Origin of the sequence: Micromonospora sp. RHAY321 (assembly GCF_023896955.1) — a bacterium.
GTDB lineage: Bacteria > Actinomycetota > Actinomycetes > Mycobacteriales > Micromonosporaceae > Micromonospora.
On the sequence record NZ_JAMHIW010000021.1, the window covers coordinates 1 to 110,599 of the forward strand.

At 72.5% G+C, this 110,599-nt stretch carries 115 protein-coding genes, 3 tRNA genes and 1 pseudogene; 73 read left to right on the top strand and 46 right to left on the bottom strand.

Annotation, left to right across the window (positions count from 1 at the left end; all coding sequences use genetic code 11):
• The coding region (locus tag M8C17_RS28450) for an ABC transporter substrate-binding protein (protein WP_252419650.1) at window positions 1-1,322 on the bottom strand (1,322 nt) is incomplete at its 3' end.
• Window positions 1,323-1,573: 251 nt separating this feature from the next.
• Here M8C17_RS28450 and M8C17_RS28455 point away from each other — a divergent pair.
• A complete protein-coding gene (locus M8C17_RS28455) occupies window positions 1,574-2,347 on the top strand; it encodes a peptidoglycan DD-metalloendopeptidase family protein (protein ID WP_252419651.1) in 774 nt (257 codons plus the stop codon).
• 252 nt (window positions 2,348-2,599) lie between these two features.
• Here the strand turns inward: M8C17_RS28455 and M8C17_RS28460 are convergent, their stop codons facing one another.
• The 4 genes from M8C17_RS28460 to M8C17_RS28475 are packed head-to-tail and all read right to left on the bottom strand — an operon-like array spanning window position 2,600 to window position 4,608.
• The gene (locus M8C17_RS28460; RefSeq protein ID WP_007464364.1) at window positions 2,600-2,743 is read right to left on the bottom strand and encodes a GPGG-motif small membrane protein; all 144 of its coding nucleotides are present in this window, start codon (window positions 2,741-2,743) and stop codon (window positions 2,600-2,602) included.
• Window positions 2,734-3,510: a metallophosphoesterase gene (locus M8C17_RS28465; RefSeq protein WP_252419652.1), complete on the bottom strand. Its 777-nt coding sequence runs from the start codon at window positions 3,508-3,510 to the stop codon at window positions 2,734-2,736. The genes M8C17_RS28460 and M8C17_RS28465 overlap by 10 nt, the downstream gene beginning before the upstream one ends.
• 10 nt (window positions 3,511-3,520) lie before the next feature.
• Window positions 3,521-3,796: a hypothetical protein gene (locus M8C17_RS28470; protein ID WP_252419653.1), complete on the bottom strand. Its 276-nt coding sequence runs from the start codon at window positions 3,794-3,796 to the stop codon at window positions 3,521-3,523.
• Window positions 3,793-4,608, bottom strand: a complete 816-nt coding sequence (locus M8C17_RS28475; RefSeq protein WP_374559459.1) for a nucleotidyltransferase family protein — start codon at window positions 4,606-4,608, stop codon at window positions 3,793-3,795. The genes M8C17_RS28470 and M8C17_RS28475 overlap by 4 nt, the downstream gene beginning before the upstream one ends.
• On the opposite strand from M8C17_RS28475, the gene M8C17_RS28480 reads away from it, so the two are divergent.
• Window positions 4,562-5,362: a thymidylate kinase gene (locus M8C17_RS28480; RefSeq protein ID WP_252419740.1), complete on the top strand. Its 801-nt coding sequence runs from the start codon at window positions 4,562-4,564 to the stop codon at window positions 5,360-5,362. The genes M8C17_RS28475 and M8C17_RS28480 overlap by 47 nt on opposite strands.
• On the opposite strand, the gene M8C17_RS28485 is transcribed toward M8C17_RS28480, so the two are convergent.
• Complete coding sequence (locus tag M8C17_RS28485; protein WP_252419655.1) at window positions 5,347-6,039, bottom strand: SDR family NAD(P)-dependent oxidoreductase; 693 nt, start codon at window positions 6,037-6,039, stop codon at window positions 5,347-5,349. The genes M8C17_RS28480 and M8C17_RS28485 overlap by 16 nt on opposite strands.
• 132 nt (window positions 6,040-6,171) lie before the next feature.
• Here M8C17_RS28485 and M8C17_RS28490 point away from each other — a divergent pair, with 132 nt between their 5' ends.
• From M8C17_RS28490 to M8C17_RS28505, 4 genes are all read left to right on the top strand, one after another.
• Window positions 6,172-7,188: an NAD-dependent epimerase/dehydratase family protein gene (locus M8C17_RS28490; protein ID WP_252419656.1), complete on the top strand. Its 1,017-nt coding sequence runs from the start codon at window positions 6,172-6,174 to the stop codon at window positions 7,186-7,188.
• 76 nt (window positions 7,189-7,264) lie between these two features.
• Entirely contained in the window at window positions 7,265-8,179 is a 915-nt protein-coding gene (locus M8C17_RS28495; protein ID WP_252419657.1) for a MurR/RpiR family transcriptional regulator, read from the top strand.
• On the top strand, window positions 8,176-9,132 hold the full coding sequence (murQ, locus tag M8C17_RS28500; RefSeq protein WP_252419658.1) for an N-acetylmuramic acid 6-phosphate etherase: 957 nt from the start codon (window positions 8,176-8,178) through the stop codon (window positions 9,130-9,132). The genes M8C17_RS28495 and murQ overlap by 4 nt, the downstream gene beginning before the upstream one ends.
• A gap of 454 nt (window positions 9,133-9,586) precedes the next feature.
• Window positions 9,587-10,537 carry an RNA polymerase sigma factor RpoD/SigA gene (locus M8C17_RS28505; RefSeq protein ID WP_252419659.1) on the top strand — a complete coding sequence of 317 codons (951 nt, stop codon included), beginning with the start codon at window positions 9,587-9,589 and terminating at the stop codon, window positions 10,535-10,537.
• Between the two features lie 72 nt (window positions 10,538-10,609).
• On the opposite strand, the gene M8C17_RS28510 is transcribed toward M8C17_RS28505, so the two are convergent.
• A complete protein-coding gene (locus M8C17_RS28510; protein WP_252419660.1) occupies window positions 10,610-11,587 on the bottom strand; it encodes an NlpC/P60 family protein in 978 nt (325 codons plus the stop codon).
• 541 nt (window positions 11,588-12,128) lie between these two features.
• On the opposite strand from M8C17_RS28510, the gene M8C17_RS28515 reads away from it, so the two are divergent.
• On the top strand, window positions 12,129-12,611 hold the full coding sequence (locus M8C17_RS28515) for a DUF6232 family protein (protein WP_252419661.1): 483 nt from the start codon (window positions 12,129-12,131) through the stop codon (window positions 12,609-12,611).
• A 40-nt stretch (window positions 12,612-12,651) separates the two neighbouring features.
• On the opposite strand, the gene M8C17_RS28520 is transcribed toward M8C17_RS28515, so the two are convergent.
• Both M8C17_RS28520 and M8C17_RS28525 read right to left on the bottom strand, forming a co-directional pair.
• A complete protein-coding gene (locus M8C17_RS28520) occupies window positions 12,652-12,978 on the bottom strand; it encodes a DUF3817 domain-containing protein (RefSeq protein WP_252419662.1) in 327 nt (108 codons plus the stop codon).
• A 26-nt stretch (window positions 12,979-13,004) separates the two neighbouring features.
• Window positions 13,005-13,439 (bottom strand): hypothetical protein, encoded by a 435-nt coding sequence (locus M8C17_RS28525; RefSeq protein ID WP_252419663.1) that lies wholly within the window; start codon window positions 13,437-13,439, stop codon window positions 13,005-13,007.
• 130 nt (window positions 13,440-13,569) lie between these two features.
• Here M8C17_RS28525 and M8C17_RS28530 point away from each other — a divergent pair, with 130 nt between their 5' ends.
• From M8C17_RS28530 to M8C17_RS28540, 3 genes are read left to right on the top strand one after another with little or no spacing between them, the layout of a single operon-like run.
• The gene (locus M8C17_RS28530) at window positions 13,570-13,917 is read left to right on the top strand and encodes a DUF6158 family protein (RefSeq protein WP_252419664.1); all 348 of its coding nucleotides are present in this window, start codon (window positions 13,570-13,572) and stop codon (window positions 13,915-13,917) included.
• Window positions 13,917-14,252, top strand: a complete 336-nt coding sequence (locus M8C17_RS28535) for a hypothetical protein (protein ID WP_252419665.1) — start codon at window positions 13,917-13,919, stop codon at window positions 14,250-14,252. The genes M8C17_RS28530 and M8C17_RS28535 overlap by 1 nt, the downstream gene beginning before the upstream one ends.
• Window positions 14,253-14,298: 46 nt before the next feature.
• Window positions 14,299-14,838, top strand: a complete 540-nt coding sequence (locus M8C17_RS28540) for a DUF1360 domain-containing protein (protein WP_252419666.1) — start codon at window positions 14,299-14,301, stop codon at window positions 14,836-14,838.
• A 54-nt stretch (window positions 14,839-14,892) separates the two neighbouring features.
• On the opposite strand, the gene M8C17_RS28545 is transcribed toward M8C17_RS28540, so the two are convergent.
• The 5 genes from M8C17_RS28545 to M8C17_RS28565 form a co-directional block, all read right to left on the bottom strand.
• Window positions 14,893-15,087: a hypothetical protein gene (locus M8C17_RS28545; protein ID WP_252419667.1), complete on the bottom strand. Its 195-nt coding sequence runs from the start codon at window positions 15,085-15,087 to the stop codon at window positions 14,893-14,895.
• Window positions 15,088-15,110: 23 nt separating this feature from the next.
• Window positions 15,111-15,344: a hypothetical protein gene (locus M8C17_RS28550; protein WP_252419741.1), complete on the bottom strand. Its 234-nt coding sequence runs from the start codon at window positions 15,342-15,344 to the stop codon at window positions 15,111-15,113.
• Window positions 15,345-15,376: 32 nt separating this feature from the next.
• Window positions 15,377-16,060: an SDR family NAD(P)-dependent oxidoreductase gene (locus M8C17_RS28555; protein ID WP_252419668.1), complete on the bottom strand. Its 684-nt coding sequence runs from the start codon at window positions 16,058-16,060 to the stop codon at window positions 15,377-15,379.
• Window positions 16,061-16,229: 169 nt separating this feature from the next.
• On the bottom strand, window positions 16,230-17,081 hold the full coding sequence (locus tag M8C17_RS28560) for a helix-turn-helix domain-containing protein (RefSeq protein WP_252419742.1): 852 nt from the start codon (window positions 17,079-17,081) through the stop codon (window positions 16,230-16,232).
• Between the two features lie 296 nt (window positions 17,082-17,377).
• On the bottom strand, window positions 17,378-18,472 hold the full coding sequence (locus M8C17_RS28565) for a 3-deoxy-7-phosphoheptulonate synthase (RefSeq protein ID WP_252419743.1): 1,095 nt from the start codon (window positions 18,470-18,472) through the stop codon (window positions 17,378-17,380).
• 271 nt (window positions 18,473-18,743) lie between these two features.
• Here M8C17_RS28565 and M8C17_RS28570 point away from each other — a divergent pair, with 271 nt between their 5' ends.
• Window positions 18,744-18,959: a hypothetical protein gene (locus tag M8C17_RS28570; RefSeq protein WP_252419669.1), complete on the top strand. Its 216-nt coding sequence runs from the start codon at window positions 18,744-18,746 to the stop codon at window positions 18,957-18,959.
• Here M8C17_RS28570 and M8C17_RS28575 read toward each other — a convergent pair.
• Window positions 18,926-19,684 carry a phosphodiesterase gene (locus tag M8C17_RS28575; protein WP_252419670.1) on the bottom strand — a complete coding sequence of 253 codons (759 nt, stop codon included), beginning with the start codon at window positions 19,682-19,684 and terminating at the stop codon, window positions 18,926-18,928. The two genes, M8C17_RS28570 and M8C17_RS28575, sit on opposite strands and share 34 nt — an antisense overlap.
• 100 nt (window positions 19,685-19,784) lie before the next feature.
• Between M8C17_RS28575 and M8C17_RS28580 the strand changes: the two genes are divergently transcribed.
• The 4 genes from M8C17_RS28580 (at window position 19,785) to M8C17_RS28595 (ending at window position 24,178) form a co-directional block, all read left to right on the top strand.
• Window positions 19,785-21,077, top strand: coding sequence for a pitrilysin family protein (locus tag M8C17_RS28580; protein WP_252419671.1), 1,293 nt, complete (start codon window positions 19,785-19,787; stop codon window positions 21,075-21,077).
• A complete protein-coding gene (locus M8C17_RS28585; RefSeq protein WP_252419672.1) occupies window positions 21,074-22,417 on the top strand; it encodes a pitrilysin family protein in 1,344 nt (447 codons plus the stop codon). The genes M8C17_RS28580 and M8C17_RS28585 overlap by 4 nt, the downstream gene beginning before the upstream one ends.
• A gap of 152 nt (window positions 22,418-22,569) precedes the next feature.
• Entirely contained in the window at window positions 22,570-23,595 is a 1,026-nt protein-coding gene (locus M8C17_RS28590; protein WP_252419673.1) for an aspartate-semialdehyde dehydrogenase, read from the top strand.
• 142 nt (window positions 23,596-23,737) lie between these two features.
• Window positions 23,738-24,178: a PPOX class F420-dependent oxidoreductase gene (locus tag M8C17_RS28595; RefSeq protein ID WP_308209599.1), complete on the top strand. Its 441-nt coding sequence runs from the start codon at window positions 23,738-23,740 to the stop codon at window positions 24,176-24,178.
• A gap of 19 nt (window positions 24,179-24,197) precedes the next feature.
• On the opposite strand, the gene M8C17_RS28600 is transcribed toward M8C17_RS28595, so the two are convergent.
• Complete coding sequence (locus tag M8C17_RS28600; protein WP_252419674.1) at window positions 24,198-24,779, bottom strand: nucleotidyltransferase family protein; 582 nt, start codon at window positions 24,777-24,779, stop codon at window positions 24,198-24,200.
• Window positions 24,780-24,924: 145 nt separating this feature from the next.
• Here M8C17_RS28600 and M8C17_RS28605 point away from each other — a divergent pair, with 145 nt between their 5' ends.
• Window positions 24,925-25,341 (top strand): CBS domain-containing protein, encoded by a 417-nt coding sequence (locus M8C17_RS28605; RefSeq protein ID WP_252419675.1) that lies wholly within the window; start codon window positions 24,925-24,927, stop codon window positions 25,339-25,341.
• A gap of 55 nt (window positions 25,342-25,396) precedes the next feature.
• Here M8C17_RS28605 and M8C17_RS28610 read toward each other — a convergent pair whose 3' ends face one another.
• Window positions 25,397-26,503, bottom strand: a complete 1,107-nt coding sequence (locus M8C17_RS28610; RefSeq protein WP_252419676.1) for a DNA glycosylase AlkZ-like family protein — start codon at window positions 26,501-26,503, stop codon at window positions 25,397-25,399.
• Between the two features lie 215 nt (window positions 26,504-26,718).
• Between M8C17_RS28610 and M8C17_RS28615 the strand changes: the two genes are divergently transcribed.
• The 5 genes from M8C17_RS28615 (at window position 26,719) to M8C17_RS28635 (ending at window position 31,683) form a co-directional block, all read left to right on the top strand.
• Window positions 26,719-27,090 (top strand): SCP2 sterol-binding domain-containing protein, encoded by a 372-nt coding sequence (locus tag M8C17_RS28615; protein WP_252419677.1) that lies wholly within the window; start codon window positions 26,719-26,721, stop codon window positions 27,088-27,090.
• Entirely contained in the window at window positions 27,090-29,150 is a 2,061-nt protein-coding gene (locus M8C17_RS28620; protein WP_252419678.1) for a glycogen debranching N-terminal domain-containing protein, read from the top strand. Before M8C17_RS28615 ends, M8C17_RS28620 begins: the two co-directional genes overlap by 1 nt.
• A 106-nt stretch (window positions 29,151-29,256) precedes the next feature.
• Window positions 29,257-30,009, top strand: coding sequence for a 1-acyl-sn-glycerol-3-phosphate acyltransferase (locus tag M8C17_RS28625; protein ID WP_252419679.1), 753 nt, complete (start codon window positions 29,257-29,259; stop codon window positions 30,007-30,009).
• Between the two features lie 80 nt (window positions 30,010-30,089).
• Window positions 30,090-30,698 carry an isochorismatase family protein gene (locus tag M8C17_RS28630; protein WP_252419680.1) on the top strand — a complete coding sequence of 203 codons (609 nt, stop codon included), beginning with the start codon at window positions 30,090-30,092 and terminating at the stop codon, window positions 30,696-30,698.
• Between the two features lie 4 nt (window positions 30,699-30,702).
• Complete coding sequence (locus M8C17_RS28635; protein ID WP_252419681.1) at window positions 30,703-31,683, top strand: GlxA family transcriptional regulator; 981 nt, start codon at window positions 30,703-30,705, stop codon at window positions 31,681-31,683.
• On the opposite strand, the gene M8C17_RS28640 is transcribed toward M8C17_RS28635, so the two are convergent.
• From M8C17_RS28640 to M8C17_RS28655, 4 genes are all read right to left on the bottom strand, one after another.
• Entirely contained in the window at window positions 31,565-32,281 is a 717-nt protein-coding gene (locus M8C17_RS28640; RefSeq protein WP_252419682.1) for a hypothetical protein, read from the bottom strand. The two genes, M8C17_RS28635 and M8C17_RS28640, sit on opposite strands and share 119 nt — an antisense overlap.
• A gap of 72 nt (window positions 32,282-32,353) precedes the next feature.
• Entirely contained in the window at window positions 32,354-33,067 is a 714-nt protein-coding gene (locus M8C17_RS28645) for a response regulator transcription factor (protein WP_252419683.1), read from the bottom strand.
• Window positions 33,040-34,188: a hypothetical protein gene (locus tag M8C17_RS28650; protein WP_374559513.1), complete on the bottom strand. Its 1,149-nt coding sequence runs from the start codon at window positions 34,186-34,188 to the stop codon at window positions 33,040-33,042. The genes M8C17_RS28645 and M8C17_RS28650 overlap by 28 nt, the downstream gene beginning before the upstream one ends.
• Before the next feature lie 85 nt (window positions 34,189-34,273).
• A complete protein-coding gene (locus M8C17_RS28655; RefSeq protein WP_252419685.1) occupies window positions 34,274-35,452 on the bottom strand; it encodes a sensor histidine kinase in 1,179 nt (392 codons plus the stop codon).
• 228 nt (window positions 35,453-35,680) lie between these two features.
• Between M8C17_RS28655 and M8C17_RS28660 the strand changes: the two genes are divergently transcribed.
• From M8C17_RS28660 to M8C17_RS28670, 3 genes are read left to right on the top strand one after another with little or no spacing between them, the layout of a single operon-like run.
• Entirely contained in the window at window positions 35,681-36,130 is a 450-nt protein-coding gene (locus tag M8C17_RS28660) for a helix-turn-helix transcriptional regulator (protein WP_252419686.1), read from the top strand.
• A gap of 5 nt (window positions 36,131-36,135) precedes the next feature.
• Window positions 36,136-38,526: an excinuclease ABC subunit UvrA gene (locus M8C17_RS28665; protein WP_252419687.1), complete on the top strand. Its 2,391-nt coding sequence runs from the start codon at window positions 36,136-36,138 to the stop codon at window positions 38,524-38,526.
• 48 nt (window positions 38,527-38,574) lie between these two features.
• Entirely contained in the window at window positions 38,575-39,561 is a 987-nt protein-coding gene (locus M8C17_RS28670; protein ID WP_252419688.1) for a hypothetical protein, read from the top strand.
• Window positions 39,562-39,604: 43 nt separating this feature from the next.
• On the opposite strand, the gene M8C17_RS28675 is transcribed toward M8C17_RS28670, so the two are convergent.
• Window positions 39,605-40,498 (bottom strand): septum formation family protein, encoded by an 894-nt coding sequence (locus M8C17_RS28675; protein ID WP_252419689.1) that lies wholly within the window; start codon window positions 40,496-40,498, stop codon window positions 39,605-39,607.
• A gap of 169 nt (window positions 40,499-40,667) precedes the next feature.
• Between M8C17_RS28675 and M8C17_RS28680 the strand changes: the two genes are divergently transcribed.
• A complete protein-coding gene (locus tag M8C17_RS28680; protein WP_252419690.1) occupies window positions 40,668-41,102 on the top strand; it encodes a VOC family protein in 435 nt (144 codons plus the stop codon).
• 29 nt (window positions 41,103-41,131) lie between these two features.
• Here the strand turns inward: M8C17_RS28680 and M8C17_RS28685 are convergent, their stop codons facing one another.
• Entirely contained in the window at window positions 41,132-41,305 is a 174-nt protein-coding gene (locus tag M8C17_RS28685) for a hypothetical protein (RefSeq protein WP_252419691.1), read from the bottom strand.
• Between the two features lie 52 nt (window positions 41,306-41,357).
• The gene (locus M8C17_RS28690) at window positions 41,358-41,582 is read right to left on the bottom strand and encodes a hypothetical protein (RefSeq protein ID WP_252419692.1); all 225 of its coding nucleotides are present in this window, start codon (window positions 41,580-41,582) and stop codon (window positions 41,358-41,360) included.
• Window positions 41,583-41,737: 155 nt separating this feature from the next.
• Between M8C17_RS28690 and M8C17_RS28695 the strand changes: the two genes are divergently transcribed.
• Both M8C17_RS28695 and M8C17_RS28700 read left to right on the top strand, forming a co-directional pair.
• Window positions 41,738-42,289, top strand: coding sequence for a hypothetical protein (locus M8C17_RS28695; RefSeq protein WP_252419693.1), 552 nt, complete (start codon window positions 41,738-41,740; stop codon window positions 42,287-42,289).
• A 63-nt stretch (window positions 42,290-42,352) separates the two neighbouring features.
• Window positions 42,353-43,144: a Stf0 family sulfotransferase gene (locus M8C17_RS28700; RefSeq protein ID WP_252419694.1), complete on the top strand. Its 792-nt coding sequence runs from the start codon at window positions 42,353-42,355 to the stop codon at window positions 43,142-43,144.
• 8 nt (window positions 43,145-43,152) lie between these two features.
• Here M8C17_RS28700 and M8C17_RS28705 read toward each other — a convergent pair.
• A tRNA-Arg gene (locus tag M8C17_RS28705) sits at window positions 43,153-43,228 on the bottom strand.
• A gap of 158 nt (window positions 43,229-43,386) precedes the next feature.
• Here M8C17_RS28705 and M8C17_RS28710 point away from each other — a divergent pair.
• On the top strand, window positions 43,387-44,094 hold the full coding sequence (locus tag M8C17_RS28710; RefSeq protein WP_252419695.1) for a hypothetical protein: 708 nt from the start codon (window positions 43,387-43,389) through the stop codon (window positions 44,092-44,094).
• A 61-nt stretch (window positions 44,095-44,155) separates the two neighbouring features.
• On the opposite strand, the gene M8C17_RS28715 is transcribed toward M8C17_RS28710, so the two are convergent.
• Complete coding sequence (locus tag M8C17_RS28715) at window positions 44,156-45,244, bottom strand: alpha/beta hydrolase (RefSeq protein WP_252419696.1); 1,089 nt, start codon at window positions 45,242-45,244, stop codon at window positions 44,156-44,158.
• A 158-nt stretch (window positions 45,245-45,402) separates the two neighbouring features.
• Window positions 45,403-45,831 (bottom strand): HPF/RaiA family ribosome-associated protein, encoded by a 429-nt coding sequence (locus M8C17_RS28720; RefSeq protein ID WP_252419697.1) that lies wholly within the window; start codon window positions 45,829-45,831, stop codon window positions 45,403-45,405.
• A gap of 290 nt (window positions 45,832-46,121) precedes the next feature.
• On the opposite strand from M8C17_RS28720, the gene M8C17_RS28725 reads away from it, so the two are divergent.
• The 3 genes and pseudogenes from M8C17_RS28725 to M8C17_RS28735 all read left to right on the top strand — a co-directional run bounded on the left by M8C17_RS28725 (window position 46,122) and on the right by M8C17_RS28735 (window position 49,748).
• Entirely contained in the window at window positions 46,122-46,862 is a 741-nt protein-coding gene (locus tag M8C17_RS28725) for a single-stranded DNA-binding protein (RefSeq protein ID WP_252419698.1), read from the top strand.
• 253 nt (window positions 46,863-47,115) lie between these two features.
• Window positions 47,116-48,111 (top strand): annotated as a pseudogene (locus M8C17_RS28730) (cobalamin biosynthesis protein); the annotation flags it as partial.
• 95 nt (window positions 48,112-48,206) lie between these two features.
• Window positions 48,207-49,748: a cobyric acid synthase gene (locus M8C17_RS28735; RefSeq protein WP_252419699.1), complete on the top strand. Its 1,542-nt coding sequence runs from the start codon at window positions 48,207-48,209 to the stop codon at window positions 49,746-49,748.
• Between the two features lie 12 nt (window positions 49,749-49,760).
• Here M8C17_RS28735 and M8C17_RS28740 read toward each other — a convergent pair whose 3' ends face one another.
• Window positions 49,761-50,162 carry a rhodanese-like domain-containing protein gene (locus M8C17_RS28740; protein WP_252419745.1) on the bottom strand — a complete coding sequence of 134 codons (402 nt, stop codon included), beginning with the start codon at window positions 50,160-50,162 and terminating at the stop codon, window positions 49,761-49,763.
• A gap of 223 nt (window positions 50,163-50,385) precedes the next feature.
• On the opposite strand from M8C17_RS28740, the gene M8C17_RS28745 reads away from it, so the two are divergent.
• The 5 genes from M8C17_RS28745 to M8C17_RS28765 all read left to right on the top strand — a co-directional run bounded on the left by M8C17_RS28745 (window position 50,386) and on the right by M8C17_RS28765 (window position 55,623).
• Entirely contained in the window at window positions 50,386-51,051 is a 666-nt protein-coding gene (locus M8C17_RS28745) for a uridine kinase (RefSeq protein WP_374559516.1), read from the top strand.
• 76 nt (window positions 51,052-51,127) lie between these two features.
• On the top strand, window positions 51,128-52,273 hold the full coding sequence (locus tag M8C17_RS28750; RefSeq protein ID WP_252419700.1) for a M48 family metallopeptidase: 1,146 nt from the start codon (window positions 51,128-51,130) through the stop codon (window positions 52,271-52,273).
• Window positions 52,274-52,309: 36 nt separating this feature from the next.
• Window positions 52,310-53,662 carry a dipeptidase gene (locus M8C17_RS28755; protein WP_252419747.1) on the top strand — a complete coding sequence of 451 codons (1,353 nt, stop codon included), beginning with the start codon at window positions 52,310-52,312 and terminating at the stop codon, window positions 53,660-53,662.
• Between the two features lie 77 nt (window positions 53,663-53,739).
• Complete coding sequence (locus tag M8C17_RS28760; protein ID WP_252419701.1) at window positions 53,740-53,946, top strand: hypothetical protein; 207 nt, start codon at window positions 53,740-53,742, stop codon at window positions 53,944-53,946.
• 84 nt (window positions 53,947-54,030) lie between these two features.
• Window positions 54,031-55,623: an ATP-dependent DNA ligase gene (locus tag M8C17_RS28765; protein WP_252419702.1), complete on the top strand. Its 1,593-nt coding sequence runs from the start codon at window positions 54,031-54,033 to the stop codon at window positions 55,621-55,623.
• A 7-nt stretch (window positions 55,624-55,630) separates the two neighbouring features.
• Here M8C17_RS28765 and M8C17_RS28770 read toward each other — a convergent pair whose 3' ends face one another.
• Window positions 55,631-56,452: an SURF1 family protein gene (locus tag M8C17_RS28770; RefSeq protein WP_252419703.1), complete on the bottom strand. Its 822-nt coding sequence runs from the start codon at window positions 56,450-56,452 to the stop codon at window positions 55,631-55,633.
• 171 nt (window positions 56,453-56,623) lie between these two features.
• Here M8C17_RS28770 and M8C17_RS28775 point away from each other — a divergent pair, with 171 nt between their 5' ends.
• Window positions 56,624-58,042: a cobyrinate a,c-diamide synthase gene (locus tag M8C17_RS28775; protein ID WP_252419704.1), complete on the top strand. Its 1,419-nt coding sequence runs from the start codon at window positions 56,624-56,626 to the stop codon at window positions 58,040-58,042.
• Window positions 58,039-58,608: a GNAT family N-acetyltransferase gene (locus tag M8C17_RS28780; RefSeq protein WP_252419705.1), complete on the top strand. Its 570-nt coding sequence runs from the start codon at window positions 58,039-58,041 to the stop codon at window positions 58,606-58,608. The genes M8C17_RS28775 and M8C17_RS28780 overlap by 4 nt, the downstream gene beginning before the upstream one ends.
• 10 nt (window positions 58,609-58,618) lie before the next feature.
• Here M8C17_RS28780 and M8C17_RS28785 read toward each other — a convergent pair whose 3' ends face one another.
• Complete coding sequence (locus tag M8C17_RS28785; protein WP_252419706.1) at window positions 58,619-60,751, bottom strand: transglycosylase domain-containing protein; 2,133 nt, start codon at window positions 60,749-60,751, stop codon at window positions 58,619-58,621.
• A gap of 121 nt (window positions 60,752-60,872) precedes the next feature.
• Between M8C17_RS28785 and cobC the strand changes: the two genes are divergently transcribed.
• From cobC to cobA, 3 genes are read left to right on the top strand one after another with little or no spacing between them, the layout of a single operon-like run.
• Complete coding sequence (gene cobC / locus M8C17_RS28790; RefSeq protein ID WP_252419707.1) at window positions 60,873-61,964, top strand: Rv2231c family pyridoxal phosphate-dependent protein CobC; 1,092 nt, start codon at window positions 60,873-60,875, stop codon at window positions 61,962-61,964.
• Entirely contained in the window at window positions 61,964-63,058 is a 1,095-nt protein-coding gene (gene cobT / locus M8C17_RS28795) for a nicotinate-nucleotide--dimethylbenzimidazole phosphoribosyltransferase (protein WP_252419748.1), read from the top strand. The genes cobC and cobT overlap by 1 nt, the downstream gene beginning before the upstream one ends.
• A complete protein-coding gene (gene cobA, locus M8C17_RS28800; RefSeq protein WP_252419708.1) occupies window positions 63,055-64,275 on the top strand; it encodes a uroporphyrinogen-III C-methyltransferase in 1,221 nt (406 codons plus the stop codon). The genes cobT and cobA overlap by 4 nt, the downstream gene beginning before the upstream one ends.
• Window positions 64,276-64,413: 138 nt before the next feature.
• Here cobA and otsB read toward each other — a convergent pair whose 3' ends face one another.
• Both otsB and M8C17_RS28810 read right to left on the bottom strand, forming a co-directional pair.
• Window positions 64,414-66,975, bottom strand: a complete 2,562-nt coding sequence (otsB, locus tag M8C17_RS28805; protein WP_252419749.1) for a trehalose-phosphatase — start codon at window positions 66,973-66,975, stop codon at window positions 64,414-64,416.
• 41 nt (window positions 66,976-67,016) lie between these two features.
• Entirely contained in the window at window positions 67,017-68,417 is a 1,401-nt protein-coding gene (locus tag M8C17_RS28810; protein WP_007464229.1) for a trehalose-6-phosphate synthase, read from the bottom strand.
• Window positions 68,418-68,736: 319 nt separating this feature from the next.
• Between M8C17_RS28810 and ettA the strand changes: the two genes are divergently transcribed.
• The 4 genes from ettA (at window position 68,737) to M8C17_RS28830 (ending at window position 72,328) form a co-directional block, all read left to right on the top strand.
• Complete coding sequence (gene ettA / locus M8C17_RS28815) at window positions 68,737-70,413, top strand: energy-dependent translational throttle protein EttA (RefSeq protein ID WP_252419709.1); 1,677 nt, start codon at window positions 68,737-68,739, stop codon at window positions 70,411-70,413.
• A 12-nt stretch (window positions 70,414-70,425) separates the two neighbouring features.
• Window positions 70,426-70,872 (top strand): thioesterase family protein, encoded by a 447-nt coding sequence (locus M8C17_RS28820; RefSeq protein WP_252419710.1) that lies wholly within the window; start codon window positions 70,426-70,428, stop codon window positions 70,870-70,872.
• Window positions 70,869-71,612 (top strand): hypothetical protein, encoded by a 744-nt coding sequence (locus M8C17_RS28825; protein WP_252419711.1) that lies wholly within the window; start codon window positions 70,869-70,871, stop codon window positions 71,610-71,612. The genes M8C17_RS28820 and M8C17_RS28825 overlap by 4 nt, the downstream gene beginning before the upstream one ends.
• 131 nt (window positions 71,613-71,743) lie before the next feature.
• Complete coding sequence (locus tag M8C17_RS28830; RefSeq protein WP_109817147.1) at window positions 71,744-72,328, top strand: YbjN domain-containing protein; 585 nt, start codon at window positions 71,744-71,746, stop codon at window positions 72,326-72,328.
• Between the two features lie 33 nt (window positions 72,329-72,361).
• On the opposite strand, the gene M8C17_RS28835 is transcribed toward M8C17_RS28830, so the two are convergent.
• From M8C17_RS28835 to M8C17_RS28845, 3 genes are all read right to left on the bottom strand, one after another.
• Window positions 72,362-72,784, bottom strand: a complete 423-nt coding sequence (locus M8C17_RS28835) for a globin (protein ID WP_252419712.1) — start codon at window positions 72,782-72,784, stop codon at window positions 72,362-72,364.
• 109 nt (window positions 72,785-72,893) lie between these two features.
• Window positions 72,894-74,276 carry an MFS transporter gene (locus M8C17_RS28840; protein WP_252419713.1) on the bottom strand — a complete coding sequence of 461 codons (1,383 nt, stop codon included), beginning with the start codon at window positions 74,274-74,276 and terminating at the stop codon, window positions 72,894-72,896.
• Window positions 74,277-74,510: 234 nt separating this feature from the next.
• Window positions 74,511-75,533: a mechanosensitive ion channel family protein gene (locus tag M8C17_RS28845; protein WP_252419750.1), complete on the bottom strand. Its 1,023-nt coding sequence runs from the start codon at window positions 75,531-75,533 to the stop codon at window positions 74,511-74,513.
• A 301-nt stretch (window positions 75,534-75,834) separates the two neighbouring features.
• On the opposite strand from M8C17_RS28845, the gene M8C17_RS28850 reads away from it, so the two are divergent.
• Window positions 75,835-76,371 (top strand): HNH endonuclease, encoded by a 537-nt coding sequence (locus tag M8C17_RS28850; RefSeq protein WP_074313833.1) that lies wholly within the window; start codon window positions 75,835-75,837, stop codon window positions 76,369-76,371.
• 23 nt (window positions 76,372-76,394) lie between these two features.
• Here the strand turns inward: M8C17_RS28850 and M8C17_RS28855 are convergent, their stop codons facing one another.
• The 3 genes from M8C17_RS28855 to M8C17_RS28865 form a co-directional block, all read right to left on the bottom strand.
• Window positions 76,395-77,168, bottom strand: coding sequence for a class F sortase (locus M8C17_RS28855; RefSeq protein WP_252419751.1), 774 nt, complete (start codon window positions 77,166-77,168; stop codon window positions 76,395-76,397).
• 75 nt (window positions 77,169-77,243) lie between these two features.
• Window positions 77,244-77,717, bottom strand: a complete 474-nt coding sequence (locus tag M8C17_RS28860) for a hypothetical protein (RefSeq protein ID WP_252419752.1) — start codon at window positions 77,715-77,717, stop codon at window positions 77,244-77,246.
• A 153-nt stretch (window positions 77,718-77,870) separates the two neighbouring features.
• Window positions 77,871-78,335, bottom strand: coding sequence for an Lrp/AsnC family transcriptional regulator (locus M8C17_RS28865; protein WP_252419714.1), 465 nt, complete (start codon window positions 78,333-78,335; stop codon window positions 77,871-77,873).
• 146 nt (window positions 78,336-78,481) lie between these two features.
• Here M8C17_RS28865 and M8C17_RS28870 point away from each other — a divergent pair, with 146 nt between their 5' ends.
• The 14 genes from M8C17_RS28870 to M8C17_RS28935 all read left to right on the top strand — a co-directional run bounded on the left by M8C17_RS28870 (window position 78,482) and on the right by M8C17_RS28935 (window position 91,472).
• Window positions 78,482-79,384 carry a tryptophan 2,3-dioxygenase gene (locus M8C17_RS28870; RefSeq protein ID WP_252419753.1) on the top strand — a complete coding sequence of 301 codons (903 nt, stop codon included), beginning with the start codon at window positions 78,482-78,484 and terminating at the stop codon, window positions 79,382-79,384.
• Window positions 79,385-79,404: 20 nt separating this feature from the next.
• Window positions 79,405-80,715 carry a kynureninase gene (gene kynU / locus M8C17_RS28875; RefSeq protein ID WP_374559493.1) on the top strand — a complete coding sequence of 437 codons (1,311 nt, stop codon included), beginning with the start codon at window positions 79,405-79,407 and terminating at the stop codon, window positions 80,713-80,715.
• A complete protein-coding gene (locus M8C17_RS28880) occupies window positions 80,712-82,049 on the top strand; it encodes an NAD(P)/FAD-dependent oxidoreductase (RefSeq protein ID WP_252419715.1) in 1,338 nt (445 codons plus the stop codon). The genes kynU and M8C17_RS28880 overlap by 4 nt, the downstream gene beginning before the upstream one ends.
• Before the next feature lie 23 nt (window positions 82,050-82,072).
• Window positions 82,073-83,554 carry a 2-hydroxymuconic semialdehyde dehydrogenase gene (locus M8C17_RS28885; RefSeq protein ID WP_252419755.1) on the top strand — a complete coding sequence of 494 codons (1,482 nt, stop codon included), beginning with the start codon at window positions 82,073-82,075 and terminating at the stop codon, window positions 83,552-83,554.
• 20 nt (window positions 83,555-83,574) lie between these two features.
• Window positions 83,575-84,372, top strand: a complete 798-nt coding sequence (locus M8C17_RS28890) for a 2-keto-4-pentenoate hydratase (RefSeq protein WP_252419716.1) — start codon at window positions 83,575-83,577, stop codon at window positions 84,370-84,372.
• Window positions 84,369-85,298: an acetaldehyde dehydrogenase (acetylating) gene (locus M8C17_RS28895; RefSeq protein ID WP_252419717.1), complete on the top strand. Its 930-nt coding sequence runs from the start codon at window positions 84,369-84,371 to the stop codon at window positions 85,296-85,298. The genes M8C17_RS28890 and M8C17_RS28895 overlap by 4 nt, the downstream gene beginning before the upstream one ends.
• Window positions 85,295-86,368, top strand: coding sequence for a 4-hydroxy-2-oxovalerate aldolase (gene dmpG / locus M8C17_RS28900; protein ID WP_252419718.1), 1,074 nt, complete (start codon window positions 85,295-85,297; stop codon window positions 86,366-86,368). The genes M8C17_RS28895 and dmpG overlap by 4 nt, the downstream gene beginning before the upstream one ends.
• The gene (locus M8C17_RS28905) at window positions 86,365-87,138 is read left to right on the top strand and encodes a 2-keto-4-pentenoate hydratase (protein ID WP_252419719.1); all 774 of its coding nucleotides are present in this window, start codon (window positions 86,365-86,367) and stop codon (window positions 87,136-87,138) included. The genes dmpG and M8C17_RS28905 overlap by 4 nt, the downstream gene beginning before the upstream one ends.
• Entirely contained in the window at window positions 87,135-87,563 is a 429-nt protein-coding gene (locus M8C17_RS28910) for a RidA family protein (RefSeq protein WP_252419720.1), read from the top strand. Before M8C17_RS28905 ends, M8C17_RS28910 begins: the two co-directional genes overlap by 4 nt.
• Window positions 87,560-88,084 carry a 3-hydroxyanthranilate 3,4-dioxygenase gene (locus tag M8C17_RS28915; protein ID WP_252419721.1) on the top strand — a complete coding sequence of 175 codons (525 nt, stop codon included), beginning with the start codon at window positions 87,560-87,562 and terminating at the stop codon, window positions 88,082-88,084. The genes M8C17_RS28910 and M8C17_RS28915 overlap by 4 nt, the downstream gene beginning before the upstream one ends.
• On the top strand, window positions 88,084-89,085 hold the full coding sequence (locus M8C17_RS28920) for an amidohydrolase family protein (RefSeq protein WP_252419722.1): 1,002 nt from the start codon (window positions 88,084-88,086) through the stop codon (window positions 89,083-89,085). Before M8C17_RS28915 ends, M8C17_RS28920 begins: the two co-directional genes overlap by 1 nt.
• Window positions 89,086-89,239: 154 nt before the next feature.
• Window positions 89,240-90,703, top strand: coding sequence for an amidase (locus tag M8C17_RS28925; RefSeq protein WP_252419756.1), 1,464 nt, complete (start codon window positions 89,240-89,242; stop codon window positions 90,701-90,703).
• Window positions 90,704-90,775: 72 nt separating this feature from the next.
• Window positions 90,776-91,078: a hypothetical protein gene (locus M8C17_RS28930; RefSeq protein WP_252419757.1), complete on the top strand. Its 303-nt coding sequence runs from the start codon at window positions 90,776-90,778 to the stop codon at window positions 91,076-91,078.
• Window positions 91,065-91,472 (top strand): DUF5130 family protein, encoded by a 408-nt coding sequence (locus M8C17_RS28935; protein ID WP_109819634.1) that lies wholly within the window; start codon window positions 91,065-91,067, stop codon window positions 91,470-91,472. Before M8C17_RS28930 ends, M8C17_RS28935 begins: the two co-directional genes overlap by 14 nt.
• A gap of 120 nt (window positions 91,473-91,592) precedes the next feature.
• Here the strand turns inward: M8C17_RS28935 and pepN are convergent, their stop codons facing one another.
• A complete protein-coding gene (pepN, locus tag M8C17_RS28940; RefSeq protein WP_252419723.1) occupies window positions 91,593-94,139 on the bottom strand; it encodes an aminopeptidase N in 2,547 nt (848 codons plus the stop codon).
• A 222-nt stretch (window positions 94,140-94,361) separates the two neighbouring features.
• Between pepN and M8C17_RS28945 the strand changes: the two genes are divergently transcribed.
• The 4 genes from M8C17_RS28945 to M8C17_RS28960 all read left to right on the top strand — a co-directional run bounded on the left by M8C17_RS28945 (window position 94,362) and on the right by M8C17_RS28960 (window position 97,646).
• Window positions 94,362-94,988, top strand: coding sequence for a disulfide bond formation protein DsbA (locus M8C17_RS28945; protein ID WP_252419724.1), 627 nt, complete (start codon window positions 94,362-94,364; stop codon window positions 94,986-94,988).
• Between the two features lie 193 nt (window positions 94,989-95,181).
• Window positions 95,182-95,814: a hypothetical protein gene (locus M8C17_RS28950; protein ID WP_252419758.1), complete on the top strand. Its 633-nt coding sequence runs from the start codon at window positions 95,182-95,184 to the stop codon at window positions 95,812-95,814.
• A gap of 80 nt (window positions 95,815-95,894) precedes the next feature.
• Window positions 95,895-97,094, top strand: coding sequence for a DUF1015 family protein (locus M8C17_RS28955; RefSeq protein ID WP_252419725.1), 1,200 nt, complete (start codon window positions 95,895-95,897; stop codon window positions 97,092-97,094).
• Window positions 97,095-97,178: 84 nt separating this feature from the next.
• On the top strand, window positions 97,179-97,646 hold the full coding sequence (locus tag M8C17_RS28960) for a ribose-5-phosphate isomerase (protein ID WP_252419726.1): 468 nt from the start codon (window positions 97,179-97,181) through the stop codon (window positions 97,644-97,646).
• A gap of 16 nt (window positions 97,647-97,662) precedes the next feature.
• Here the strand turns inward: M8C17_RS28960 and M8C17_RS28965 are convergent, their stop codons facing one another.
• The gene (locus tag M8C17_RS28965; protein WP_252419727.1) at window positions 97,663-98,031 is read right to left on the bottom strand and encodes a hypothetical protein; all 369 of its coding nucleotides are present in this window, start codon (window positions 98,029-98,031) and stop codon (window positions 97,663-97,665) included.
• 138 nt (window positions 98,032-98,169) lie between these two features.
• On the opposite strand from M8C17_RS28965, the gene M8C17_RS28970 reads away from it, so the two are divergent.
• A complete protein-coding gene (locus M8C17_RS28970; protein ID WP_252419728.1) occupies window positions 98,170-98,715 on the top strand; it encodes a hypothetical protein in 546 nt (181 codons plus the stop codon).
• 183 nt (window positions 98,716-98,898) lie between these two features.
• Here M8C17_RS28970 and M8C17_RS28975 read toward each other — a convergent pair whose 3' ends face one another.
• Both M8C17_RS28975 and M8C17_RS28980 read right to left on the bottom strand, forming a co-directional pair.
• Window positions 98,899-99,165 (bottom strand): hypothetical protein, encoded by a 267-nt coding sequence (locus M8C17_RS28975; RefSeq protein WP_252419729.1) that lies wholly within the window; start codon window positions 99,163-99,165, stop codon window positions 98,899-98,901.
• Between the two features lie 116 nt (window positions 99,166-99,281).
• Window positions 99,282-101,432, bottom strand: a complete 2,151-nt coding sequence (locus M8C17_RS28980) for a M14 family zinc carboxypeptidase (protein ID WP_252419730.1) — start codon at window positions 101,430-101,432, stop codon at window positions 99,282-99,284.
• 133 nt (window positions 101,433-101,565) lie between these two features.
• On the opposite strand from M8C17_RS28980, the gene M8C17_RS28985 reads away from it, so the two are divergent.
• The gene (locus tag M8C17_RS28985) at window positions 101,566-101,934 is read left to right on the top strand and encodes a hypothetical protein (RefSeq protein WP_252419731.1); all 369 of its coding nucleotides are present in this window, start codon (window positions 101,566-101,568) and stop codon (window positions 101,932-101,934) included.
• 13 nt (window positions 101,935-101,947) lie between these two features.
• Here M8C17_RS28985 and M8C17_RS28990 read toward each other — a convergent pair whose 3' ends face one another.
• On the bottom strand, window positions 101,948-102,451 hold the full coding sequence (locus M8C17_RS28990; RefSeq protein WP_252419732.1) for a hypothetical protein: 504 nt from the start codon (window positions 102,449-102,451) through the stop codon (window positions 101,948-101,950).
• A 152-nt stretch (window positions 102,452-102,603) separates the two neighbouring features.
• Entirely contained in the window at window positions 102,604-102,984 is a 381-nt protein-coding gene (locus M8C17_RS28995) for a VOC family protein (protein ID WP_252419733.1), read from the bottom strand.
• A 105-nt stretch (window positions 102,985-103,089) separates the two neighbouring features.
• Here M8C17_RS28995 and M8C17_RS29000 point away from each other — a divergent pair, with 105 nt between their 5' ends.
• Window positions 103,090-103,725, top strand: coding sequence for an SMI1/KNR4 family protein (locus M8C17_RS29000; protein ID WP_252419734.1), 636 nt, complete (start codon window positions 103,090-103,092; stop codon window positions 103,723-103,725).
• Between the two features lie 88 nt (window positions 103,726-103,813).
• On the opposite strand, the gene M8C17_RS29005 is transcribed toward M8C17_RS29000, so the two are convergent.
• A tRNA-Gly gene (locus M8C17_RS29005) sits at window positions 103,814-103,887 on the bottom strand.
• A 313-nt stretch (window positions 103,888-104,200) separates the two neighbouring features.
• Between M8C17_RS29005 and M8C17_RS29010 the strand changes: the two genes are divergently transcribed.
• The 6 genes from M8C17_RS29010 (at window position 104,201) to M8C17_RS29035 (ending at window position 109,737) form a co-directional block, all read left to right on the top strand.
• Window positions 104,201-104,274: transfer RNA gene (locus M8C17_RS29010), tRNA-Pro, on the top strand.
• A 144-nt stretch (window positions 104,275-104,418) separates the two neighbouring features.
• Window positions 104,419-105,765, top strand: a complete 1,347-nt coding sequence (gene tig / locus M8C17_RS29015; RefSeq protein WP_252419735.1) for a trigger factor — start codon at window positions 104,419-104,421, stop codon at window positions 105,763-105,765.
• A gap of 193 nt (window positions 105,766-105,958) precedes the next feature.
• Window positions 105,959-106,600, top strand: a complete 642-nt coding sequence (locus tag M8C17_RS29020) for an ATP-dependent Clp protease proteolytic subunit (RefSeq protein ID WP_252419736.1) — start codon at window positions 105,959-105,961, stop codon at window positions 106,598-106,600.
• Between the two features lie 10 nt (window positions 106,601-106,610).
• On the top strand, window positions 106,611-107,273 hold the full coding sequence (locus M8C17_RS29025) for an ATP-dependent Clp protease proteolytic subunit (RefSeq protein ID WP_088988028.1): 663 nt from the start codon (window positions 106,611-106,613) through the stop codon (window positions 107,271-107,273).
• A gap of 209 nt (window positions 107,274-107,482) precedes the next feature.
• A complete protein-coding gene (clpX, locus tag M8C17_RS29030; protein WP_252419737.1) occupies window positions 107,483-108,778 on the top strand; it encodes an ATP-dependent Clp protease ATP-binding subunit ClpX in 1,296 nt (431 codons plus the stop codon).
• A gap of 161 nt (window positions 108,779-108,939) precedes the next feature.
• Window positions 108,940-109,737 (top strand): carbon-nitrogen hydrolase family protein, encoded by a 798-nt coding sequence (locus tag M8C17_RS29035; RefSeq protein ID WP_252419738.1) that lies wholly within the window; start codon window positions 108,940-108,942, stop codon window positions 109,735-109,737.
• 4 nt (window positions 109,738-109,741) lie between these two features.
• Here the strand turns inward: M8C17_RS29035 and M8C17_RS29040 are convergent, their stop codons facing one another.
• Window positions 109,742-109,966, bottom strand: a complete 225-nt coding sequence (locus tag M8C17_RS29040; RefSeq protein WP_252419739.1) for a hypothetical protein — start codon at window positions 109,964-109,966, stop codon at window positions 109,742-109,744.
• Between the last annotated feature and the right edge of the window lie 633 nt (window positions 109,967-110,599).

The window sequence follows — 110,599 nt, forward strand, 5'->3', positions numbered from 1 at the left end:
CCCTGGAGCACCGGGGCGGTCGGCTTGCCGTTCAGCCAGTCGACCATGCCCTTCCAGAACGTCCCCGCCCCGACGCCGGCCGGCATCAGGTCGGATCCGTCGAAGCGGAAGACGCCGCTCTTGTCCTGCAGGATCTGGACGGAGAGCTTGTCGATCGGGCTGGCGACGTTGGCGATGTCCAGCTTGTTGTTCGCCGTGACCCAGTTGCCGAGCTTGGCGCGGCTGTTCACGTACTCGGCCGAGGCCAGGTAGGTCTGCACCGCCTGAACCTCGGGACGGTCGGCGTACGCGACGACGAACTCGCCGGCACCCAGCACCGGCTTGCCCTTGGCCGGGTCGATGGCCGGGAAGTAGAAGGCGAACGCGTCGCCGTCCTCGGCCACCTTGGTGCCCTCGGGGAACTGGTTGGCGTAGAACGACGCCTGCCGGTGCATGGCGCACTTGCCGTTGGTGACCGGCACGCCCGCCTCCTGGAAGGAGGTGGTGGTGATGCTCTTGACGCCGCCGAACCCGCCGTTCATGTACTTCTCGTTCTTGAGGATCGTGCCGGCGCGGTCGACCGCCTCGGCGACCCGCGGGTCGTTGAACGGGATGGCGTGGGTCGTCCACTGGTCGTAGACCTCGGGCGTCTGCGTGCGCAGCATGAGGTCTTCGATCCAGTCGGTCGCCGGCCAGCCGGTGGCGTCACCGGACTCGACGCCCGCGCACCACGGCTTCATGCCGCTGGCGGCGATCTTGTCGCTCAGGGCGATGAGCTGGTCCCAGCTGGTCGGAACCTCCCAGCCCTTCTCCTTGAACGTCTTCGGCGAGTACCACACGAAGGACTTCACGTTCGCGCCGAGCGGCACGCCGTAGAGCGTCCCGTTCACGGTGCCGTACTTCAGCCAGTCGGCCGGCATGTTCTGCTCGGCCAGGGCCTTGGTGTCGGCCCCGAGGGACTTCAGCTTGCCGGCGTCGGCGAACCGCTTCACCAGGCCCGGCTGGGGCACGAAGGCGATGTCGGGGGCGTTGCCGCCGTCGACCCGGACGGGGAGCTGCGCCTCGAACTCGCCGCTGCCCTCGTAGTCGATCTCGATGCCGGTGCACTCGGTGAACTGCGACCACGACCGCTCCAGCAGGTCGGCCTCCGCGTCACGGATGGACGCGTAGATGGAGACCTTTTTGCCGTCGTGGCCCTCGTACTTGTCGTATGCGGCACACTCCGCGGAGCCCGCGTTGTCGCTCTTCTTGTCGTCGCCGGTACCGCAAGCGGTGGCGCTGAGCGCCAGCCCGAGTACACCGGCGATCACGAAGGCCTGGCGTGGTCTGGCAAAGACCGCCATGCCGTCCTCCTTCCTAGCCGGCGCGGTCGTGCTCGATGACCCGTCGCCGGTCCGATTGGGCGTGCACACATGTAAGCGCTTGCATCGGATCCGGTCCACCCCCTGTCAGACACGAGCGAGTAACAATCCAGAAACCTCCGGGCTGCCTCGTGGGCGCGCTCCCGGGCCAGATCTTCGACTCTTTCGAAGAATGACGATATCTGTCAGGCTGAGCGCACCACATCGAAGGTTTTCGACATAGGAGGAGCTGCATGCGTAAGCGGTGGATCAGCCTGCTGGTGACGGGTCTGCTCGTCGGGGGAGTCCTGGCACCGGCGAGCCCGGCGCTGGCCGCGCCGACCTTCAAGGTGCCATTCCCGTGCGGTCAGTCCTGGTCGGGGCAGACCCGGTCGGATCACAGCCCGGCGTACGCCGTCGACTTCAACCGCACCGACGACCTCGGCGATCCGGTGGTGGCCAGCGCGCCCGGCACCGTCGACCGGGTGACCGACCTCGGCGGCACCAGCTACGGCAAGTACGTCCGGATCAACCACGGTGGCGGCTACAGCACCTACTACGCCCACCTCAACGGTTTCAACGTCTCGGTCGGGCAGACGGTCGCCTACGGCAAGGTGCTCGGCTGGGTCGGCAGCACCGGCGGCTCCACCGGCCCGCACCTGCACTACGAGCAGCGCCTCAACGGCGCCGACATCCAGGTCCGGTTCAACGGCACCCTCGCCCTGTACTGGGGCACCAGGTCCTACACCAGCGACAACGGTTGCGGCTCGGGCTCCGGCAACGGCACGGTCGACACCAGCGGCACGGCGTTGACCGTCCGCTCCGGCCCCGGCACGGGGTACGCCGCGGTGGGCACCGTCGCCGACGGCACCCGGGTGACCATCTCCTGCCAGACCAGCGGCACCACGGTCACCGGCACCTACGGCACCAGCTCGATCTGGGACCGGATCGGCAGCGGCCGCTACATCGCCGACGCGTACGTGTACACGGGTCACGACGGCTACATCCCGAACGTGCCCCGCTGCTGACGGGACAGCGACCACGGTTCCCGGCGGGCGGCGCCGCCGGGGGCCGGTCGGTCAGGCGTTCAACCGCCAGATCGACGAGGGTGGCGCCGCCAGGCCCGGGCAGGGCTCGCCCGGTGGGGCGCGGCGTCTCCGCCGGATGATCAACTCCCGGACAGCAAGGCGCCGGGGTCGCTGCGGCCGATGCCCCTGTCGGGAGGACGGAGCTTCGGTCGCGGCGACCCCGGCGGGTCCCGGTGTTACGAGATGCGAACGTCAATTGAAGATGCTGACACCACCCGGGCCGACCAACAGCCCGACGACGATGAGGACGATGCCCCACAGGATCTGCCGGCGGAACAGCGCGAGAATGCCGGCGACCACGAGTACGACTGCGAGAATCCAGAGAATCAGCTCCATGACCTCTGACTACCCGAGCTGCCGATCGGGGAAACCTGGTCGGTGTCCAGTTGATCGCCGACGTGGAACACGCTGTACGCCTGCTTGATCACCGGGTGCGCGACGTTGCGGACCCGTACGCCGCCGGGGGTGGTGCCACGCTCGGTGCCGGCGTGCGCGTGGCCGTGCAGGGCCAGCGCGGTGGGGGCGGAGTCGATGGCCTGCCCCAGCTGGTACGAGCCGAGGAACGGGTAGATCTCCAGGGGCTCGCCGGCCAGCGTGTCCGGCACCGGTGAGTAGTGGGTGAGCGCGACCAGCATGTCGCAGTCGAGCGAGCGCAGCGCCGTGCCGAGCCGCTCCGCGCTGTCGTTGGTGGTCCGGACGAACGCCTTCATCTCCGGCTCGCCGAAGTCGCTGGCGCACCGCCCGGCGAACCCGCCGCCGAAGCCCTTGACGCCGGCGATGCCGAGCCGGCCGCCGGCGCAGTCCAACACCACGCCGTCGCCCTCCAGCACCGTGATGCCCGCGTCCTCGAGCACCTTGACCACCTGCGGCACCTGGTCGCACTGGTGGTCGTGGTTGCCCAGCACGGTCACCACCGGCACGGCCAACCCGCCGAACTCCTGCGCCACGCAGCGCGCCTCGGCCTCGGTGCCGTGCCGGGTGAGGTCCCCGGCCAGCAGCAGCACGTCGGCGCAGTCCGGCAGTTCCTCCAACGCGGGGCGGAACCGGCCGACCACGTCCTCGTCCAGATGTACGTCGCCCACGGCGGCGATCCGGATCACCATGAAACCTCCCTCAGGGCAGTTGCTCGATCTCCGTGGGCGCCTGGGCGCGGATCACCCCGATGTCGCTGGTGATCGGCACGTCCGGGAAGCGCTCCGACACCCGGCGCAGGATCTCCTCGCGCCGGTGCGGGCTCTCCACCTCGCCGTAGAGCACGAGGGCGCGTTCCCGCCGGACCACGGTGATTCCCTGTTCGGCGACGGCGGGATCCTCGGCGAGCAGCCGGTGGATCTCCGCCTCGACGTACTCGTCCGGTGGCCCGGCGCCACTGTCGCGATGGTGGGTCACGGTGTCCCCTCTCCTGCCTGGGTGCCGGTTTCCGGCACCACCTCCAGCCGGTCCAGCAGCACCAGGAACGCCTCGGCGTACGGCGAGTGCTGCGTCTCCTTGCGTACCCGTTCCCAGTCGATCTGCTCCCGCAGCGACCGGGCCAGCGGCAGGCCGCGGGCGAAGTCGCAGTAGTGCTGGGAGAAGCTGAGCAGCTTGTGCACCATCAGCTGGGTGGCGGACAGGACCGGCATGTGGATCGCGTCCACCGGCCGGACGACCGTGTCGGCGAACGTCTCCTCGGTCACCGGCGTCTCGATCGGCCGGTGGATCAGGTCGACCATCCGCCCGTCGTCGAAGACCTTCACCAGCCAGTCCTCCGGCGGACGCTCGGCGACGAAGCCCGCGGCCACCAGGGCCTCCAGCGCCCGCTCGACGTCGGCCTCCCGGATCAGGAAGTCGACGTCGTGGTCGCTGGAGTGGCCGCCGTGGGCGTAGACGGCGAAGCTGCCGCCGAGCGCGAACGGAATCTCGGACTGCTTGAGCACGGCGGCGACCTTCTTGAGGGTGTGCACCAGACTCTCGTCCCCGCGCTCAGCCATCTGGGTCTCCCGTCGTCGTGTCGGTGGACAGGCGTTGGTTGGATTCGAACTCCCGTACCCGGCATTCCGGTCGCCCACACCTGGTCGGGTCTCGCTCGGGTGCCAACCGGGATCAAGCACCACAAACCACGCGGAGCCGAAGCGCGCGTCGGATAACCTGTCGAGGGTGGCCAGATCATCGGGGATGCGACGCGGCAGGGCCGGGCTGCGCACCGTCGCCCTGATCGGCATCGACGGTTCCGGCAAGACCACCCAGGCGCACCGTTTGGCCGACGCGCTGACCGCCGCCGGCCGCCCGGCCCGGTACCGTCGCAACGCGAGCGGGCGTCGCTGGCTCGGCCGGCTCGCCCACCGGTTCGGCCGCCCCGACGCGCAGCGACTCGTCGGGCGCGACGGCATGCTGGCGGTGGAATCCGTGCTGCGCTGGCTCGCCATCGCCGCCGCCCTGCTCAGCTGTCTGCTCACCGGCCGGACGGCGGTGATGGACCGCTACTCGGCCTGCCAGTACGCCAGCATCCGCGCCCATGGCGGGCACCGTTGGGAGCGACTGGCCCGGGTCGGCTACCGCTGCTTCCCGACGCCGCAGGTGACCTTCCTGCTCGCCGTCGACCCGGCCGAGGCGTACCGGCGGATCGAGGAGCGGGGCACCGACCACGAGACGATGGGCTGGCTGACCGCGGCCGACACCGCCTACCGCGCCCTGCCCGAGTACCCGACCTTCGTGCTGGTGGACGCGGGCCGCCCGGCCGAGGAGGTGACCGAGCAGATCCAGGCGCACCTGGCGACCTGGCTGCCGCAGGCCACCCGGCCCGACCCGGCTCCTCGGTCGGCCGCCCCGGCGTCCTCGCCCGAGGGGCCATCCGAGCCGTCCGCGCCCGAAGCGTCCGCGCCCGAGCAGTCCCTGCCCGGGCGGGCCGTGCCGGCGGTGGGGGAGCGGACCGGCCAAGACTCCGCCGGGCCGCTGGTGGCTCAGGCCCGCCCGTAGACCGGGACGGTGGCGCCGCTGGTCGGCGCGGACTCCGCCGACGCGAGGAAGTGGATCACCGGCGCGATCTCGGCCGGGGTCACCCAGCGGGAGTGGTCGGCGTCGGGTTGCGCCGCCCGGTTCGCCGGGGTGTCGATGATGCTCGGCAGCACGGTGTTGCAGCGCACACTGCGGGACCGGTACTCCACGGCGACCGCGTTGGCGAAGGCGAGCACCGCCGCCTTGGCGGTGACGTAACCGGCCGCGCCGGGGAACGGGGCGACCGCCGCGCGGGCCGAGACGCAGACCACCGCGCCGCCTCCGGCCGCCACCAGATGCGGCAGCGCGGCCTGGGTGACCAGGTAGGTCGGCCGCAGGTTGGTGGTGAGCATCCGCTCGAACTCCTCGACCGGCGTCTCGTGCACCAGCCCGCCGCTGGCGTACCCGCCCACCAGGTTGACCACCGCCCGCAGCGGCGCCGTCGGCTCGCCGGCCGCGGCCTCGACCGCGCGTGCCGCGCCGGCCGGATCGCCCAGGTCCGCGACCAGCCGGACCGGCCCGTCCGCAGTCGGCTCCGATCCGGGTCGGGCTTCCCGCTCCGGTACGACCACCCGCCATCCGGCCGCCAGGAAGGTGGCGACGACCGCCCCGCCGAGCCCGCCCGTACCTCCGGTCACCAGCACACTGCGATCCGCCATGCGCCTCACGCTAGCGGCCGCTTCGGCCACCGTCAGCCGCCGGCCCGCCGGAGGACGGGCGCATGGCACCGGGTGCTCTGCCGACAGCAGAGCGGGTTGGTGAACCGCCCGCCGACAGCGCAGCATCGGCGCATGCGGATCCTCATTCTCGGTGGCACCCGGTTCCTCGGCCGCACACTGGCGCGGCTCGCCGTCGCGCAGGGCCACGACGTGACCTGCGCCGCCCGTGGCGTCTCCGGCACCGCACCGGCGGAAGCCCGGTTCGTGCCGGTCGACCGGGACGACCCGGCCGGCCTGGCGCCGCTGGCCGGCGAGAGCTTCGACGCGGTGGTGGACGTCACCAGCCGGATCAGTCACGCCCGCCACGCGTTGGCCGCACTGGCCGGCCAGGTCCGCCACTGGTCGTTCGTGTCGACGATCTCGGTGTACGCCGACAACACCACCCCCGGCCAGACCGCGGCGGACGCGCCGGTGCTGGCACCCGCCCCGCCGGACGTGGACGGTCCGGTCGGCGCGGACCATCGCTGGTACGGCGAGTGCAAGGTGAGCATCGAGCAGGCGGTGCGGGAGCGGATGGGCGAGGATCACTCGTTCATCTGCCGGGCGGGGCTGATCGTGGGGGCGGAGGACCCGAGCGACCGTTTTCCGTACTGGGTGCGGCGGCTGTCGGCCGGTGGGGAGATCCTCGCGCCCGGACGCCCGACCGACCGGGTGCAGTTCGTGGACGTCGCCGACCTGGCGGCCTGGTTGCTGCACGCCGCCGAAACCGGCCTCAGCGGCACGTACGACGGCACCGGCCCGGCGATGTCCCGGGCCGACCTGCTGGCCGGGGTGGCCGCCGGGCTGGGCGTCACCGATCCCGTCCTCACGTGGGTCGACCAGGATTTTCTGGTGGCCCGGGACGTACGCGAGTGGTCGGGGGAGCGGGCCCTGCCGCTCTGGGCGCGGCTGCCGGAGTGGGGCGGCCTGATGGACCGGGATGTCCGACCGGCGCGCGACGCCGGGCTGACGATCCGTCCGTTGGCCGACACCGTTCGGGCGACCGCGGCGTGGATGGCAGCAGAACCCGACGCCGTCCGGCAGGGCGGACTCGCCCCGGCGGATGAGGCGGCGGTTCTGGGGGAGTGGCAGGCTGTGCGGGACGGGTGATCCCGGTAGGCGGTACTTTTTCCCACCCCGGCCAGTCATGGTTGACGCTCACGCCTCATGAAAGTAAGTTTCATCCGTGGCGAAGAGTCCGAAGATTTCCGCGAGTCACGAGCCCGGTGGGCTGATCGTCCACATCAGTGGCCTGCTCCCCTCGCTGTCGCCGGCTGAGCAGCGGGTGGCGCGCCTGGTCGTGTCCGACCCGGCCGCCGCCGCCCGGCGGACCATTACCGACCTCGCCACCGCAGCCGAGACATCTGAGGCGACCGTCATCCGGTTCTGCCGGTCGGTCGGCATGGACGGCTACCCGCAACTGCGCATCCGGCTGGCCGCCGAGGCCGCCCGCCGGATCGAGCCACCGGACGCCCGGGTGGTCGGCGGTGACATCCCGCCCGGCGCCGACCTCGCCCAGATCATCGCCACCATCGCGTTCAACGACGCACGCGCGGTGGAGGAGACTGCCGAACAGCTCGACCCGGCCGTCTGTGAGCAGGTGGTCGAGGCCATCGCCAACGCCGGCCGGATCGACATCTACGGCGCCGGCGCCAGCGGGTTCGTCGCCTCCGACTTCCAGCAGAAGCTGCACCGCATCGGCCGGATCGCCTTCTACTTCCCCGACGTGCACACCGCGCTGACATCCGCCGCCCTGCTCGGCCGCGGCGACGTGGCGATCGGCATCTCGCACACCGGCACCACCTCCGACGTGATCGAGGTGCTGGAGCAGGCCCGGACGAGGGGCGCCGCCACCGTGGCGCTCACCAACTTCCCGCGCTCACCGATCACCGACGTGGCCGACTTCGTGCTGACCACCGCCGCCCGGGAGACCACCTACCGGTCCGGCGCGACGGCCAGCCGATTGGCCCAGCTGACCGTGGTCGACTGCCTCTTCGTCGGCGTGGCCGCGCGCAACCGGTCCCGGGCGCGCAAGGCTCTCGAGGCGACCGCGGAGGCGGTCCAGTCGCACCGGGTGGGTGCCAACCGGAGGCGAGGATGACGGCCGGCGCGGTGGAGCCGGACGAGGACATGCCAGCACCTCCCGCCCGCCCGGTTGTCCGGGTGGGCGCCCCCACCGAACGGCGCAACCCGCTCAGCGTCGACCTCGACCTGATGTCGACCCGGGACGTGCTCACCGTGATCAACGAGGCCGACCGGCGCGTACCGGCCGCGGTCGCCGCGGTGCTCGACGAGATCGCCGCCACGGTCGACCTGGCGGTCGCGGCACTGCGCGGCGGCCACCGGGTGCACTACTTCGGGGCCGGCACCTCCGGGCGGCTGGGTGTGCTGGACGCCGCCGAGCTGGCCCCCACCTTCAACTCGCCCCGGCACTGGTTCTGCTCCCACCTCGCCGGAGGCCCGGACGCTATGTGGCGTGCCGTGGAGGACGCCGAGGACGACGAGCCGGGTGGCGCGGTCGAGGCGGCCGGATGTGTGCGCGCCGGGGACCTCGTGGTCGGTCTGGCCGCCAGCGGGCGCACCCCGTACGTCCTCGGGGCGCTCGCCGCGTCCCGCGCCAAGGGCGCCTCGACGGTGCTGCTCTGCGCCAATCCGGAGGCCGAGGCGGCCAGGTCGGTCGACGTGTTCATCGGGGTGGACACCGGACCCGAGGTGGTCACCGGGTCGACCCGGATGAAGGCGGGCACCGCGCAGAAGTTGGTGCTCAACACGTTCTCCACCGCCGTCATGGTGCGCCTGGGCCGGGTCTACTCGAACCTCATGATCGACATGGTGGCCACCAACGCGAAACTCCGCGGGCGAATGATCTCGATACTGGTCGAGGCCACCGGCTGCTCCGAGGAGATCTCCCAGCGGGCCCTCACCGAGGCCGACGGCGACCTGAAGACCGCGCTGGTCTCGCTGGTCTCCGGCGCCGAGGTCGCCGCCGCCCGGGCCGCGCTGGCCCGCTCCGCCGACCAGGTACGCGGCGCCCTGGCCCTGCTCTCCTCCTAGCGCCCACGCCCCTACCGGAGGATGGGAAGCGAACGGGGCTCCGGATTGTTCATCTGGGCGGGGGGTAATACCACCCCCGTGGATGAACCGACCGGTCCCCCGGTGCGTATCTGGCAGTGACCAGGATCGCAGCGTGGTGGTGACCCGGGTCGCTGTGCCCCCGCGGCGGGCGGTGTTGCCATAGTTGCGGGCGTTCGGCGATCCGTCGACCCGCCAACCCGTACGAGGTGCCCAGCGGCGAGCCACCCGACGGGGTGCTGACAGCAAACGTGGACCGTGCTCTCAGCTACTACTCAGGCATTCGTGACACTTTCGACTCAGTACATGGAATCCCCGACACGTCTCATCTGTTGTGTAGGTGTCAGCACTGGTGGGCACAGCGGAAGTTACCGGGGAAGGGCTGACGGACGTGGGGACGGCAAGGAACCGGGCAACCGGCGCGAGCGAGGGGACCGTGGGCAACGTGGACAAGAACATCGGCATGCGGACCGATCAGGTCGCCGAGGAGCGCGACCTCGTCGGTGTCTACCTGCACGAGATCTCCCGGACGCCACTGCTGGACGCCGCTCGGGAGGTCGATCTCTCCAAGGCGATCGAGGCCGGCCTCTACGCTGAGCACCTGCTCGGTGAGGACAGCGTTCCAGCAGGTGTCGACCGGGATGACCTGGAGCGGCTGGTCGTCGAGGGCGAGCGCGCGAAGGACCTCTTCATCCGCGCCAACCTGCGACTGGTCGTGTCGATCGCCCGCCGTTACGTGCGCTCGGGCATGCCCATGCTGGACCTGATCCAGGAGGGCAACACCGGCCTCGTCCGGGCGGTCGAGAAGTTCGACTACGAGCGTGGCTACAAGTTCTCCACCTACGCCACCTGGTGGATCCGCCAGGCGATCAGCCGGGCGATCGCCCAGCAGGAGCGCACCGTGCGGCTGCCGGTGCACCTGGTGGAGGATGTCAACCGGATGCGCAACGTGGCCCGCCAGCTCACGCGTGAGCTGGGCAGCGACCCGGAGCCGGAGCAGATCGCGGCAGCCCTCGGCGTCACCGTCGAGCGGGTGAACGAGCTGCGCCGCTGGTCGCAGGACACCGTCTCGCTGGACACTCCGGTCGGTGACGACGGCGACACCAGCCTCGGCGACCTGGTCGCCGACAGTGACGCCCCGTCGCCGGAGGACATCGTCCTCTCCGGGTTGGAGCGGCAGCGCATCGAGGGGCTGCTGAACCACCTCGACGACCGGTCGGCGGGCATCATGCGGGCCCGCTACGGGCTGGAGGACGGTCGCGAGCACTCGCTCACCGAGGTCGCGTCACGGTTCTCACTGTCCCGGGAGCGGATCCGGCAGCTGGAGATCCAGGCCCTCGGCCGGCTCCGTGAGCTGGCCCGCGCGGAGGGGCTGCAGGCAGCCTGACCTGGTAGTAATGACGGCGAGAGGCCGGCGTCCGATAGGGGGACGCCGGCCTCTCGCCGTGTCAGGTGGTGGCTAGCGGACCCGGCCGTAGCCCTGGATGGGCATCATGTTCATGCCCCGCTTGAGCACGTTGCGGCCGGCGCTGGGGGCGTCGATCACCTGCCCGCCGCCGATGTAGAGGGCGACGTGCCCGAGTCCGTTGTAGAAGATGAGGTCTCCGGGGCGTAGGTCGCCGCGGCTGATGTGGGCGACCACGCCCCACTGCATCCGGGTGTTGTGTGGCAGCGACTTCCCGGCCGCCCGCCAGGCCGCCGACGTCAGCCCGGAGCAGTCGTAGCCGTTCGGTCCGTCGGCCGCCCAGACGTACGGCTTGCCCAGGGCACCGAAGGCGTAGCGCACCGCGGCGCCGGCGTCACCGGCGACGGCGGGTACGTTCGCGGCCTCGGCCGCAGCCGCCCTGGGCTCGGGTCGCTCGGTGGCCGCCCCGTACGCCTGCCGGCGCAGCTCGTACAGCTTGGACAGGTCCTTCTCGATCTGCTTCTTGGCCGCCGTGAGCTGGCGGGCCTGCGCGGCCTGCCGGGTCAGCGTGGCGTCCAGGCGGCTCTTCTCGTCGAGCAGCCGTTGCTGGTTGGCGGTGAAGCCGGAGATGCGTTCCTGCCGCTGGCGGGTGAGTTGGTCGAGCGTGCCGAGCCGGTCCAGCAGCGCGGCCGAGCCGCCGGGGCGCAGCAGCGCGTCCGCGGTCCGTAGGCCACCACTCTTGTACGCGGTCGTCGCCAGCTCGGCGACGTCGGCCCGGCTCTGCTCGACCTGCTGTTCGAGCGGGCCGATGCGGGCCTGTAATCGGGCTGCGGAGGTCTTGTTGGTCTTGATCTCCTCGGTGAGCTTGTTGTACGACTCGACGACCCGCTCCAGCTCGGCCGAGGACGTCTCGATCCGGCGGGTCAGGTCGGCGGGTGACGGCTCCGCGTAGGCCACCGCCGTCGGGGCGATGAGCGCGGCCGACATGCCGGCCAGAGCCATGGTGCGCAGCAGGTTTCTCAGGGATGACAAGAGCGGAAGGCCCCTCTCCCACGGCCGCCGTCGGGCTGCTGACGCCCTCGGCGACACCGGCCGGGGCCATCCGGGCGGACGGCGCTGGGCCGGACCGGCCTGCCCAACCTAACCCGGGACGGTTGTCGCCCGCAGTTGAAGCAGGGTCGAATGTTGGCGAAGTGACGGGAAGTGGTCCCTGCGGCTGGCGTCTCCACGGTGGCTGCCGACACCCACTGAGACCTCTCGGCTTGACGCCCTTCCCCCGGTTTGCGTGTTATGCGAGCTTCGTCGTTGTCGGCGTATGCCGCCGGATACCAGTGCGCCATAACCGATAAAACCTGAAATGGATGCTGTTTCTTGGCGACGTCTCCCGCAGGAGTGAACTGTCGGGAGCTTGTAAATGACCCGGCGAACTGGCGGCGCCCCAACACAATGAAGGCCGGAGCCGGGAATCCCGTCGATCGGCAGCGATGCCTCTGACCAGCGATTCCGCCCGGCCAACCGCCCCACGGGAGGAACCGTGAATCGTGAAGGCGCAACGACGCGACCGCAGCGAACGGTGCCCGGCGCCCGATCGACCCTGCTGTACGCGCGTCCCGGCATCATCGTGACCGTCGACCGGTTCACCGTCGGCCGGACCAGTTACCTGGTCGCCGACCTGACCCATCTACGCACCACCCGCGGCCCCCACGACCGCATCGCCGTCCGGGCCGTCGCCATCACGGGCAGCATGATCGGCGGCGTCGGGCTCCTGCTCGGCTTCACCGGCGGCCTGCAACGGCTGACGGCCGGGGCGTACCTCATCCTCGGGGCGGTGTTCCTGCTGCCGGCGGCGCTGGCCCTGGTCGGTGACCGCTGGCGGCCACCACCCTACGAGCTGTGGGGATGGCACCGGGGGGCCGAGATGCTGCTGTTCAGCGCCGACGACGAGCGGCAGTTCGGCCAGGTCACCCGGGCACTGCTGCGGGCTCGGGAAGTGAACCGGTACGGCGGCTGGGTGGACCCGCTCGCCTCAGCCGACCCGTGGCGGCCCAGCCGCTGACCCGGAGCCGGGTCGGCCCTGCGGGACGTCGGTCGGTCGCTCAGCCGGCGACCGGCTCCGGCGTACGCTCCGCCGGGCGGGCCAGCCACCCGGTGACCCGGCGCTCGGCGTAGAACGAGACGAACGGCACGGTGCCGGCCAGCATCACCAGGAGCATCCGCTTCAGCGGCCAGTCGGCCCGGCGGCTCAGGTCGAACGCGGCCACCAGATAGATCATGTAGAGGAAGCCGTGCGCCGGCCCCACCGTCTCCACGACGACCGGGTTGTCGAACGCGTACTTCAGCGGCATGCCGATCACGACCAGCAGGATCAGCACCACGCCCACGATCCAGGCGATCACGCGGTACCGGGTAAGGGCTGCGCCCACCTTCGTCCGTCCTTCCGAGCCCCGGCTCAGCCGGGATAGTCACCGGGCCGAGCGCCCGGATTGGCGTTCAACCATGACAGGTAGTGGTTGTAGGCGGCCAGGTCCGTGTCCTCGACGGCCTCGCCGGCGGCCGGGACCCGGGCAACCCGCACCGGTCGGCGCACCGCCGGTCGGGCTCCGGCGGTCACGGCCTGCGTCGGCGCGTCGGCCGACGCGTCCGTCAGGTCGGTCGGCGGCTCGGCGGCCGCCTCGGCGTTCCGGCGGGCCAGCCGCACCTCCCGCCACCAGACGTAGACCACGAAGCCGGCGAAGACCGGCCACTCGACCGCGTACCCCCAGCTCAGGCTGTTGCCGGCGGTGGCCCGGCTGATCTGCCACCAGCCCAGCCCGAGGAAGCTCACGACCAGCACGACCATGGCCACGTGACGCGCGATCCACGCCGGGGTCCAGAGCCACCTCATGGCATCGAGGGTACCGGGAAGGGCGCCGCTCTCCGACACCGTGTCGTAGTTGTCGCGTGGCCGGGATGGTTTGGCGTCACCCGGTGTGGGCATCCGTCTAGACGCCAGCCCAAACGAGACCAGGGGGGCGATGATGACCGGATCGGTACGCGAGGACGGCTTTCCGTCCAACGGCAGCACTGACATGAGCCCGGAGCAGCGGGTGCCCGAGTGGGGCGGTGACCACCTCGCCGACCCGGCGGGCGTCGGCCCGGACCTCGACGACGGCGACCTGCTCGGCGTCGACCCGACGGAGCTGACCGACGAGGATCTGATCCGCGAGATGCACAGCCTGCACCGCACCCGGTTGGACACGCTCCGGCACGCGGCGGACTCCGCGCTCGCCAACCATCTGCGGCGCACGGCGGAACTCGAAACCGAGTACCTGGCCCGCCACCCGGGCCGGGAGGTCGACCCGAGCCGCCTGCGGGACGCGTGATGCCGGCGCGCGCGGTGCGCGGCATGTCCGCGCCGCCCGAGGTGGTCTTCAACACGGCCACCGATCCCGCCCGCGCGTCGGCGTGGCTGCCGGAGCCGCTGCGCGGCGACGGCAGCCCCGCCGCCGAGATCAGCGGTGAGGAACTGCGGGCCCGCTGGGGCGACGGCCACGACGCCGACTGGTCCGCCGAGATCCGGGTGGAGCCGGCGGACTCCGGCGGCGCCCGCATCCAGCTCGACCTGGCTGGCGGGTCCGACGAAGATCCGGACCAGCTGGCCGACGAGGCGCTGAGCAACCTGGCCCGCGAGGTCGCCGACAACCTCCAGGCCGGCTGACACCGCCGGACGGCCGCTTTCGCACCACGACACATGAGGAGACCGGGTGACCGACACTGGCCTACGACAGAAGGCGGCGCGGCTGCGCAGGGCGTACGCGCCGCACGAGCACCGCCCGCTCGGCGGCTACCTGGCGGCGATGGGCACCTACGCCGGGGTTGCCGGGGCGCTGGCCGGCCTGGTCAAGGTGACCGGACGGCCCGTGCCCGAGCGTCCCGCCACCGCCGACGTGGTGCTGCTCTCCATCGCCACGCACAAGCTCAGCCGGCTGCTGTCCAAGGACGCGGTGACCAGCCCGCTGCGGGCGCCGTTCACCCGGTACGACCGCCCGATCGGCAGCGGTGAGGTGATGGAGCAGGTCCGCGACTCGGGCAGCTCCACCCGGCACGCCATCGGCGAGCTGTTGAGCTGCCCGTTCTGCCTGGCGGTCTGGGTGGCGACCGGGCTGACCGGGGGCCTGGTGCTCGCGCCCCGGCTGACCCGGCTGGTGGCCACCGCGCTGACGGCGGTCGCCGCGTCCGACTTCCTCCAGATGGCGTACGCGACGGCCCAGCAGGCCGCCGAGGGTGGGCACGACGACGACTGACGAGTGGACGCGCAAAAGGGGGCCGGCAGACACCGGCCCCCTTTGTCGTACGCCTCAGCGCTGCATGCCCGACCAGCCGTGCGGCGACTCCGGCTCCCGTTCGTCCTCGTCCGCCCCGGTGATGATCTCCCGATCCACGGCGGTGCGGTCGTGCTCGTTGGCGAAGTCCGGCTCGGGGGTGGTGTCCCTGCCCTTCGGGGGCTGACCCAGCGCCGGCACCTTCTCGTCGTGGTCCTCGTGGTGCGTCATGTCGGTGTCCCTTCTGCGGTCGCTCACGCGACGGAGCCGCCCAGCAGGTCGCTGGCCTCGTCCACCGCGTACTCGCCCTCGGGTAGCGCGTCGATCCGGGCGAGCAGGTCCGCCGGGAGGTCCGCGGCCACGGCCCGTCGGTAGATCTCCGCCTGCGTGACCCGCTCCTGACCTCGGTAGATGTCGTTGAGCAGGTCGTCGAGGGCCTGGGTGTCCGGCTCGCCGGCCACGGGTGCGTCGTCGGTCACGCTGATCAGCTACCCGGGTCGGAATCGGTCAAACTTCGTGTTCACCAGGGCAGTTCCCCTGCTTCGTCCTGGAAGGTTCCCGTCGGTCCGCCCGGGTCGAGGGTCGCCAGGCGCACGACATGTCGGGCGCTCTCCTCTGCCGGTCGTCCGATTCCGAAGGCGGCGGTCATGTCGGTGGCGGTGGTGCCCGGCTCGAGTGCGTTGAACTTGATGCCCGGCTGGGACTTGGCGTACTGCACCGTCAGCATGGTGGCCGCGGACTTGGACGCCGAGTACAGCGCAAGCGACAATCCGAACTCCGGCCGCTCGGGATTGTTCACCGCCCAGAACGATCCGGCGCTGCTCGAGATGGTGACGACGTTGGGATTCGACGACCTGCGAAGCAGGGGCAGAGCCGCCTCCGTGACACGCACGATTCCCACCGCGTTCGTGTCGAAGGAGTGCAGAGCGGCGGGGCCGTCGAGCCCGGTCTCCAGAACGCCCGCGTTGTGCACCAGGACGTCGAGTCGGCCCGCGGCCGAGTCGATCGTCGCCAGTGCCCTGCGCACAGATGCGTCGTCGGTCACGTCGAGCTGGACGAATCGCGCTCCGAGCGCTGCTGCGGCTTTTTCACCTCGCTCGACATCACGCGCGCCGATGTAGACGTCGTGCCCCAGCTCCAGAAGCTGTTTGGCGGTCTCGAAGCCGATGCCCTTGTTGGCGCCGGTGATCAGTGTGACAGTCATGTCCGTCCTCCCCGAATGCATGACCAGAACAGGCCGTTGTGGACGCTATCCACGGCTGAGGGAGGCACCCAGAGCCCTCTCGAGCCTGGGGTCTGACAGGGCCCCTCTGACCACGCGACGCCTTTGCGCCGTGCTGTCGCGCTCGGCGCCGTCGCTGGGCGCGTTCGTCTCAGCTACCGGCCTGTCGGACCGTCTGTCGCTCGCGGGCGGCGTCCAGGCCCGCGGAGGCCAGGAGAGTCAGCTTCTCGGCGTTGGCGGACCCGGCGTCGGGGTGATACACGACGAGCATCATGCCTTCCGCTCCGCCGATGCTCAGCCGTTCACGGTTGAGGATGAGTTCCCCGACCTGCGGGTGATTGAGCCGGATCGGCGTTCCGCGCTGTCCGCGTACTTCATGACGTGCCCAGAGCTGACGAAATCGGGCGCTCGCCAACGAGAGTTCTCCGGTCAGTTCGATGAACCGCGGATTGTCGATGTCGGTGCCCACGGCCTGTCGCAGGTTCGCGACGAAGCACTCCGTGATGTCCTCCCAATCCGGATGCAGCGCTTGCTCGGCGGGGTTCAGGAACAGATCCCTGAGCTGGTTCCCCCCTTTGGCGAGACCTGGAGAAAGAGCCCTGGCGAGGCTGTTCGAGGCCAGGATGTCGAAGTACCGTCCCTCGATGAAGGCGGGCTGCACGAGGGAGTCCAGGAGCTTGAGCGCACCGGGCGGAACCGTCTCATTGCGCGGTCGCCGTCTGCGCTTTGGGGAAGCGTCCCGCACCAGCGTCAGCAGGTAGGCCAGGTGCTCGTCGTCGAGCTGTAGGACGCGTGCGATGGACTCCAGCACCTGCACGGACGGGTTGCGATCGCGGCCCCGCTCCAGGCGCAGGTAATAGTCCGCGCTGACGCCGGCGAGCATGGCGACCTCCTCGCGCCGCAGGCCCGGCACGCGCCGCACGCCCACATCGGGGATGCCGGCCTGCTGCGGTGTCACCAGCGCCCGGCGAGCGCTCAGAAAAGCGCCAAGGTCGTTCGACATCTCGCTCACAAATCAATCGTATTGGCAGGTCATGCGGTCAGAGGGGGTCCTGTCGCACCCCCGGCTCCCCGTACAGACAGCGCCGCCCCCGGCCTTGTGGGCCGGGGGCGGCGCTGGTGTCGGTGTGCAGGTCGCCTCTCGGCGAGTGGCGCTACGCGGCTCCAGCCGGACGGTATTCCGCGAAGGCTATTTAGGTGAGGCCCGGGGACACTGGACACACCGACACCTCTGTCAACGGACCGACCCCCGCCGCTGTTCCGCCGACATCCGTGTCCGTCGTCACAACCGGTGGCCGGTCAGGCCGGGGTCGGCAGGGTGGCCCGACGGGCCCGCACGGCGGTGGCCAAGTGGTCGAGCACCTCGGCGGTGTCGTCCCAGCCGAGGCAGGCGTCGGTGACCGAGCGGCCGTACTCCAGCTCCCGGGTCGGGTCGAGGTCCTGCCGGCCCGGCAGCAGGAACGACTCCAACATCACGCCGGTGATCCCGCGCTGGCCGGCGGCCAGTTGGGCGGCCACGTCGGCGGCGACCAGCGGCTGGTTGCGGTGGTCCTTGCCGCTGTTGGCGTGGCTGGCGTCGATCACCAGACGCTCCGGCAGGCCAGCGGCGCGGAGCAGGTCGAGCGCACCGGCCACCGACTCGGCGTCGTAGTTGGGCCGGCCACCGCCGCCGCGCAGCACCAGGTGCCCGTCGGTGTTACCCCGCGTGTGCATGATCGCCGGCGTGCCGGAGAAGTCGATGCCGGGGAAGACGTGGGGCACCCCGGCGGCGCGAATCGCGTCCACGGCGGTGCTGATGCTGCCGTCCGGGCGGTTCTTCATGCCGATCGGCATGGACAGGCCGGAGGCCAACTGCCGGTGCACCTGGCTCTCCACGGTCCGGGCTCCGATCGCGCCCCAGGCCACCGTGTCCGCGATGTACTGCGGAGTGATCGGGTCGAGGAACTCGCAACCCACCGGCAGGCCGAGGCGCAGTACGTCGCGCAGCAGTGCCCGCGCGCGCCGCAGGCCGGTGTTGACGTCCCCGCTGCCGTCCAGCCCCGGGTCGTTGATCAGGCCCTTCCAGCCCACCGTTGATCGCGGTTTCTCGAAGTAGACCCGCATGACGATCAGCAGGTCGTCGGCGAGCCGGTCGGCGGCCACGCGCAGCCGCTGGGCGTAGTCGAGGGCGGCAACCGGGTCGTGCACCGAGCAGGGGCCGACCACCACCAGCAGGCGGTCGTCCTCGCGGTCCAGCACGCGACCCACCGCCCGCCGGCCGGTCAACACGTCCGAGGCGAGCGAGGCGTCCAGGGGCAGCTCGTGGTGCAGTAGCGCGGGCGTGGTCAGCGGCACGACACGGTCGATCCGCTGATCGCTGACCCGATCGGTCTCCGGGGTCGTCACGGTGGGAATCCTTCCGCCGACCGTGCCCGGGGCCGGTGCCCGGGAAGAGCCGGCTGCTCGTACGCAAAAGGGCAGGAACGATAGCTCCTGCCCAGCCGGCTCGGTCCGTGGTGACGTCAGATCATGGTGAAGTCACCGGCTTGCGAGCCGGCTGCCTAAACCATCGATACGAACGCGTCACGGGCCCAGCGTACCCGACGCCGCCGGAACTCAGCGGGTCGTCCCAAGAGGCTGGACGATCACCGCGTGGCAGGGCCGGGGCCGGGGTAACAGGGGTGCCATGACGGACGAGCAGAACGATCAGGACCGCGTGGAGTCCCGCGCGCACCTCCTGCCCGAGGAGGCGGCGGTGGGCAGCGACGACCCGGAGGCGCAGGCCGAGGCCATCCTCACCGACTCGGACATCCGTGAGGAGGACCAGAACGCCGCCCCGGACACGGTGCTGGAGCACCGCACCTCGGATCAGACGGTGGTCGCCTCCGAGCCTCCGGACTGACCGGCCGCCCCACGGGCCCGGCGCGACCCTCGGTAGGTCTGGTCCCGCAGCCAGGCCAGCGGGCCGGCCGCCCGCAGCTCCGGCGGCAGGTTGCCCACCGGGTCGAAGGCGAGCGCGGCGTCCTGACGTGCGTCGAGCTGGGCGCCGATGGTCACCTGCCCGATCGGCCGCCACGGCCCCACGGCGGACGCGACCGCGAGAACCAGGCGCGGCGCGTCCGCCCGGGCGGCCTCGGTCACCGTGGCCAGGCTGTCGCCGAGGTCGATCGACTCCGGGTCGGCCAGCGCCGCCAGCCAGAGCCGGCGCCTGCCCCGGCGGTAGCAGGTGATCGTGCTGTACGTCCCGGCGAAGCGGCGTCGGGGCAGCGGCAGGTTCCGCAGAAACGGGGCCGCGCCGCTGGAGCTGACCAGCAGGTCGAACGGGCGGCCGGCGTCGGAGTGCACGCGCACCGCCAGCCCCAGCACGTCCGGCCAGCTGCCCGGCGTGGGCACCCCCTTGGAGAGCCGGACGGTCGCCCGGTACCGGCCGGGGTCGTCGAGCAGGCTGACCCCGGTGGGTGGTCCGGGCGTACCCCAGATCATCACCTCGGCGGCGAACGAGCGGCCGGCGGGATGCAGGAGCCGACCGCGGCGCAGGCGGGTCAGGGCGGCGGCGGCGCCTTCGACGACGGTGGCGGCCCGCCCGGTGACACGCGGGGCGGGCGGGGTGGCGGTGGGTGCGGGCATGGCCCTCCGGTACCCCGACTGGCCGGCTCGATGCCGGTGGCCGGCTCGCCGACGGCCGGCACGTCACCTTTCCGCCCGGGAGATCGGATAGCGTCGTGGCATGCCCGACAGCGGTTACCCCTGGCCCATCGAGACGTCCCGACTGGACAACGGCCTGCGCGTGGTGGTGAGCGAGGACCGCACCGCGCCGGCCGTGGCCGTCAACCTCTGGTACGACGTCGGTTCCCGGCACGAGCCGGACGGGCAGACCGGCTTCGCCCACCTCTTCGAGCACCTGATGTTCGAGGGCTCGGTGAACGTGGCCAAGACCGAGCACATGAAGCTGATCCAGGGCTCGGGTGGCTCGCTCAACGCCACCACCAACCCCGACCGGACCAACTACTTCGAGACGGTGCCGGCCGAGCACCTGGAGCTGGCGCTCTGGTTGGAGGCCGACCGGATGGGCGGCCTGGTCCCCGCACTCACCCAGGAGACGCTGGACAACCAGCGGGACGTGGTGAAGAACGAGCGCCGGCAGCGCTACGAGAACGTCCCGTACGGAGACGCCTGGCTGCGGCTGCTGCCGCTGCTCTACCCACCGGGGCACCCGTACCACCACTCGACGATCGGCTCGATGGCCGACCTGAACGCCGCCGACCTCGCCACCTTCCAGGCGTTCCACGAGACGTACTACGCGCCCAACAACGCGGTGCTCACCGTGGTCGGCGACGCCGCGGCCGCCGAGGTGTTCGCGCTGGCCGACAAGTACTTCGGCGCGCTGCCCGCCCGCGAGGACATCCCGCCGGCCCCGGACGGCCGGACCGTCCCGGCCACCGCGCGACCCGCCGTGGAGACCGTGACCGCCGACGTGCCGGCCCCCCGGGTGTACGTGGCGCACCGCGGCTACCCGTTCGGCAGCCCCGGCTACGACGTGCTCACCGTGCTCGCCACCGTGCTCGGCAGCGGTCGGGGCAGCCGGCTCTACCAGCGGCTCGCCGACGGCGAACGGATCGCCCAGCCGGACCTGGTCGGGGCGTACGGGGTGGACCTCGCGCACGCCCCGGCGCCGCTGATCGCCACCGCCACCGCGCGCCCCGGGGTGAGCGCCGAGCGGCTGGCCGAGGGGCTGGCCGAGGTGGTCGACGAGCTGGCCACCGTCCCGGTCACCGCCGCCGAGCTGGACCGGGCCAAGGCGTTGCTGAGCACCGCGTGGTGGCGGCAGATGTCGACCGTGGACGGCCGTGCCGACACCCTCGGCCGGTACACCACCCAGTTCGGTGACCCGGCCCGGGCCGCCGACCGGTTGCCCGCCTGGCTCGCGGTGACCGCCGAGCAGATCGCCGAGGCCGCAGCCGAGGTGCTCGACGCGCCCAACCGGGCGACCCTGACCTACGTGCCCGAGGAGACCGCATGACGCTGATCGCCGACCGTCCCGGCCCGGGTGCCGCCCGCCCGTACCGGTTCCCGCCGGTGGTCCGCCGTGCCGTGGCCGGCGGCCAGGTGGTCGCCGCGCACCTCCCCGGGCAGAACCTCGCCGTCGCGCTGCTGCTGCTCGACGCGGGTGCCGCCCGGGAGCTGGCCGGCAAGGAGGGGCTGGGCGGGGTGCTGGCCAAGGCGCTGGAGGAGGGCACCGCGCAGCGGGACGCCACCGCGTACGCGCTGGCCATCGAGGCGCTCGGCACCGAGCTGGTGACCGGGCTGGACTGGGACTCGTTCCAGGTCAGCGTCCAGGTGCCGGTGGACCGGCTGACCGCAGCGGTGCAGCTGCTCGCCGAGGCCGTCCGGACGCCGAAGCTCGACCCGGCCGATGTCCGGCGGGTCCGTGACGACGAGGCGACCGCGCTGCGGATGGACTGGGCCAACCCGGGCCCCCGTGCCGACGCCGCCCTGCGCGCGGACCTGTTCGGCGCCGAGAACCGGTGGGGGCGCCCGATGTACGGCGACCCGGATTCGGTGGCGGGGCTGGACGTGGAGGACGTGACGGTCTTCCACTCCGAGTGGTTCCTGCGGCCCGGCACCCTGATCGTCGCCGGTGACCTGGACCGGATCGACCTGGACGCGCTGGCGGCGGCGGCGTTCAGCGGCACCGGGGGCGGCCCCGCCGACCGGGGCGGCCCGATCGACGTGCCGCTGCGCGGCGGTCGGCGGATCATCCTGGTGGACCGTCCCGGCTCGGTGCAGTCCACGCTGCGGCTCGGCCACCCGTCGCCGCACCGGGCGCACCCGGACCACGTACCGATGACGCTCGCCGGCACCGTGCTCGGCGGGGCCTTCACCTCCCGGCTCAACCACCTGATCCGCGAGGTGCGCGGCTACACGTACGGCATCCGCGCCGACTTCGCCTCGTCCCGGCGGTTCGGCCGGTTCGCGGTCAGCTCCGGCGTGCAGACCGCGGTGACGACGCCGGCCCTGGTCGAGGCGGTCGGCGAGATCACGCGTACCCAGGTCGGCGGGGTGACCGAGGACGAGCTGGCGGTGGCGCGTTCCTGGCGGGCCGGGCAGCTCTCGGTCGAGTTGCAGAGCCCACGGGCGATCGCCTCCGCGTTGACCACGCTGGTGGTGCACGACCTGCCGGACGACTATCACGCCCGGCTGCGCGAGGAGTTGCTCGCCGCCGACGTGGACCAGGTGTCCGCAGCCGCAGCCACCCACCTGCACCCGGACGCGCTGACCCTGGTGGTCGAGGGCGATGCGGCCATCATCCGTGACGACCTGACGGCCGCCGGCCTGGGCGACCTGGTCACGCGCCCCTGACGCCCTTCCTGCGGTGATCATGGAATGCGCGGCGATTTCGATCACGTAATCCCCGTCAACCCCGTGATCACCGATGCGCCGGGTGTGATGCACGACCCGGGCGGTGGGAAAGGGGTCCCGGTTGTGGGGGTGGGCTGGGTAGCCTCGCGGGCATGAGGATCGGCATTGTGGGGGCCACCGGCCAGGTCGGTGGCGTGATGCGGCAGGTGCTGGCGGAGCGGGAGTTCCCGGCGGAGCAGGTGCGGTTGTTCGCCTCGGCGCGGTCCGCCGGTCGGGCGCTGCCCTGGCGCGACGGCGAGGTGACCGTCGAGGACGCCGCGACAGCGGACTACTCCGGCCTGGACATCGTGCTCTTCTCGGCCGGTAAGGGCACCGCCCGTGAGCTGGCCCCCCGGGTCGCCGAAGCCGGCGCCGTGGTGATCGACAACTCGTCGGCGTTCCGGATGGACCCGCTGGTGCCGCTGGTGGTCGCCGAGGTCAACCCGCACGCCGCCGCCGACCGCCCCAAGGGCATCATCGCCAACCCCAACTGCACCACGATGGCCGCGATGCCGGTGCTGCGCCCGCTGCACGCCGAGGCCGGCCTGGTCGGCCTGGTCGTCTCGACCTACCAGGCGGTCTCCGGTGCCGGGCTGGCCGGCGTCGCCGAGCTGGACGAGCAGGTCCGCAAGGTCGCCGAGCACGCCACCGCGCTCGCCTTCGACGGGTCGGCCGTGGAGTTCCCCGCACCGCGCTCGTTCGCCGAGCCGATCGCCTTCAACGTGCTCCCGCTGGCCGGCTCGATCGTCGACGACGGCTCCTTCGAGACCGACGAGGAGCAGAAGCTGCGCAACGAGAGCCGCAAGATCCTGGAGATCCCCGACCTGAAGGTCTCCGGCACCTGCGTCCGGGTGCCCGTCTTCACCGGCCACTCGCTCCAGATCAACGCCCGCTTCGCCCGGCCGCTCACGCCCCAGCGGGCCCACGAACTGCTCGCCGACGCGCCCGGGGTGGCGCTGACCGACGTCCCGACTCCGTTGCAGGCTGCCGGGCAGGACCCGACCTACGTGGGACGGATCCGCGCCGACGAGACCGCCGAGTACGGGTTGGCGCTGTTCTGCTCCAACGACAACCTCCGCAAGGGCGCCGCGCTCAACGCGGTGCAGCTCGCCGAGCTGGTCGCCGCCGAGCGTCGCTGACCGTCACGACACCCGAGGCCCCCGTCGGTGACCCGGCGGGGGCCTCGGCCTGCCGAGGGACGCCGCCACAGGGTTCGACGGGCGCGCCAACCGTCCGTCGTGCTTGGATGGACGAAGCCGAACGTGCCATCTGGAGGAGACCGTGGCGGACGACCGCACCCAGCAGGCGTTGACCGACCTGATCGCCGGCCGTTCGATGGGTGTGCTGGCGACGATCAAGCGGGACGGGCGGCCGCAGCTGTCCACCGTGGTCCACGCGTTCGACCGGGAGGCGGGGTTGATCCGCGTCTCGGTCACCGACGGCCGCGCCAAGACCGCCAACCTGCGGCGGGACCCCCGGGCCAGCTTCCACGTCAGCAGCGAGGACGGCTGGGCGTACGCGGTGGTCGAGGGGCGCGCCGAGCTGACGTCGCCGGCAGCCGAGCCCGGCGACGAGACCGTCGAGGAGTTGGTGGGGCTCTACCGGTCGCTGCGCGGCGAACACCCGGACTGGGACGAGTACCGCCAGGCCATGGTCGACGAGCGGCGGCTGGTGCTGCGCCTGCACGTCGAGCGGATCTACGGCATCCCGCCCCAGGGCTGACGCACGCCGACCCTGCCGGTCAGCCGGGCTCGACCACGGTCACACCCGGCCAGCGCTCCGCCGGCCGATGCCGGGCCAGCCGCTGCCGGGACCCGGCGACATCCACCCGGGCCGGGTTGTGCCGCCATATTCCGCCCAGCAGGTCCGCCAGGCCGTACGGGGCGCAGACCACCAGCCGGTCGGCCGCATCCAGCCGGACGGCCACGGCGGTGGCGTACTCCGGCCAGGTGGCGACGGCCTCGGCCACGCTGCGGTACGGGGCGATCGGGTCGCCGCCGAACTTCGCCGCGTACCAGGTGTGCACCGCCGCCTGGTTGCGCGCCTGCCACGGCGGCTCCGCCCAGGCCGTTGCAAGCCGGGCGGTGGCCCGGTCGTCGTCCGTCCGGCTCAGCGCCGTCGGGTGGAAGTAGACGACGTCCACGTCCCGGACCGTCGCCGGGTCGAACCCGTCGCCGTACCGCTCACCCCAGACCAGGTCGCGCAGGACGCCCGCGCCGATCCAGGCGTCCGGCAGGCCGGAGTCGCGCACCACGGTCAGCGCCCGGCTCAGCCATCCGCTGCCGGCGACCAACTCCCGCAGCTCGCGTTCGCCCGTCCTCATCCGCCCACCGTAGTCAGCGCAGCGCCACCCCCGCTGTGGCGTTCCACCCGGCCGCCGACGCAACGTGCGGTCGGCCGGGCCGCCCGCGTTACCCCGCCCCGGGCGGCGGGTAGACGGGCCGTGCCGACACCGAGAGGGGAGCACCATGACAACGGTCGGAGAGTTCATGACGACCCGGTTGGTGACGATGGACGGCAACGACACGCTCACCGCGGCCGCGCAGGAGATGCGCGACAGTGCGATCGGTGACGTGGTGGTGACTGATGGCGACAATGTGGTCGGCATCGTTACGGACCGGGACATCACGGTCCGTGGTGTCGCGGAGAGCATGGACCCGGGCTCGACCCGGCTGAACCAGATCACCACTCGCGATGTGGTGACGGTGAGCCAGTACGACGACGCGGTGGCCGCCGCGGACCTGATGCGTACCTACGCCGTACGCCGGCTGCCGGTGATCGACGACGGCCGTCTGGTCGGCCTGGTCTCGATGGGCGACCTCGCGGTCGAGCGCGAGCCGCAGTCGGTGCTGGCCGACATCAGCGCCGACGATCCGAACAACTGACCGTCCGCCGCGGGCGCGCCGGCTCTCCCCCGTGGGGAGGGCCGGCGCTGCGTCGTCAGGCCGGCTCGACCTGGACGCGTACGTCGGTGGCGGCGCGCGTGGCGGCCACCGTCGCGGCCTCGGCGTCGACCTCGCGCCGCAGCCGGCCCGACAGCGGCGACCACGGGCTGACCGTCAGCTCCAGCCGCCCCTTTCCGGCCTGCCGTGCCCGCCAGGTGCCCACCACCTCGCCGTCCGCCAGCAGCGCGCCGGGATTGCCGATCGCCCGCCACAGCTGCCGCTGGTGCTCGCGCTCCGGCACCAGCAGGTCACGGTCGCGGCCGGCGAGGAACGGGTCGCCCGGCGGCAGCAGCCGCACCAGCCGTGGCGCGGGCGCGCCGGTCAACGCGTCGAGCGCGTCGGCCGGCAGCCAGGCGGCCCGGCCGTCGACGCGTACCTCGGCCAGGCCCGCCGGCCAGACGCGGCGCAGCTCCGTCACGGCGCAGCCGAGGAAACCGGCCGCGTCGGCCGGGGTGGCGGGGCCGAGCAGCCGCAGGTAGGTCGTCACCACCTCGGCGGTGTGGGCCGCCGAGGCGGGCGGACCGGGCCAGTCAGCCAACGGTGCGAGCCGGGCGGCGCGGCCGGTCACCACCAGGCGCACCCCGCCGGCGAGCCCGGCCTGCTGGAACACCGATCCGGAGATGTGCCGCGCCCCGCAGGGCCGGCAGTCGTAGGTCAACTCGGCGGGAACCCGGTCGGAGGCCGCCCGGCTGACCACACCGCGCTCCAACTCGGTGGTGACCACCGCCTGGAACGCCTCGGCCGTGGCCCGGAACGCCGCCAGCCCGAGTCGGGCACCCGCACCGATCTGCCCGGGGATCCGGCGGGTGGCGTCGGCGTCACTGAGCGGCCAGATGGCCGCGGCCAGGGTCGGCAGCTCGGCGCGCCGGTGCAGGTGCGGTGCACCACGCATCGACCAGACCAGCTCCAGCCGATCGTCCGGCCCGGTCGCACCGCGCGCCGCCAGCGCCTGCCGAGCCGCGCCGTAGGGCGTGTCCTGCACGCCGAGGGCCAGCACCGCCAGGTCGCCCGGCCGCCGGCCGCCGGAGCGGTCGAGCTGCTGGGCCGCCACCCGGTAGGCCAGCACCTGCCGCCGGTCGACCTCGGGTGTCCGCACCGTCATGCGCCCCTCCCGTCCCGGATGTCCCGTCGCTCCCGTTCCGATGCCCGGCACGCTACCCGGCCTCCCCGACACCGCCCGGCGGCTCACCCGATCCGGGCGAGGTTGGCCGGGGAGCAGGCGGGGACCCGTGCGGGGACGTGCGAAGCCGGCCGTCCGTGCGACGCGAGCGCGCCGGGTGGGATCCCGGACCGGCCAACTGGGGAGGAGTGGACCCGATGGTGGACGCGACCACGAGGTTCTTCGAGGACCTGGACCGGCGGGGGTACGAACCCCTGCTGGCGAAGGCCTCCGGGACGCTGCGCATCGACCTGAGCGAGGGGGCGCAGACCCGGCACTGGCTGCTGACGATCGACCACGGCCGGCTGAACGTGAGCCAGGAGGACCGGGAGGCCGACACGGTCATCGGGACCAGCCCGCAGCTCTTCGAGGACCTCGCCGCGGGCCGCGAACACGGCCTGGCGGCCCTGTTGCGGGGGGACATGACGGTGCTGGGCGACGCCCGGCTGGTGGTGCAGGTGGAGAGGATCTTCCCGGGCTCCCCGGACTCCCTCGGGCCGCGCCGGCGCTTCACCGGGGAGGTGCGCTGATGGGTCAGAGCAACACGATCCGGATCCTGGACGGCAACACGTTCGTCGTCTGCGAGGACACCGGCGACATCGAGGCGACGCCGAGCGAGCCGACCGGGCTGTTCTCCATCGACACGCGGTTTCTGTCCACCTGGGTGCTGACCGTTAACGGCGAGCGGCTCAACTCCCTGTCCTTCGACGACCTCCAGTACTTCGAGTCGCGGTTCTTCCTCGTGCCGGGGGTGGCGACCCACTACATCGACGCGAAACTGTCGATCATTCGGGAGCGGTCGGTCGGCGGGAGCTTCCGGGAGCAGATCACCATCCTGAACCACGACGAGAAGCCGGTCGACCTGGAGATCCGGATGGACGCGGCGTCGGACTTCGCCGACCTGTTCCAGGTCAAGGACGAGATCGTGAACAAGAAGGGCGAGATCTACTCCGAGGTCGAGGCGGACCAGCTGCGGCTGGGCTACCGCCGGGGCAACTTCGTACGGGAGACGTCGATCTCCTCGTCGATGGCGGCCCGCTACGACAGCAAGGGGTTCGCGTACACCGTCCACCTGGAGCCCAACGAGCAGTGGGAGACGGCGATCCAGGTCGAGACCCACGCGGTGGGACCCGGCGGCCGGGACCTGCGCTTCGGCCTGCGGGTGCACGGCGACGAACGGCTCGCCCTCCAGCACGACCTGGAGAGGTGGATCGCGGAGGCACCCAAGGTCAACAGTGAGCACGGCCGCGTGGCCAGCACGTACCGGCGTAGCCTGATCGACCTGGCGGCGCTGCGCTTCTCGCCGCTGTCGCTCGGTGGCGCCACCCTGCCGGCCGCCGGCCTGCCCTGGTTCATGACGATGTTCGGCCGGGACAGCATCCTCACCTGCCTGCAGACGCTGCCGTTCACCCCGCAACTGTCCAAGACCACGCTGCGCATCCTGGCGTCCCTGCAGGGCAGCCGGTTCGACGACTTCCGCGACGAGGACCCCGGGCGGATCCTGCACGAGATGCGCTACGGCGAGACCGCCTCGTTCGAGGAGCAGCCGCACTCGCCGTACTACGGCTCGGTGGACGCGACGCCGCTGTTCGTCGTGCTGCTCGACGAGTACGAGCGCTGGAGCGGTGACGTCGCGCTGGTGAAGGAGCTGGAGCGGGAGTCCCGGGCGGCCCTGAGGTGGATCGACGACTACGCCGACCTGGTGGGCAGCGGCTACATCTGGTACGAGCGGCGCAACACCGACACCGGCCTGGAGAACCAGTGCTGGAAGGACTCCTGGGACTCGATCTCCTACCGGGACGGCACGCTGCCGCCGTTCCCGCGCGCCACCTGCGAGGTGCAGGGGTACGCGTACGACGCGAAAGTCCGTGGCGCTCGCCTCGCCAGGGAGTTCTGGGACGACCCGGAGTTCGCCGACCAGCTGGAGCGGGAGGCGATGGAGCTGAAGCAGCGGTTCAACCGGGACTGGTGGGTGGAGGACGGTGAGTACTACGCCCTGGCCCTGGACCCGGACGGCCGCCAGTGCGACGTCCTCAGCTCGAACATCGGCCACCTGCTGTGGAGTGGGATCGTCGAACCGGAGCGGGCGGAGAAGCTCGCGCAGCACCTGGTGGGGCCACGGCTCTTCACCGGGTGGGGGGTGCGAACGCTGGCCGAGGGGGAGGCCCGGTACAACCCGATCGGCTACCACAACGGCACGATCTGGCCGTTCGACAACTCCTTCATCGCCTGGGGTCTGCGCCGGTACGGCTTCGCGGAGGAGGCCGCCACCATCGCCAACGGCATCCTGGACGCGGCGACCTACTTCGACGGGCGGCTGCCGGAGGCGTTCGGCGGCTATCCGCGGGAGCTGACGAAGTTCCCGGTGGAGTATCCGACGGCGTGCAGCCCGCAGGCCTGGTCGACCGGTACGCCGTTGCTGCTGCTGCGCACCATGCTCGGCTTGGAGCCGCACGAGGGGCACCTGGCGGTCGAACCACGGCTGCCGATAGGGATGGGCCGGATCGAGGTGCTGGACATCCCGGGCCGCTGGGGGCGGGTGGACGCGTTCGCCCGGGGGCGGCTGGACCTGCACAAGCTCACCGACTGACCCGCGCCGGCCAACCGGTCCGGACGCACCGGCGGCGACGCGCGGTTCGGCGTCGCCGCCGGTCGCCGCCCAGGCGATCCCCAGGCGGGCAGGGTAGATTCTGCGGATGCCGGAGCTCGTGTACCCGCCCGTTATCGCCGCCGCCAAGACGATGTTCCGGGTCCTCGACCTGAAGATCACCATCGAGGGCGCCCACCACGTACCCCGCACCGGCGGGGCCGTGCTGGCCAGCAACCACGTCAGCTACCTCGACTTCATCTTCGCCGGCCTGGGCGCGAACGCGTCGGGTCGGCTGGTCCGGTTCATGGCCAAGGAGTCGGTCTTCGCGCACCGCATCGGCGGTCCGTTGATGCGCGGCATGAAGCACATCCCGGTGGACCGGCAGGCCGGGGCGGCCTCGTTCCGCGCGGCCGTGGGCGCGCTCAAGCGCGGCGAGGTGGTCGGCGTCTTCCCCGAGGCGACGATCAGTCGGTCGTTCACCGTCAAGGAGCTCAAGAGCGGCACCGTGCGGATGGCCCGTTCGGCGAAGGTGCCGGTGCTGCCGGTGGCGCTGTGGGGCACCCAGCGGCTCTGGACGAAGGGCCGTCCACGCACCCTCACCCGCCGGCACACCCCGATCACCATCCTGATCGGCGAGCCGATCGAGCCGGCGGACTTCCCGGACCCGAACGTGCTGGCCGCCGAGCTGACCACCCGGCTCAGCGCGCTCGTCGACCGGGCCCAGCGGGAGTACCCGGACTCGCCGGCCGGCCCGGACGACACCTGGTGGCAGCCGGCGCACCTGGGCGGCAGCGCACCGACACCGGAGGAGGCCGCCGCCCTGGACGCCGCCGGTGAGCACCACGCCCCCAGCGCCTGACCGGGCGGTGACCGGATCGTTCCGCATCCGGGCATGATGGTGTCTGCCGTCGCGGCGGCCACCCCGCCAGGATCGGAACCATGAGCAGAGCAGCACTCGTCGTGATCGACGTCCAGGAGTCCTTCCGCCAGCGCCCGATCTGGGCGTACGGCTCCAACCCCGACCTGGTCCGGCAGGTCGACCGGCTGGTCGCCGCGGCGCGGGAACGCGGCGACCTGGTGGTCTGGGTCCTGCACGCCGAGCCGGGCACGGGCGGGGTGTTCGACCCGGCCAGCGGGCACGTACGGCTGATCGAGGGCCTGGCCCCGGTCGACGGCGAGCCGACACTGGTGAAGACCGCGCACAACGCGTTCACCACCACCAATCTCCAGCAACTGCTCACCCAGGCCGGGGTGCACGACCTCACCGTCTGTGGCATCCGCACCGAGCAGTGCGTCGAGACCACCACCAGGGTCGGCTCGGACCTCGGCTACCGGATGACGTTCGTCACCGACGCCACGCTGACCTTCCCCATCCCGCACCGGGACGTGCCGGAGACCGCCACGGTCGAGGAGATCCTCGCCGACCCGCGCACCCTCGGCGTCGAGCAGATCGTCTCCCGCACCGAGTACGCGCTGGCCGGCCGCTTCGCGACCATCCGGACGGTGGACGAGTTGACGGCTTCGACCCTGACCGGCGCCCGAGGCTGACGAGATGACCCGGGTCGTCTTCCTGCTGGTCCCGCAGCTGCACCTGCTGGACCTCGCCGGGCCGGCCCAGGTCTTCTCCAGCGCCGCCGACCTCGGGTACGACTACCGGCTGCACTACGTCGCCGAGCGGGAGCAGGTGCCCACGGTGCAGGGCGTACCGCTGGTCGCCGAGACCCGATGGCCCGAGCTGACCCCGGACGACCTGGTGCTGGTGCCCGGTTGGCGACCCTCGGCGCACGGCCCGCAGGGGCCGGTGTCGCCGGCCGACCTGCGGAGGCTCGCCGACCACCACGCGGGCGGCGGCACCGTGGCCAGCGTCTGCGCGGGCGCGTACGCCCTCGGTCGGGCCGGGTTGCTCGACGGCCGGCGCTGCACCACCCACCACGAGGTGCAGGACGACCTGGCCCGCCGGCACCCGGCGGCCCTGGTGGCCCGTGACGTGCTCTACGTGGTCGACGACCGGGTCGTCACCTCGGCGGGCATCGCCAGCGGCATCGACGTGGCGCTGCACCTGGTGGCCACGCGGCACGGCCCGGCGACCGCCGCCCGGATCGCCCGCACGCTGGTCGTCTACGCCCGCCGCAACGGGCACGAGCAGCAGGCCAGCGCGATGATGCGGCACCGCTCGCACCTGTCCGACGCGGTGCACCGGGTGCAGGATCTGATCGACAGCCGGTACGCCGAGCCGCTGCCACTGGCCGACCTGGCCGCGGCCGGCGGCGTGGCGGAACGGACGCTGACCCGGCTGTTCCGCGCGACCACCGGGCTGACCCCGCTCGGCTACCAGCAGTTGCTGCGGGTGGAACGCGCCGAGCACCTGATCGGGCACGGCACGACCATGGAGTCCGCCGCGCGGACGGTCGGCTTCACCGACGCCCGGATGCTGCGCCGCCTGCGAGCCCGGTCCACGAGGTCGGCTCCGGCCCCGAACGGTAGTAGTCGTCCCGGGACCGGAACTCCACCGGCAGCGAGCCCGGCAGGGTGACCCGGCTGTCCCCGGCGAGCCACCCGGTGCCGGCCCGCAGCAGCAGCACGTCGCGCTCCTGAGCGGAGAGGTCGACCATCTGCGGATGGGTGAGCCGGAACATGGCCACCGCCCGGCGGACCTGCCGGGCCAGCGCGACGATCTCCGCGGTCGACCCGCCGAGGGCCAACGCCGGCTGCTGGATGGTGCGCAGCGCGTCGCAGACGATCAGCAGCTGCGTGGTGCCGTCCGACCCGGCCCGGGGCAGCTCCAACCGGGACGGCCACTGCCAGCGGATCTGGCCGCTCATCAGGCCGGCCAGCCGACCCACCGTTCGGATCGACCCGTCGGTGACCAGGGACATCTGCGACCCGGTGCCCACCCAGCAGATCCGCTGGTCGGTCACCGTCACCGTCACGGGCGCGGGCAGCCGCCAGCCACGCCACGACTCGGTGGGCCCGAGCAGGTAACCCGCCACGAGCAACCGGTACCGGCCGAGCACCCGCTCGCCGGGCACCGGGCGCAGGTCGTGACGACGGTCCAGGGCCGGCCCCACATCGTCGTCCGGCGCGTCGAACCGGTGGGGGCCGATGAAGAAGGGGGACGCGTCGGCGTGCATCGTCACGACCTCCCGGTCAGCTGGCTGTGGTGTGAAGCCTCGCGGATCCGGGAGCGGCTGTCATGACGCCCGTTAGGGGGTCGGCCGGTCGTACGTCGCGTGTGACCGGTAGATGCCGATCTCCTCCGGGCGGACGAGGCCGTCCTCGATCGCCCGGGCGAGCAGCGCCGCCTTTGTGGCAGCCGGCCGCCCCGCCCGGGTGTACTTGATCCGCGCGCGGTCGACGTACTGCTTGACGGTGTGTTCGCTGATCTGCATCCGGCGGGCCACCGACGCCTTGGACATCGACTGGAACCAGAGCAGCAGCGCCTCGCGTTCCTTGTCGGACAGCATCGGCCGGTCCGGTCGCGGGTCGCCGACCATCGCGCCGGCCAGCGCCGGCGGCACGTACGGGCGGTCACTCGCCGCCGCCAGCACGGTCGCCACGCAGTGCTCCCGCCCCTCGTGCTTGGCCAGGAACGCGACCGCCCCGGCGTCCAGCGCGGCGAGCATCGTCTCCGGGTCGGTGTGCTCGGAGTAGACCACCACCCGCCGCCCGGCGGCACTCAGCTCGGCCAGCTTGCCCAGCGCCATCCGGCCGTGCAGCCGCAGGTCGAGCAGGACCACGTCGGCGTCCGGCGCCGCCCGCAGCACCTCGTCCGGGTCGTCACCGGTGGCCAGCACGGTCAGCCTCGGCTCGGTCGCGAGCCAGGCGCGCACCCCGTCGACCACCACCGGGTGGTCGTCGACGATGGCCACCCCGATCGGCCGTTCGCCGGTCACTTCCGCCACCGGGTCTGCGCCCATCTGATGTCCCCGTCCCGCTCGTAGAGGTGCTGTACCGGCCCGTCGTCGTGCTCCCCGGGCGGTGGGCCGGTCGACTCCGGCCCGGCCCGGTCCGGCGTGACCAGGCTGACGACCACCTCGTCGGGGCCGGAGACCACGGTCAGCCGGGCCCACTCCTGGGCGTCGGCGAGGAGGCCGGTGAGCGGGTCGGCCAGCCCGCGGCGGATCTCCACCGGCAGCGGTGGCGGACTGCCGATGGTGACCAGGTCGATGGGCAGTCCGTTGCGTTCGGCCAGGTCGGCCGCAGCGCGCAGTTCGTGCAGCAGGGGGTCGGGCACGTCGTCGGACTCGGCGATCAGGCGGCGCAGTCGAGCCGCCGCCAGCACGCACCGGCGCTGCACCTCCGGGTCGTCCGGGTCGGCCTGCCCGGCGGCCAGTTCCCCGAGCACCCGCCCGGCCGCCGCGGCGGCCAGCGTGAGGCGGTCCCGGCGTTCCCGGAGGCCCCGCTCGGCGGCGGCCCGCTCCGCCGCTATCGCGTGACCGGCGGCCGCGGTGGCAGCCCGTTGCCGGGCCAGGCCGACGATCGCCGCGCTGCCCGCGAAGACCGCCACCGGCAGCGAGGAGGTGCCGTACGCGTACATCACGTAGCGGGCCAGGTCGGCCGTGTCGGGGCCGTGCCAGAGCACGGCGACCAGGGCGATCAGCGCGTGTGCGGCCAGCAGCGCGACGAGGCCGGCCACCTGCCGGCCCCACAGCGCCAGCACGAAGAACCACGCGAGCGTCCCCCACACCCAGTTGGCGGCGGCGAACAGCTGCCGTTCGCCGACGGCGGCGAAGACGGCCGCGTCGACGGCGAGCAGCAGCCCGGCGAGCGGCCACGGTGCCAACGCCGCGCCGAGCAGCAGCCGTACCCCGGCGACCGCGCCGGCGACCGCGACCAGGACCCAGCCGCCGAGCACCACCCCCGGCGCGGCGTAGTCCGCGCGGGCCGCCAGCACCGCCGGCAGGCCGATGGCGACGTGCCAGGCCAGCGCGATGGCGACGGCGGCGATCCGGGCACCACGGTCGGAGGCGTGCGCCACCGCCGCCGCCGGCGCGGCGGCGAGCGCCACCGACGGTGTCGGGGTTCGAGGCCCTGGCACGCTGGTCGGGCCCGGCTGGAGCAGCGGCACCGGAGACCACAGTGGTGCCTCCGGTGCTCCGGTGCGCTCCGCCGGAGCCCCGAGGTCAGCCGACACCGGGCCACTCCAACCGGATCAGGGTGCCCGCGCCGGGTGCCGAGCGCACCTCGGCCCGCCCACCGATCGCCGCCATCCGGCCGCGGACGGACTCGCGCAGCCCGTACCGGTGCGGTGGGACGCTGGCCGGGTCGAAGCCGGGGCCGTCGTCGGTCACCTCGACCACGACGGCGACCGCGTTCCGGGTCAGCCGCAGCGTGGCCTGCGCGCCCGGCGCGTGCCGGACCACGTTGGACAGCGCCGCGTAGGTGCTGTCGGTGATCGCGTCGGCCACCCCGGCGGGCACCGCGCACGATGCCAGCTCCAGGCGCACCCGTAGCTCGGGCAGCCGCTCGGGCACCGTCCGCAACCGCCCGTCAAGCGGCACCGGGCCGTCGCCGGGCACCGGCCCGACGTCGGTCAGTGCGACGAGGGTACGCAGGTCGGCGGCGCACCGTTCGCGGAACGCGACCGACGGCCCGGGTACGGCGCCGAGCCCCACCATGGTCAGCGTGCCGAGCACCGTGTCGTGCAGGTCGCGGTTCTGCCGGCGTTCGGCCTCCCGGGCGGCCCGGGCGACCAACGATTCCCGGGTCAGCCGCTGGTGCTCGGCGAAAGCCCGGTCCGCCCGACCGATCCGGCGGCGCATCACCGTCGCCATCATCGCCGTGCAGGCGGTCTGCACCAGCAGGGTGGCCGCGTGCGCGCGTGCCTCGGCGGGATTGCCGGCCGCCTGCGTCCCGGCCACGTACGAGGCGGTGACCAGCAGCCCGGCCGGGATCGACCAGCGTGCCAGGGCGGTGGCCTGCGTGTTGATCACGGTGGTGCTGGCCAGCACCGCGATCCAGCTGCCCTCGCCGGGTAGCACCTCGGGCGCCACCAGGCGGGGGATGAGCAGGCAGGCCAGCACGGTGACCACGACGTCACCGGCGACCAGGGTCGGGGTGATCCCGTGGCGCAGCGCGCGGGCGGCGTACCAGACAGACCAGCCGGTCAACGCGGCCACGCCGGGCAGCAGGAGGGCCGGCTCGACCGGCGGGGTACGCACCGACAGCGCGACCACCGCCCCGACCAACCCGCAGGTCAGGCGCAGTAGTGCCGGCAACGTGGTGAAGATGAAGCCGAGTGCGCCGCCGGCCGGGTTGTCCAGCGCGGGCGGCGGCACAGGCGGAGTGGCAACGGCCGGCATCGGGAGGTGTCCTTCCGACAACGACCCGGACCGGGTCCGCGCGGCGGATCGACATCGGAGAATAGCATGGCCGGCGGCAAGTAACGACGCATTATGTGCGGACAGTCGCCCGTGAGTCACGCTTTGTCGACTAGCTCGAGCGGGGTTGGACGGTTGCCGTCCGGTCGGCGGGAATCGCGGCGAGGCGTGGACCTCGCCGGCGCCCTGCCCTGTGGCACGATTTACCAGGTGAGCAGCAGATCCGACGCGACGCAGCGCCTGCGTGACCTCGCGCGGCTGCGCCGGGTCCGCGACCGGATCGACCGGGAGTACGCGCAACCGCTGGACGTGGAGGCGCTCGCTCGCGGCGCGCACATGTCGGCCGGGCACCTCAGCCGCGAATTCCGGCTCGCCTACGGTGAGTCACCGTACAGCTACCTCATGACGCGGCGTATCGAGCGGGCGATGGCACTGCTGCGCCGTGGTGAGCTGAGCGTCACCGAGGTCTGTTTCGCGGTGGGCTGCTCGTCGCTGGGCACCTTCAGCACGCGCTTCACCGAGCTGATCGGCGTGCCGCCCAGCACCTACCGGCGTCAGGTCCAGGACGCGGCGGCGGGCATGCCGTCCTGCGTGGCGAAACAGGTGACCAGACCGGTCAGGAATCGAGAAGCGCCGGCCGCCGGGCCGCGCCTAGCCTGACTGTCATGCACACGACCAGCGAGGCCACGCAGTCGCCTGAGCTGCACGCCGCCGACCGCCACGATCTGATCCGCGTGCAGGGCGCGCGCGTGAACAACCTCAAGGACGTCAGCGTCGAGCTGCCGAAGCGCCGGCTGACGGTGTTCACCGGCGTCTCGGGCTCCGGCAAGAGCTCGCTGGTGTTCGGCACGATCGCCGCGGAGTCACAGCGGATGATCAACGAGACGTACAGCGCCTTCGTGCAGGGCTTCATGCCGACGCTCGCGCGGCCCGAGGTCGACGTGCTCGACGGGCTGACGACCGCGATCATCGTGGACCAGCAGCGGATGGGTGGCGACGCCCGCTCCACCGTCGGCACCGCCACCGACGCCAACGCCATGCTGCGCATCCTGTTCAGCCGGCTCGGGCAGCCGCACATCGGCTCGCCCCAGGCGTTCTCCTTCAACGTCGCCTCGATCAGCGGTGCCGGTGCGGTGACGCTGGAGCGCGCCGGACGGACCGTGAAGGAACGTCGCGAGTTCAGCATCACCGGCGGCATGTGCCCGCGCTGCGAGGGCCGGGGCAGCGTCTCCGACATCGACCTCACCCAGCTCTACGACGACTCCAAGTCGATCGCCGAGGGCGCGTTCACCATCCCCGGCTGGAAGTCCGACAGCTTCTGGACGGTGCGGACGTACGCCGAGTCGGGCCTCCTCGACCCGACCAAGCCGATCCGTACGTTCACCAAGAAGGAGATGCACGACTTCCTGTACCGGGAGCCGACCAAGGTGAAGGTGGAGGGCGTGAACCTCACCTACGAGGGCCTGATCCCGAAGATCCAGAAGTCGTTCCTGTCCAAGGACGTCGACACGCTCCAGCCGCACATCCGCGCCTTCGTGGAGCGGGCGGTGACGTTCACGTCCTGCCCGGAGTGCGGCGGCTCCCGGCTCAGTGAGGCGGCCCGGTCGTCGAAGATCGACGGGGTCAGCATCGCCGACGCGTGCGCCATGCAGATCAGCGACCTCGCCAAGTGGGTACGCGGTCTGGACAAGCCGTCCGTCGCGCCGCTGCTGGCCAAGCTGCAACACACGCTCGACTCGTTCGTCGAGATCGGGTTGGGCTATCTCAGCCTCGACCGGTCGTCGGGGACCCTGTCCGGCGGCGAGGCCCAGCGGACCAAGATGATCCGCCACCTCGGGTCGTCGCTCACCGACGTCACCTACGTGTTCGACGAGCCGACGATCGGGCTGCACCCCCACGACATCCAGCGGATGAACGACCTGCTGCTGCGGCTGCGGGACAAGGGCAACACCGTGCTCGTCGTGGAGCACAAGCCCGAGGCGATCGCGATCGCCGACCACGTCGTCGACCTCGGCCCGGGGGCCGGCACCGAGGGCGGTGAGGTGGTGTTCGAGGGGACCGTCGAGGGGCTGCGGGCCAGCGGCACCCTCACCGGTCAGCACCTGGACGACCGCGCCTCGCTGAAGCCGTCGGTGCGGACGCCGTCCGGGGCGCTGGAGGTGCGTGGCGCCAACGCCCACAACCTGCAGGACATCGACGTCGACATCCCGCTCGGCGTGCTGGTCGTCCTCACCGGGGTGGCGGGCTCGGGCAAGAGTTCGCTGATCCGTGGCTCAGTGTCGGGCCGGGACGGGGTGGTGTCGGTCGACCAGGCGCCGATCAAGGGTTCGCGGCGCAGCAACCCGGCGACGTACACCGGTCTGCTCGACCCGATCCGCAAGGCGTTCGCGAAGGCCAACGGTGTGAAGCCCGCGCTGTTCAGCGCCAACTCCGAGGGAGCCTGCCCCGCCTGCAACGGCGCCGGCGTCATCTACACGGACCTGGCGATGATGGCCGGCGTCGCCACCCTCTGCGAGGAGTGCGAGGGGAAGCGGTTCCAGGCGTCGGTGCTCGAATACCACCTCGGCGGTCGCGACATCAGCGAGGTGCTCGCGATGTCCGTGACCGAGGCCGAGAAGTTCTTCGGCTCCGGCGAGGCGCACACGCCGGCCGCACACGCCATCCTCGGCCGGCTCGCCGACGTCGGGCTCGGCTACCTGAGCCTCGGCCAGCCGCTCACCACGCTGTCCGGCGGCGAGCGGCAGCGGCTCAAGCTGGCCACGCACATGGCCGAGAAGGGCGGCGTCTACATCCTCGACGAGCCGACCACCGGTCTGCACCTCGCCGACGTCGAGCAGTTGCTCGGCCTGCTCGACCGGCTCGTCGACTCCGGCAAGTCGGTCATCGTCGTCGAGCACCACCAGGCGGTCATGGCGCACGCCGACTGGATCATCGACCTTGGCCCCGGCGCCGGCCACGACGGCGGCCGGGTCGTCTTCGAGGGCACACCGGCCGACCTCGTCGCCGCCCGCTCCACCCTCACCGGCGAGCACCTCGCGGCGTACGTCGGCGCCTGAGGGAACCGGGCGCGCCGACCGTCCGTCCCATCGCCTGGAGGAGAGGCGGTGGGACGGGTGCGTTCGGTGCGGACGGTACTGGTGACGGCACTGGTCGGCGCGGCGCTGGGCGGCTGCGCGGGCCGCGACGGCGGGCCAGCGGTGACGGACGATCCCGGCCCGGCGCGGATCGTCGAGAAGTGGACGTCCTGCGCCGAGGCGGCACCGCGCTCCGCTGAGCTGCCGGCGCCGGAAGGCGACGACCCGGCGGTCGGGCGGATCGACCCGGCGTTCACCCCGGTCGCCGCCGTGGTCTGCGGACGGGAGATCCAGCCGCGCCCCGGCGGCGGTCGCGACCAGGTGGCCACCGAGCGGCGTGCCGAGGAGATCGCTCCGCTGGTCGCCGCGCTGCGCCTGCCCGACAAGCGGGCGGACGGAGAGATCGCCTGCACCCTCGACATGGTCGTCCCGCCCTGGCTGGCCCTGCTGGACGAGCGGGGCCGCTGGCTGCGGCCGTACCTGCCGACGGACGAATGCCGCAAGCCGCGCACCGAGGTGCTGGAGGCGCTGGGCGCGCTGCCGCTGACCACGGTGGAGACTCGTACCGTCGGGCAGGTCGAATCCGCGGCGGCGGAGGCCGCCGGCTGCGAGCAGCGGTGGGCGGACATGGTGTGGGTGGAGAGCACCATGGGACGGCCCGGACCGCCCGCACCGGCGTCGGGCCCGGACGCGGGGCCGCTGCGCCTCTGCGTCTACCAGGTGCCACCGTCGGAGCAGGGCGGCGGCAAACCGGGCGGCGACTTCGCGTACGGCGGGCCGCTGCCACCCGACCGGCAGGCGGCCGTGCTCCGCACCCTGGCCAAGGCCCGGCCGGCGGCCGAGTGCGCCACCCCGGCGTCCCGCTTCGCGGTGCTGCGCCCACTGCACGGCACCGGAGGACCCGACCGGTACGTGGAACTCGACGGCTGCCGCCGATTCCTGGTGCTGCCGACGGCCGGTGGGTCGCAGCTCGGGCAGGGCGACGCCACGCTCGCCGAGCTGCTGAGGCGCGGCTGAGCGGCTCTTTCGCCGATCCCGCCGTGGGCGGAGCTGACCCGGGTCAGCCGACCGGCAGCACCGCAGGGCCGCCGCCAGCGATGGAGCGGGTGAACGTGCGGCCACCGGACCAGAAGTAGCAGCGCACCCCCCGATCGCCACGCGCCCACAGCTCCGGGGAGGGGAAGCGGTACGCGGTGCCGGTGCGGTAGCGCAACTTGGCGTCGATGGGCACCTTGGCGTAACGGCCGACCACCGTACGGCAGGCGGAATGGATCGGATCCTCGTCCCGGACGGCATCCTCGTAGGAGCGGTCCGGCGCGGTCCAGATGCCCGCGAACTCGAACTGGTGCGCGGCGGTGCAGCTGGCCGAGCGCAGCCGGTCCCACTCGTCCTCGTTCATGCAGCCGTAGGTCAGCGGCGAACGGCTGCCCACCGCGTCGCGCAGCGTCCCGGCCCGTTGGATCGCCCGGTCGCCGTCGCCGTTGGCGCCGTCGACCTCGTCCAGCTCGAAGATGTCGCACCGGTACCAGCGGCTGCCGCCCGTCCAACCGGCCGGTGAGGTCGGCGCGACCTGCACCGACAGGCGGGCGGTGCGCCAGTCGCCACCGACGAACTGCCTGGCTCGGGTGTCGCAGTCGGCGAAGACGGCGCGCATCGCCGCCGACTCCACCTTGGGCGGGGCGGTCCGCGCGGCCAGGGCGCCGGTGAAGGTGCCGACGTGGAAGGTCTCCACCAGGTGCGTCTTCGCGCAGTCAACCGGGGCGTAGCTGGCGAGGTACGCGCTCGGCTCGGGAATCAGGTGGCACTCGCCGGCCTTCGGGCTGAACTGCTGCGCCTCGGCCATCGGCTTCCAGTCGTCGGACAGGTCACCGTCCGTGCCGGTCGGCGTGCCGCAGCCGGCAAGCGCCACCGCGATGATGGCGGCAGCGACCGCTGCCCTGGCGTGGCGTCGCATGTGTTTCTCCCCGTGGCCCCGTGCCGACGCGCGCAGCATATGGCACCGGCGGAACTGTCGGGCACCTGCTTTCGGCCGGACCGGCGCCACCTCTGGAGACGAGTCCGGTGACGGCGATCAGCTCGAGGCGCGCCCGGCGACAGTCAGAGGTGCGTCGTATCGTCCGGGCATGGCTGCCCGCATTGATCTGACCCTCGACTCGACGGACGCACCGGTGCTCGCCGCGTTCTGGAAGACGGCCCTCGGTTACATCGACGAGCCGCCGCCCGCTCCGTTCGCGACGCGTGAAGAGTGGCTCGCGCAGCTCGACCCGCCGGAGGACGACGTCGCCGACGACGGCGCGTGGCTGTGTGATCCCGCCGGTGTCGGCCCCAATCTCTCCATCCTCAACGTTCCCGAGCCCAAGACGGCGAAGAACCGGCTGCACATCGACATCCGCGTCCCGGGTCACGGCAGTCCCGAGGAGCGGTGGGCACGGATCACGGCGGAGGTTCAGCGTCTGGTGCAGGCGGGCGGGAGCGTCCTGGAGGACGTCGACGGACACCACGTGGTGATGGCCGACCCGGAGGGCAACGAGTTCTGCGTCGCCGCGACCTCACCGTGACCGACGGCGCCGAAGAAACGCCGTCGTGGTCAGCGGGTACGGCGGGCGACCAGCCAACCGGCGACCGCCAGCCCGGCGCCGACCGCCACCACGAGGAGTGAGTTCCACACCGCCACGCCGAGCAGCACCAGCACCCCGCCGGCCACCGAGAGGGCGTACGCCCGCGGGTTGCGGCTCCTGGTGTTCCGCACCGTCTTCGTCATGCTGGTCCCCTCGGTTGTCGGCCTCGCCGGGCCGCGCCCGCCGGGGTTGTCGCTATTTCCACTTGTCGTCCTTGTACAGGTAGGAGAGTTCGATGCGGTCGATACCGCTGCCCCGGCCGCCACCCCCGGCCCGGTCGGAGACATAGGCGGTGACCGGCACGCCGTCGGCTCGCAACCGGTCCGCCTCAGACGACACGTGCCAGCGGTACGCCACTGCACCACCGGCCAGGCCCAGGCCGGCCACCAGTGCGACCAGCCCGGTCACCAGCACCTTCATCCGTGGACGCATACCGCTGGGCGGTGGTGCGGGCGCAACGCGCCGTCGCTTCTTCACCGGTCCACTCTCCATCAGGGACGCAAACCCGTTGCCCGGCAAGGGATCGGACCATCCACGAACCGGTCAGACCGGCGGGGCGGCTAAGATCCATCGCCGTGACTTCTCCAGATCAGCCCTCGGCCTCGACGTCCGGCCGCCCCCGTCGACGGATCGTCATCGTCGTCGCGGCGGTACTGGTCCCCGTTCTGCTGGTCGCCGCAGGTGTGGTCACCTATTTCCTCGGCGGATTGAACGACGACGGTCAGTTCCGCGCGGAACCACCGGCCTGCGAGACGGTGCAACCGAGCCTGCACCTGCTCGCGACCGCCTACACCGTGCGACCGGAGGGGTCGAACAGCTGCTCGGTGTTCCTGCCCAAGGATCACCCGGTCTACATCCCGACTCCCGTGATGACCATCGACTACTACGTCGCGACCCCTCAGCGGGAGGACGCGCCAGACGCCGCCAGTGGCGTCCTGCGCAAACTGGGGTCGGAGGTCAAGCCGCTGTCCGGCGTCGGTGACGAGGCGTACTCCCGGAACCGGAGTGTCTACGTGCGCGTCAGCAACCTCGTCGTGGGGGTCACGGTGTTCCCTCTTGCCGCGAGCGCGGAGTCCCAGATCCACGACTTCGCCGCCGACCTGGCCGATCGTCTGCGGCGGAGCTGATTCGAGGCGTCGTCAGCCCACCGCGCGCTTGCGGCGACGCCCCGGTTGCGATTGTGTGCAGACATGCCGGATCACTCCGACCGTGTCGACTCGTACCTGATCTGCGGGACTCCTCGCACCGGCAGTTCACTACTGCTCGGATTGTTGGAATCCACCGGTGTCGCCGGTCATCCGCAGGCGTACTTCCGTTCACCGGACGAGCCGCTGTGGGTCGAACGCTGGCAGATCCGCCGCACCGCCGGGGGCGGCTTCGACTACGCGCACTATGTGCGGGCCGCGCTGGCTGCCGGCCGGACGGACAACGGCGTGTTCGGCGCGAAGCTCATGTGGGGAACGCTGGACGAGGTGGTCGACAAGCTCGCGAGGGTCCACCCGGATCTGGCTGGCAACGACGTCGCACTACTGGACCGGGCATTCGGCCGTACCCGGTTCGTCTTCCTGCGCCGCGACGACGTCCTGGCGCAGGCGGTGTCCTGGCTGCGCGCGGAGCAGACAGCCAGGTGGTTCATCGGCGGCAACGGTGAGATCGGCGGCGACGCCGGCAACGGGCAGGCACCCCGCTTCGACGCGGACGGCATCACGCACCTGATCGAGACGATCAGAGAACACAACGCGGCCTGGGAGTCGTGGTTCGCCACGCGGGGGATCCAACCGCTCGTCCTGCGCTACGAGGAACTCGACACGGACATGGTCGCCGCCACGCACCGCGTCCTCGACTTTCTCGGCCTCCACCTGCCCGAGGGGAGCACTATCGCCGCCCGGCACCAGCGCCAGGCCGACGAACTCAACCGTCAGTGGGTCGAGCGGTACCGCGAAGAGGTGACCGATGGCCGGGAGGACAAGCCGCTGAGCTGAGGTGGTGGTGGCGCGCCCGGCAGGATTCGAACCTGCGGCCTTGGGATTAGAAGTCCCCTGCTCTATCCGCTGAGCTACGGGCGCATGGCGTGGATGTCGCGCCAAGAGGGTACCGCCGCCCGCCCGGCCGGCGGGGAAAAGGGTGCCCGCGTCCACGTTGCCGAGCAGGGTCTCACGGGGGTCGGCTGGCCGGCATCCGGGTTCCCGGGGACCGACCCGGCGCTGGACAGTACCCTCGGCTGGTGCTGCTGGACTCCGACGCCGAGAACGACGTCGCCTACGAGCTGTGCCAGATCGTCGGGCGCGCCATCCTGCCGTACCGGTCGTCGGGCGCCCTCGACCAGGGATTCGGCACCGCGTTCTTCTTCCAGGGCGCCGACGACCCGGTGGGGGAGTCGCTGCTGACGGCGGCCGACCTCGTCGGTGGCCAGGGCGGGGAGTTGAGCCTTCGGGGGAGCGTCACCGAGCCGGCCGGGGTCGCCCCGGCCGTCATCGCGGAGGGCGACATCAGGCCCGGCTGGGCCCGCTTCCCGGGCGACGGCGTGGCCGTGCTCCCCGCCGCCGGGCTGCACCGGTACGCGGGCGACGGCGGCTGGCGGTGGCGGGTGCAGCCGGTGCCCGCCGGGATCGCCGCCGGGCCCGAGGTGGTCGCCCGCCTCGGCGCCGACGCCGGTTCCGCCTTCGTGCTGGCCCACGGGGTACGCGAGGACGGGTCCCGGCCGCTGGAGGTGGCGATCGAGCGGGTGGTCCGTGACGGGGACACCGTGCGGATCACCACCGAGCTGCCGCCGGGGTACGTCGGGGCGCCGGTCTTCGTCGTGCAGGCCGACGCCGCCGGGGAGGTGTCGCTGTACTGCCTCGGCCTCGTGCTGCCCGGCGTCGGCGGTCACCCGGTGGCGACCTTCGACCGGATTCGCGCCGTCCTCCCGTCCACGGCCGGCGACGCCTGAGACGACCGCGTCGACCTGCGGCCTCCCTGGCTGCCGTGGGCGAGCCGTGGTCCGGTCGGCTTCAGTCGCCGGCCGTCGTCGCATCGGCCGGATCGGCCGCCGGACGGCGAGTCTCCGGCAGTCGGGCCGCACCGCCGGCCTCCGCCGAGGCGGCACCGGACGAAGCGACGTTGACCGGCGTGGGACCGGCCGGGGCGGTGGGGCCGGCGGCGAGGAACGCCTCAGCCCACCGGCCGACCTCGTCGAAGACCTTCCGGCGTACGGCGGGGCCGGAGAGCGTGAGGTCGTGCAGCCCGCCGTCGAAGCGGGCCAGGGTGACGTGGCGGCCGAGCCGGGGCGCGTACCGGACCATGTGCTCGACGTCCAGCACGGCGTCGGCCAGGGTCGCGTTGTCGTGCCACCGGGTGCCCCGGAAGGAGCGGGTCGAGCAGGCCAGCAGCACCGGCACCTGGATGTCCAGCCCGGCGCGCAGCCGGCGCTGGCCGGTGCGGATCGCGTTCAGCCAGCCGGCCCGGACCGGGAACCCGGCCAGCGGCTTCCACGCCAGGTCGTAGGTCCACTCGCCGCGGTGGTCGGCGTGGATGCTCTCGCCGTACACCGTGCCCAGCCCGAACGGCAGGATGCGGTGCGGCGCCCTGCGGCCCAGCCGGGAGGCGGCGGCCGCGAGGGGTCGACGCACGGCCCAGGGGGCGTTGAGGTCGAAGAAGGGGCTGTTGAGCACCAGGCCGTCGATGGTGCCGGTGTCGCGGCGGGCGTCCGCCCAGAGCGAGATGATCAGGCCGCCGGTGGAGTGGCCCATCGCCAGCAGGGTGTCGTGCCCGTCGTCCCTGCGGATGATCTCGGCGGCGGCGTCCAGCTCGGGGAAGTAGTCGCTGATGTCCTGGCAGAAGTTCGGGGTCTGGTGCGGGAGCAGGCTGCGGCCGTACTTACGCAGGTCGAGGGCGTAGAAGTCCCAGCCCCGCTCGGCGAAGAAGTCGGCCAGGTGGGTCTGGAAGAAGTAGTCGACGAAGCCGTGCACGTAGAGCACTGCCCGCCCGGTGGGGCGCTCGGCCCGCCGCCGGACCAGGGTCGCGACGACCGGTCCCTCGTCGTCGGTGCCCAGGTCGATCGTCTGCCGCTCGTACGGCGGCCCCAACACGTCCGGTTCCACGCTCGCGACGCTACGCCGGGACGCTACCCAGCGGTAGCCCCGCGCCTCCCCGCCCCGCGCACCTCTCCGCGCCGCGATCTTGCACTTGTTGCCTCCTCATAGCGCGTAAAAGGCGCGAAACGAGGTTCGAAAGTGCAAGATCGCGGGACGCGGCGAGGTTAGGCCGTTTCCGCGTCGGCTCGGATCGGGTCGGCGGCCGGGAGGGCCTCGGCCTCCTCGGCCGGGTCCGGCTGGCTGACGTCGCGCAGGTGCTTGTTGTGCCGGGGCTCCTGGCGGGTCTTCGCGTCGTTGAGCCGCCGGCGCAGGTCGTCGCGGACGTCGTTGAGCGCGGCGTGCAGGTCCTCCTCCGCCGAGGTGGTGACGATCTTCTGCCGGCCGGCGATCCAGCACTCCAGGGTCACCTTCTGCCCCCGAGCCTCCCGGTCCTTCACCGACACCTCCAGCTCGGTGGCGTCGGCGTGGAAGCCGGCGAGCCGGGAGTCGAGGGTGGCGAACTGTTCGGCGATCCAGTTGCGGTCGCCCTGCGAGAACCCGGTGCCCACCCGCAGGCACTCGGCCACGGTGGCCGGGTTCGCCACGGCGCTCATCGCTGCGCCTCGGAAGCGGTTGCGGAGCCGATGGTGGTGATCATCATGGCGCTGACCTCTCGTCGACGTGGAGCTGTCGGTTGTGCCTTGATCAAGTCCATACCCAGTTCGGTCGGATCCGGAACCGCCGGGTTGGCCGTACCACAGTCGGGGCGTGATCAGGGCGTTGTCCACAGGCGGCTTCGTCGTCCACAGATCGGGGTGGGGGTGCTGGTGGCGGCGGCCCGTACCGCCCAGGCTCGGTGTCGAGTCGACTCGCGCTGGCAGGCCCCCGATCCCCTGGAGGGACGATGTTCGACACCTACGTAACGATTGTCGGCAATGTGCTGACCACGCCCGAGTGGCGGCGTACCACCCAGAGCAACACCCTGGTGGCCAACTTCAAGGTCGCCTCCACCGCCCGCCGGCTCGACCGGGACTCCGGCCGCTGGGTCGACGGCAATTCGCTCCGCGTCCGCGTCAACTGCTGGCGCAAGCTCGCCGAAGGCGTGGCGGCCTCGGTGATGGTGGGGGACCCGGTGGTGGTCTGCGGCCGGCTCTACACCCGGGACTGGACCGACGACGCCGGCAACCACCGCACCCTCTACGAGCTGGAGGCCGTCGCCGTCGGTCACGACCTGTCCCGGGGGCGTGCCCGGTTCCTGCGCAACCGGCCCAGCATGACCACCAGCACGGTGGAGGACGCGGACGCGGAGAGCCGGGTGCACGGCGAGCCCACGGAGCCCGTGCCGGCCGGGCAGGCGCCCGTCCTGCCCGACGACCGCCCGCTGGACGACGACTTCGAGCTGCCCGACTTCGGAGCGCGGCACACCGGCCCGTTCACCGCCGGCCCGCTCGACGACGACCCTGTCGGCGCCGACGGTGCGCAGGGCGGTGACGCTGACGACGAGCTGGCCATGTCGCCCGGGGCGGACGACGACGACCCCGACGGCGACCCGGACGACGAGTTGGCCCCGGTGCCGGACGAGGCGGGCCCCACGCCGTCCGCCCGTGGGCGGCGCGGCCGGGGGAGGGTGCCGCAGCCGGCGTGACCCTCGGCCCGCCCAGTTCCGACGGCACGTCACGACGGGGGCGGGGTGGCGACGCGACCGGCGTCGTCACCCCGCGTGACAGCAGGGGGCCGAGCCTCGGCTCGCGCCGGCGGGGCGGTTCACCGATGTGCCGGGCCGGGTCGCCGGTGCGGCGGCTCGCCGTGCGGGCGACGGTCCGTGGGATCACGGAACGCGACTGGCCCGGTCGGTTCCCGGGGTGCTCGTCTAGGCTGGCCGGCCGGAGGTGGTGCGCGTGCGACGGACAGCACCGGTGGCGAACGCGGTGGGGCTGCTGGCCGGGTACGCGCTGGACAGGCTGCTCGGCGACCCTCGCCGGTGGCACCCGGTGGCCGGCTTCGGGCAGGCCGCCGGCGCGCTGGAGCGTCGGCTCTACCGGCCGGACTCGACGGCCGGTGCGGCGTTCACCGCGCTGGCCGTGGGCGGGCCGGTCCTGCTCGGAGCGGTCGCCGCGGCGGCCACCCGGCACCGGCCGGTGACGCGGGCGGTGCTCGTGGCCGCCGGCACCTGGACCGTGCTCGGCGGTCGCACGCTGCGACACGAGGCCACGGTGATGGGGCGGACGCTGCGCGACGGTGACCTGCCCGCCGCCCGCCAGCGGCTCGGGCACCTCTGCGGCCGGGACCCGTCGACCCTCGACGAGTCGGAGCTGGCCCGGGCCACCGTCGAGTCGGTGGCGGAGAACACCTCCGACGCGGTGGTCGCCCCGCTGGTCTGGGGTGCGGTCGCCGGCCTGCCCGGCCTGCTCGGCTACCGCGCAGCCAACACCCTCGACGCGATGGTCGGCCACCGGTCGGCCCGCTACGCCCGGTTCGGCACCCCCGCGGCCCGCCTCGACGACCTTCTCAACCTGGTGCCGTCCCGGCTGACCGGGCTGCTCACCGTCGCCGTCGCGCCGGTCGCGAACGGCGACCGGGACCGGGCCTGGCAGGTGTGGCGGCGCGACCGCAACGACCACCCGAGCCCCAACGCCGGGCAGTGCGAGGCGGCGATGGCCGGTGCCCTCGGCGTCCGCCTCGGTGGCCGCAACGTCTACTTCGGGCGCTCCGAGGTCCGCCCGTTCCTGGGTGACGGCCCGCGCCCCGAGGCGCGGCACCTGAAGCGGGCCGCCCGGATCTCCGGCGCCGTCGGCCTGGCCGCCCTGGGGCTGGCCGCCGCCTACCCGTTGACCGTCGGACGTCTGGCCGGCGCCATCGGCCGGCGCGCGCTGATCGCCACCGTCGGTGGGCGCGGATCGGGCGGTGTCGTGGACCGGCGCGTGCCGGGCGGTTCAGGCGGGCGACCCCGCGGACGGGGAGTCGTCGCGGCGCGGCAGGGGAGCGGGTGGTGAGCGGCGGGCTGCTGGTCGCCGGCACCACCTCCGACGCCGGTAAGAGCGTGCTCACCGCCGGCATCTGCCGGTGGCTGCACCGGCAGGGCGTGAAGGTGGCGCCGTTCAAGGCGCAGAACATGTCGAACAATTCGGCGGTCGTGGTCGGGCCGGACGGGCGCGGCGGCGAGATCGGCCGGGCCCAGGCCATGCAGGCCGCCGCGTGCGGGCTCGCCCCGGACCTGCGCTTCAACCCGGTGCTGCTCAAGCCGGGCAGCGATCTGGCCAGCCAGGTGGTGCTGCTCGGCGAGGCGGTCGACACGATCACCGCCGGCACCTTCCGGCAGCTGCGTCCCCGGCTCGCCGAGACCGCGTACGCGGCGCTGGCCGAGCTGCGGGAGGCGTACGACGTGGTGATCTGCGAGGGCGCCGGCAGCCCGGCGGAGATCAATCTGCGTGCCGGTGACTACGTCAACATGGGGCTGGCCCGGCACGCCAACCTGCCCACCATCGTGGTCGGCGACATCGACCGGGGCGGTGTGTTCGCCTCGATGTTCGGCACCGTGGCCCTGCTCGACCCGGCCGACCAGGCGCTGGTCGCCGGCTTCGTCATCAACAAGTTCCGGGGTGACCTCGGCCTGCTCCAGCCGGGGCTGGACATGCTGCGACACGTCACCGGCCGCCCCACGTACGGGGTGCTGCCCTGGTCGCTCGACCTGTGGCTCGACGCCGAGGACTCCCTCGCCTACGGCCGGGTGCTCGGTCGGCCGGCGGCCCCGCACGGCACCGAATGGCTGGACGTCGCCGTCGTCCGGCTGCCCCGGATCAGCAACGCCACCGACGTGGAGGCGCTGGCCACCGAGCCGGGCGTCCGGGTCCGCCTCACCGTCGAACCGGCCGAGCTGGCCGCCGCCGACCTGGTCGTCCTGCCCGGTTCCAAGTCGACCGTGGCGGACCTCGCGTGGCTCCGGGAAACCGGTCTGGCCGACGCGGTCGTCGCGCACGCGGCGGCCGGCAAGCCACTGCTCGGCATCTGCGGCGGCTTCCAGATGCTCGGCCGGGCCATCCACGACCCGGTGGAGAGCCGCCAGGGCAGCGTCGCGGGCCTCGACCTGCTACCCATCGAGATCACCTTCGATCCGCGCAAGACCGTCCGGCAGTCGGTGGGCACCGCTGGCGACGGCCTGCCGGTGCGCGGCTACGAGATCCACCACGGGTACGTCTCCCACGCCGATCCCGCCCTGACCCCGCTGTTGACCCAGGCCGGTGGCGCCGGCGAGGGTGCGGTGCTCGGCGCCGTACACGGCACGCACTGGCACGGCACGTTCGAATCCGACGGGTTCCGTCGCCGATTCCTCACCGAGGCGGCCCGGCTGGCCGGGCGCACCGGGTTCCGGGTCGCACCGGACACCAGCTTCGCCGCCGCCCGGGAACGCTCGCTCGACCTGCTCGGTGACCTGGTCGAGGAACACCTCGACACCGACGCACTCTGGCGCCTCGTCGAGACCGGCCCACCCCCCGGCCTGCCCTTCATCCCGCCCGGTCCGCCGCCGGCCTGACCGGCTCGGGGGTCAGAGGCGGATGTCGGCGGGGCGGTCGGTGGTGGGAAGACCGGCGGCGAGCCACGCGTCGACGCCGCCGATCATGTCGGTGGCGCGGCGCAGCCCGAGGGTCTGCAAACTGGCGGCGGCCAGGCTGGAGCTGTAACCCTGCCGGCACACCAGCACGATCTCCCGGTCGTAGGCGGTGGCCTCGGGAATGCGCCAGGCGCTGGCCGGATCGAGCCGCCACTCCAGCACCGTCCGGTCGATGACGACCGCCCCGGGCAGGTCGCCCTGTTCGCGGCGCTGCATCTCGGTACGGGTGTCGACCAGCAGCGCGCCGCCGCGGACCGCCTCGACGGTCTGCTGCGGAGTCAGTCGGTGCAGCCCGGCGCGGGCCTGTTCGAGCAGGGCGTCGATACCGGGGCTCATCACGTCTCGGAGCACCACCCGATCATGCCGATTCGGGTGCACGTCCGGCGGCGAACGGGGCGGGCATCACCCGTCGTCGCACCAAATCCCCCGGACGTGACGGTGCCCCGGCGGTGGCGGTTGGCCGGACGGGCGAGCGGCCAGCGCGGACCGCGACCGCCACGTCGGCGAGGGTCATACTTCGGTCGTGCACCACGTCGCCAACGGAGGGGGCCGCGAGCCCGTGGACGTCGGCGGGGCGGCTGCGAGGGCCTCGGTCGACGTACCGACGGTGGTGGTCGTCGAGGCGTACGCCGAGCTGGCCCGTCGGGTGCTCGCGGGCCCGGCGCGGTTGGGGCGGACCCGGCTGGTGGCGGTCGACGGGCCGAGTGGCGCGGGCAAGAGCAGCTTCGCCGCGCACCTCGCGGATGCCCTGGCGGTGCTGGCCGGCGGCGATCGGCCGCCGGTGGTGCACACCGACGACCTGCTCGACGGTTGGGATGACCAGCTCACCTTCTGGCCCCGCCTGGACGAGCAGGTGCTGACCCCGCTGCGCGTCGGGCGGCCCGGCGCCTACCGGCGCTACAGCTGGGTCCGGCGCTGCTTCCTGCCCCGCCCGGTCCCGGTGCCGGCCGCGCCGGTGCTGATCCTGGAGGGCGTCAGCGCCGCGCGCGCCCTCGTCCGGCCGGAGCTGAGCCTGGCCGTCTTCGTGACCGCGCCCGCGCCGCTGCGGCTGGCCCGCGCGGTCACCCGGGACGGGCAGGAGATCCTGCCCGAGCTGCGCCGCTGGCACGCGGGGGAGCGGGTGCACTTCGCCGCCGACGACACGGCAAACCGCGCCGACCTGGTGGTCGACGGCGCGCCGGTCCTGCCACACGACGCGAACCGGTACTACGTGCGGATCCGCTGAGCGGGGCATGGACGTCCGCCACCGGCTGCGGCACGATGCGTGAAGGCCCAGGGGCGCGGCGAACGGGGGACTCATCATGTCGGCAACGGACACGCCCGCGCGGCGCCGGATCACCCTCACCGGCATCAGCTCGCGGGCCTGGGAGCATCCGGCCGACCGCGGCGCCCTGGTGGCGCTGCGCGAGCTGCGCGGGTTCGACGACGTGGTGCGGGCGTTCTTCGGCATGTGGAACGAGCGGGGCTTCCGGCTCTCCGTCCTGGCCTCCGGCATCCGCGTCGACCACCGGCAGTATCCGGCGGTGTGGCAGCGCTACACCGAGGCCGCCGCGGCGCTCGACGTGGCCGAGCTGCCCGAGCTGTACGTGACCCAGTCGCCCTGGCTGGGCGCCGAGGCGGTCGGCCTGGAGCGGCCGTTCGTCGTGCTGAACTCCGCCTGCGTCCAGCAGCTCGACGAGGACGAGCTGCGCTGCCTGCTCGGCCACGAGTTGGGGCACGTCGGCAGTGGGCACGCGGTCTACAAGACGATGCTGATGATCCTCACCAGGTGGGCGGCCAACCTGAGCTGGTTGCCGGTCGGCGCGATCGCGCTGCGGGCGATCATCGCGGCGATGCTGGAGTGGTGGCGCAAGGCGGAACTCTCCGCCGACCGGGCCGGCCTGCTCGCCGGGCAGGACCCGGCGGCCGCGCTGCGCCTGCTGATGAAGCTCGCCGGTGGTGGCGACCTGTCGCAGATCGACACCACCGCCTTCCTGGAGCAGGCCGCCGAGTACGCCGGTGGCGGCGACCTGCGGGACAGCCTGCACAAGATCCGGATGACGGCGTGGAGCACCCATCCGGCGCCGGTGGCGCGGGCTGCCCAGTTGCGGCAGTGGATCGACGCCGGCGCGTACGGGCGGGTGCTGGCCGGCGACTACCCGCGCCGCGACGACGACGGCTCGACCAGCGTCTCGGAGGAGATCAAGGCGGCCGCCGACTCGTACCGCGAGGAGTTCAGCCGGTCCACCGACCCGCTGGTCGGGTTGCTGCGTCGGCTCGGCGACGGCGCCAGCGACGTCGGCGAGTGGGTGGGCGGCACCGCCGGTCGGGCCCGCTCCTGGATGGATGCCGCCACCGAGGCGGCCGCCCGCGCACACCGCGCCGGCCGGGCAGCGCCCGGTGCCCCGGCGGGTGCCGCCTCCCCGGGCGCCGGTGACGGTACGGGCTCGGCCGGCACGCCGGGGTAAGGCCGGCATACGATGCCGGTCATGACCACACCGATCATGTCCGAGTCCGAGGTGCGGGCCGCCGTCGAGCGGGAGATGCCCGGCGTACGGGCCGACCTGGAACGCCTCGTCCGCATCCCCGGCATCGCCTTCGAGGGCTTCGACCACTCGCACGTGGAGCGCTCCGCCGAGGCGGTCGCCGAGCTGCTGCGCGGCTGTGGCCTGGACGTCGACATCATGCGTTCCGGCGGGCAGCCCGCGGTGATCGGCCGTCGGGCTGCCCCGCCCGGCGCGCCCACCGTGCTGCTCTACGCCCACCACGACGTGCAGCCGATCGGCGACCGGTCGCTGTGGGAGTCCGACCCGTTCGAGCCGGTGGAGCGGGACGGCCGGCTCTACGGCCGGGGCGCGGCCGACGACAAGGCCGGCATCATGGCGCACGTCGCGGCGCTGCGCGCGTACGGTGACGCGCTGCCGGTCGGCGTGGTGCTCTTCATCGAGGGCGAGGAGGAGTACGGCTCCGACTCGCTGGAGCGGCTGCTGGCCGAGCACCGCGACGAGATCGCCTCGGACGTCATCGTGATCGCCGACTCCGGCAACTGGGACATCGGCGTACCGGCGTTGACCACCTCGCTGCGCGGCATCGTCAACTGCTTCGTCGAGGTGCGCACGCTGGACCACGCGGTGCACAGCGGCATGTTCGGCGGCGCCGTCCCGGACGCGCTCACCGCGCTGGTCCGGCTGCTGGCCACGCTGCACGACGACGCCGGTGACGTGGCGGTGGACGGACTGGTGGGCCGCGAGGGCGCCGTCGTCGACTACCCCGAGGACCGGGTCCGTGCCGAGGCCGGGCTGGCCGAGGGTGTGCGGTTCATCGGCACCGGCCGGATCACCGACCGGCTCTGGACCAAGCCCGCGCTGGCCGTGCTCGGCGTCGACGCGCCGTCCACCGGTGAGGCGCCGAACGCTCTGGTCCCGTCGGCGAAGGCGAAGCTGAGCATCCGGCTCGCTCCGGGCGACGACCCGAAGCGGGCGTACGCGGCGGTCCGCACGCACCTGGAGGAGCACGCGCCGTGGGGCGCGCAGGTGACGGTCAGCTTCGAGCACGACGGTGACCCGTGCGTGATCGACGCGTCCGGGCCGATGTTCGACGCCGCCCGCTCGGCGTTCCGCACGGCCTGGGACGGCACCGACCCGGTGGACATCGGCGTCGGCGGCTCGATCCCGTTCATCGCCACCTTCCAGGAGATGTTCCCGAAGGCGGCGATCCTGGTGACCGGTGTGGAGGATCCGCACGCCCGGGCGCACGGCCCGAACGAGAGCCTGCACCTCGGGGAGTTCGCCCGGGTCTGCCTCGCCGAGGCGCTGCTGCTGGCCAAGGTGGCCGCGGCGGGCACGAACGGGAGCTAGGTGTCGGAACCGTAACTTCCGGTCTGATCTGGGAGTTTGCGGTGTGTCGAGCGCGGGGCTGTTATAGCCTTTCGAACATGAGTACGAACGAGGTGATGGCCCGGTTGGGGGCCGCCGTCAGCGCGCTGGGGGACGTCGACGTCTCCGCGTGGTCCGAGGACACGCTCAACGAACAGCTCGGTGAACTCTCCGCCGCCCTGGTCGCCCTCGACTCGGCGCTCTCCCGGGTCGCCGGCGAGGTCCGCGCCCGGGGGCTGCGCATCGAGGAACCGGTTCCGGCCTGACCCGCCGCCCGTCTGGGTGGCGGCGCTCCGCCGACACCGCCCGGGCACGGCAATGCCCGGGCGGTGTCGGGGGCGGCTGGCAGGATGGGCTCCGTGCGGTTCATCGACCTGGCAGCCACCTCCGCCGCCGTCGGCGCCACCAGCGGCCGGCGGGCCAAGGTGGAGCTGCTCGCCGACGCGCTGCGCCGGCTCGACCCGGCCGAGGTGGAGCCCGGCGCGGGCTATCTGGCCGGTGAGCTGCGCCAGCGGCAGACCGGGGTGGGATATGCGAGCCTGCGGGACCTGCCACCACCGGCCACCGAGCCGACGCTGACCGTGGCCGCCGTCGACGGGGCCATCGAGCAGATCGCCGCCGTGCAGGGCGCGGGCTCGCAGGCCCGGCGCCGGGCGCTGCTCGGTGCCCTCTTCGCGGCGGCGACCGCCGACGAGCAGCGGCTGCTCACCAACCTGTTCAGCGGCGAGCTGCGCCAGGGTGCCCAGGCCGGGTTGCTCGCCGACGCGGTGGCCCGCGCCGCCGACGTGCCGGTCGCGGCGGTCCGGCGGGCTCTGCTGCTCGCCGGTGACCTGCGTGCGGTGGCGGTCGCCGCGCTGGCCGGAGGTGCCGCCGAGCTGGCCGGGTTCGGCCTGCGGGTCGGCCGGCCGCTGGCGCCGATGCTCGCGCAGAGCGCACCCTCGGTGGACGAGGCGCTGGCCGCGACGGGCACGCCGGCCGTGGTCGACGTGAAGCTCGACGGCATCCGCATCCAGGTGCACCGCTCCGGCAGCGACATCGCCGTCTTCACCCGCAGCCTCGACGAGATCACCTCACGGGTGCCCGAGGTGGTGGCGGCGGTCCGCGCGTTGCCCGGCCGGGAGTTGGTGCTCGACGGCGAGGCGATCGGCCTGGACGAGACCGGCCGCCCCCTGCCGTTCCAGCAGACCTCCAGCCGGGCCGCCCGGCGCACCACACCCAGCACCACGGGTCGCACCCCGGTCGCCCCCGCGGTGCTCGCGGCCGCCGCCACCACCGGCCAGACCGTGCTGACGCCGTACTTCTTCGACCTGCTGCACCTCGACGGCACGGATCTGATCGACCTGCCCGGCCGGGAGCGGTGGGCGGCGCTGGCCGGGGCGGTCGACGAGTCGCTGCTGGTCGGTCGGCTGGAGGTCGACGGCCCGGAGCAGGCCGGGGCCGCGTTCGCCGCGGCCATCGACGCCGGCCAGGAGGGCGTCGTGGTCAAGGCGCCGGACGCCCCCTACGACGCCGGCCGGCGCGGCGCGGCCTGGGTCAAGGTCAAGCCCCGGCACACGCTCGACCTGGTGGTGCTCGCCGTCGAGTGGGGCAGCGGGCGGCGGCAGGGCTGGCTGTCCAACCTGCACCTCGGCGCCCGCGACCCGCGCACCGGCGACTTCGTGATGCTCGGCAAGACGTTCAAGGGTCTCACCGACGAGCTGCTGCGCTGGCAGACCGAACGCTTCCTCGACCTCGCCGTCGAGCGCGGCGACTGGGTGGTCCGCGTCCGCCCCGAGCAGGTGGTCGAGATCGCCTTCGACGGGGTGCAGACGAGTTCGCGCTATCCGGGAGGGATGGCGCTGCGGTTCGCCCGGGTGGTGCGGTACCGCGACGACAAGTCCGCCGCCGAGGCGGACACCATCGACGCCGTCCGCGCCATCCACGCCGGGCGCGCCACCGGCTGACCGGGCGTCAGGCGGACGGGCTCGGCGTTGGCTCCGCGGCCCGGTCCAGCGGTTTCGGGGTGGCGCCGATGCCGGCGGCGCGCCGCGCCTCCCGCCGGGCCACCCAGCCGTAGCCGAACAGGGCCATCACGGCGAAGAGCCACCACTGCACGACGTAGCCGAAGTTCTGCCAGTTGTTGGCGTGCCCGACCGGCACCGCCTTGAACACCGGGTCGGCGGCCGGGGTCTGCTCGTCCAGCAGCAGGTAACCGCCGTACACCGGGTAGGGCAGTTCGCGGGCCAGCCGCGGCACGCCGATCCGTCGGGTCTCCAGCCGACCGTCGCGCCGGTCCACCGCGCCGGCGCCGCTCTCGGTCTCGTGCACCCGACCGACGACCGTCACGTCGCCGCTGGGCACGGCGGGCACCGGTGGCTGCGCCGTCGCCCCGCCCGGTGCCGGCGGGATCCAACCCCGGTCCACCAGCAGCGCCGTGCCGTCGGCGAGCACCAGCGGGGTCAGCACCTCGAAGCCGACCCGGCTGTCCACCGTCCGGCCACGGACCAGGACGGTGTTCGTCGGGTCGTACCGGCCGGTCGCGGTGATCCGGGTCCAGACCTTGTCCTCGGCGGGGGCCGGGCCAGTCGTTCCCGCGCCGCCGGTGGGGGCGCGCAGCGCGTCGCTCAGCGGCGCCGGGGCCATCCGCTGGCCGGCGTCGATCCGCTCGTTGACCTCGGTGCGCCCCCGGTAGCGGTCCAGCTGCCAGTTGCCGAGCAGCACCATGACCGCCGCGCCGACCAGGGTCAGCGCGAGAGCACCCAGCCAGCGTGGGCTCAGCAGGAACCGGTACACGGCACCGAGGCTACCCGTATGACGGGGGCCACTGACCTCGGCCGGGCCGGGACGGGACAACCGGCCCGGGTTGGCGGTGCTCGCGCGTCGGACCGGGCGGGTATCGTCACGCGGACGGACCGGCCCCCCGGTCGGCCGTCGGTACCCCGCCGCCCCCGCGAGGAGTCGATGATGACCGTCGTGCCGCGCCTGGTGCTCAGCGCGCCGTCCTCCGGGCATGGCAAGAACGCGTTGGCGATCGGGCTGCTCGCCGCCCTGGCCGACCGGGATGTCGACGTCGCCGGGTTCAAGCTCGGGCCGGACCACGTCGACGCCGCCTACCTCGGCCTCGCCGCCGGTCGGCCCGGCCGGGTGATCGATCCCCGGCTGGTCGGCCTCGACCGGCTCGCCCCGCTGGTCGCGCACGGCGCCGCGGGCGCCGGGCTGGCCGTGGTGCAGGGCAGCATGGGTCTCTACGACTCGGTCGGTGGTCGCCCGGAGCAGGAGTCCACGGCCGCCGCCGCGGCCGCGCTGCGCAGCCCGGTGGTGCTGGTGGTCGACGTGGCCGCGATGGGTCAGTCGGTTGCCGCCCTGGTGCACGGTTTCCGCTCGTACGACGAGCAGCTCTGGCTCGGCGGGGTGATCCTCAACCGGGTGGCGTCCTCCCGGCACGAGGCCATGCTGCGTGAGGCGCTGGACGACGTGGGCGTGCCGGTCTACGGCGCGCTGCGCCGGCAGGACCTGCCGGCGGTGCTGCCGTCGCGCCGGCACGGTGTGGCGCCGGTCGTCGACGGATCCGCCGACGCGATCCGCGCGGTCCGCCGGCTGGGCGAGGCGGTCGCCGCCACGGTCGACCTGGAGCGGCTGCTCGGGTTGGCCCGCTCCGCCCCGCCGCTGCCCGCCGCCGCGTGGTCTCCGGAGGAGGCGCTCGGCCCGGTGCCGGCCCCGGCCGACCGTCCGCTGGTGGCGCTGGCCGGTGGGCCGGGCGGCAGCTTCAGCCACCCGGAGACCGCCGAGCTGCTGCGGGCCGCCGGCGCCGAGGTGGTCATGGTCGATCCGCTGCGCGACGAGGCGCTGCCGGTCGGCACGCGTGCGCTGGTCGTCGGCGGCGCGCTGCCCGAGGCGTACGCCGAGCAGCTGTCGGCCAACCGCCGGCTCTGCATCGCCGTGGCCGAGTTGGCCCGCACCGGGCGTCCGGTGGTCGCCGAGGGCGCCGGCCTGCTCTGGCTGGCCCGGGAGCTGGACGGGCTGCCGATGTGCGGGGTGCTGGACGCGGTCGGCGTCAGCCGGGACGGCCTGGTGGTGGGATACCGGCAGGCGACCGCACAGACCGACAGTGTGGTCGCCGCCAGCGGCACGGTCCTGGTGGGGCACAAGGAACACCGCGCGGTGCTGACTCCCCGGGCCGGTCAGCGCCCGGCCTGGAGCTGGGACGGCGGCGCGCCGGAGGGCTTCGTCTGGCGCAACGTGCACGCCTCCCAGCTCACCCTGCACTGGGCCGCGCACCCGGCCACCGCTGCCCGGCTGGTCGCGGCGGCGGCGGAACCGGCAGCGCCGGCGGAGCCGCCGGCCGAGGCCGTGCCCTCGCAGCCCGGTGTGGTGCCGGCGTGATCGGTCAGGTGGCGGTTCGCCGCTTCCCGTCGTTGACCGTCTCCACCCCGCGCACCGAGGTGCGACGGCTCACCGCCGCGGACGCGGCGGCGGTCGGGGAGATCTTCGCTGACAAGCTGACCCGACGCTGGCTGCCGCTGGCCGACGACTCCGGTCCGATCGACGGGCACGCCTGGTGCACGGACCTGGCCCGGCAGCGACGCGACAGCGGCGAGGGGGACCACTACGCGGTGCTCCGCCGGGAGGACAACCAGGTGGTGGGCTCGCTGTGGACCCGGCGCACCGACTGGGGCGCCCGGCTCACCGAGGTGTCCTACGCGATGGCCCCGCACGCGCGTGGCTTCGGGCTGGCCGCCGAGGCGGTGGACGCGGTGGCCATCGCGCTGATCCTGGAGCACGACTTCCAGCGGGTCGAGCTGCGGGTGGCACCCGGCAACCTGGCCTCCCGCCGCGTCGCGGAGAAGGCCGGGTTCAGCTACGAAGGGCTGCTGCGCAACGCGGGTTTCGTCCGCGGCGGCCGGGTCGATCTGGAGCTGTGGTCGTTCGTGGCGGCCGATCTGCGGTGACCCTTCCCGGTCACCCCACGATGGCGTCCGACGGTGGGGTGAACTGGCGGGTGGGTTGGCCCTTCAGGCCGTCGCGCAGGGTCTCCGCGACCGCCGCGATCGGGATCTGGGACTGCCCGTCTCCCACGGCGTTGAACGGGTTGTCGGGGTCGGAGATGAAGCTGGCCGCTGCCAACTCCGGGGTGTAACCGACGAACCAGGCCGACCGGGTGCTGTCGGTGGTACCGGTCTTGCCGGCCACCGGGCGGCCGACCGTACCCCGGACGCTGTCGGCGGTGGACCAGCCGCCGCACCCTCCGCGCGCCGGGGTGTCCCCGGTCGGGCAGCGGGCGGCGTCGGTGGCCGCCCGGGCGGCGTCCGCGCTGACGACCTGCCGGCAGCGCGGCTTGGCAACCTCACGGTGGATGCCGCCGGGCGTGACGTACGTGGCCGGTGTGCCGTCCCGGGTCATGATCGCCGACACGGGGATCGCCTCGCAGTAGCGGCCGTCGGCCGCGATGGCGGCGTAGGCGTTCGCCATCTCCAGCGGGGTGGCGTCGGAGACGCCCAGGGTGAACGAGCCCCACTTCTTCGCCTTGGCCGGGGACGCCTGTTCCCGGTCGACGTCGGTGCGCCAGCGCAGCCCGAGCTGCTCGGCGAGCCGCACGGCCCGGTCGGCGCCGACCTTCTCCTCCAGCCACACGAAGTACGTGTTGACCGACTTGCCGAAGCCGGACCACATGGTCTGCTGCCCGGTCATGGCGCCGCTGGCGTTGGACGGCGCCCACCCGTCGTAGACGGCCGACTTGTACCGGTACGGCGCGTTGAACGAGGTGGAGAGGGTCATCCCGGAGTCCAGGGCGGCGAGCATCGGGAACATCTTGAACGTCGACCCGGCCTGGTAGCCCGGCAGGTCACCGCCGCCGAGCAGGGGCGCCACGGTGTTCGGGTAGTTGGCCTTCACCTTCGGCCCGGCCTCGGGGTTGGAACTCTGCGGGTTCTCGCTCAGGTCCAGTGAGTACGTCCGGTTCACCGCCATGGCCTTGACCCGCCCGGTGCCGGGCTCGGAGACCACGATGCCGTTGGCGAACGGGCTGCCGGTGCCCTCCTTGGCGCCGACGTTCTTCTCCGCCGCCTCCTGGATCTTCGGGTCGATGCTGAGCACGATCCGGTAGCCGCCCCGGCGCAGCTTGTCCATCCGTTCCAGCCGGTTCGCGCCGAACGCGGGCTGCGCGCTCCACCAGTTCTTCAGGTAGTCGCAGGCGAAGCCCCAGCTGTTGTACTTCTCCGGCACGGCCGCGCAGTCGTTCGGCGGGTTGGTCAGCTTCAGCCGGATCGGCTCGGCCTTGGCGGCGGCGGCCGAGTCGGGGGAGAGGTACCCGAGCTGGCTCATCCGGTCCAGCACGTAGTTGCGCCGTCCGGTGGCCTCCTTCTGGTCGGAGTCGGCCGGGTCGTACTCCGACGGTGACTTGACCAGCCCGGCCAGGGTGGCCGCCTCGACCTGGGTGAGGTCCTTGGGGGTCTTGGAGAAGAAGATCTCGCTGGCCGCGTAGATGCCGTACGCGCGGTGCCCGAAGTACGCCGAGTTCAGGTAGCGCTCCATGATCTGTTCCTTGCTCAGCTCCTTCTCCAGGTCCAGCGCCATCCGCATTTCCTTGACCTTGCGCAGGCTGGTCTGCTGGGTGGCTTCCTGGACCTCCCTGGGCGTGGTCGCGCTGTCCCGCAGGGCCATCCGGACGTACTGCATGGTCAGCGTCGACGCGCCCTGGGAGACCCCGCTGGAGCGGGCGTTGGAGACGAAGGCCCGGGCCACGCCCTTCGGGTCGACGCCGTGGTGCTGGTAGAAGCGGGAGTCCTCGGCAGCCACGATCGCCTGCTGGATGTTCGGCGACATGTCCGACAGCTTGGTGTACTGCCGGTACTCCTCGTAGAACATGGTCAGCACGGTCTTGCCGTCCGGGGCGTAGAGGTAGGAGGTCTCGGCGGGCAGGGCGGTGGTCAGCAGCTTGGTCTTGTGTTCCATGGCGTGCGCGGTGGCCTTCGCGCCGAGCCCGGTGAGGGCGACCAGCGGGTACGCGGCGGCGGCGATCACGATGCCGGCGATCAGTCCGGCGCGGAGAAGAGGAACGAGTCGACCAGCGGCAGCAAGGGGTCGGTTGCTCACGTGGTCAAGTTATGACAATTCCGATTCGAATATGAGAAGAACTCATAAACCGGCCGGTGGTGATGCGTCTTACGTCGCGATCGACTGTCCCACCGGCCGCCTTCCCGGCAGGATCGCGGACATGTCTGATCAGCCGAGCTCGCCGGCGCCGGCCGCCGGGTCCGCTCCCGAGCCGGACCTGGCGCACCACGGCGACGTGGAGGCGAGCGCCGGCCTGATCGACCTCGCCGTCAACGTCCGCCGGGCACCACTGCCGGGCTGGCTGGCCGGCCCGATCGCCGCCACCCTCACCGATCTGGCCCGCTACCCGGACCCGGCGCCCGCCCGCGTCGCCGTCGCCGCCCGGCACCGGCGTCACCCGGACGAGGTACTGCTCACCGCCGGCGCCGCCGAGGGCTTCGTGCTGATCGCGCAGGCGCTGCGGGGCGTCCGCCGCCCGGTGGTGGTGCACCCCCAGTTCACCGAGCCGGAGGCGGCGCTGCGGGCCGCCGGGCACCCGGTCGAGCGGGTGCTGCTGGACCCCGCCGAGGACTTCCGGCTCGACCCGGACCGGGTGCCGGCCGACGCCGACCTGGTGATGATCGGCAACCCGACCAATCCCACCTCGGTTCTGCACCCGGCGCGGACCCTGGCCGCGCTGGCCCGCCCGGGCCGGGTTCTGGTGGTCGACGAGGCGTTCGCCGACACCACCGCCGCCGCCGGACACCCCGGCGAGCCGGAGTCGCTGGCGCAGCGGCCCGACCTGCCCGGGCTGCTCGTGCTGCGCAGCCTCACCAAGACGTGGGGGCTGGCCGGGCTGCGGATCGGCTACCTGCTCGGCGCGCCGGAGCTGCTGTCCCGGCTGGCCGCCGTCCAGCCGCTCTGGGCCGTCTCCACACCCGCGCTGGCCGCCGCGTCGGCCTGCGCCACCCCCGTCGCGGTCCAGGCCGAACGCGCGATCGCCGCCGAACTCTCCGCCGATCGCGACCACCTGGTCGCGCGCCTGGCCGACCTGCCCGGGGTACGCGTCGCCGGCCGCCCGGCAAGCGCGTTCGTGCTGCTGCACCTGCCGGGCGCGAGCCGTATCCGGGCGGCCCTGCGCGAGCGCGGCTGGGCGGTGCGCCGGGGCGACACCTTCCCCGGCCTCGGCCCGGACTGGCTGCGGGTGGCCGTACGCGACCGAAACACCACCGACGCGTTCGTCGAGGTGCTGCGCGAGACCATGGAGGCATGATGCTGGAGACCACGATCGCGGCGATCCGGCCGCTGGACGAGTCGGCCATGGCCGACGCCCGCGAGCTGCACGGCCGGCTGACCAAGCCGGCGGGGTCGCTGGGGGCGCTGGAGGAGCTGTCGGTACGCCTCGCCGGCCTGGCCGCGGCCTGCCCGCCGCCGGTGCCCGAGCCGGCCGCGGTGGCGATCTTCGCCGGTGACCACGGGGTGCACGCCCAGGGGGTGACCCCGTGGCCGCAGGAGGTCACCGGGCAGATGATCGGCAACTTCCTGGCCGGCGGGGCGGTGGTCAACGCGTTCGCCCGGCAGGCCGGCGCGTCGGTCACCGTGGTCGACGTCGGCGTGGCCACCCCGCTGCCGATCGTGCCCGCCCAGCCCGCCGCCGAGGCGGCCATCCTCGACCCGTCCGTGCCCCGGTTCGTCGCGGCGACCGTGCGCCAGGGCACCCGGGATCTCGCGGTGACCGCCGCGCTGACCCGGGACGAGGCGTTGGCGGCGGTACAGACCGGCATCCGGATCGCCGACGAGCTGATCGACGCCGGAGCCGGCATCCTGCTCACCGGGGACATGGGCATCGGCAACACCACGCCGGCCGCCGCGCTGATCGCCGCGTTCACCGGTGCCGACCCGCTCGACGCCACCGGGCGGGGCACCGGGGTCGACGACCCGACGTACGCCCGCAAGGTGGCGGTGGTGCGGGCCGCGCTGGCCCGGCACACGCCCGACCCGGCCGACCCGCTGGGCGTGCTGGCGGCCGTCGGCGGGCTGGAGCACGCCGCGCTGGCCGGGCTGATCCTGGGTGCCGCGGCCCGCCGCACGCCGGTGCTGCTGGACGGCGTGATCGCGGTCTCCGCCGCGCTGGCCGCCGCGGCGTTCGCCCCGGACGCGGTCGGTGCCATGGTCGCCGGTCACCGCTCGGCCGAGCCGGGCGCGACGGTCGCGTTGCGCCACCTCGGCCTCGACCCGCTGATCGACCTGGGGCTGCGCCTCGGTGAGGGCACCGGCGCGCTGCTGGCGCTACCCGTGGTCACCGGCGCCGTCCGGGTGCTGCACGAGGTGGCGACCTTCGACTCCGCCGGTGTGGCCGAGAAGTGACCAGCAGTCCGTACCCTCTCGGCCTGCGGCTGGACGGGCGGCGGGTGGTCGTGGTGGGCGGCGGCGCGGTCGCCACCCGACGGGTGCCGGCGTTGCTGGACGCCGGCGCGGACGTCCTGCTGGTGGCACCGGAGCTGACCCCGGCGCTGCGCGCCCGGGCGGACGCGGGCCGGCTGCGCTGGCTGCCGCGCCGGTTCGCACCCGAGGACCTGGACGGGGCGTGGCTGGTGCAGGTGGCGATCGACGACCCGATCGCGGCGGCGTCGGTGAGCGCCCTTGCCGCCGAGCGACGCATCTTCTGCGTCCGCGCCGACGACCGGATGGCGGCCACCGCCTGGACGCCGGCGGTGACCCGGCACGGGCCGGTCACCGTGGCGGTGCTCGGCGGCGGCGACCCGCGCCGCGCGATGACCGTCCGCGACGCCATCCGCGACCTCCTCGACGCCCGGAAGGCGCCTGCGGTGGAGGACGGGTCCCTTCCGGACGTCGCGGGCGGACGGGTGGCGTTGGTCGGGGCGGGACCGGGCGACCCGGAGCTGATCACCGTGAAGGGCTGGCGGCTGCTCACCGAGGCGAACGTGGTGGTCGCCGACCGGCTGGTGCCCGGGCTGCTCCTGGACGAGTTGCGCCCCGACGTGGAGCTGGTGGACGCGTCGAAGATCCCCTACGGCCCGTCCCGCGCCCAGGACGAGATCAACCAGATCCTGGTCGATCGCGCCCGTGCCGGTGCGCGGGTGGTCCGGCTCAAGGGCGGCGATCCGTACGTCTTCGGCCGGGGCGGTGAGGAGTTGCTGGCCTGCGCCGCCGCCGGTGTGCCGGTGACCGTGGTCCCCGGGGTGACCAGCTCGATCGCCGCCCCGGCCGCGGCCGGCATCCCGGTCACCCACCGGGGGGTGGCGCACGAGTTCACCGTGGTCTCCGGGCACGTCGCGCCCGACTCGCCAGCCTCGCTGGTGCGCTGGGAGGCGCTCGCGGGCCTGCGCGGCACCCTGGTGATCCTCATGGGGCTGAAGAACCTCGCGGCCATCACGGCCGCCCTGATGGCGCACGGCCGGTCGCCGCAGACGCCGGCCGCCGTCGTCCAGGAGGGCACGACGGGCGCCCAGCGGGCACTGCGGTCGACCCTCGGCACGGTGGCCGCCGACGTGCTCGCCGCCGACCTGCGCCCGCCCGCGGTCGTCGTGGTGGGCGACGTGGTGGACGCGCTCGACGCCTGAGGAGCGGGCGTGCGGGCTCGGGCGCTGCTTTCCCCGAGGATCGGGAGGGCGAGATGGCGGCTGCCGCTCGGGCGACCGCCCGATCGACAACGGGGCCGAAGCACACGCGCTCCGGCCCCGTCGTCGTACGTGCGTCGACTACTGCTTGAGCATGTTGTCCAGCAGCAGGGCACAGCGGATCAGACCGAGGTGGCTGTACGCCTGCGGGTGGTTGCCCAGCCCGCGCTCCGCGAGCGGGTCGTACTGCTCGGGAAGCAGCCCGGTCGGGCCGGCGGTGAGCACCATCTGCGCGAACAGCTCCTCGGCGTCGGTGCGGCGGCCGGTGCGCAGGTACGCCTCGATCAGCCACGCCGTGCAGATGTGGAAGCCGCCCTCGCGGCCGGGCAGGCCGTCGTCCCAGTGGTAGCGGTAGACCACCGGGCCGCTGCGCAGGTCCGCCTCGATCTTCAGCACGGTGGACAGGAAGCGCGGGTCGTCGCCCGGAAGCAGGCCCGAGAGCCCGATCCAGAGCGACGAGGCGTCCATGTCCTCGTCGCCGTACGCGACGCTGTACGCCTCGACCTCCTCGTGCCAGCCGTGCTCCAGCACGTTGGCGCCGATCCGGTCGCGCAGCTCCACCCACTCGGGGCGGTCCTCGCCACCGTGCTGGCGCATCACGTGCAGCGCCCGGTCGACGGTCATCCAGCACATCACCTTCGAGAAGATGTGGTGCCGGGGTGGCAGCCGAGCCTCCCAGATGCCGTGGTCGGGCTCGTGCCAGCGGCGGCGGACCGCCTCGACCATGTTGTCCAGGACACGCCACTCGTCCTCGCGGACCGAGCCGCGGGCGTCGGCGACGGCCGCGATCAGGTCGGCGATCGGGCCGAAGACGTCCAGTTGGAGCTGGTGGTTGGCGAGGTTGCCGACCCGGACCGGCCGGGAGCCGGCGTACCCGGGCAGGGTGTCGATGACGGCCTCGGCGCCCAACTCGTACCCGTCGATCGTGTAGAGCGGGTGGAGCCGCTCGGGGTGCCCGCCGGTGCGCTCGATGCAACCGTCCACCCAGAGCAGCAGCGCCTCGGCCTCGCTGAGGGAGCCCAGGTCGACCAGCGCGCGGGCGGTCAGTGCGGCGTCGCGGAGCCAGCAGTAGCGGTAGTCCCAGTTGCGGACGCCGCCCAGTTCCTCGGGGAGCGAGGTGGTCGCCGCGGCCAGGATCGAGCCGGTCGCCTCGTGGCAGAGCCCGCGCAGGGTGAGCGCGCTCCGGGCGACCAGGTCACGGGCGGTGGACGGCAGCCGCAGCGAGGCGACCCAGTCCTTCCACGGCTGCTCGGCCGCGGCCTGCCGCTCGTGGATCGGCACCCGGTGGTGGTCCAGGCTGTGCGTGCCGAAGCGCAGCTCCAGCACGACCTGCCCGCCGGCGGCGGAGAGGTCGACGACCGCCTTGGCGGTCTGGTAGCCGGCGTCGTTGCTGACCTGCCACTGCACGCCGGGGGAGTAGAGCGCGACCGGCTCGTTGGAGCCGAGCACCAGCAGGCCGTCGCCGAGCGGCTGCAACTGCACGGCGACCTGACCGAACTCGGGTCGTGGCGCGAACTCCACCCGTGCCCGGCCGCTGCCGGTGAGCACCCGGATCAGGGTCGAGTCGCCGGTGACCGCCACCGGGTCGTCCGGTGCGGTCTCCCGGGCCGGCTTGTCCAGCCAGTCGGTGACGGTGAGCCCGGACCAGCGGGTCTCCACGGTCATCGTGCCGGAGCGGTAGCGCTGGCCCAGCGGGATGCCCCCGCGTTCCGGCGCGATGCTGAAGTGGCCGGCCGGGCTGCCGCCGACGAGGTCGGCGAAGATCGCCGCCGAGTCCGGTTTGGGGTGGCAGAGCCAGCTGACCTTCGCCTCGGGGGTGAGCAGCGCGACGGTGCGGCCGTTGGCCAGCATGGAGTGCCGCTCGATCGGCACCGCCCGCTCGCCGAAGAGCCAGTGTCGCCGGGTCTCCAGCAGCAGCGCGAGCGCGCGGGCCGCCTCGAGGGGATCGGCCACCCGGTAGTCGGCCCGGGTGTCCCCGGGCCCGATCTTGATGCCGAGGTCCGGCCCGTGCAGGTTGCCGAAGGCGTTCTCGTCGGTCACGTCGTCGCCGATGAAGAGCACGGCGCTGGCCGAGAGCTGGGTCCGCAGCTGGTCGACCGCGGTGCCCTTGTGGGTGGCCACCACGGAGAGTTCGAAGACCTCCTTGCCCTGGGTGACGGTGACGCCGTCCCAGATGGCGGGGCCGTTGCGGACGGCCTCGATGGCCGCGGCCGCGATCTGCGGGTCGACCCCGCGGGTGTGCATGGCGACGCTGGCCGGCTTGCGTTCCAGCCGGATGCCGGGGTGCTCGGCGGCGATCTCGCGCAGCGCGTTGCGGACCCGGGTGCGCACCGCGACCAGCTCGGGGGAGAGCCGCTCGACGAAGCCGATGTCGAACTCGGAGCCGTGGCTGCCGACGAGGTGCACCTCGCTGGGCAGCCGGGAGAGCGCGGCAAGGTCGCGCAACGCCCGGCCGGACACCACCGCCACGGTGGTCTGCGGCAGTGCGGCGAGCGCGCGGACCGCGGCCACCGACTCGGGCAGCGGTACGGCCTTGCTCGGGTCCTCCACGATCGGCGCCAGTGTGCCGTCGTAGTCGCAGGCGATCAGGAGCTGGGGGACCCGGGCGATCCGGCCGATGGCGGAACGCAGCTCGGGGTCCATCACCCCGGTGGCCGTCGCCGCTCCGTCGTTGACGGACGTGTTCACGCGGCCTCCGCCTCGGGAACTCCGAGTTCGGAGAGGAAAGACTTGGCCCAGTGCCCCACGTCGTGGGTACGCAGGTGACGTTGCATTGTCCGCATCCGGCGGCGTGCCTCGGTTTTCTCCACGTGCACGGCCCGGAGGAGGGCGTCCTTGACCGCGTCCGGGTCGTGCGGGTTACACAAAAATGCCTGACGCAGCTCGGTGGCGGCGCCGGCGAATTCACTGAGCACAAGCGCGCCACCCTGGTCGGCGCGCGATGCGACGTACTCCTTGGCTACCAGATTCATTCCGTCTCGCAGCGGGGTCACCATCATCACGTCGGCAGCGACGTACATCGCGGCCAGTTCACTGCGACTGTACGACTGATGCAGATAGTGGACCGCAGGCACGCCGACCCTGCCGAATTCGCCATTAATCCGACCAACCTCGCGCTCCACCTTGACGCGAAGTGCCTGGTAATGCTCGACGCGCTCCCGACTCGGTGTGGCCACCTGCACCATGACGGCGTCCGGAACTGTCAACTTTCCGTCAGCCAGCAGCTCCCGGAAGGCCTTGAGCCGCAACTCGATGCCCTTGGTGTAATCCAGCCGGTCCACGCCCAGGATTATCGTCTTCGGATCGCCCAGCTCGGCACGGATCTGCTTGGCCCGCGCCTGGATCGCCGGGTCGGCGGCCATCCGCTCCATCTCCTGCGTGTCGATCGAGATGGGGAAGGCACCCGCCTTCACCTGCCGCCCGTCGACCTGGATCATCTGCCCCTCGTAGCGCAGACCGAGCAGGTGCCGGGCCAGCCGGACGAAGTTCTGCGCGGCCAGCCGCTGCTGGAAACCGACCAGGTCGGCGCCGAGCAGACCGCGCAGGATCTCGGTCCGGAACGGCATCTGCATGAACAGCTCGATCGGCGGGAACGGGATGTGCAGGAAGAAGCCGATCCGCAGGTCCGGCCGCAGCTCCCGCAGCATCGCCGGCACCAGTTGGAGCTGGTAGTCCTGCACCCAGACCGTCGCGCCCTCGGCCGCCACGTCCGCCGCGGCCTCCGCGAACCGCGCGTTGACCAGGCGGTACGCCTCCCGCCAGCGACGCTTGTAGGCCGGCGTCTCCACCGCGTCGTGGTAGAGCGGCCAGATCGTCGCGTTGGACTGGCCCTCGTAGTACCGCTCCAGCTCCTCGGCGCTCAGCGGCACCGGGTGCAGCCGGATCCCCTCCAGGTCGAACGGCTCGGGGGCGGCGCCGGTGCCGCCGGCCCAGCCGACCCAGGTGCCCTGGTGTTCGGCGAGCACGGGATGCAGCGCGGTGACCAGCCCGCCGGGGCTGCGCCGCCACTGCCGTCCCTCGGGTGTGCTCACCTCGTCGACCGGCAGGCGGTTCGCCACTACGACAAAGGAGCTACGGACGGTCACGATCGGCCACCTCCGGGTACTGACGGGTCCACCGCGATGAGCGTACTGAGCGTAGCTGCGGCGTCTGGTGCCCCGTGCCGGAGTTCCCTACCCGCCCGACGCGTGCTCAATCCGGGTCGTGATCTTGTCAACAAGCTGGCTCCTCGGGCGGCACGGCGTACTCCTGGGGCGGGGTGATGTGGGCGAAGCGGGCCGAACCTGTCAGGATTGACGATGGCGTGCGCGCGGCCGGCCCTCCGGCCGGTGGCGGCGGGCGGTCCTCGCAGCCCGCGTCGCGCCGCCCATCATGCGACAGCAACCGACGGAGGTAGCCCGCACCGTGGCCCAGTTCATCTACGTCCTGGAAAAGGCGCGCAAGGCGCACGGCGACAAGGTCGTGCTCGACAACGTGACGCTGAACTTCCTGCCGGGGGCCAAGATCGGTGTGGTCGGCCCGAACGGCGCCGGTAAGTCCAGCCTCCTCAAGATCATGGCAGGGCTGGACAAGCCGAGCAACGGCGAGGCCCGGCTGATGCCCGGCTACACCGTCGGCATGCTCGCGCAGGAGCCCCCGCTCAACGACGCCAAGACCGTTCTCGGCAACGTCGAGGAGGCCGTCGCGGAGACCAAGGCCAAGCTGGAGCGGTTCAACAAGATCGCCGAGCAGATGGCCACGGACTACTCCGACGAGCTGATGGAGGAGATGGGCAAGCTCCAGGAGGAGCTCGACCACCTCGACGCGTGGGACGTCGACTCCAAGCTCGAACTGGCCATGGACGCCCTGCGCTGCCCGCCGCCGGACGCCGACGTGACCCAGCTCTCCGGTGGTGAGCGCCGCCGCGTCGCGCTCTGCAAGCTGCTGCTGGAGGCGCCCGACCTGCTCCTGCTCGACGAGCCCACCAACCACCTGGACGCCGAGAGCGTCTCCTGGCTGGAGCAGCACCTGGCCAAGTACGCCGGCACCGTCATGGCGATCACCCACGACCGGTACTTCCTGGACAACGTGGCCAACTGGATCCTGGAGCTGGACCGCGGCCGGACGTACCCGTACGAGGGCAACTACTCCACCTACCTGGAGAAGAAGGCCGCCCGGCTGGCCGTCGAGGGTCGTCGCGACGCCAAGATGAAGAAGCGCCTCACCGAGGAGCTGGAGTGGGTCCGCTCCAACGCCAAGGCCCGGCAGACCAAGTCCAAGGCCCGCCTGGACCGGTACGACGAGATGGCCACCGAGGCGGAGAAGACCCGCAAGCTGGACTTCGAGGAGATCCAGATCCCGCCGGGCCCGCGCCTGGGCAGCACGGTCATCGAGGCGTCCCACCTCACCAAGGGCTTCGGCGACCGGATCCTGATCGACGACCTGTCGTTCTCGCTGCCCCGAAACGGCATCGTCGGCATCATCGGCCCCAACGGCGTCGGCAAGACCACGCTCTTCAAGACCATCGTCGGGCTGGAGGAGGCGACCAGCGGCGAGGTCCGGGTCGGCCCCACCGTCTCCCTGTCGTACGTCGACCAGAACCGCCAGGGCCTCAACGGCGACAAGACCGTCTGGGAGGTCGTCTCCGACGGTCTGGACTATCTGATGGTCGGCAAGGTCGAGATGCCGTCGCGGGCGTACATCGCCGCGTTCGGCTTCAAGGGGCCGGACCAGCAGAAGCCGACGAAGGTGCTCTCCGGCGGCGAGCGCAACCGGCTCAACCTGGCGCTGACGCTGAAGATCGGCGGCAACGTCATCCTGCTCGACGAGCCGACCAACGACCTGGACGTGGAGACCCTCTCCAGCCTGGAGAACGCGCTGCTGGAGTTCCCCGGCTGCGCCGTGGTCATCTCGCACGACCGGATGTTCCTGGACCGGGTGTCCACGCACATCCTGGCGTGGGAGGGCGACGACCAGAACCCGGCCAAGTGGTTCTGGTTCGAGGGCAACTTCGACGCGTACGAGAAGAACAAGATCGACCGCCTCGGCGCGGAGGCCGCCCGGCCGCACCGGGTGACCTACCGCAAGCTGACCCGCGACTGACCGGCCGAGAAGGTGTCTGACCGGTTCGTCTACCACTGCACGCTGCGGTGGTCCGACCTTGACGCGTACGGCCACGTCAACAACTCGCGCTTCCTCACACTGTACGAGGAGGCGCGGGTGGCGTTGATGTTCGCCGGCGGCCGGGCCTGGGGGGTCGGCTCGTTCGCCGACGGGGTGGTGATCCGCCGGCACGAGGTGGACTACCTGCGCCCGGTCGACTACGCGCTGGGCCGGGCCACCGCTGAGGCCGCGCCCACCGTCCGGATCGAGCTGTGGGTGGAGGAGATCCGGGCCTCCCGGTTCACCGTCGCCTACGAGCTGTACGACGGCGAGGTGCTGGCCAGCCGAGCCCGTTCGGTGCTGGTGCCGTTCGACCTGACCCGCCAGGTGCCCCGGCGGATCACCACGGAGGAGCGGGACTTCCTGCTCACGTACGCGCCGCAGGGCGGCGGGGCGTGACCCGGCCGGGCGCGGCCGGACCGGACCGGGTGGCGGCGTCGGTGCCCGCGCACGGCATCACGGGCGTGGCCGACGCGGGCGCCTTCCTGGCCCGGCTGGTCCGGCTGGATCCGGTCGCGCCGGTCCGGCTGCGGCCGGCCGGCGCCGCCGGGCGGGTCGCCCTCTGGGCCCGGCTGCCGTGGCAGGTGCTGGTGGTGCGGACGGTGGATGGCGGTCCGGCCGACGGCGCCGCCGAGGACGTCACCGTGGCCGCCACCGAGCTGCTGGCGGAGCTGGAGCGGGGCGGTCCGGCTCTGCCGGCGCGTCGGGACGCGCAGTGGCGGTGGCCGCTGCCGCCGGCCCGCAGCAGGCCGGTCGAGGCGCTGCCCGCCGCCGAGCTGTGGCGGATCGCGGACGCGGCGGCGGGCACCCTGCGTACGGCGAGCGAGCACGGGGTCGCCGGCCGCGCGGTGGGCCAGCGGGTGCTGCGCGACGCGCTGCTCGACCACGTGGCCGTGCTGGTCACTCCGGACGGCCCGCCCGGCCCGCCGGTGGAGGTGCCGCAGCGGCTGGTGCAGGGGCTGGTCCGGATGGGCTTCCTCGGGCCGGCTGACGGCACGCCCGGCTCCCCGGGCGACGCCGCCGTCCAGGTGCGTGTGGCCGGCCGTTGGGTCGGCCTGGTGGGACCATACGGAGCGGCCTGGTTGCAGAAGGCCACCGATCTCGCCGTGACGCCCCTGGCTACTCGTCCGAACGGATGACCCCTGCTCATTCTTCTGGGCTGGGGCGGTCGTTGGGGGGATGCTTCAACCCGGCTGTCCGGGTACCGTCCATCCTCGGATCCAACGCACCGTAGGCGGCTGGATCCGCTGGGGAGTGAGGTGCGCGAGCGATGCCGTGGTGGTCATGGCGCCCCGGTCCCGCCGACGGCGGCGATCCGGAAACCCGAAGCGGGATCACAGTGGAGAGCGCGGTCCGGGTCGGACCGCCCAACCCTCGCCAGCCGGGGGACGACTGCCCGTCCAACGAGCGGCCCGTGCTGACCGAGATGCCGGCCACCATCGAGCCGGTGAGCCTGCGCCGGGTCTGTGACGCACTCGACCTGCTCGACGTGCGATACCTGGCCGACGGCGACGGCAACCTGCTGGCCATGTGGGAGCGGCACGCCGTGCTGGTGACCCTGGAGGGCCCGGAGGACGAGATCCTGGTGATGCGGGCCCGTCCGCACGCCACGGTGCCGCCCGACTGGGCCGACCGGGCCTACCGGGTGGTCAACGAGTGGAACCACACCCGACGGTTCTGCAAGGCGTACATCGGCGACCCGACCGAACGCGGCCAACTGCCGATCTACGCCGAGCTTCAGGTGCCGCTCGGTGCCGGCACCCACGACGCGCTGCTGGTCGAGATGCTCGACTGCGGCGCCGCGGTGGCCACCAGCTTCGTGGACTGGCTGCACGACGAGGGCGCGCTGCTCTGAGGCTGCCGCGGGCCGGGTGCCCGGGCCGGGCCGTCAGGCGTCGGCCTGGTCCTCCATGGCGTTGACCATGAAGTACGCGGCCCGCTCCAGGTAGTCCCAGAGCGCGCCGGCGACCTGCGGCTCCAGGTCGAGCCGGTCCACGGCGTTGCGCATGTGCCGCAGCCAGGCGTCCCGCTCGGCCGCGCCGATCCGGAACGGGGCGTGCCGCATCCGCAGCCGCGGGTGACCACGCTGGGCGGAGTACGTGTTCGGCCCACCCCAGTACTGCATGAGGAACAGCGTCATCCGGTCCGCCGCCGGGGCCAGGTCGTCCGGGTACATCGGCCGCAGCAGGGGGTCGGTGGCGACGCCGGCGTAGAACTCATCCACCAGCTTGCGGAAGGTGGGCTCGCCGCCGACCGCTTCGAAGAGGGTCGTCGACGCACCGGGACGGTCGGAGTCACCTGCGGGAGTCACCGTTCCATCCTGCCAGGCGTGCCCGGTGGCGGCCCGACCCGGACGCCGTGCGCCCGGTCACGCCGGGCTGGCGTTCGCGCCCCGTCGAGCGAGGGGTTGGCTGACCGGGTCAGCTGACCGCGTGCCGCCGGCGGCCGTCACCGGTACGCGGCTCCGGCGGGCCGGCCTGCGTGCCGCCGGGCGCAGGGCCGGCCTGGCCGGCCGGGGATGCGGCGTTCGCCGCGGAGGCCGCCGCGATCGTGCTGGCCACGGTCTGGTGGTCCGGCCAGCGCAGCGAGGCCACCACCATCAGCAGCACACCGGCCGCGCTCCACACGCCGACCACCAGCGGAATGGAGAACCGCTCGGCGAGCACCCCGGTGATGAGCACCGCCAGGCCCTGGGTGACCTGCACGCCGGTGGCCATCACACCGAAGGCGCGGGCGCGGAACTCGCCGGGCAGCGCCTGGACGAACAGCCCGTTGGCCATCGGTAGCATGCCGGCGACCGCGAACCCGCAGAGGGCGGCGAGCAGCGCCACCACGAGTGGCGGCGGGTCGAACAGTGCCGGCACCAGCGCCAGCGGGGCGAAGATCGCCAGCGGTCGCATCAGGGCCAACCGGCGGCTGGGGCCGAACAGCCGGCTCACCAGCAGCCCGCCGAGGATGAACCCGAGCGGGTTGGCCATCATGATCACCGCCTGCGCCAGGCCCGCGCCCAGGTCACCGCCGCCCTTGCGGTTGGCCCAGCCGGCGGCCAACCCCTCGGGGACGATCGAGAAGAGCATCGCGCTGAACACCAGCACCGCGATGGCCCGCAGCACCGGTGTGCCGAACACGATCTGGAACCCCTGGCCGGTCTCCCGGAACAGGTGACTGCGGTGCGCGGTGGTCATCACCGGTGCCCGGTCGCGGACGCCGAGGCGGACCAGCAGCGCCGAGAGGGCGAAGGTCACCGCGTTGATCAGCAGCGCGAGGGCCGGGTCGATCGCGGCGACGGCGGCGCCGAGCAGGTAGCCGACGACCTGGGCGGCCTGCCCCACGCTGCTGTTGAGCGACAACCCGACCACCAGCCGGTCCCCGGCCAGGATCTGCGGCATCAGCGCGGACTTCGCCGCCTGACTCGGCGGGTTGGCCAGCGTGGCCGCGAAGATGAGCACCATGACGGCCTGGACCGGCAGGTCCGGAAGGGCGATGAGCAGCATCAGCGCCATCCGGATCACGTCACAGGCCACCATCACCCGCCGGTACGGGTACCGCTCCGCCAGCGCGGCGAGCAGGGGGCCGCCGAGCAGCCACGGCAGGTAGCTGACCGCGAAGGCGGCGGCGGAGAGCGCGACGGACTCGGTCTGCTGGTAGACGAGCAGGGTGACGGCGGCCTTCGCGACATAGTCGCCGACCCAGGAGAGCGCGCCAGCCGCGAAGACAGCCCGGAACTCGTGCTGGGCGAACACCTCGCGAAAAGTGGCCGGGCCTTCCGCAGAAGGTCGCTCGTCGGGCACCGTCGCCTCCATCGGCCCCCGGGGCGGCCGCTCGTGGCAGCCGGGCCGGGAACGCTCGTCAGATCTACGGATCAGCGAGGATGTGACCACGCTCCAGCAGGAACGCGTGCTCCGGATTCTGCCCGATCGTCTGACAACTAGCTAGGGCGAACGGGTCGTTCGTCGCATCCCCGACTGAACGAACGGACGATACCTGAGGGGCCGGGTGGCTCGCGACCCCTGGATCGCCGGACACCGTCGCCCCGGTCAGGTAGCGCCGCCCTGGCCGGTCTCGCCGTCGGCCAGCGGCCGGGCTGCGACGCCGGGATAGATGCGGGTGGCGGCTATCTGGGCGGTGATCCCGGAGTTCTCCAGCGCCTCCGCCAGCCGACGGCGCAGCTCCCGACCGACCGCGAACTGCCCGTCGGCGGTCGTCTTCACCACCGTCCGGATCACCGCCCCGTCCACCGTCATCTGCTCGACACCCAGGACCTCCGGCGCCTCCACGATCTCCGGCGACAGTTCCGGGTCCACGGCCAGCGAGGCGGCCGCGGTCCGCAGCACCGCCGTGGCCTCCTCGGTGCCGCTGAAGCCGATCGGCAGGTCCACCACCACCAGGGCCCAGCCCTGACTCTTGTTACCCACCCGGACGATCTCGCCGTTGCGGATGTACCAGAGCACGCCCCGCCCGTCACGCACCGTTGTGACCCGCAGCCCGACCGACTCGACCACACCGGTCGCCTCGCCCAGGTCGACGGTGTCGCCCACGCCGTACTGGTCCTCGATCAGCATGAACAGCCCGGCGATCAGGTCCTTGACCAGGCTCTGCGCGCCGAAGCCCAGCGCGACGCCGGCGATACCGGCGCTGGCCAGCAGCGGAGCCAGGTCGAAACTGAACTCACGCAGGATCATCAGCAGCGCGATGCCGAAGACGAACGCGGTGGTCAGGCTGCGCAGCACCGAACCGATCGCCTCGGCCCGCTGGCGACGCCGCTCCGGTACGAACTCGGTCGGGTCGACCGCCGCCGTGGGCACCCGCTCGCGCAGGGGCCGCAGCATCGTCGGCACCGCACCGTCGGTGGTGGTCCGGACCAGCCGGTTGATCGTCCGGTGCAACGCCCACCGGGCGATCATCGCCAGCGCCACGATCAGCAGCACCCGCAGCGGCTTGAGCAGGATCCAGTAGCTCCCCTCGGCGAACCAGGCCGAGTGGGTCATGTCGTACAGCCATTCGCAGGAGGTACTGCCCTGACAGTCCGGCGGGGCGGCGGTGGACAGGGCGGGGGGCATCAGGCTGGCGGCGCTCACCCTGTCTTCGTACCGCAACGAGCAGGAGGAGCCGTCGCCGACCCACCGGCCGGGTGACCTGCCGCCGAGGGCGGGGCCGGACCGGGGCGAACCGGCCATCGTGACAGGTGCGGGAAAGAGCTTCATGTCGGACCCCGGATTAGTACGTGCAATCCGGGGTCCGATCAGGGACTATTGGCGCAACGGACGTCGGTGATCGGCCGGCGTCGACCGTGTGGGCCGTCGTGCCCGGCCCCGGTCGGCGGCGGTACGCAGCAGCCGCTGAACCGGGAGGGTGAGCGCGATGCCTGACATACGACCCACGGTGGGCTCCGGCGCGTTGGTCCTCAACGCCACCTACGAGCCGCTGTGTGTCGTGTCGGTGCGTCGAGCCGCGATCCTCGTCCTGTCCGCCAAGGCGGTCTGCGTCGCCGACGGTGACGGCATCCTGCACAGCGCCCGGGACGCCCTCCCGGTGCCGTCGGTCGTCCGGTTGACCCGCTTCGTCCGGGTGCCCTACCGCACCCACGTCGGCCTGTCCCGGCGGGCGATCTTCGCCCGGGACGGGTGGCGGTGCGCCTACTGCCGAGGCCCCGCCGAGACCATCGACCACGTCTTCCCGCGCAGCCGGGGTGGCCGGCACGCCTGGGAGAACGTGGTCGCCGCGTGCGCCCGCTGCAACCACACCAAGGGCGACAAGACCCCCGCCGAGCTGGGCTGGCGGCTGCACGCGCTGCCGGCCGCGCCGAAGGGCACCGCCTGGCGGGTGCTCGGGCACCGCGCGCCGGACCCGCGCTGGGCCGACTGGCTCGACCTGCGCGAACCCGAAGCGGCCGCCTGACCCCGGCTCCGGCAGACCCGACCTCAACCGGACCGAGCCTTGGTCAGCGAGGCGAAGACCACCACGTTGTCCGAGTAGCCGGTCTCGCCGCCGACCCACCGGCCGCCGCAGGTGATCAGCCGCAGGCTCGGTCGGCTGAAGTCGCCGTACACCTCGTCCACCGGCAGTTTCTCCTTGTCGAAGCGTTCCACCGAGTCCACCTCGAAGACCGCCACGCTCCCGTCGGAGCGGGTGACCTCGATCCGGTCGCCGGACCGCAGGTCCCGCAGCCCGTGGAAGACGGCCGGCCCGCTGGTCGTGTCCACGTGTCCGACGATCACCGCCGGGCCGTACTGTCCGGGCGTGGGGCCCTGGTCGTACCAGCCGGCCTCCTGGGCCCGGGCCGCGTCCGGCACCGCGATGGTGCCGTCCGGGGCGATGCCCACGTCGTGCACCGGGGCCTGGAGGTCCAGCGTGTCGATGGCGAGATTCACCGGTCGGCTGGCCGGCAGCACCGGGAACTTCTTCGGCGGTGGCCGCAGGCCGGCGGTGATCCGGTCCGGCAGCAGGCTGACCCCGGTCACCTGCTCGATACCGAGCATCGCCACGATCAGCACCATCAGCGCGGCGACGGCCAGCACGGGCACTCTCGGTCCGGTGCCGAACCGGCGTCGTAGCAGTGGCTGGCCGGCGGGGCGACGCGGCGGCAACGGGCGGGCGGCCGGGTCGGTGGTGGCGACGCTGGCCGACACGGCCTGCCAGGCGACCCTGCGCAGCCGGCCGGAGGCCCGGGCGACGAGCCGGCCGGAGGCCCGCAGCGCCGCCACGGACCGGGAACGGGCGTCGCGGTCCGGCCCCGCACGCGCGGAGGATCGGTTCATGACGTTTCGGGCTCAGGAGCCCGCCCCGGTACGCCGCCGGCCACCGGCCATGCCGAGCGCGACGGCGGCTGCCACCAGTGCCACGCCGCCGAGCACCAGCAGTGATCCGGTGCCCCGGCCGCCGGCGGTGCCGCCGCCCCCGGTCGCCGGTCCCTTGCTGGGCGAGGCCATGTTCAGCACGGTCAGAGTGGTCGAGGCCGTCTGGCCGTTGTCGCAGCGCAGGTCGACCGGGTATTCGCCGGGCTGCTTGTTGCCCGGAATCGTGACCGACCCGGTCAGGAAGCCCTTGTCCGGTCTGAGCATCACGTGCCCGAACGCGTCGGAGTGCACGTTGGCCTGGCGGTTGTTGTCGTTGTCGCAGCTCGCCCGGATCTGGACCCGGCTTCCGGCCTGGGCGCTGTTCGGTGTCACCTCGATGAAGGTGTTCTCACCGGCGCGTGCCGGCGAGACCGACAACAGGACGAATGCCCCGACCAGCCCCACCAGTGTCAGGACGGCCGAGAGCGCGCGGTTGATCGTGCGAAGACCCTGCATGATTTCCCCCTACCGGCGACGACCGCCGGAACCCTCCCCTGGGCACGGGCGCTGATTTCCCGCTGGCCGGGGGGCAAACCCGCAGCGCGGGCAGGGTGGGGTCGGTCAGCGACGGCGGGGGACGGTGCCGGCGGACGGGAGCGGCGTGATCGGCTGCCAGTCCAGCGGGGAGGACAGGACCATCGTGCTCGACGGCTGGCCGTACGGGGCGAGCCGGTCGATGACCGCCTCGAACTCGCCGATGGAGCCGGCCGCCACCTTGAGCATGCTGCAGGCGTCTCCGGTGATCCGGTGGATTTCCAGGATCTCCGGCCAGCCGGCCACGGCGGGGTCGTGCAGGATGCACCGCGCGCCGTAACAGGACATCCGGATGAGCGCGACCACGGTGCGGCCGGCCCGGGTCAGGTCGACCTGGGCGTGGTAGCCGGTGATCACCCCGGTCTCCTCGAGCCGGCGGACCCGCTCGGCCACGGCCGGTGGCGACAGGTGCACCCGCCGGGACAACTCGCTGAAGGAGAGGCGGGCGTCGGCCTGCAACTCGCGCAGCAACGCCCAGTCCATGTCGTCCACGCTCAGACCTTACTTTCGTGAACCCGATTCGCCCAGCTGCCTTTGGTCTGCCGGCTGAGGCGGCCAAGTGCCGTTGATCCGGCATTCCGTAGGCCGTTCCGACCGCGGGATCATGACGTCGGCAGTCCGGGAGAGGGAGAACGATGGTGGACAAGACGGAGCGGCGGGCGCCGAGCCGCGCGGCCACGGTGCGACCGGTGACCCCGCGACAGCGGGCCGCGCGCGCCGCGCGCAACGGCGGAGAGCCCACGTTGGAGTTCGCCGAGCGGGTGCCCTACGACGCGTACGTGCAGGCCAGCACCCTGCACCAGTTGCAGCAGCCGCTCAGCGACGACCCGGGCGAGATGTCCTTCCTGATGGTCAGCCAGATCATGGAGCTGTACTTCGGGTTGACCTGCCACGAGCTGCGGGAGACCCAGCGACTGTTGCGCGCCGACCGGGTCTGGGACGCGCTGGCCCCGCTGCGCCGCGCCGCGTTGCACCTGGAGGGGCTCAACGCCGCCTGGCAGGGCCTGCGGTGGATGACCCCGGCCGACTTCAACCGGTTCCGCAACCTGCTCGGCGAGGGCTCCGGCTTCCAGTCGGCGATGTACCGGCACCTGGAGTTCCTGCTCGGGCTGCGCGACCCGACCCTGATCCGGCCGTTCCGCCGGCAGACCGAGGTGTACGCCGCGCTGACCGCGACGCTGGCCGCTCCGAGCCTCTGGGACGACGTGATCGCGCTGCTCGCCCGGCACGGCTTCGACCTTCCCGCCGACCTGCTCGACCGGGACGTGGCCGCCGAGCACGACCCGCAGCCGGCGGTCGAGGCGGCCTGGGTTCGGATCTACGCCGACACCGGCCCCGACAACCACCTCCGGCTGCTCGGCGAGGCGCTGAGCGGAGTCGCCGAGGAGTTCGGCGACTGGCGGTGGAACCACGTCAAGGCGGTGCAGCGGACAATGGGCGCCAAGGTCGGCAGCGGCGGTTCCGCCGGACTGGCGTGGTTGCAGCGCAGCATGGCCCGGGTGGTCTTCCCGGAGCTGTGGTCGGCCCGCACCGCGATGTGACCGGAGAGCGAGACACCCCTGTGCACACCACCGAAACCGAGCCGCTGGGCTTCGCCGCGGGCGAAGCGCAGGCCCGTCGCCTCGACGAGGCCGACCCGGGCCACCGTCACCTGTTCCACGTGCCGCCGGCGGACGGCGGCAGCCACCCCGAGTCGGCGTACCTCGCCGGCAACTCCCTGGGCCTGCAGCCCCGGGCCACCCGCGACGAACTCCTCGCCGACCTGGACGCGTGGCAGCGGCTGGGCGTCGAGGGGCACCTGGAGGCGGAGCGGGCCTGGCTGCCGTACCACGAGTTGTTGACGGCGCCGGCCGCCCGACTGGTCGGCGCCCGGCCCGCGGAGACCGTGGTGATGAACTCGCTCACGGTCAACCTGCACCTGCTGATGGTCAGCTTCTACCGCCCGGCCGGCGCCCGCACCCGCATCGTCATCGAGGACTCGGCGTTCCCCTCGGACAGCTACGCGGTGCGCAGCCAGGCCCGGTTCCACGGCCTGGACCCGGACGACACGGTGGTCCGGCTGCGCCCGCGCCCCGGCGAGGACACCCTGCGCACCGAGGACGTGACCGGCTACCTGGCGGCCGAGGGCGACCGGGTGGCGCTGGTGCTGCTCGGCGGGGTCAACTACCTCACCGGCGAGCTGCTCGACATTCCGGCGATCACCGCCGCCGGACGGGCGGCCGGTGCCGTGGTGGGCTGGGACCTGGCACACGCGGTCGGCAACGTGCCGCTGGCGTTGCACGACTGGGACGTCGACTTCGCCGCCTGGTGCTCCTACAAGTACCTGAACTCCGGGCCGGGCGCGCTGGCCGGCGTCTTCGTGCACGAGCGGCACCTCGGCGACCCCGACCTGCCCCGCTTCGAGGGCTGGTGGAGCAGCGCGGCGGCCACCCGGTTCGAGATGACCCCGGTGTCGCGGCCACCGGCCACCGTGGAGGCCTGGCAGATCTCCAACCCACCGATCTTCGCGATGGGTCCGGTGCGCACCTCGCTGGAGTTGTTCGACGCGGTCGGCATGCCGGCGTTGCGGGCGCGCAGCCTGCGGCTCACCGGCTGGCTGGAGCGGCTGTTCGACGAGGTCACCGCCGACCGGCCACTGCGCGTGGTCACCCCCCGTGACCCGGCCCGGCGGGGCTGCCAGCTCTCGGTGCGGATCGGCGCCGGCAACGCCGCCGAGCTGACCAAGCGGCTGCGGCACGAGCACGGCGTGATCGCCGACGCCCGCGAACCGGACATCGTCCGGTTCGCCCCGGTGCCGCTCTACTCCACGTACCACGACTGCTGGCGGGCTGCGGCGGCGCTCGCGGCGACCGTGGGGCAGGTGACCTCATGACGAAGCGGCGCGACGAGATCGCGATCATCGGTGCCGGCCTGGCCGGTTGCCTGGCGGCCTGTTTCCTGGCCCGCCGCGGTTACCCGGTGGCTCTCTACGAGCGCCGGCCCGACCCGCGCACCGGCACGGCGGAGCGGGGCCGCTCCATCAACCTGGCGCTCTCCGAGCGCGGTCTGGACGCGCTGCGCCGGATCGGCCTGGCCGAGCAGGTGATGACCGACGCGCTGCCGATGCGCGGCCGGATGATCCACCCGGTCGAGGGGGAGCCGCAGTTCCAGTCGTACAGCGCGGCCGGCGACCGGGCGATCAACTCGATCAGCCGGGGCGCGCTGAACAACGCGCTGCTGGACGCGGCGGCCGCGCTGCCCGGGGTACGGATCGTCTTCGACCACCGGCTGGTCGGGCTCGACCCGACCGACGGCGGCCTGAGCTTCGACACCCCGCAGGGTGCGGTCAGCGCCAAGGCGTCGGTGGTGCTGGGCGCCGACGGCGCGGGTTCCGCCGTGCGTGGCCAACTGCTGGAGCACGGTCTGCTGCGCGAGAGCGTGGACTTCCTCGACTACGGCTACAAGGAGCTGACGATCCCGCCGTTGGGCGGGGACTTCGCTCTGGACCCGGACGCCCTGCACATCTGGCCGCGCGGCACCTCGATGATGATCGCGTTGCCGAACCCGGACCGCTCCTTCACCTGCACGCTGTTCTGGCCCAACCAGGGCACCGGCAGCTTCGCCGCACTGGACAGCCCGGCCGCCGTCGAGCGGCACTTCGCCCAGCACTACCCGGACGTGGTCCCGCTGGCGGCGAACCTGGTGGACGACTACCAGCACAACCCGGTGGGCGTGCTCGGCACGGTCCGCTGCACCCCCTGGCAGGTCAACGGCACCGTCGGTCTGCTCGGCGACGCGGCGCACGCCATCGTGCCGTTCTACGGCCAGGGCGCCAACTGCGCCTTCGAGGACGTGGTGGAGCTGGACCGCTGCCTGGACGAGTGCGCCGACGACTGGTTGGCGGCCCTGCCGCTGTTCCAGCGGCGGCGGCAGGAGAACGCCGAGGCCATCGCTCAGATGGCGTTGACCAACTTCGTGGAGATGCGCGACAAGGTCACCTCTCCGGTCTTCCAGCTCGGCCGGCGGGTGGAGCACGCACTGGAACGGGCGCTGCCCGGCCGGTACGTTTCCCAGTACGAGCTGGTGTCCTTCTCCACCACGCCGTACGCCGAGGTTCGTCGCCGGGTCCGCCGGCAGCACCGGGTGCTCGGCGCGCTCGCCGGCGGTGCCGCGCTGCTGCTGGTCGGCGCGATCGGCGCGGCGCTCAGCCGAGGGAGGCGCGCATGACCAGCAGCTGGGATCCGCGGTTGATGGGCGGTCGGGCGCCGGCCGGGCCGGGGCGGTTGCGCAACTTCGTCGGCGGCGAGTTCGTCGACGGCGGGCCGACGTTCACCAAGGCCAGCCCGGTGACCGGCGAGCCGGTCTTCGAGGTGGTCGAGGCATCGCAGTCCACGGTGGACGACGCGGTGGCCGCCGCCCGGGCGGCGCTGCGCGGGCCGTGGGGTCGGATGGGGGAGCGGGAGCGCGCCGAGGTGCTGCGCCGCGTCGCCGACGAGTTGGAACGCCGCTTCGACGATCTGGTCACCGCCGAGGTCACCGACACCGGCAAGTCCATCGCCCAGGCCCGCACCCTGGACATCCCTCGCGGCGCCGCGAACTTCCGGGCCTTCGCGGAGATCGTGGCGACCGCGCCCACCGAGTCGTTCACCACGGTCACCCCGACCGGCGGTCGGGCGCTCAACTACGCGCTGCGCAAGCCGGTCGGCGTGGTCGCGGTCATCGTGCCGTGGAACCTGCCGCTGCTGCTGCTCACCTGGAAGGTGGCCCCGGCGTTGGCCTGCGGCAACGCCGTCGTCGTCAAGCCCAGCGAGGAGACGCCCGCCTCGGCGACGCTGCTCGCCGAGGTGATGGCCGCCGCCGGCGTACCGGCCGGGGTGTTCAACCTGGTGCACGGCTTCGGGCCGGACTCGGCGGGTGAGTTCCTCACCCGCCACCCGGGCGTCGACGCCATCACCTTCACCGGCGAGTCGGCCACCGGCGGCGCGATCATGCGGGCCGCCGCCGACGGGGTGAAGGCGGTGAGCTTCGAGCTGGGCGGCAAGAACGCCGGCCTGGTCTTCGCCGACGCCGACCTGGACGCCGCGGTGGCCGGCTCGGTGCGGTCCAGCTTCACCAACGGCGGGCAGGTCTGCCTCTGCACCGAGCGCATCTACGTGCAGCGCCCGGTCTTCGAGGAGTTCACCGCGCGGCTGGCGAAGAGGGCCGGCGAGCTGGCGTACGGGTGGCCGACCGACGAGGCCACCGCCACCATGCCGCTGATCTCCCACCAGCACCGGGCGAAGGTGCTCGGCGCGTACGAGCTGGCCCGCGCCGAGGGCGCCGAGGTGCTCACCGGCGGCGGCACGCCCACCTTCTCCGACGCCCGCGACGGCGGGTCGTACGTGCAGCCCACGGTGCTCACCGGGTTGGGCCCGGACGCCCGCACCAACCGCGAGGAGATCTTCGGCCCGGTGGTGCACGTGGCACCGTTCGACACCGAGGACGAGGCGTACGCCCTGGCGAACGGCACCGAGTACGGCCTCGCGGCGACGGTGTGGACCCGGGACGTGGGCCGCGCGCACCGGGCCGGGGCACGGCTGGACGCCGGCATCGTCTGGGTCAACACGTGGTTCCTGCGCGACCTGCGCACCCCCTTCGGCGGGGTGAAGGCGTCCGGGATCGGTCGCGAGGGCGGCGTGCACTCGCTGAACTTCTACTCCGAACTCACCAACGTCTGCGTGGACCTGTCGTGAGCCGTAGCGAGGGAGCCGGTATGGAAGCTGACATCGAGGCCGCCAACCGGGAACTGGCCGACGCGCGCAGCACCGGCAAGCCGTGCCCGCCGCTGCGCGGCCGGTTGCTGCCGGAGTCCGACGTCGAGTCCGCGTACCGCGTGCAGCAGCTCCAGACGCGGGCCTGGCAGGGCCGCGGCGAGCGCCGGGTCGGCGCGAAGATCGGGCTGACCTCCCGGGCGGTGCAGGAGACCTTCGGGGTGTTCCAGCCGGACTTCGGCATGCTGACCGACGCGATGGCCGTCGGCGACGGGGTCGAGGTGGAGATCGACCGGCTGCTCCAGCCGCGGGTCGAGGCGGAGATCGCGTTCGTGCTCGCCAAGGACCTGCCGGACCCGCAGATCACCACGGTCGACCTGATCCGCGCCGTGGACCACCTGCTGCCCGCCATCGAGATCGTCGATTCGAGGATCGCGGCCTGGGACATCTCCATCGTGGACACCGTCGCCGACAACGCCTCCAGCGGGCTCTTCGTGCTCGGCACGTCACCGCGCCGGCTCGCCGACGTCGACCTGCGGCTCTGCGGGATGGTGCTGGAGCACGCCGGTGAGCCGGTGTCGGTGGGGGCCGGCGCGGCCTGCCTGGGCAACCCGCTGCACGCCCTGCAGTGGCTGGCCGGCACCCTCGCTCGCGCCGGTGACCCGCTGCGCGCCGGCGACGTGGTGCTCTCCGGGGCGCTCGGCCCGATGGTGCCGGTCACCCCCGGCGGCGCGTACGAGGCGCGGATCTCCGGGCTCGGCTCGGTGCGGACCTGCTTCGGAAAGGACGGCGGCCAGTGACGACCGGTGTGGCGGTGCTCGGTTCCGGCAACATCGGCACCGACCTGATGATCAAGGTCCTGCGGCTCAGCGACAGCCTGCGGATGGTCGCGATGGCCGGCATCGACCCGGCCTCCGACGGCCTGGCGCGGGCCCGCAGGCTCGGCGTGGCCACCACCGCGGACGGCGTGGACGGGCTGGTCGCGATGCCCGAGTTCGCCGACGTCGAGCTGGTCTTCGACGCCACCTCGGCCGGCGCGCACCGCCGCCACGACGAGGTGCTGCGCGCGCACGGCCGAACCGTCGTCGACCTGACCCCGGCCGCGCTCGGCCCGTACGTGGTGCCGCCGGTCAACCTGGACGAGCACCTGCACGAGCCGAACGTGAACATGGTGACCTGCGGCGGCCAGGCCACGGTGCCGATCGTCGCCGCGGTGCGCCGGGTCACCCCGGTGGCGTACGGGGAGATCGTCGCGTCGATCGCGTCCCGCTCGGCCGGCCCGGGCACCCGCGCCAACATCGACGAGTTCACCGAGACCACGGCCCGGGCCATCGAGGTGGTCGGCGGTGCCGAACGGGGCAAGGCGATCATCGTGCTGAACCCGGCGGACCCACCGCTGCTGATGCGCGACACCGTCTACTGCCTCTGCCCGGACGCCGACGCCGACACCGCCGCCATCGCCGCCTCGGTGGCGGACATGGTGGCGACGGTGCAGGAGTACGTCCCCGGCTACCGGCTCAAGCAGGACGTGCAGTTCGACCGGGTGCAGGCGTACGTGCCGACGCTGGGGCGGCAGCTCACCGCGCTGCAGGTGTCGGTCTTCCTGGAGGTCTCCGGTGCCGGGCACTACCTGCCGGCGTACGCCGGGAACCTGGACATCATGACGTCGGCCGCGCTGCGCACCGCGGAGCGGCTGGTCGCGCTGCGCGAGGTGATCGCCCGATGACTGACCTGTACATCCAGGACGTGACGTTGCGCGACGGCATGCACGCCATCGCCCACCGCTACACCGTCGAGCAGGTGCGCACGATTGCCGCCGCGCTGGACGCCGCCGGGGTGGCCGCGATCGAGGTGGCGCACGGCGACGGGCTTGCCGGTTCCAGCGTCAACTACGGCCACGGTGCCGCGAGCGACGCCGAGTGGATCTCCGCAGCGGCCGAGGTGCTGACCTCGGCGAAGCTGACCACCCTGCTGCTGCCGGGCATCGGCACCATCGCCGACCTGAGGGCGGCGAAGGCGCTCGGGGTGACCAGCGTCCGGATCGCCACCCACTGCACGGAGGCGGACATCTCCGCCCAGCACATCACCTGGGCGCGCGAGAACGGCATGGACGTCGCCGGGTTCCTGATGATGTCGCACATGAACGATCCCGCCGGGCTCGCCGGGCAGGCCAAGCTCATGGAGTCGTACGGGGCGCACTGCGTCTACGTCACCGACTCCGGTGGCCGGCTGCTGATGTCCGACGTGGCGCAGCGGGTCGACGCGTACCGGCAGGTGCTGGCGCCGGAGACGCAGATCGGCATCCACGCCCACCACAACCTGTCGCTCGGCGTGGCCAACAGCGTGTTGGCTGTCGAGCACGGCCGGGTCACCGGGTCCGCCCCGGCGGGCCCGGACGCGCCCCACGGCCGGACGGTGCGGGTGGACGCCTCACTGGCCGGCATGGGCGCCGGGGCCGGCAACGCGCCGTTGGAGGTCTTCGTCGCGGTGGCCGAGCTGCACGGCTGGAAACACGGCTGCGACGTGTTCGCGCTGATGGACGCCGCCGACGACCTGGTCCGCCCACTGCAGGACCGGCCCGTCCAGGTCGACCGGGAGACGCTCTCGCTGGGGTACGCGGGGGTCTACTCCAGCTTCCTGCGACACGCCGAACGGGCCTCGGCCCGCTACGGGGTGGACGTGCGCTCGATCCTGGTCGAGCTGGGCCGTCGCCGGATGGTCGGCGGCCAGGAGGACATGATCGTCGACGTGGCGTTGGACCTGGCCGGTCAGCGCGAGGAGGAGATCGCTCAATGATCGGCGTGGACACCGTGGGCGTCGCCGCGAAGCTCGGTGCGGCGGCGGACAACGCCACCGCCATCGCGCAGCTCGCCGACGAGGTGGGGCTGGACGTGCCGACCGCGTACGGCGTGCAGGCCGCGCTGGTGCAGCGCCGGCTGGACCGTGGCGAACGGTTGGTCGGGCTGAAGATGGGCCTGACCAGCAGGGCGAAGATGGCCCAGGTCGGCGTGGACGAGGTGATCTGGGGGCGGCTCACCGACGTGATGCGGGTTCCCGACGGCGGCACCGTCGACCCGGCCGCGTACATCCACCCCCGGGTCGAGCCGGAGGTGGCATTCCTGCTGGACCGGCTGCCCGAACCGGGTGAGCCGGTCGGCGACTTCGCCACGGCGGTTCGAGCTGTCGCCCCGGCCATCGAGTTGATCGACTCCCGGTACGCCGACTTCCGTTTCTCGCTGCCGGACGTGATCGCCGACAACACGTCGGCCGCCGCGTTCGTGATCGGGCCGTGGTCGCCGGTGCCGGCAGGTCTGGACAACCTGGGCGTGCTGCTGGAGGTGGACGGGCGGGTGGTCCAGGTCGGCTCGACGGCGGCGATCCTCGGCGATCCGCGTCGAGCCCTGGACGAGGGCATCCGGCTGGCCGGCCGGCACGGGGTGCGGCTGGAGTCCGGCTGGGTCTTCCTCGCCGGCGCCGCCACCGCCGCGGTGCCGCTGCGTCCGGGCGCGCACGTGCGGGCCGTGGTGGAGAAGCTCGGCACCGCGTCGCTGAAGGCGTCGGCATGAGCGGCGGCGCGCGGGTGGTGGCCGGCAAGGCCGTCCCGCGCGGGGCGTTCCCGCACGTCAAGGTGGCCGGCGGGTTCGTCTTCGTGTCGGGTACGTCGTCGCGCCGGCCGGACAACAGCTTCGCCGGCGTCTCGGTCGACGAGTTCGGCACGACCGACCTGGACATCCGGGTGCAGACACGGGCCGTCATCGAGAACATCCGGGACCTGCTGCGCTCGGTCGGCGCCGACCTGACCGACCTCGTCCAGGTGACGTCGTACCTGGTCAACATGAATGACTTCGGTGGTTACAACGAGGTGTGGGCGGAGTTCTTCGACGCGTCCGGGCCGACCCGCACGACGGTGGCCGTGCACCAGTTGCCGCACCCGCACCTGCTCATCGAGATCCAGGCAGTGGCCCTTCTTCCCTCGGGAGGTCAGTCGTGAGTGAGATTGCCGAGCCGTTCAGTTTTCCGGGATGGATCGCGGACAACCAGCACCTGCTGAAGCCGCCCGTCGGCAACAAGGAGATGTTCCCCGGCGGGGACGACTTCATCGTGATGGTGGTGGGCGGTCCCAACCAGCGCACCGACTTCCACGTCGACCCGTACGAGGAGTTCTTCTACCAGGTCAAGGGCAACATGCACATCAACCTGATGACCCCGGATGGGCCGCGTACGGTGCACGTGCGCGAGGGTCAGATGTGGATGCTGCCGCGTAACACCCCGCACTCGCCGCAGCGGCCGGAGGCCGGCTCGATCGGTGTGGTGGTGGAGCGGGTCCGCGAGGAGGGCACCCTGGAGACGTTCCAGTGGTACTGCCCGGAGTGTGGGCACAAGGTGCACGAGGTGGAGTTGCAGGTCCGGGACATCGCCGCCGACCTGCCGCCGGTGTTCCAGGCGTTCTACGCCGACGAGGCGGCGCGTACCTGCGCCAACTGCGGCACCCTGCACCCGGGTAAGGGCTGATGCCTCCAGGTGTGGTCGACGTGCACACGCATGTCGTACCGAAGGGATGGCCGGATCTCGGCGCCGCGTGCGGCGGGTCCGACTGGCCGTGGCTGCGGGTCGACTCCGAGAGAGCCGCAATGATCATGGTGGGGGAGACCGAGTTCCGCCCGGTCGGCGCCGAGTGCTGGGACGCCCCGACGCGCCTGGCCGACATGGACGCCGACGGCGTGGCCGTGCAGGTGGTCTCCCCGACCCCGGTCTTCTTCAGCTACGACCGCCCCGCCGACCAGGCGGTGAAGGTCGCCCGTATCTTCAACGACCTGACCCTGGAGGTCACCGCTGCCGGTGGTGACCGGCTGGTGCCGTTCTGCCAGGTGCCGTTGCAGGACCCGGACGCCGCCTGCGCCGAGCTGGACCGCTGCCTGGCCGCCGGGCACGTCGGCGTGGAGATCGGCAACCACGTCGGCGACCGGGACCTCGACGACGCCGGCGTGGTCACCTTCCTCCAGCACTGCGCCCAGGTGGGTGCGCCGGTGTTCGTCCACCCGTGGGACATGCCGGGCGGCCCCCGGCTGGCCCGCTGGATGGCCCGCTGGCTCACCGGGATGCCCGCCGAGACGCACCTCTCGGTGCTGGCCATGATCCTCGGAGGGGTCTTCGACCGGGTGCCCGAGACACTGCGGATCTGCTTCGCGCACGGCGGCGGCAGCTTCCCGTTCTGGCTCGGCCGCGCCGACAACGCCTGGCACCGCCGTGGCGACCTGGTGCGTGGCGCGTCAGTCGGCCCGCCCAGCAGCTACGTCGACCGGTTCAGCGTCGACTCGGTGGTCTTCGCGCCGCCCGCGCTGCGGCTGCTGGTCGACACCATGGGGGCCGACCGGGTGCTGGTCGGAAGCGACTACCCGTACCCCCTCGGTGAGCGGCCCGCCGGCGCGGTCGTCCACGCGGCCGACTTCCTCACCGCCGACCAGCGCGACAAGCTCCTCTCCGCCAACGCCCTGCGCTTCCTGCACGGCTGACCGCAGCCGGCCCGCTGGTCCGTCGGCGTTCCGCCCACCGCCGGTGACGGCCTGTCCGCGGTCCGACCGGGGTGGGGCAACAGGAGGCGGGACCGTTACCGATCGTCGGCGCGTGACGAGTGCACCGCGGGCCGACGGCCGGCAGGATGACGGGATGGCCGACATGCACGACCTGACCGCGTTGGAGCAGGCCGCCGCGGTAGCCCGTGGCGAGCTGTCCAGCGCGGACCTGGTCGAGCACCACCTGCGCCGGGTGGCGGCGATCGGCGACACGGTCGGCGCGTTCGTCACGGTCACTCCGGAGCTGGCCCGGGAAGCCGCCCGCGCGGCCGACGCCGTGCCCGCCGAACGTCGCGGCCCGCTGCACGGCGTACCGACCGCGATCAAGGACCTCACCCTCACCGCCGGGGTGCGCACCACCTTCGGCTCGGCCGCCTTCGTCGACTTCGTCCCGCCGGTCGACGCCGACGTGGTCCGGTTCATCAAGGCCGCAGGGCTCGTCAGCCTCGGCAAGACAACCACCTCCGAGCTGGGCTGCTCGCTCTACTCCGAGGGCCGGGTCGCGCCACCGGCCCGCAACCCGTGGCAGCTCGCGTACACCGCCGGCGGATCCAGCGGCGGCGCGGCGGCGGCGGTGGCGGCCGGGCTGGTCCCGGTCGCCCAGGGCTCCGACGGTGGCGGCTCGCTGCGCATCCCGGCGTCGCTCTGCGGCCTGGTCGGCTACAAACCCAGCCGTGGCCTGGTCTCCGGCGGGCCGCTCGGCTCCGGCGCGTTCGGCCTGCCCACCAGCGGGCCGCTCGGGCGGACCGTCACCGACGTCGCTGCGCTGCTCGACGTCATGGCCGTTCCGGTGCCCGGCGAGCCCTACCTGCCGCCCGTCGCCCCGGCCGGCGGTTACCTGGCGGCCGCCCGCCGGGCCGAGCCCGGCCGGCTGCGGATCGGTCGTTTCACCACCCCGATGCTCGCCGACGAGCCGGTGCACCCCGACTGCGTGGGCGCCGTGGACCGGGCCGCCGCGCTGCTCACCGCCGCCGGCCACGAGGTGGTCGAGGTGCCGCCGCCGCTCGGGCCGGAGGCGTGGCCGCTGTTCGAGATCATCTGGTACGTGCTGGCGCTCGCCCCGGTGCCTCCGCAGAGGGAGGCAGAGCTGTTGCCGCTGACCCAGCTGCTGCGGGCCCGCGGCGCCGAGGTGTCCGCCGGCACGCTCGCCGCCACCCTGGGCGAGCTGCAGGCACAGGTCCGCCTCGGCGTTCACCGCACGGCCGGCTTCGACCTGCTGCTCTGCCCCACCCTCGCCGCGCCGCAGGCGCCCGTCGGCTGGTTCACCGCCGACGGTGACCCCGCGGCCGATTTCGACCGGCAACGCCGCTTCTCGCCCTACTGCGCCGTCTTCAACGTCACCGGCGACCCCTCCGTCTCGCTGCCGGTGGGCACCACGGCCGAGGGGCTGCCCGTCGGGGTGCTGCTCACCGGCCGGTACGGCGACGACGAGCGGCTCATCGCGACCGCTGCGCAACTGGAGAACTCCAGTGGCGGATGGGATCGGCACCCCGCAATCTGGCGGGCCGTCGACTCCGCTAACGTGAATGGCGACGGAGTCGGGCGGTCGGCGTCATGATCGTCCATCCGGCCCGGTTTTTCGAGGTCCTTCTTCCGCCTGGGGGCGTTGGGATTGTCTGTTACCGAGACGTTGCTGGTCTTCGTCGGCATCCCGGCGGCCGCCGTGCTGCTGATCGCCGGTCTGGCCTACGCCGGTAGCCGCGGCGATGGCACCGGTGGTGGCGGTGGCGGTGGCGCCAAGCGCTACCGGCCGGGCCGGCCCTTCGACTTCACTCCGGTCTGGTTCCTGGCCCGTCCGGAGCAGCTGGCCGACTCGGCCGGCACGGCGCTGACCGCGGGCGCGCAGGCGCCGGCGTTGACCAGCCACAAGCTTGAGAAGGCCAGCGTCGAGGCGCCGGCCGGCGGAACCGGAGGCGCAAGTGACCGTTGGTGAGGAGCAGACGAGGACGGAGAATCCGCCCGAGGTGCTGGACGGGCCGTTCTCGACCCGTCAGCTGCTGCGCATCGACGAGGCGCTGCGCCTGGCCGACCAGGGCACCGGCCTGGTCTTCTCGGTCTTCGTCGGTGGTCTCGACGAGCCGATCCGGGAGCACGCCCAGCGGCTGCACCGCCAGCTCGCCGACCCCGACAAGTCGGTGCTGATCGCGGTGTCGCCCAACCAGCGCCAGCTGGAAATCGTGACCGGACGGCACGCCCGCAAGCGCATCCCCGACACGTACGCCAAGCTGGCCGCGCTCTCCATGGTCGGCGCGTTCAGCGGGGGCGACCTGGCCGGCGGCATCATCAACGGTCTTGACCAGCTCGCGAGCCACGCCGGCAAGGGCTGAGCACCACTCGTACGACGAACCCCGGTCCGCATCGCGGGCCGGGGTTCGGTCTGCCCGGGGCTGTCCGGGGGATCGGCACGGGCTCCCGCCCACGCCGACCCCCCGGTCGCGTACCGCCGATCAGGCGCCCTGGGCGTCCTTCGCGCGGGCCTTGAGCGCCCGCACCACGCCGTCGCGGCCCTCGGCGACCAGCCGGCGCAGCGGGCCCGGGTGTCCGTCGCCGGCCAGCCACGCGTCGGTGGCCGCCACCGTGTCGTCCTCCACCAGGTAGGTCGGGTACGCCAGCTGAGCGAACTCCTGCGCCGGCTCGCTGTCCCGGGTGGCCCACACCTGGCCGACCGCCGTGAAGTACCGCTCCCGGTACGGCGCGACCAGCTCCACCTGCGCCGGGTGGGCGAAGCCCTGCAGCAGCGCCCGGTGCCGCCAGTTGGGCAGCGCGTCCGGGCCGGTCAGCAGCGCCCACACGGCGGCCTTGTTCTCCGCCGTCGGCACCAGCGCGTGCACGTACGCGGCCTCCCGCTCGCCGCTGGCGGTGCGGTCGCTGGCCAGCTCCGCCTCGATCTCGGCGGCACCGGCCGCGCCGTTGGCCACGAGCGCGCCGAGCACCGTCCACCGCAGTTCGGTGTCCACCGTCAGCCCGGCCGGCACCGAGCCGTCCAGCCAGCCGCGCAGGGCCGCCAGGTCCTCGTCGGAGCGGGCAGCCGAGGCGTACGCCCGGGCCCAGGCCAGTTGGAACCCGCTGCCGGGCTCCGCCGCGGCGAGGGCGTCCTTCGCGGTGCGGGCCAGGTCGGCCCAGCCGGTCGGCGCCCAGGCCGGGTCGGCGTAGAGGGTCAGCGTCGTGGTCGCCTGTCGCAGGGTGGCGGTGACCAGGTTGATGTCGGTCTCGCCCGGCAGGCCGGCCAGCACGAGCGCCACGTAGTCGCGGGCGGGCAGCTCGGCGTCGCGGATCATGTCCCACGCCGCCGTCCAGCACAGCGCACGGGCCAGCGACGACTCGAAGCCACCGATGTGCTGCACCACCGCGGCCATCGAGCGGTCGTCGAGGCGCAGCTTGGTGTAGCTCAGGTCGTCGTCGTTGAGCAGCAGCACGTCGGCCGCCCGGACACCGCGCAGCTCGGCGAGGTCGCTGCGCTCACCGGTCACGTCCACCTCGTACCGCTCGCGGCGCACCATCCGGCCGTCGGTCAGGTCGTACAGGCCCACGCCGATCCGGTGCGTCCGCAGCGTCGGGAACGCGGCCGGCGCCTCCTGCAGGACCACCACCTGCTCGTACGTGCCGTCCGCGCCGATGGTCACCTCCGGCCGCAGCGTGTTGACCTGCGCGGTCTCCAACCACTGCGCGGCGAACTTGCGCAGCTCCCGACCGGAGGCCGCCTCCAGCTCGGTGAGCAGGTCGTCGAAGGTGGCGTTGCCCCAGGCGTGCTTGCCGAAGTACGCCCGCAGCCCGGCCACGAACGGCTCCTCACCCACGTAGGCGACGAGCTGCTTGAGCACGCTCGCACCCTTGGCGTAGGTGATGCCGTCGAAGTTGACCTCGACGGCCTCCATGTCCGGCATCTCGGTGTAGACCGGGTGGGTGGAGGAGAGCTGGTCCTGCCGGTAGCCCCAGTTCTTCCGGATCGACAGGAACGTCGTCCACGCCTCGGTGAACCGGGTGGCGTTGGTGTTGCACCAGTGGCTGGCCCACTCGGCGAACGACTCGTTGAGCCACAGGTCGTTCCACCAGCGCATGGTGACCAGGTCGCCGAACCACATGTGGGCCAGCTCGTGCAGGATCGTGTTGGCGCGCTGCTCGTACTCGAAGTCGGTGACCTGCGAGCGGAACAGGTAGTGCGACTCGGCGTGCGTCACGCAGCCGAAGTTCTCCATGGCGCCGGCGTTGAAGTCGGGAACCCAGAGCTGGTCGTACTTCGGCAGCGGGTAGCGCACCCCGAACTTCTCGTGAAAGAAGTCGAAGCCCTGCTTGGTGATGAGGAACAGGTCGTCCGAGTCGAGGTAGGCCGCCATCGACGCCCGGGAGAACACACCCAGGTCGATGCCGTCGTGGGTGTCACGCACCTCGTGGTACGGCCCGGCGCACATCGCCGTGATGTAGGTGCTCATCCGGGGGGACTCGGTGAAGTGCAGGGTCTTGAGCCCCTCACCCGCCGGCTCCTCACGCTCCACCGGCATGTTGGACACCGCCCGCCAGTGCGCGGGCACGGTGGCGTGCCAGGTGTAGACGCTCTTCAGGTCAGGCTGGTCGAAGCAGGCGAACACCCGCTGCGCGTCGGCCGTCTCGAACTGGCTGTAGAGGTAGGTCTCGCCGTCCACCGGGTCGACCGTGCGGTGCAGCCCCTGCCCGCTGCTGGAGTAGCCGAAGTCGGCGTCGACCACGAGGACGTTCTCGCTGTCGAGCCCGGACAGCGTCAGGCCCTTCTCGGCCGACCAGTCCGACAGGTCGACCGGAGCGCCGTTCAGCGTGGCGGAGCGCACCGAGTCGGCGGCCAACTCGATGAAGGTGCTCGCACCCGGCTCGGCGCAGCGGAACCGGACCTCGGTCGTCGACCGGAACGTGCGGCCGTCGGCCGCCAGCACGGCGCTCGACAGGTCCAGACTGATGTCGTACCCGGTCACGTCGAGCAGGCGTGCCCGCTCGGTCGCCTCGACCTGCGTCAGGTTGCGCACTCCCGGCACTGTTCGTCTCCATCCCACATCTCGCCGTACGCCCGGCGGCGCCCGTCCGTCGACCGCTCGTGGCAGCCGGCCCGGACCCGAGTCTTCCATGTACCGCCAGTCGGCGGTGGCCGAGGTCACGCTCTGATTCGGGTGCCGTCCGGTGCGAGCGGGGGTGAAGATTCGGGGAGACGCCGGATTGCCGGCGCCACCCTGTCGCGAAGGGACCTCACCGTGACCGAACGTGTCACCGCCGACATGTGGTTCGACCCGGCCTGCCCGTGGGCGTGGATCACCTCCCGCTGGCTGCTGGAGGTCGAGCAGGTCCGTGACGTGGACATCCGCTTCCACGTGATGAGCCTGGCCGTGCTCAACGAGGGTCGGGACGAGCTGCCCGAGGAGTACAAGTCGTTCCTCAGCACCGCCTGGGGCCCGGTGCGGATCTGCATCGCGGCCGAGCAGCGGTACGGAAACGACGTCCTGCGCAAGCTCTACACCGCGCTCGGCACCCGGATCCACCTCGGCAAGGAGGAGCGGGGTCCGGAGCTCTACGTCGCCGCGCTGACCGACGCCGGCCTGGACCCGGCGCTGGCCGCCGCCGCCGACAGCACCGACTACGACGAGGCACTGCGGGCCAGCCACGAAGCCGGCATGCGCCCGGTCGGGCAGGACGTCGGCACCCCGGTCGTCCACGCGCCCGGCCCGGACGGCAGCCCGGTCGCCTTCTTCGGTCCGGTGATCACGCCGGCGCCGAAGGGCGAGGCGGCCGGTCGGCTCTGGGACGGCGTGCTGCTGGTCGCCGGCACCCCGGGCTTCTACGAGCTGAAGCGCACCCGCGAGCAGGGCCCGATCTTCGACTGATCCACGACCACCACGCGCCCCCGTTCCAGGCATCGTCGGCTGCCCGGGCCGGGGGCGCGTCGCGTTCGCCGCCGGGTGCGCTCTGGGTCGACGGCCGTCGCTGCGTCACCGGGGGGCGGGCGGCGTCGTTTCCCTCGGTGTCCGCCGCAGCGACCCGCAGGGCCGCACCCCGCAGCTCGTGGAGGCAATCCCGATGGCCAAGCACCGTGCGTCCGGTGACGATCAACTGACCCGGCAGGGGGTGATCGAGACTCCCGGCGCGGCCTACTGGTCGGTCGACGACTCCCGCTGGCCGTCGGTCCGTCCCGACCTGCCCGCCCACCTGGTGGACCTGCTCGCGCCTCCCATCGTGGTCGGCGTGGCCCGGGTTCCGGTCACGTCACGCCTGACCCCGCCGGGGCCGCCCGCCGAGTCCGGGCCGGTCGGGCCGCCGACGTCGGCCGCGCGCCCCGTGCCGGCCGAACTCGCGACACCACCCGCCGATCTCGCTCCGGGCAGCACGCCGACCGATCTTCCGGCATCGCTCGGGGCCTCCGTGCCGGCCGTACCGCCGGCGCCGCCGTTGGCCGTGCCGTCGGCGGCCGCACCGGCCGAGCCCGCGCCGCCACCGCCGGCGCCCACCACGCCACGGCCGGTGCCGACGCCGCCGCTGAGCCCCCGGCCCGTCCCGGCACCGCCGCTCGAACCGCGTCCCGTGCCCGGCCCCCCCGCGGCGCCCCGCCGCAACGCGACCACCGGGCCCGCCGCGACCGGCCGCCGGGGCAACGGCGGCCCCGCCGCCGGTCGGCACCGCCGGCACAACGGCACCTCGGGCCGCGCCGGCTGACAGGCGTCGGCACTTTCATCTGGTGGACGCCGTGCGGGTCCCCGTCGGTGGCGACCCCGTCGCCGGTAGCGTCAACGGGCATGACGGTCGTGCATCCGATCGCCCGGGCCTGGATCACCACTGGCGGCACCGGCGCGCAGAACTACGACGAGTTCGCCGACGACGCGGAGATCACCGCGATCATCGAGGCGAACCCGCACAGTGCCCTCGGCATCGAGATGCCGCACCGGGCGCCGGAGAGCCAGGGGAAGTCCTTCCTCGACGCGCTGCCCGACGCGGTGGCCCGCTTCGCCGAGGCCCGGGCGGACGGCAGCTACACCCCGGCCGAGCAGGTGACGGTGCTCTACCGGATCAGCGCGCCGGGCGAGGAGCCCGCGTACGGGCTGTTCGCGATGGTGGACACCGACCAGATCTCCACCCGGGCCGACGAGCCGGGCCTGGTCATCCGCAACGAGGACGTGTTCATCGCCAAGGTGCGGGAGCGGGTGGCGCTGGCCGAGGCGCTGGGTCACCTGCTCTCACCCGTACTCCTGCTGCAGACCGGGTGCGGCGACGAGCTGCACGCCGCGCTCGCGGCGGCGACCGACGCGGCCGGCGCTCCCGCCGCCACCGACACCGACCAGGCGGGGCGCACGCACGCCATCTGGCTGCTCGGCCCGGGCCCGGAGCAGGACGCGCTGACCGCACTCGCCGGCGGGGGTGACCTGGTCGTCGCCGACGGCAACCACCGCAGTCTGGCCGCCCAGACCGGCGGGCTGCGACAGTTCCTGGCCGTGATCACCACCCCGGCGTCGGTGGCGATCCAGCCCTACAATCGGCTGGTCAGCGAGCTGACCACCACGCCGGAGGACCTGCTGGACCGGCTGCGCGCGGCGGGTGCCGACATCGAGCCCATCGACGGCCCGGTCGAGGTCCCGGAGGCCGGCGGCACCGTCCACCTCCGGCTCGCCGGCCAGGGGTACGCGGTACGCCTGCCCGCCACCGCCGAAGGCCCCCTGGAGAACCTGGACCACGCCCTGGTCGAGCGGCTGCTGCTGCGCGACGCGCTGGGGCTGGACCCGGGCGACAAGCGGATCACGTACGTCGGCGGGGACTACCCGGCGAGCTGGCTCACCGGCGAGGTCGACGCCGGCCGGGCCGAGCTGGCGATCCTGATCGCGCCGGTGACCGTGGCGGACTTCGTGGCGGTCAACCTGGCCCGCGAGAAGATGCCGCGCAAGAGCACCTGGTTCACCCCGAAGGCACGTGGCGGCCTGGTGGTCGCCGAACTGCCCCGCTGACCGTCCGCACGACCGTGTGACGAACCCGGCTCGGGGACGCCGCCCCTGCGGCGTCCCCAATCACGGCCTGACAGACTGCCCGGTATGCGCGTCTACCTGGGATCCGATCACGCCGGTTTCGAGTTGAAGGTGCACCTGGCCAACCATCTGGCCAAGCAGGGATACGACGTGGTCGACGTCGGCCCGCACAGCTATGACCCGGACGACGACTACCCGACGTTCTGCCTGCACGCCGGCGACCGCGTGGTGGCCGACGAGACCGCCCTCGGGGTGGTCATCGGCGGGTCCGGCAACGGTGAGCAGATCGCCGCGAACAAGGTCGCCGGGGTTCGCGCCGCGCTGGCCTGGAGCGTCGAGACCGCACAGTTGGCCCGCCAGCACAACGACGCGAACGTGGTCGCGGTCGGCGCCCGCCAGCACACCCTGGACGAGGCCACGGCCATCGTCGAGGCGTTCCTGAGCACCCCGTTCTCCGGCAACGAGCGGCACGCCCGCCGGATCGCGCAGGTGGCGGCCTACGAGCTGACCCGGGAGCTGCCCGACCTGCCCTGACCGGCTCGGCGGGCGGTCAGCGTGGGGGGCGGGGGAGTTCCTCGCGGGGCACCCAGTTGCGGCGGACGACCACCACCCGGGCCTCGGCCTCGGCCAGGTCGTCGTCGGTGGGCCGGGCCGCGTCCCGGGCTCGCAGTGCGGCGCTCAGGCCCACCTGTGACGAGCCGGAGCCGACCAGCCCGCGCAGCCCCCGCTCGCCGTCGCGTTCGTCGCCCGCCGGGCCGCGTTGACCGCCGGAGCCGGCCGAGCCCCGGCGGCGGGGCGGCGGCTCGGCGGCGTCGTGCACGTCCGCCGTGCTGGCCGTGGGGCTGTCGGCGCCCCGTCCGGCCGCTTCGGAGTCGGGGTGGTGGCGCAGCCGCCGCCGTCGTCGGTCCGGGTCACCCATCCGCCGACCGTACCCCGCCCGGTGTGGGATCCGGCACCGTCGTGTCCGGCCCGCGCCGGACGGGCTCGGCGCCCCGTTTGTCGGCTGGCTACCCTCGGATCCAGGCGGCGGTGTGCCGTCGGTCAGGGGGAGGACGAGATGGCAGACCAGACGCAGCCGTGGGCGGAGCGGACCGTGGAGGTGCCACCGCAGGCCGGCGTCGAGGTGCCGCCGCAGCGGGACGGGTTCCGCCGGGGCGTGGCGCCGGTGGGTCAGCGGCGTAGCCCGCGGACCGAGCCCTTCCCGGTGGTCGAGCAGGACCCCACCGGCACCGGCTGGCCGGGCGGCCCGGTGCCACGCAGGCCGCTGAGCTGGCATCTGGCGCGGTTGCGTCGCGGCGGCGAATGGAGCGCGGCGGCTGGGCTCTTCGCGTTCGTGTGCTGGGGGATCTGGGCGCTCTCCGGCCAGGGTGACCTGAGCGGTCCGCTGCTGGTGCTGGTGCTGAGCCTGCTGGTGGCGGTCGGCCTGTTCGCGTTGTCGCGGCTGATCGGCCGTGTCGTGCTGGAGCGGCAGCTGGGACGGGTCCGGCGCAGCGCGCGGGGCGCGCACCTGGCGACCGCGGTCTTCCTCGCCGGTCTGGGTGTGGCCTGGCTCCAGCAGACCGAGTGGGTCGTCTCGGCCTGGAACTGGATCTCCTCGAACTGATCCGGGGCACGCCCGGGCGGGCCGGCCAGCGCCGCCCGCCCGTGCGCCCGTTCGCGGCCACGCCGCGACACCGGTCGTCTCCCCACCAGGCAGGGCCGCTGCTTACCCGGCCGGCCACGGTTCATCCGTGGCCGGCCGGTCCGATTGTCCGCGCCCGGGAGTGTGGTCCCGTCGGTGCGGCGGTCAGTGGGTGCCGCCGTGCCCCTCGGCGTCGGCGCGTGGGGAGGCGACCCGAGCCGCCGGGTACTCGACGCCGGGCTCGCCGCCGTCCGGGGCGACCATTCCGTCGTAGTTGTAGAGCGGCCCGCCGTCGTCGTGCTGCTTCGTGGTCCTGATGTAGCGGTGCATCATGCCGTCGATCTCCACCTCGACGAGGGCGCTGCCGCCCGTGTCGTGGGTGCTTCCGTCGCGGGGGCCGCCAACCAGGTGTGCCGTCGTGTTCGTGTCCATACCGACGCCGTACCCGGCGGCCGTCGTCCGGAAACGGCGGAAATGCCGCTCCGGCCCGCGGTCGGCTCCACCGGCGGTACCGCGCCCGGGCACCCGGACGCGGCACCGCCGGAAGATCAGCCGGTGGCGGCCTGGGCGGCGGCGTGGTCCCGGGCAACCCGGACCATCTCCACCAGCCCGCCCGCGTACTCCTGTGCCTCACCGTGGGCCTCGTCGAACGGCGGCTGGAAGCCGACGCCCTCCCACTCGCCGGTGGTCGGGTTCCACCGGTCGTTGCCGACCTCGAAGTCCCAGGCGAAGATGCCCAGCTCGTAGTAGAGCTGATCGGCGGAGTTGCCGGCGGCCGAGTAGAGCACGTCCGCGACCGGGCCGGTCTGCGACGGCCAGGTGACCGTGCCCCGCTCCTGGGCGATGGCGCCCACGATGCGCCGGGCGCTGTCCAGGAACATCTTCGACTCGTCGATCGACGGCCGGGGCAGGGTGATCCGCCCGTCCGCCCGGTACGCGCCGGGCGGCCACATGAAGTACCCGCCGTACGAGTGCACGTTCATCGCGAACTTGATGTTCGAGTGGGCCTGTGCCAGCGCGATGACGTTGCGGCTCTCCGCCTCGGACAGCTCGCCGGTGCCCGCGTAGGTGCCGGAGAGGCAGTTGGCGCTGGCGCCCACGTAACCGTCGAAGTAGGACCCGACGGTGTAGTTGCGGTTGATGTCGACACCCCACGAGGTGCGGTAGCGCGGGTCCCGCGACGGCCCGGTGCAGTGGTTGACCAGGTTCTTGCGCTGGAAGTTGTAGTCGTTGAACGAGTAGTTCGCGCCGTCGGGGTTGACCATCGGGATGACGAAGATGTCGACCTGCTCCAACAGCTCACGGGTGGCCGGGTCGGTGCGGGCGTTGGCCAGCATCCGTTCGGCGAACTCCAGCGTCACCAGCGGCGTGGCCCACTCCCGGGCGTGTTCCTGGGAGTACGCCAGTACCCCGATTCGGGAGCCGTCCCGGTGCACGCCGAGGCGCAGCGCCTGCACCGTCCACGGCCGCGCCGGCACCTCGGTGCCCTGGAGGCCGTCGTCGAGTCGGGCCGGGCCGGCGACCGGCATCGGCAGCCCGGCCGAGCCGTCCTCGACGGTGGCCCGGAACCGGTTCGACTGGCGGGCGTTGATCGCCGCCGCGACCTCGTCGGTGGTGCTGACCGTCTTGCCACCGCTGTCGGTGGCCAGCGAGACGGTGAGGACGCGGTCGCGGTAGCCGACGGTCAGCGGCCGGTTGGACCGGCCCGGGTCGACCGTCCGCACCTGCACGCCGTTCATGCCCTGGTCGCCGAAGCGGACCGACTCGACCACCACGGCGGCCACCGCCGGATCGCCCAGGTACGCGGCGGCGGTGCGCCGGTAACCCTGGGTCTTGTTCGGCAGGTCGATGACGTCCACCAGGTCCCGGTACTGGCGGGCCAGCCGCTTGATCCGGGCCTGGATGTCCACGGGCGTCAGGTACGCGTCGATGAAGTCCTTCTGGTAGCCCGTCGGCAGCGGCGGCGGGGACGCGTTCGGCCACAGCGCCGGGGTGACCGCCCGGCTGACCCCGCCGAGGCTGGAGGTTGCGGTCAACTGTGTCGGTCGGCTCGGCACCGGCTGGGGCAGCGCGTAGTGGTACTGGTACTCGCCGGAGTCCTCGAACCGGAACAGCGGGAACGAGCCGGTGGCGCCGTCCGCCGTCCGCCAGCTGACGGTGATCTCCACGTCGGGATCGTCGGTGGCGGTGGTGGTCACCTGGGCCTGCAGGAACGTCTGCCCACCGGTGGTCCACCAGTACGCCTGCTGGACCTGGAGGGTGTCCACGGCCGCCGCGGCGGCCGTGGTCCGCTGGTTGGGGGCCGCAGCGCGCAGCCCGGCGGCCGTGCGGGCCTGTGCCGCGCGGACGCTCTCGGCGTGGTGCCGGCTGCCGTCCTCGGGGCGCTGCACGATCTGCACGGCGGTCGCGCCCTGCGCGGTCAGGTCGGCGAGCTGGGCGCCGGTGAGCACCAGGTCGGCGAGGATCCGCCCGTCCCGGGCCCGTGGGCGGTTGGCCAGGTCGGCGCCGGCGGCGACCAACCGGTCGAGCTGCGCCTGATCACGCAGCTGCACCCGGACCAGGGCGGTCTCGGTGCTGGTCAGGGTGATCGGTGCGGCCGGGGCGGCGGGTGCCGCGGTGCTCGGACCGGGATGGGACAGCACCGCGCTGATCAGGATCGCTGTGGTTGCGGCGGCTGTCCACCGTCGTCGGACGATCATGTGCCCTCCTGACGGACGTCGATGTCACTGGCTCCCACACCAGTGCACAGATCGACAACTGTCAACAGCTTCCGGCGGAAAGACGGCGGTTTCCGCAACGACACTCGTCGTCGGGTGGCGGATACTGCGCCGTATGACTCTGTCGACGCCGAAGCCGGACGTCGCCGGTCCACCCCGGCCCGACCCGAGGGCTCCGTTCCTGGTGATGGTCGGCTGGTACGGCGTGCTCGTCGCGTCGTACGGCGCGTACCTGGGCTCGCTGTCCGGGGACGTCCCGGCAGGGTGTGGCGGAGGCTGCGACTCCGACCGGTCGAGGATGCTGCTGTTCGGGCTCTACACGGCCACGCCGGCGCTGTTCCTCGCCCTGCTGATCAGTCTGGTGGCGCTCTGGCTGCTGACCACCCGCGGCCGGACGCGCTCCGCGCTGCTGGTGGGCACCCTGTCCGCCGCCCCCGCACTGGTGGTGGCCGGCATCGTCGCTGCCGTCGCCCCACCGTCCTGACACACCTGGCCCGCTAGTGGGTACGCCAGTCCATGGCGTCGAGCAGGGTGGCTGCCAGGGCCGACCGGTTCGTCGCGCCGATCCCGTCCAGCGCCCTGCGCAGCACCTCGTCGGCGTCCTCGGACAGTTCCTGCGGACCCAGCATCGGCAGCATCAGGATGAGCCGCTGCGCCCAGGTCAGCCGCTCGTCCGGCAGCGCCGCCGCGGCGAGCAGCTCCGCCCAGGTCATCGCCGAACTGAAGCCGTGGCCCTCGACCGAGGTGACCACCTCTGCCGGCCGGCCCGGCCGCTGCTCCACGAAGTCGAGTCCCGCCTCATCCTCGACGTTGCGGTACACGATCCGTAGCCACGCTTCTCCGTCGAGCCGCACCGAGACGACCGGCCAGTGCTCCGGGTCGTCGAGGACGGCACGCATCGCGTCGTCGTCGGCGCTCGGCACCTCGAAGGCGGTCTCCGACTCCGGGTAGGCACCCAGTGGTCCCGACAGGTAGTGCCACCAGAAGGCGGGGTATCCCACCACGCCATCTGCCGCATACACGGTTGCGTCGCACTCGGTCGTGTAGTCAGGCGGGGCCATGGCTTTGTAGCCGGGGATCGTGAACGCGGGTCCGATGGTGAGGGACATGGCCCGCATTCAACACGGGCCAGGTCGAGACCACCGCGCACGGCCTATGCGGTCGTCTGGCGCTCGGCGTCGCTGCGGAGTACGCAGAACTCGTTGCCCTGCGGGTCGGCCATCACGACCCAGCCGCTGCCGTCCGGATCACGCTGATCGTCGACGACGGTGGCACCGAGCGCGCCGATACGCTGGACCTCCTGATCGCGTGGCACCTCGGGCTGTAGGCAGATGTGCGCACGGTTCTTGACGGTCTTCGGCTCCGGTACCCGCTGGAAGTAGAGCCTGGTGCCCCCGGGCGGCTCGATGACCACCTCGTCGTCGTCGGGCGTGAACTCGGCATCGACCGGGCAGTCGAAGACCCTGGCCCAGAAGTGCGCCAGCTCGTACGGGTCGGCGCAGTCGAACGCGAAGTTTCGGATGACGGTCCCCATCCGGTGAGCCTCATGCCTGCCCGCCGTACAGGTCAACTCGTGTCGACAGGCGAAGGCGTTCTGTCCGATCATCAGTGGCCGGCACCGTGAAGAGGGGTAGACGACGTGACTGCTGCTCAGCTGGATGAGCTTGTCCGGATCATGCCGCCGACCCACGGCGCCGACGAGGAGGTGGACTGGGATGCCGCCGAGGCGCAGTTGAACGTCCGCCTGCCGGCCGACTATCGGGCCTTCATGGCGGTCTACGGTGGCGGCAGCATTGGCGGCGAACTGAGCATCCTGCTACCGCTGCCCGTCGACTCGGTGTGGAGCGGTGGGACGATCGCTGGCGAGACTCCCAACCTGCGCTACCAGTGGGAAGCCGAGGGCGGGGTGGCAGGGATCGAACGTGGCGCGGATGCCGTGCTGGCCTGGGGCGTCGGCTGCAGCAACGGCGACCTCCTGGGCTGGTTGATGACCGGCTCGGATCCCGACCGGTGGCCGGTGGTGGTGTACCGGCGTCACCACGCGTGGGGCGAGTCGAGCTTGGCGTTGGTGGAATGCGGGATGGTGGAGTTCGTCCGGCGGCTGTTGCTCGCGGAGTTCGCTGGGTGTCCGCTCAGCGACGTTTCCCTGTGGGGCCGCATCCAGCCTTTCGTGCACTGGCGTGAACAGGACCGACGCTTCCTGGCCGGCCTTGATCCCAACACGGGCGAGCCCGACCCGTACGCAGGCATGTTCCAAGGCTGGGACCGGCCGTAACCGCGCCCCACGACCTGCGCCCGACAACCCCAGGGTTAGCAAGAGGCCCAGGGGCCGCGATCGTACGGCCTGCCTGGGCCTTCGTGGATGGAGCGGGCGACGGGAATCGAACCCGCACCGTCAGTTTGGAAGACTGAAGCTCTGCCATTGAGCTACGCCCGCGTGCACCCCGCGGGAACGGGACGCGCCGACAGCGTACCCAATGCCCGTGGCGGATGCGCAGCCGCGCCACCGCCGCGCCCGCGTCGCGCCCGCGCCGCGCCCCTCGTCAAGATCCGCACAACATCAGGGATGTAGTGGCCTCCGCGCGGCGGGAGGCCACTCTTTCCCCGATGTTGCGCGGATCTTGCCCACCGCGCGGCGTGCAGCCGGCGGCTGGCGGCGGCGGAAAGGGAGGTTTCGGGGATTGTGTCCGGGTGAGAGGTGGCCCCGGCACCGTCCTGGGCGCGCCGACGGCATAGACTGCACGTCGCCACGGGGTGTGGCGCAGCTTGGTAGCGCACTCGCTTTGGGAGCGAGGGGCCGTGGGTTCAAATCCCGCCACCCCGACTGTCGTCCGCGGCCGGGCAGCCCGGGTGCCGCCGAGTTTTCCGTGCGGTCCCCGGGCGATGCCGGAGCGTCAGGCCGGCTCACCTACACTCGATGGGCTGAATCACGCCCAGACTTAACTGAGATCCGTCAAGGAGTACGCCTGTGAAGAGCACCGTCGAGACTCTGAGCCCGACGCGCGTGCGGCTCGCCATCGAGGTGCCGTTCGTCGAGCTCGAGCCGAGCCTCAAGAAGGCGTACCGCGAGATCGGTTCGCAGGTCCAGGTCCCGGGCTTCCGCCGGGGCAAGGTGCCGACCGCGGTGATCGACCAGCGGGTGGGCCGGGGCACCGTCCTCAACGAGGCGGTCCAGGACGCCATCCCGGAGAACATCCTCGCCGCGGTACGCGAGCACGACCTCAAGACGCTGGGGCGTCCCGAGGTCGAGATCACCGAGTTCAACGACGGTGACTCCCTGAACTTCACCGCCGAGGTCGACGTCCGGCCGGAGATCACCCTCCCCGACGCCGCGACCATCGAGGTGACCGTCGACGAGCTGCAGATCGACGAGAGCGAGATCGACGAGCAGGTGAAGAACCTGCGCGAGCGGTTCGCCACGCTCAAGACCGTCGAGCGCGCCGCCGCCGAGGGCGACTACGTCCAGATCGACCTGAACGCCACCGTCGACGGCGAGGACGTGCCGGGCGGCCAGGCGAGCAACATCTCCCACGAGGTGGGCAGCAAGCAGCTCCTGCCGGGCCTCGACGAGGCCGTGGTCGGCCTCGCCGCCGGCGACAGCACCACCTTCACCACCCAGCTGGTCGGCGGCGACTTCGCCGGCCGGGACGCCGAGGTGGCGGTGACCGTGCGCACGGTCAAGGAGAAGGAGCTGCCGGAGCTGAACGACGAGTTCGCCCAGATGGCGAGCGAGTTCGACACGATCGAGGAGCTGCGCGGCGACCTGCGGGCGCGGGTCACCCAGGGCAAGCAGGTCGAGCAGATCTACGCGGCTCGGGACAAGGCCCTGGCGGAGCTGGTCGAGGCCGCCGAGGTGCCGGCCCCGGAGGGTGTCGTCCGCGAGGAGGTGGCCAGCCGCAAGCAGGCCATGATCGACCAGCTGGAGCGGATCGGCGCCTCCCTGGACGAGTACCTCGCGGCCGAGGAGAAGACCGAGGAGCAGATCGACGCCGAGCTGACCGAGGCGGCGACCGAGGGCGTCAAGGTGCAGCTGCTCCTGGACACTCTGGCCGACGCCGAGGACGTGCAGGTCTCCGACGACGAGTTCGGCCACGAGATCGTCCACCGGGCGCAGCGCGCCGGGATGGCCCCGCAGCAGTACTACGACCAGCTCATGCGCTCCGGCGCGGCCGCCGCGGTCTTCGGTGACGTGCGCCGGGGCAAGGCGCTCGCCGCCGTCATGGAGCGGATCAAGATCAAGGACTCGGCCGGCAACGAGGTCACCCTTGACGCGCTGCGCGCCGCCAACGAGGCGGAGCACAACCACGAGCACTGATCCTCGGGTGCGGCCGCCGTCCGTCGCTGCGCGGTGGACGGCGGCCGAATCCTTTTCCGGGTACGCCCGGAAGCCCGCGCCGCGGGTACGCCCGACAGGCTGCGCTGAGAGCGAACAGTGCCCCGACCGGGACTCTGCCGCCCCGCACAGCGGTTAGTGTCGGGAAAGACGGTACGGAGAGCGAAGGGCTGCCATGACCGACATGCACATCCCCAAGAAGTCGCTCCGGGCGATTGACGCGCGCGGTGGCGACTCCATTGGCAACCTCGACGACTCGGTCTACAACCGGTTGCTCAAGGAACGCATCATCTTCCTGGGCAGTGAGGTGACCGACCAGGTCGCCAACCGCATCTGCGCGCAGCTGCTGCTGCTCGCCGCGGAGGACCCGGACCGCGACATCAACCTGTGGATCAACTCGCCGGGTGGCTCCGTCTACTCCGGCATGGCGATCTACGACACCATGCAGTTCATCGACAACGACGTGTCGACCGTGGCGATGGGCATGGCGGCCTCGATGGGCCAGCTGCTGCTCTGCGCGGGCACCAAGGGCAAGCGGTACGCCCTGCCCCACGCCCGGATCATGATGCACCAGCCGTCCGGTGGCCTGGGCGGCACGGCGTCCGACATCGCCATCCAGGCGGAGCAGATGCTCTACACGAAGCGGATGTTCCAGGAGCGGGTCGCGCACCACACCGGCCAAGCCCAGTCGCAGATTGAGGCGGACTCGGACCGGGACCGTTGGTTCACCGCCCAGGAGGCCATGGACTACGGCTTCATCGACAAGGTGATCATCGGGGCCGCTCAGGTTCCGGATGGCGCCGGGACCCTGAGCTGAGGAGCTGACGATGACCGATCTGAGCTTGCCGCCCCAGTTCGCGGCCGTGCACAACCGGTACGTGCTGCCGTCGTTCGTCGAGCGCACGTCGTACGGGGTCAAGGAGTCGAACCCGTACAACAAGCTCTTCGAGGACCGGATCATCTTCCTCGGCGTCCAGGTGGACGACGCGTCGGCCAACGACGTGATGGCCCAGCTGCTGACGCTCGAGGGCACCGACCCGGACCGCGACATCATCATGTACATCAACTCGCCGGGTGGTTCGTTCACCGCGATGACGGCGATCTACGACACCATGCAGTACGTCCGCCCCGACATCCAGACGGTCTGCCTCGGGCAGGCCGCCAGCGCGGCGGCGGTGCTGCTGTCGGCCGGGACGCCGGGTAAGCGGATGGCCCTGCCGAACTCGCGGATCATCATCCACCAGCCGGCCACCGAGGGCGGCTACGGGCAGGGCTCGGACATCGAGATCCAGGCCCGGGAGATCCTGCGGATGCGTACGCAGCTGGAGGACATGCTGTCCCGCCACTGCAACCGCCCGATCGAGCAGGTTCGCAAGGACATCGACCGTGACAAGATCATGACGGCCGAGGAGTCCAAGGAGTACGGGCTGGTCGACACGATCCTGACCAGCCGCAAGAAGGGTCTGCTGGCCGCCCAGGCCGCCAGCTGAGCAGTACCGGGTCAGAGGTTGGCCGGGGCTCCGTTCCCGGCCGACCTCTGACACACCCGTTTTGGGGGTCGGAGAATGCCCCGGCAGCGGGTAACGTCGGGTCCGTACCGCTTCGCCGGTTGGTCCGGCGGGGTGAACGGAGCCGGACGGCGCGCAGCGTCCGCAGGTCAGGGCCGGGTCTCCGGCCGATGAGTGCAGGGAGAACGTAGGTGGCACGGATCGGTGACGGCGGCGACCTACTGAAATGCTCCTTCTGCGGCAAGTCGCAGAAGCAGGTGAAGAAGCTCATCGCGGGCCCAGGGGTCTACATCTGCGACGAGTGCATCGATCTCTGCAACGAGATCATCGAAGAGGAGCTGGCCGAGTCCGGCGAGGTGAAGTGGGAAGAGCTTCCCAAGCCGATGGAGATCTGCCAGTTCCTCGACAACTACGTCGTGGGGCAGGACCAGGCCAAGAAGGCCCTTGCCGTCGCGGTCTACAACCACTACAAGCGGATCCAGGCCGAGGCGGCCAACGCGCCCGGCTCCGGCACTGATGCCGTCGAGCTGGCCAAGTCCAACATTCTGCTGCTCGGCCCGACGGGGTGCGGCAAGACGCACCTGGCGCAGACGCTGGCCCGGATGTTGAACGTCCCGTTCGCCATCGCCGACGCCACGGCGCTGACCGAGGCGGGCTACGTCGGCGAGGACGTGGAGAACATCCTCCTCAAGCTGATCCAGGCCGCCGACTACGACATCAAGCGCGCCGAGACCGGCATCATCTACATCGACGAGGTCGACAAGATCGCCCGTAAGTCGGAGAATCCGTCGATCACGCGGGACGTCTCCGGCGAGGGCGTGCAGCAGGCCCTGCTCAAGATGCTCGAAGGCACGGTGGCCAACGTGCCGCCGCAGGGTGGCCGCAAGCACCCGCACCAGGAGTTCATCCAGATCGACACCACCAACGTGCTGTTCATCTGCGGTGGGGCGTTCGCGGGGCTGGATCAGATCATCGAGTCCCGCACGGGGCAGGGCGGCACCGGCTTCGGTGCGCGGCTCCGGTCGGTGTCGGAGCGGTCGACCGATGACATCTTCAGCCAGGTCATGCCGGAGGACATGCTCAAGTTCGGGCTGATCCCCGAGTTCGTCGGCCGGCTGCCGGTGATCACCAACGTGCGCAGCCTGGACCGCAGCGCCCTCGTGCGGATCCTCACCGAGCCGCGCAACGCCCTGGTCCGGCAGTACCAGCGCCTCTTCGAGCTGGACGGGGTCGAGCTGGAGTTCGACGAGCCGGCGCTGGAGGCGATCGCCGACCAGGCGATGCTGCGCGGCACCGGTGCCCGTGGCCTGCGGGCCATCATCGAGGAGGTCCTGCTCTCCGCGATGTTCGAGGTGCCGAGCAACCCCGACGCCGCCCGCGTGCTGATCACCCGTGAGGTGGTCCTGGAAAACGTCAACCCGACCATCGTGCCGCGCGAGTTCACGGGCCGCCGCGCCCGGCGGGACCGCGAGGAGAAGTCGGCCTGATCGTCCTCGCGTCGCGCCGGCCGCTCAGTTCCGACGCGGCCGGCGCGAGCGGGTCCGCCGGTCCGATTCGCCCGACGCCGTGACCGTCACCGTCATCAGCCGGGCTGGTGCTCGCTGACTGACGCTGTCGGCACCGACCCTTCGGGCCGTACCCTGGGCTCATGCGTGTCGCCGTCTGCCAGCTGAACGCCCGGGACGACCGCAAGGCCAACCTGGCCGCCGCGGAGGCCCTGCTGGAACGCGCCGCCGCCGGCGGCGCGGACCTCGCCGTCCTTCCGGAGTACGTCGACTACCTCGGTCCCGCCGCGGGGTTACCCGAGCCGGAGCCGGTGGACGGCGAGGTCGGCACCTTCTTCGCCGACGTCGCCCGACGGCTCGGCATCTGGTTGGTGGCCGGGTCGTTCCACGAGGCCGGCCCCGACCCGGAGCACACCTGGAACACCTCGCTGGTCTTCGACCGGTCCGGCAGCCTCGCCGCCAGCTACCGCAAGATCCATCTGTACGACGTGGAGATCCCCGGCAGAGTCTCCTACCTGGAGTCGGCGACCGTCGCCGCCGGTGTGCAGCCAGTGGTGGTGGACGTCGAGGGCCTCCGCGTCGGCCTGTCGATCTGTTACGACCTGCGCTTCCCCGAGTTGTACCGGCGCCTGGCCACCGAGGGAGGCGCCCAACTGCTGGTGGTTCCGGCGGCGTTCATGCTCCACACCGGGCGGGACCACTGGGAGGTCCTGCTCCGGGCCCGGGCGATCGAGAACCAGTGCTTCGTGGCGGCCGCCGGCCAGACCGGCGACCACGAGCCCGGCCGCACCTGTTTCGGGCGCAGCATGGTGGTCGACCCGTGGGGGACGGTCCTCAGCCAGTTGCCGGACGGCCCAGGGGTGTCGGTCGTCGACCTGGACCTGGACCGGCTCGCCATGATCCGCGCAGAGCTGCCGAGCCTGGCCAACCGCCGGCTCTGAGCCGTCAGCCCTCGAGCAGGACACCGATCGTCGCGAGGCCGGCGATGGCGGCGGCGGTGACCAGCAGGGCGGTGGTCATCCGGGATCGGCCCCGCCGCGCCAGCCGCCCCACCGAGAGCACCAGCACGACCAGCACGACCGCGCCAATGACCAGTTGCCAGAACGGCAGGAGAAGGCCGAGCAGCGCCTCCTCGGCGAACACCGTGGCGCCGAGCCCGGACTCATCCATGCCTGACACTCTGGCACGTCCGTGGGCTCGGCGTCGCCAGCTGGGCGGGGACGAGGGGTTGTAGCTCTCGGTCTACGTGGAACCAGGGGAATCGGGGTCGGGCCGAGGTCGTTGCACAGGGCATGCCGGCGTAGCCCCGTCGAGTGGGGCAGCCGCCCGGGAACACCTGGTGGTCCGCCACGGTTTTGCCCTGTCGGACAGCCGCGAGGCTCGGGCTCAACTCTGGTCGACCCGATCAAGTGATGAACCCTGATTTGCCTTCTCCGGGCCGTCCGCGTAACTTTCTCTCTGCACGGGGGAGGCCGGACAAACCGGCCGAGAACGGGCGCCAGGCTCGTGGCGGGAACGCCGAGCGGGACTGGATCGGGCGGTGCGGATCACCCCGGAAACGGGGGTTGCGGACGCGAAGCCGACCGGGTAAGGTTTTGAAGCCGGCAGGAGCCGGGCGGAGAGCCGCGAAGCGGCGATCGGCCGGTCTGCGGCTTCCCACGACAGTAACGACCGCCGGGTACGGCGTGCGTCATCGTGGGCCCCGGACGAATCATTGATCACCTCGGACACGAGGTTGACAATGAACGTCCAACCAAGTAAGTTTGAGCGGTTGCCCCGAAACGGGGTCCCACTGAGTGGGGT

What these genes read in the sequence shown, in the direction of transcription:
- M8C17_RS28925 (WP_252419756.1), top strand. Translation starts at nt 89,240, where the DNA reads ATGGCCGACATGCACGACCTGACCGCGTTGGAGCAGGCCGCCGCGGTA.
- M8C17_RS28725 (WP_252419698.1), top strand. Translation starts at nt 46,122, where the DNA reads ATGTTCGACACCTACGTAACGATTGTCGGCAATGTGCTGACCACGCCC.
- M8C17_RS28760 (WP_252419701.1), top strand. Translation starts at nt 53,740, where the DNA reads ATGAGTACGAACGAGGTGATGGCCCGGTTGGGGGCCGCCGTCAGCGCG.
- dmpG (WP_252419718.1), top strand. Translation starts at nt 85,295, where the DNA reads ATGACTGACCTGTACATCCAGGACGTGACGTTGCGCGACGGCATGCAC.
- M8C17_RS28490 (WP_252419656.1), top strand. Translation starts at nt 6,172, where the DNA reads ATGCGGATCCTCATTCTCGGTGGCACCCGGTTCCTCGGCCGCACACTG.
- M8C17_RS28850 (WP_074313833.1), top strand. Translation starts at nt 75,835, where the DNA reads ATGCCTGACATACGACCCACGGTGGGCTCCGGCGCGTTGGTCCTCAAC.
- murQ (WP_252419658.1), top strand. Translation starts at nt 8,176, where the DNA reads ATGACGGCCGGCGCGGTGGAGCCGGACGAGGACATGCCAGCACCTCCC.
- M8C17_RS28635 (WP_252419681.1), top strand. Translation starts at nt 30,703, where the DNA reads ATGACCCGGGTCGTCTTCCTGCTGGTCCCGCAGCTGCACCTGCTGGAC.
- M8C17_RS28590 (WP_252419673.1), top strand. Translation starts at nt 22,570, where the DNA reads ATGAGGATCGGCATTGTGGGGGCCACCGGCCAGGTCGGTGGCGTGATG.
- M8C17_RS28465 (WP_252419652.1), bottom strand. Translation starts at nt 3,510, where the DNA reads ATGGTGATCCGGATCGCCGCCGTGGGCGACGTACATCTGGACGAGGAC.
- M8C17_RS28950 (WP_252419758.1), top strand. Translation starts at nt 95,182, where the DNA reads ATGGCCAAGCACCGTGCGTCCGGTGACGATCAACTGACCCGGCAGGGG.
- otsB (WP_252419749.1), bottom strand. Translation starts at nt 66,975, where the DNA reads ATGGACCCCGAGCTGCGTTCCGCCATCGGCCGGATCGCCCGGGTCCCC.
- M8C17_RS28980 (WP_252419730.1), bottom strand. Translation starts at nt 101,432, where the DNA reads ATGATCGTCCGACGACGGTGGACAGCCGCCGCAACCACAGCGATCCTG.
- M8C17_RS28995 (WP_252419733.1), bottom strand. Translation starts at nt 102,984, where the DNA reads ATGGGGACCGTCATCCGAAACTTCGCGTTCGACTGCGCCGACCCGTAC.
- M8C17_RS28845 (WP_252419750.1), bottom strand. Translation starts at nt 75,533, where the DNA reads ATGCCCCCCGCCCTGTCCACCGCCGCCCCGCCGGACTGTCAGGGCAGT.
- M8C17_RS28840 (WP_252419713.1), bottom strand. Translation starts at nt 74,276, where the DNA reads ATGGAGGCGACGGTGCCCGACGAGCGACCTTCTGCGGAAGGCCCGGCC.
- M8C17_RS28555 (WP_252419668.1), bottom strand. Translation starts at nt 16,060, where the DNA reads ATGACTGTCACACTGATCACCGGCGCCAACAAGGGCATCGGCTTCGAG.
- M8C17_RS28740 (WP_252419745.1), bottom strand. Translation starts at nt 50,162, where the DNA reads ATGAGCCCCGGTATCGACGCCCTGCTCGAACAGGCCCGCGCCGGGCTG.
- M8C17_RS29020 (WP_252419736.1), top strand. Translation starts at nt 105,959, where the DNA reads ATGACCGACATGCACATCCCCAAGAAGTCGCTCCGGGCGATTGACGCG.
- M8C17_RS28830 (WP_109817147.1), top strand. Translation starts at nt 71,744, where the DNA reads ATGCCGTGGTGGTCATGGCGCCCCGGTCCCGCCGACGGCGGCGATCCG.
- M8C17_RS28545 (WP_252419667.1), bottom strand. Translation starts at nt 15,087, where the DNA reads ATGACGCACCACGAGGACCACGACGAGAAGGTGCCGGCGCTGGGTCAG.
- M8C17_RS28985 (WP_252419731.1), top strand. Translation starts at nt 101,566, where the DNA reads ATGACTCTGTCGACGCCGAAGCCGGACGTCGCCGGTCCACCCCGGCCC.
- M8C17_RS28880 (WP_252419715.1), top strand. Translation starts at nt 80,712, where the DNA reads ATGACGAAGCGGCGCGACGAGATCGCGATCATCGGTGCCGGCCTGGCC.
- M8C17_RS29025 (WP_088988028.1), top strand. Translation starts at nt 106,611, where the DNA reads ATGACCGATCTGAGCTTGCCGCCCCAGTTCGCGGCCGTGCACAACCGG.
- cobC (WP_252419707.1), top strand. Translation starts at nt 60,873, where the DNA reads ATGTCTGATCAGCCGAGCTCGCCGGCGCCGGCCGCCGGGTCCGCTCCC.
- M8C17_RS28920 (WP_252419722.1), top strand. Translation starts at nt 88,084, where the DNA reads ATGCCTCCAGGTGTGGTCGACGTGCACACGCATGTCGTACCGAAGGGA.
- M8C17_RS28535 (WP_252419665.1), top strand. Translation starts at nt 13,917, where the DNA reads ATGCCGGCGCGCGCGGTGCGCGGCATGTCCGCGCCGCCCGAGGTGGTC.
- M8C17_RS28615 (WP_252419677.1), top strand. Translation starts at nt 26,719, where the DNA reads ATGGTGGACGCGACCACGAGGTTCTTCGAGGACCTGGACCGGCGGGGG.
- M8C17_RS28560 (WP_252419742.1), bottom strand. Translation starts at nt 17,081, where the DNA reads ATGTCGAACGACCTTGGCGCTTTTCTGAGCGCTCGCCGGGCGCTGGTG.
- M8C17_RS28570 (WP_252419669.1), top strand. Translation starts at nt 18,744, where the DNA reads ATGACGGACGAGCAGAACGATCAGGACCGCGTGGAGTCCCGCGCGCAC.
- M8C17_RS28620 (WP_252419678.1), top strand. Translation starts at nt 27,090, where the DNA reads ATGGGTCAGAGCAACACGATCCGGATCCTGGACGGCAACACGTTCGTC.
- M8C17_RS28630 (WP_252419680.1), top strand. Translation starts at nt 30,090, where the DNA reads ATGAGCAGAGCAGCACTCGTCGTGATCGACGTCCAGGAGTCCTTCCGC.
- M8C17_RS28890 (WP_252419716.1), top strand. Translation starts at nt 83,575, where the DNA reads ATGGAAGCTGACATCGAGGCCGCCAACCGGGAACTGGCCGACGCGCGC.
- M8C17_RS29035 (WP_252419738.1), top strand. Translation starts at nt 108,940, where the DNA reads ATGCGTGTCGCCGTCTGCCAGCTGAACGCCCGGGACGACCGCAAGGCC.
- M8C17_RS28460 (WP_007464364.1), bottom strand. Translation starts at nt 2,743, where the DNA reads ATGGAGCTGATTCTCTGGATTCTCGCAGTCGTACTCGTGGTCGCCGGC.
- M8C17_RS28480 (WP_252419740.1), top strand. Translation starts at nt 4,562, where the DNA reads ATGCGACGCGGCAGGGCCGGGCTGCGCACCGTCGCCCTGATCGGCATC.
- M8C17_RS28610 (WP_252419676.1), bottom strand. Translation starts at nt 26,503, where the DNA reads ATGACGGTGCGGACACCCGAGGTCGACCGGCGGCAGGTGCTGGCCTAC.
- M8C17_RS28455 (WP_252419651.1), top strand. Translation starts at nt 1,574, where the DNA reads ATGCGTAAGCGGTGGATCAGCCTGCTGGTGACGGGTCTGCTCGTCGGG.
- M8C17_RS28755 (WP_252419747.1), top strand. Translation starts at nt 52,310, where the DNA reads ATGTCCGAGTCCGAGGTGCGGGCCGCCGTCGAGCGGGAGATGCCCGGC.
- M8C17_RS28600 (WP_252419674.1), bottom strand. Translation starts at nt 24,779, where the DNA reads ATGAGGACGGGCGAACGCGAGCTGCGGGAGTTGGTCGCCGGCAGCGGA.
- M8C17_RS28690 (WP_252419692.1), bottom strand. Translation starts at nt 41,582, where the DNA reads ATGAAGGTGCTGGTGACCGGGCTGGTCGCACTGGTGGCCGGCCTGGGC.
- M8C17_RS28955 (WP_252419725.1), top strand. Translation starts at nt 95,895, where the DNA reads ATGACGGTCGTGCATCCGATCGCCCGGGCCTGGATCACCACTGGCGGC.
- M8C17_RS28775 (WP_252419704.1), top strand. Translation starts at nt 56,624, where the DNA reads ATGACCGTCGTGCCGCGCCTGGTGCTCAGCGCGCCGTCCTCCGGGCAT.
- M8C17_RS28680 (WP_252419690.1), top strand. Translation starts at nt 40,668, where the DNA reads ATGGCTGCCCGCATTGATCTGACCCTCGACTCGACGGACGCACCGGTG.
- M8C17_RS28580 (WP_252419671.1), top strand. Translation starts at nt 19,785, where the DNA reads ATGCCCGACAGCGGTTACCCCTGGCCCATCGAGACGTCCCGACTGGAC.
- M8C17_RS28720 (WP_252419697.1), bottom strand. Translation starts at nt 45,831, where the DNA reads ATGAGCGCCGTGGCGAACCCGGCCACCGTGGCCGAGTGCCTGCGGGTG.
- M8C17_RS28675 (WP_252419689.1), bottom strand. Translation starts at nt 40,498, where the DNA reads ATGCGACGCCACGCCAGGGCAGCGGTCGCTGCCGCCATCATCGCGGTG.
- M8C17_RS28965 (WP_252419727.1), bottom strand. Translation starts at nt 98,031, where the DNA reads ATGGGTGACCCGGACCGACGACGGCGGCGGCTGCGCCACCACCCCGAC.
- M8C17_RS28655 (WP_252419685.1), bottom strand. Translation starts at nt 35,452, where the DNA reads ATGCCGGCCGTTGCCACTCCGCCTGTGCCGCCGCCCGCGCTGGACAAC.
- M8C17_RS28625 (WP_252419679.1), top strand. Translation starts at nt 29,257, where the DNA reads ATGCCGGAGCTCGTGTACCCGCCCGTTATCGCCGCCGCCAAGACGATG.
- M8C17_RS28905 (WP_252419719.1), top strand. Translation starts at nt 86,365, where the DNA reads ATGATCGGCGTGGACACCGTGGGCGTCGCCGCGAAGCTCGGTGCGGCG.
- cobT (WP_252419748.1), top strand. Translation starts at nt 61,964, where the DNA reads ATGCTGGAGACCACGATCGCGGCGATCCGGCCGCTGGACGAGTCGGCC.
- M8C17_RS28665 (WP_252419687.1), top strand. Translation starts at nt 36,136, where the DNA reads ATGCACACGACCAGCGAGGCCACGCAGTCGCCTGAGCTGCACGCCGCC.
- M8C17_RS28885 (WP_252419755.1), top strand. Translation starts at nt 82,073, where the DNA reads ATGGGCGGTCGGGCGCCGGCCGGGCCGGGGCGGTTGCGCAACTTCGTC.
- M8C17_RS28975 (WP_252419729.1), bottom strand. Translation starts at nt 99,165, where the DNA reads ATGGACACGAACACGACGGCACACCTGGTTGGCGGCCCCCGCGACGGA.
- M8C17_RS28685 (WP_252419691.1), bottom strand. Translation starts at nt 41,305, where the DNA reads ATGACGAAGACGGTGCGGAACACCAGGAGCCGCAACCCGCGGGCGTAC.
- M8C17_RS28910 (WP_252419720.1), top strand. Translation starts at nt 87,135, where the DNA reads ATGAGCGGCGGCGCGCGGGTGGTGGCCGGCAAGGCCGTCCCGCGCGGG.
- M8C17_RS28530 (WP_252419664.1), top strand. Translation starts at nt 13,570, where the DNA reads ATGATGACCGGATCGGTACGCGAGGACGGCTTTCCGTCCAACGGCAGC.
- M8C17_RS28575 (WP_252419670.1), bottom strand. Translation starts at nt 19,684, where the DNA reads ATGCCCGCACCCACCGCCACCCCGCCCGCCCCGCGTGTCACCGGGCGG.
- M8C17_RS28645 (WP_252419683.1), bottom strand. Translation starts at nt 33,067, where the DNA reads ATGGGCGCAGACCCGGTGGCGGAAGTGACCGGCGAACGGCCGATCGGG.
- M8C17_RS28640 (WP_252419682.1), bottom strand. Translation starts at nt 32,281, where the DNA reads ATGCACGCCGACGCGTCCCCCTTCTTCATCGGCCCCCACCGGTTCGAC.
- M8C17_RS28750 (WP_252419700.1), top strand. Translation starts at nt 51,128, where the DNA reads ATGTCGGCAACGGACACGCCCGCGCGGCGCCGGATCACCCTCACCGGC.
- M8C17_RS28525 (WP_252419663.1), bottom strand. Translation starts at nt 13,439, where the DNA reads ATGAGGTGGCTCTGGACCCCGGCGTGGATCGCGCGTCACGTGGCCATG.
- M8C17_RS28960 (WP_252419726.1), top strand. Translation starts at nt 97,179, where the DNA reads ATGCGCGTCTACCTGGGATCCGATCACGCCGGTTTCGAGTTGAAGGTG.
- M8C17_RS28700 (WP_252419694.1), top strand. Translation starts at nt 42,353, where the DNA reads ATGCCGGATCACTCCGACCGTGTCGACTCGTACCTGATCTGCGGGACT.
- M8C17_RS28765 (WP_252419702.1), top strand. Translation starts at nt 54,031, where the DNA reads ATGGGCTCCGTGCGGTTCATCGACCTGGCAGCCACCTCCGCCGCCGTC.
- M8C17_RS28970 (WP_252419728.1), top strand. Translation starts at nt 98,170, where the DNA reads ATGGCAGACCAGACGCAGCCGTGGGCGGAGCGGACCGTGGAGGTGCCA.
- M8C17_RS28485 (WP_252419655.1), bottom strand. Translation starts at nt 6,039, where the DNA reads ATGGCGGATCGCAGTGTGCTGGTGACCGGAGGTACGGGCGGGCTCGGC.
- M8C17_RS28475 (WP_374559459.1), bottom strand. Translation starts at nt 4,608, where the DNA reads ATGCCGATCAGGGCGACGGTGCGCAGCCCGGCCCTGCCGCGTCGCATC.
- M8C17_RS28585 (WP_252419672.1), top strand. Translation starts at nt 21,074, where the DNA reads ATGACGCTGATCGCCGACCGTCCCGGCCCGGGTGCCGCCCGCCCGTAC.
- M8C17_RS28605 (WP_252419675.1), top strand. Translation starts at nt 24,925, where the DNA reads ATGACAACGGTCGGAGAGTTCATGACGACCCGGTTGGTGACGATGGAC.
- M8C17_RS29040 (WP_252419739.1), bottom strand. Translation starts at nt 109,966, where the DNA reads ATGGATGAGTCCGGGCTCGGCGCCACGGTGTTCGCCGAGGAGGCGCTG.